A 114,173-nucleotide genomic window follows, 5' to 3' on the forward strand; every position below is an offset into this window, starting at 1 on the left:
ATTTTTTCGCTCTAAGTTCTCTTGTAACAGGACCAAAAACTCTAGTACCGATAGGTTCATCTTGTTTACTCAAAAGCACTAATGCGTTTTTATCAAATTTTATTGTACTACCGTCAGGTCTTACTACTCCAGTCTTTGTACGAACAATCACGCCTTTATAAACATCCCCCTTTTTAACCTTACCACCGGGTATAGCGTCTTTAACAGATACAACTATAACATCACCCAGCTTTGCCACCATATGGTGAGAGCCACCTAAAACTTTAATACACATAACTTTTTTAGCACCGGAATTATCTGCAACTTCCAAGATGCTCTGCATTTGAATCATAAACTACTTCCAATTTTTTATACACGAGAAATAAAATAAACAATCTACCTTATAAAGTCAAAGATTAAAAAACTTTATTCCCCATTTACCACTACCCATGTTTTGGTTTTTGAGATAGGCCGACTTTCAATTATACTAACTTTATCTCCTTCTTGATATTTATTTTCTGAATCATGAGCAGCATATTTTTTAGATACTTTCACAAATTTTTTATAAATAGGATGCTTAAACTTTCTTTCTACTTTTACTGTAACCGTCTTATCAGCTTTTGAACTTATAACCACGCCTTGTAACACTCTTTTCGGCATTTTAATATTCCTCACTATTAGCTCTTTTTGTTAATTCAGTTTTAATACGTGCTATAGACTTTTTGACTAACGAAAACCTACTAGTATTTTTTAAATCACCTAAAGCTTGTTGAAATCTTAAATTAAACAATTCTTTTTTTAAAAGATTAAGGTTTTTATAAAGCTCTTCTATTGTTTCAGTAGATAACTTACTTCTTAATAATTTTAAATCATTCATAACGTCTCACTATCCTTGTTCTAACAGGTAATTTTACACTTGCAAGCTCCAAAGCTCTAAGTGCAACATTTTCTTCTACCCCTTCAATTTCAAACATAATTCTTCCAGGCGAAACTCTAACTGCAAAAAATTCAGGAGAACCTTTACCTTTACCCATTCTTACTTCGGCAGGCTTTTTAGAAACGGGAACATCCGGAAAAATGCGAATCCATAATCTTCCTTGCCTTTTCATACATCTAGTAGCAGCTTTTCTTCCTGCTTCTATTTGTCTTGCAGTAACACGCCAACCATCTATAGATTTTAGACCAAATGATCCAAAAGCAAGTGTCGTACCTGCTTTTGCTTTTGAAGCAACCCTACCCTTATGAGCTTTTCTAAATTTTTGTTTTTTCGGAGCTAACATTTTAATACTTAAAATTAATTATATCTTTTATTTTCTGTATATTCACCTTTATAAATCCACACTTTAACCCCTATAACTCCATAAGTAGTTATAGCCTCAGCTGTTGAATAATCAATATCAGCTCTTAAAGTATGTAACGGCATTCTTCCTTCTATATACCATTCGGTTCTAGCAATTTCAGCACCTCCAAGTCGTCCTGAACAACTAACCCTGATACCTTGTCCACCTTGTTTAAATGAAGCCTGAATTGCTGTTTTCATGGCTTTTCTAAAAGAAACTCTTTTTTCAAGCTGTAGTGCTATAGTTTGAGCTACTATAGCAGCATCTATATTAAATTTTCTAACTTCGTGAATATTTATATAAACTTCTTTTAAAGAAGTCATTTTCTCGATAGCTTTTTTTAGCTTATCAATTTCACTACCGTTTCTACCGATAATGATATTTGGTTTTTTGGTATTAATATTAATTATAATACTTTTATTAGAAGGACGTTCAATTAAAACTCTGCTAATTTGAGCTTGATTAAACCCCTTATTTATTAAATCCCTAATTTTTAAATCTTGTATAAAAAGAGTTTTATAATGTTTTTCTGCATATAATACGGAATCCCAACCTTTAATTAAAGTCGGTCCAACTCTAAAACCATGTGCACAAACTTTCTGCCCCATTTTAATTATCCTCTTTTTCTGTAACAGTTATATAAAGATTACTAAAAAACTTATTTATTCTAGTTGCTCTTCCTTTTGCTCTTGGCATAACTCTTTTCATTACTAAAGCCTTACCTACAGTCGCTTTAGTAATAACCAATCTATCTATATCTAGACCTAAATTATTTTCAGCATTTGCAACAGCAGATTGTAAACAATTTTTTACAACTTTTGCAATTCTTTTAGGAGAAAAAGTTAATTGTACCAATGCTTCAGATACTTTCATATTTCTAATAAAGGCTGCAACTAAATTGAGCTTCCTTGAACTTACTCTAATAGATTTAGCTTGTGCCGTAGCAAAATTTTTATTTTCCTGTACCATATAAATCTTTATTTTCTTTTGACTTTTTTATCTGCTCCATGACCGTGAAATGTTCTAGTAGGAGCAAACTCACCTAATTTTCTTCCAACCATTTCTTCATTTACAGAAACCGGAATAAATTTACTTCCATTATGAACAGAAAAGGTAAACCCTACAAAAATAGGTAAAATCGTTGATCTTCTAGACCAAGTTTTAATCATTTCAGATTTACCTGATTCCATTAATTTTTGAACTTTCTTTATTAAATAACCGTCTACAAAAGGCCCTTTCCATATTGAACGTGCCATACTAATACCTAATTAATTTAAAATCTATTTTCTTTTCTTTACGATAAATTTTGAAGTACGTTTATTTTTACGTGTCTTCTTACCCTTTGTTGGGCATCCCCAAGGAGTAACAGGATGGCGACCTCCTGAAGTTTTACCTTCACCACCACCATGAGGGTGATCTACAGGATTCATTGCTACACCTCTAACATGCGGTCTCCAACCTAGCCATCTATTTCTACCTGCTTTGCCTAAATTAATATTTTTTTGATCCGGGTTAGATATACTACCTATAGTAGCTTTACAATCTAAAGGTACTAACCTAAATTCACCTGATCTTAATTTAATCTGAGCATATCCTGAATCTTTACCCACTAGATCTACTGAAGTACCTGCAGACCTTGCAATTTGACCGCCCTTACCAACTTTCATTTCAACATTATGTAAAGTAGTACCGATAGGAATGCATTTTAAAGGTAAACAATTCCCTATTTTTATATCAGCATCTTGACTTGATATTACTCTATCACCTACAGATAATTTTTGCGGTGCTAGAATATAAGAATATTCCCCATCTTCATATTTTATTAAAGCAATAAAAGCAGTTCTATTAGGGTCATACTCTATTCTTTCAACAATAGCAGAAATATCGATTTTATTTCTTTTAAAATCAATAATACGATATAATTTTTTGTGTCCTCCACCTCTGTGCCAAGAAGTAATTCTACCTTGATTATTTCGCCCACCGGTTTTAGATATACCTTTGGTTAAAGATTTTAAAGGTCTGCCTTTCCATAAACTAGTTTTATCAACTTGAACTAATTCTCTAAGAGAAGGAGTAATTGGATTAAAGTTTTTTAAAGCCATTTTATTTAATTCCTCCGGCAAAATCGATATTATGGTCCTTTTCTAATGTAACAATAGCTTTCTTTCTATTGATTTGAGTCCCTATAATGCCTTTAAATCTTTTCTTCTTACCTTTAACGTTTAAAATATTCACTTTTTTTACTTTTACTTTAAATATTTCTTCTATAGCCTTTTTAAGGGTAAGTTTTTCAGCAAATTTATCTACATAAAAGGCGTATTTATTTTGTTCCGAAAGGGTTGTAGTTTTTTCTGTAATAATAGGTTTTCTAATTAAATCGTAGTATTTATAAGAACTCATCTTAACCTCTCTTCTAAAACGCTCACTGCTTCTTGTGATAATAGGACATATTCATGTCGTATTATATCATAAACATTGGCTCCTATTTGTGGAACAATCACAGTATTATAAATATTTTTTGCAGCTAAAGAAAAATTAACATCTACTTCATTTCCGTCTATTACAAAGAAACTTTTCCCTTGAAATTTGTTTAATATATTTACAAGAGCAGAAGTTTTAGGCTTATCTAACTTTAAAGAATCTATTACTAATAATTTTCCTTCAGCACATTTCTCGGATAAAGCATGAATTAAACCAAGTTTTCGTACTTTTTTAGGTAATTTCGTTGCATGACTACGTACTCTAGGTCCATGAGCTACACCACCACCACGCATCTGTACCGATCTAAGGGAGCCTTGTCTTGCATTACCTGTACCTTTTTGCTTAAAAGGTTTTTTTGTGGTTCCTAATACTTCTGATACTGTTTTAGTTTTGTGGTTACCAGACATTGCCTTAGCTCTCTGCCAATCAATAACCTGCTTTATTATATCATCTCTGATAAATTCAACAGCAAATATATCTTCATTTAAGCTAATCTCACCAACTTCTTCATTAGCAAGACTTAATATTTTAGTTTTCATCTTTATTTAACCTTATACAGTCTTATATAAAACTTTTATATAAATAATATTGCATGGCGTTTTGTTAATTTGATAATCTTTAACCTCAACAAACATGTCTAAATATCTATTATACAGTTATTGAAATCTTTTTTATTGCATCTTTTACTGAAAGATACGAATTTTTGTGACCAGGTATACTACCCTGAATCATAATAAGCTTACGCTCTTTATCAACGGCAAATATTTTCAAATTTTGAATAGTAACTTGGTTACATCCCATATGACCAGCCATTTTTTTGCCTTTGAAAACCTTTCCTGGATCTTGTCTTTGTCCTGTAGAACCATGCGAACGATGGGATATCGAAACACCGTGAGAAGCTTCAAGACCTCTAAAATTATGTCTTTTCATACTACCGGCAAATCCTTTACCTATAGTAGTTGCCGTTATATCCACAAATTGTCCTGCCGTAAAATGGTCTACTTCTAGACTTGCTGCTATATCAATAAAATTCTCTTCAGAAATTCTAAATTCTTTTAATTTAGTTTTAGGAGATATTTTAGCATTAGCAAAAACTTGTCTCATAGGTTTGGTTACTCTAGATATTTTTTTATCTTTTATACCTATAACCAAAGCATTATATCCATGTTTTTCTAGGGTTTTATGTCCTACTACTTGACAATCATCAACTTTTACTAATGTTAAAGAAATTCTTTCGCCTTTATCATTAAAAACACTAGTCATCCCAATTTTTTGAGCAATTATACCGGTTCTCATTTATTCCCCACTCTCTAATTCAATCACTACATCAACACCTGCTGCTAAATCAACTTTACTTAAAGCATCGACAACCGCTGGATTCGGATCACCTATCACTAATAATCTTTTATGCTTTCTAATTTCAAATTGCTCTCTTGACTTCTTATGTACATGAGGAGACCTATTTACGGTAAATCTTCCAATTTTTTTAGGTAAAGGAATAGGACCATTAATGTTAGCAAACGTTCTTTTAACAGCACTAACTATCTCTTTTGTAGCTTGATCAAGACTACGGTGATCAAATGATTTTAAACGAATTTTGATTTTATTTTTCATTCAGTAAACCTAATATTTAAACAGCAAGATGTTTTTTTAGACATCTTGCCAAACTGTACTTCTAGAGGTAATTTGTACGTCGATCCGGCACTCGAATCCTCACGTCCGTTATATACGCTGCGGTTCTGCGTTCCGTACCTCCTTCAAATTCTTCTCTATAAGCCAGTTCGGGAAAATGTCTATTACCTCTTAAAATATAAATACCTATTATTTTTTAATAATAGGTATTTATAAAATCAATTAATTATTTATTTTAGTTACTACGCCGGCACCCACTGTTCTACCACCTTCACGTATAGAGAATTTCAACCCTTCCTGCATCGCAATCGGTTTAATTAATTCCACTGTAAAAGTAGCATTATCTCCAGGCATAACCATCTGCTTATCAGCAGGCAATTTTATTGTACCGGTAACATCTGTTGTTCTAAAATAGAACTGCGGACGATAGTCATTAGTAAATGGGGTATGACGTCCACCTTCTTCTTTACTCAGCACATATACTTCAGCTTCAAACTTATCATGCGGTTTTATGCTACCAGGTTTTGCGAGAACTTGTCCTCTTTCAACTTCTTCTCTTTTTGTACCGCGTAGTAATATACCGACATTATCTCCGGCTTGTCCTTCATCAAGTAATTTTCTGAACATTTCTACACCGGTACAGGTAGTTTTTTGCGTATCTTTTAGACCGACTATTTCAATTTCCTCACCTACCTTAATTATTCCTGACTCTACTCTACCAGTTACAACAGTACCTCGTCCTGAAATAGAGAATACATCTTCTATCGGCATTAAGAAAGGTTTATCCGTAGCTCTTACAGGCTGCGGTATATAGCTATCTACTGCATCCATTAGCTCATTAATAGCTTTTTCACCTTCAGGCTTTCCTTCTAAAGCTTGCAGTGCAGAACCTTTAATAATAGGTATTTCATCACCCGGGAAACCATATTTTGATAATAATTCCCTTACTTCCATCTCTACTAGTTCTAATAGATCAGGATCATCCACCATATCTATTTTATTTAAGAATACTACCATAGCAGGCACACCTACCTGTTTTGCTAGTAATATATGCTCTCTAGTTTGCGGCATAGGACCATCAGCAGCAGAAACTACTAATATTGCACCGTCCATCTGAGCGGCACCGGTTATCATGTTCTTTACATAGTCAGCGTGTCCCGGACAATCTACGTGTGCATAGTGTCTATTTTTAGTCTCATATTCTACGTGTGCAGTGGAAATAGTTATACCTCTTTCTTTTTCTTCAGGAGCAGCATCAATTTGATCATACGCTGTAGCTTGTGCTCCACCTGTCTTAGCAAGTACTATAGTTATTGCTGCCGTTAAGGAAGTTTTACCGTGATCTACGTGACCGATCGTACCTATATTAACGTGCGGTTTAGTTCGTTCAAATTTTGCTTTTGCCATATTATTACTCTCTACAATTTTTTAGGTTTAATACAAGTTATTTTTTTATAAGTGCATTTTTTTTGCTAAATTTATTTGTTACCACTATCTCTGGAGCGGGTGATGGGAATCGAACCCACACAGCCAGCTTGGAAGGCTGGAACTCTACCATTGAGCTACACCCGCATTGTGGCACTATTAATAAAATAATTGCAAAGTTATTTTGTTAACAGTGCTATATCAATTTTATTCAGATTTATAAATATACACAATTATGTTTTATTTTTAAATAAAATGATATGCTTCCCTGAACCATTTAAGTGGTGGAGGGAGAAGGATTCGAACCTTCGAACGCTTACGCGGGCAGATTTACAGTCTGCTGCCATTGACCACTCGGCCACCCCTCCTAAAGAACTTTACTGTATTAAATAGACTAATTCACTGTAAAATACAATATATAATTAGTATTAGGACTTAATAAAACTTCTTGCCGAATCATCAAATAAATAAATAGCAGCTTGCACATTTATTTAGTTGTAACTTTCTATAATAAATTGTAGTTTCTGTCAAGAACAAATTACTGACGGTTTTCAATAAGATGCAAAATAAAAAACTTGATTCTAAACATTGTTATTATATGTATGGGAAACATCCTGTATTTTCTGCTCTAAATAATCCAAAACGTCAAATTGACAATATTTTATGCACTAGGGAAATTTTTGATACAAACAAAAAATTAATAGGTACTAGATCTTATGAAATTGTTAATAACGATATTTTATCCAAATTACTGGAAAACCAAACACATCAAGGAATAGCTGCAAAAATTAGACCAATTTTTTCTTACAATTTAGAGGACATAGATATAACAAATCCAAAATGTAAAATTGCGATTCTTGATCAAATAACAGACACACAAAATATTGGAGCAATTATTCGTAGTGCCGCTGCTTTTGATATAAATGCTATAATATTACCTCAAGATAATTCTCCAAATGAAAGCGGTGGCATTGCTAAAGCGGCTTGCGGTACTTTAGAATTAATACCTATAATTAAAGTTACTAACTTACGCTCATGTATGAATTATCTTAAAAAACACGGCTTTTGGATTATAGGTCTCACAGGTTCTGCAAATGACTACTTTACCGATAAATTAATTTCCGATAAAATAGTATTGGTATTTGGCTCAGAAGATAAAGGCATACGAAGATTAGTTGCAGAAACATGTGATTATTTAGCCAAAATCCCTATTTCTCAGAGAGTAGAAAGTCTTAATGTATCAAATGCCGCTTCTATAATTTTTCATTCATTACATAAATAATATTTTTAATAAATCAAATATTGTTTTTTATTTACTTCGATATAAATATTTAGTCTACTAAAATTAAAGTCATAAACTTTTATTATATCAATTAATTTGAGAGAAAAGTCATGAAAAGGGGACCAAATGAACAAATTATCGAGAGTTTTGAAAAACAATTAGACATATTTATAAATGCACTTACAGAAAAAGAGATAACAACAGCTATATTAAACAATTTTTTTGATAAAGTGATCAATAACCTCAAGAATGAAAGATTAATTAATGATACTATATTTGATATATATCAAGGTAAAGCAGTAATTACTAAACCTATATATTCCGATTATATAGCATCTTCCGAACCTAAATATAACGAACATTGGCAAAAATTTTATAGTTTTAATCGTAATCTTATGATAGAAAGCACATTAATATTTATTGCTAAGAATCTAAAAAAAGCTTCTTTAACAGACAAATTATATTATAGCTTTGCTAAATTAGCCCAGCAATTAGACTTAAATGCAGTAAGTGATCATTTTATGAAAAAAATAGATAATTATATAACATTTAACAATTTATGAAAAATTACAGAACCGAAAGTGATTCTTTTGGAGAAATTCAAATAGAAGAAAAATTTTATTGGGGTGCTCAAACTCAAAGATCTTTAGAAAATTTTAAAATAGGCAAGCAAAAAATGCCTGAAATTTTAATTCGTGCTCTTGCTATTTTAAAAAAATGTGCAGCACAGGTTAATCATGAGTTTGGTGATTTAGAAGCTAAAATCGCTATAAGTATAGATAAAGCCACGGATAGAATCTTAGAAGGCGAATTTGAGGATAATTTTCCTTTAGTAGTTTGGCAAACAGGTTCAGGAACGCAAACAAACATGAATATGAACGAGGTTATTGCCTCTATTGCCAACGAAGAATTAACAGGCAAGAAAGGCGGCAAATCTCCGGTACATCCTAACGATCATGTTAATAAAGGACAATCATCCAACGACTCTTTTCCAACCGCTATGCATATAGCAACCGTACTTGCAACTAAACAGCAACTGATACCAGCTTTGAATAATATACTTACCTCTTTGCAGGATAAGTCAAAAGATTGGGACAAAATCATAAAAATAGGACGTACCCACTTGCAGGATGCAACTCCTTTAACTCTTAAACAGGAATTCTCCGGATATATTACACAAATAGAGTATGCTTTAGAACGCATAGAAAATGCACTACAAAAAGTTTATCTACTGGCCCAAGGAGGCACGGCAGTCGGTACAGGTATTAACTCAAAAATAGGCTTTGATATAAAATTTGCCGAGAAAGTGGCAGAGTTTACTAAACAACCCTTTAAGACGGCTCCTAATAAATTTGAAAGTCTAGCTGCTCACGACGCACTAGTAGAATTTTCAGGAACTCTTAATACTACAGCAGTTAGCTTAATGAAAATAGCAAATGATATAAGACTGCTCGGCTCCGGTCCAAGATGCGGTCTTGGTGAGCTACATTTACCTGAAAATGAACCTGGTTCTTCTATTATGCCCGGTAAAGTAAACCCTACACAAGTCGAAGCTTTAACAATGGTGTGCAGTCAGGTGATGGGAAATCATGTTACGGTTACTATTGCCGGCTCAAACGGACATCTTGAACTTAACGTATTTAAACCCGTAATAATATACAATATCCTACAATCTATAGAGCTGTTATCCGATAGCGTAAATAGCTTTGTTACTCACTGTGTTAAAGGATTAGAACCCAATATAGCACGCATTAATGATTTACGTGATAAATCTCTAATGCTTATTACAGCTCTTAATCCGCATATAGGCTATGATAATGCCGCAAAAATTGCTAAAGAAGCACATAAGCATGGGATCACTTTAAAAGAAGCAGCTAAAAAACTCAATCTTCTATCGGAAGCAGAATTTGATCAGATATTAGTACCTGAAAAAATGGTTGGTCAATCTTAGGTTTTATATAAAGATATTTAAACTATTAATATCACTGTATAACTGTATAAAATCTTATAAATAGGATAATATTAAATTAGTCTATTTATTATATTACCTATGTGAAACAAAATTTATCTAATCAAATTAACCTACTCGAAGCAAAAACTCATTTTTCTGATCTAATACAGCGTGTACAAGACGGAGAGCAAATTACCATTTGTAAGCATAATACGCCGATTGCAAAAATTATAACTCAAAAATCTAAAATGGATAATATAGTAGAGCAAATAAGAGAATTCCGCAAAGGCAAAACATTAGCTCCTTATACTATTAAAGAGCTTAGAGATGAAGGTAGAAAATGGTAAATTCTCAACCGTTTATAGCCGATTGCTCCATAACTGTCTCATGATTCTTTTATGATGAACGTGATAAATATTCAGATTTTACATTAGCTTATTGTTATAAGTTTAGAGTGATAGTACCGCCTCTTTGGAGACTTGAAGTAACTAATGTAATATTAATAGCAGAAAACGTGCTAGAATAAAATCAGTAGAGGTTATTAAAATTATAGATTTTTTAAACTCTCTCCCCCTTAATATATCAAATTTAAATTTTTCCATACATGAAATTAAACTGCAAGAGCCAACAATCTTACTGCATATGATACAACTTATTTATTAACTGACATGCATGAAGGACTTCCTATGTCCACTAACGATAAAGCATTAATCAAAGCATGTCATAATAACGGCATTCCGCTATTATATAGTGAATTAGCTTGAATTATGGACAATTTCTATATCATCTTTTAATTTTTTAAGAACATATCTCATACCGTAAATGGATTAGTATTAACGGTATTCGCTATGCCCTTAAAAAAATAAAATATTTCTTATAAATCATCCCTAATTCAAGCTAATTCACTATAAAAGACAATAATCCATATTTTTCATAAAAAGTTTATGGAAATTTCTAAATCTTTTATTATACTTAAATATTAATTATATAAAATAAAAGAGTATCATGGTTTTAAATATCAAAGCTCCTGAAAATATAGTATTAAAGCCGACCATTACAGTTTTCGGCGTTGGGGGTGCAGGTAGTAATGCAGTAAATAATATGATTAGTGCTAATCTGCAAGGTGCTAATTTTGTAGTAGCTAATACTGATGCACAATCGCTTGAACATTCTTTATGCACTAACAAAATACAACTCGGTGTTTCTACGACTAGAGGTCTTGGGGCAGGAGCTTCTCCTGAGGTTGGAGCACTTGCTGCTCAAGAATCAGAAAGCGAAATTCGTAGTTACCTAGAAAATAGCAATATGGTATTTATTACGGCAGGTATGGGCGGTGGTACAGGTACCGGTTCTGCACCGGTTATTGCACGCATTGCTAAAGAACTAGGCATCCTTACAGTTGGGGTAGTAACTAAACCTTTCTATTTTGAAGGCGGTCATCGTATGAAAACTGCTGATAAAGGACTTATTGAATTACAGCAATTCGTTGATACTCTAATTGTAATACCGAACCAAAATCTATTCCGTATTGCTAATGAACAAACGACGTTTGCCGATGCTTTCAAAATGGCAGATGACGTATTACATGCAGGCGTTAGAGGAGTAACGGATTTAATGATTATGCCGGGACTTATTAATCTTGATTTTGCCGATATTAAAGCAGTAATGAGCGAAATGGGTAAAGCAATGATGGGTACAGGTGAAGCTAGTGGCGAAGATAGAGCTATTAAAGCGGCAGAATCTGCAATTTCAAATCCACTGCTAGATCATAGCTCAATGTGCGGTGCAAGAGGTGTATTAATCAATATTACCGGCGGTTCCGACATGACCTTATTTGAAGTTGACAACGCTGCTAATAGAATTAGAGAAGAAGTAGATAACCTTGATGCTAATATTATTTTCGGTTCAACATTTAATCCGGAATTAAAAGGAATGATAAGAGTATCAGTTGTTGCTACCGGTATTGATGCCGATAAAGTACCGACATATAAACCCACAATAGCTGAAACTACCAATATAGTTCCTGAGGAAACTTATAATAAAGCTATAGCACAACCTACACAAATAGAAGAAATGCCTGATTTTAACAGCTACAGTACCGAAAATATTGAAATTACCGACTCTCCAATAAATCAAAATTTTATCGGAAATGAAAAAGAGCTAGGGTTACATGCCAATACTTTCAACAAATCTGAAGATGACTCACCCAAACCATCATTTTTAGGAAAAATATGGGGTTCTCTGCGTGCTTCAAATAATCAAACTTTAGAACGCAAAAACGTTGTTGTTAGTACTCTAGATCAAGATAATAAAGAGTCTGATATTCATGACATACCAGCTTTTTTAAGAAAGAAACGGGATTAGATTAGAAAATGAATATAATTTCAGAACAGCATAAAAAAAGAATTATTAGAAATAACTAAAAATTTTCCTGCAGATACTGCATCACTAATAAATTATGTAGATAAAACATTTAAATGTCACATTCATGATTTATCTTTATCGGATCAAAAAGATTTAAAGTTTTTTATAGCAAAAAGCTTTGCAAATCAAATTGATGTTTGTAAAACTAAAGAACATGCTCAAAATTTTTTACAAGAGTTACACGAGCTATGGGAAGATTTATTTGAAGAGATATTGGAAGATAAGCCTGTATATAGTTTAGACATTGACGGAGCAACATACTATGCCACATTCGATTTTACCGAATTGAATCAAAATAATATGCTGAATACAAGATTTAGCGAAACCTCCCTTGATTTTCATTTAATAGAAACGCTACCTAACTTTTCTAGTGACAAAAAAAAATATAAGGCTGAACTAACCTTTACAGAATTAAAACAAAATAATTTTGCAAAAATATATTTGGAAAAACAACAATATAACTCTCAAAGTATTCTTATTTCAAATATACAAAATAATCACAATAATTACATATTATTTCCTAAGATTATAAACCTTGAAGAACAAGTTACCATAGATATATTAAATAATTTATTATTATTTAGGTGCTTATAATAAATGTAATTTTTTTGAATCCAATAACGGATCAGCATGAAAGTTTTTAGTTTAAATAATCAGCCTATATTAAAAGAAAATAAATTTGAAAATTCTATATTATTTTTAAGTACAAAAATAAACGAAAATGGTGATGTTGACTATAGTGAAGGCTTTAGTACTGATATCAATGGTAAAATAAATTCTTCTTATATAACTCCTCTAAGCGAGATAATGGATTCTTAAAAAAATAATCATATGCCAAATAAAATTATACTATTTCTTATATCATGTTTTTTAAATACTGCTTTATTAGCTGATACCGATAAGCGGTTAAAAGATATTGCACCCTATCCTACACCACTTGAAAATCAAAAGCGTTATGTAATTCATTTACCTATAGAGTCCAATGAAGAAAAGCTAAAAGTAAAATTGCAAGCAACAAAAAATGCAATGCAAGATTGTAATCGTGTTTGGTTTGGTGGTAAGCTGGAAACAAAAACTTTAGAAGGATGAGGATATAATTATTATATAATCGCTCAAGTTAGCGATCACCCTGCTAATGATGGCATGCCCAAACGTAAAAGCAACCATACAACCGGTTAATGTATTTTTAGGCGATGAAACATTTTTAAGATATAATAGCAAACTACCTATCGTAGTATATGCTCCAAAAGATGTTGAACTACATTACGTTATTTGGCATCAAAATGATACAATCAATTCTGCAAAGGAAGAATAGGACCATACTATTCTTCAAAAAAATTTAATATACTATATGACATTTATCGCGAGCAGCCATAGGCTGCGTGGCAATCCAGAAAAAATAATCAAAAATTCTGTAAATCAGAATTTTTTACTAGATTGCTTCGTCGAAACTTGCAGTTTCTTCTTGCAATGACGAAGACTAACCTATACAACAAGGTCTGTAGTCTCTCACAGTTAGCATACTAAATTACTCCAAATCTTCCTCTACAGCTTCAACTTCTTGCACTTCCGGTACAAAATGTTTAAGCATGGACTCAATGCCGTTTTTTAAGGTGATGGTGGAACTAGGACATCCAAGGCATGCACCACGAAGTGCTAATTTAACTACACCGTTTTCAAAGCCTTTATATATTATGTCGCCGCCGTCTTGTGCAACAGATGGACGCACCCTAGTTTCAATAATCTCTACGATTTGCTTCTCTATTTCCGAAAGCCCATCAAGGTTATGATTTACATTATCTGCTTTGGTGTTTTCTTCAAATACAGGAAAGCCTGAAACAAAATGATCCATAATAACCATTAAAATTTCAGGCTTTATAACTTGCCAATTACCTTCAGCTTGTTTAGTTACTGTTATAAAATCACTACCGAAAAACACCGATTTTACATTATTAATATGAAATAATGATGCTGCAAGTTTGCTTCTTCCTTTTACTTCAGCAAGCTCACTAAAAAATACCGGCTGATCACTACTTATTTCCTGCCCTGGGAAAAATGTTATTGCATCCGGATTTGGAGTATCTTCAGTTTGAATAAACATAATTAAAGCACACTAATAAATTTGTTGATTATTATAAATTGATAATACTACTTTTACAATATATTTGTATTTAGGCATTTTTGCATGGCGCTCAAAAGTATGTCATTCCTGCGTCAGCAGGAATCCAATACTACCTATCCACATCATTGCGAGAAGGCATTTTTATGCCGACGAAGCAATCTCATGCAATTGAAGAGAGATTGCCACGTCGCTACGCTCCTCGCAAGGCATTGTTGCAGGGACCGGTAAAGCACTCGGTGTCAAGCCACGGGATGACACAGAGGTGAAATTGATCCACACAACAACGCCTCCTCGCAATGACAATTATAAATATTGTGCTAGATTCCCGCTTTTAGCTAGGAATAACATAAGGCGGCAAATATCTAATTAATATATAAGCCGGTATAAAACAAAATCCTGCTACAATAAAGAAATAAGTCCAGCCTAAATAAGTAGCTGCATAGCCTGAAATACTACCAAATAATATGGTACTAATATAAGCAATAGAAGTAATTAAAGCAATTTGGGTTATACAATATTTAGCACTACAGCATCTTAATTGGTAAGAAAAAAACGGTGACATAGTTAAGCCCTTGGTAAATTCTTGAAAAAAGACCGCTATATACAAACTTGTAATATCTCGATTATAAAAATAGAGAAATAAAAAAGATAGGCTAGATAAAGCATGATATATTAATGCTCTTTTAAGCAAATAAGAATATTCATATTTTCGGCACAAAAACCCACCTATAAAACCTCCAAGGATTGTAGCACACATACCGAAAGCTTTATATCCAAGAGCTAAATCTTTCTTCGTATACCCAATATCGAGATAAAACATATTCGGCATAATTGACAGAAAATTATCCTGAAGACGATATAGAAGCATAAAACTAACAATTATTAGCCATTTAGGTTTCTTGACAAAATCATAAAAAGCATGCCAAAATCTATCAAAATCATTAATAATTATCTTATCTTTAAATTTAAGCGGATAGATTATAATTAATAGTAATGACGGTATACATAAAATTGCCATAGCACGATAAACATCTTGCCAGGATATGATAGTAGATAAATATAACGCTCCTGAACCTGCGATAAGTATACCTATTCTAAAGCCTGTAGTACAAGCTGCCTCACTTATGCCCCAATTTTTATTTGTAATCAGTAACATCTGTGATGATTGAAGTAACATATCATAAATGGACGAAAAAAATGCCACAGCTACTAAGCATAAAGCAAATGGTATAAAATGAGTGTTAGGGTTAAAATTTGTTAGAACATATACACAAAAAATACAACTAACCAAAGCAATAATTAAACAATATTTATATCCCCGCTTACTTAAAGGAGCAAAACTTACTTTTTCAAGCAAAGGACCCCATAAAAATTTAAATATATGAATAAAATTCACTAAACTCAAAAGCCCGATAGTGATTTTATCAAAACCGGATTCTCGAAGCCAAAAAGAAAGAGTTGAACCGGTAAGTAAATAAATTAAACCTCCAGGAAAAGAAATTATTAATATAAAGAAAATATTAGATATATATTGAAATCGTGAAAAATTTAAACTTATGAATTTATCCTCCTTTAAAATATACGGTTGTTATTCCTGCGAAGGCATTGCCCGCATGGATATCTAATCGTCATTGCGAGCAGCCATAAGGCTGCGTGGCAATCTCATGAGATAATAATAAACTCTTGAGATTGCTTCGTAAATTACTTACGTAATTTCCTCGCAATGATATAAATGACGTAAATCTAAACTACGACACTTTCTTTCTTTTATTACCGTAGCTGTTACCATCAAAGGTTCTTTTACGGCTACTATCAAAAGCATTAAACTTTTTACCGTCACCGCCGGCTCTTTTACCGAATGATCTTTTGCGATTATTTTTATCACTTCTAAACTCACTACGTGGCGTAGATTCTCCTTTATTTACTAGACGATCGATTGCACGCCATCTAATAACATCATCAGGAGAAATAAAAGACAACGCATGTCCGGTAGCCCCTGCTCTACCCGTTCTACCTATCCTATGTAAATAATCTTCAGGACACATAGGTAAATCATAATTAATAACATGCTGTGTATGAGGAATATCAAGCCCACGAGCCGCTACATCAGTTGCTACCATTATTCTATGGTTTGACTTACGAAATGATAAAATTACTCTTTCACGTTGACGCTGACTTAAATCACCGTGTATAGCTTCTGCTGTATGATTTTCATATTTCAACATTTTAGCTAATTGATCGGCAGAGCGTTTAGTCTTCACAAAAATAATGACCGATCCTTCCCTATTACCAAGTTGTTTAGTTAATTCACTAAATTTTTCTTTATCAGAAACATGCATTGATTCCTGTTTTATTTCTGCAGCTGCTTTATTAGTAGCACCTACCGTAATACGTACCGGATTGTTTAGATATTTTTGAGAAACAGCAATAATATGTTTTGGCATAGTAGCGGAAAACATTAAAACTTGTCTTTTTTCCGGTAAAAATTTATTGATTTCTTCTAATTGTTCTTTCATCCCCATATCAAGCATTCTATCCATTTCGTCAAGTACGGTTATGCCTATACGATCAATTTTTAGACTTCCCCTATTTAAGTGATCAATAATACGCCCCGGCGTACCGATAATCACTTTTGGATTCTTTTTTAATTGCATAAATTGTTTAGGCATCGGTTCACCGCCTATCAAAACTGCACTATTAATTTTATAGGATGTAGTTAATTTATTTAAAGTACTGTGTATTTGCGTTGCTAATTCTCTAGTCGGAACAAGAATAAAAGCAGTAGTTTTATTTTTAATAAATGAATCAATTAACGGCAATAAATAAGCAAGAGTTTTGCCTGAACCTGTTTGGCTAGAAGCGAGTATGTCCGATCCCACCATTGCAACCGGAATCGATTGCTTTTGTATTTCAGTCGGCTCAGTTATATTCATTGTCTCGAGAGCAATAATTAATTCTTCAGATAAATTAAAATTTTTCATTATATAATCCAATATAGTTTTAAATCAAAATATGCACATTATTGATTAGACCTCTTAACATAACTCATTTCTTAAAGATATATGAGACATCGACGCTGCTCTCTCATCCTTACATACTTAACTATGTACGCTGCGTAGAGTAGCAGTTCTTATTCCCTTTATAAGATAAGTTATGCAAGAGGTCTATTGTATAAAAAATAAGTTATAGTAAATTAAAATAACGACTTATATAATTATCCTGAATCAAAAAATATGCTTAAGCTAGATTACAAAACACCAACTAAATATATAAAACGATAATGAATAATGCAACTATTTTAGAATCTTATTCAAGCCAGAATAATATTATTATATTTAGGGCATTTTCATGCCCTTTAGTAAAAATAATTTATTATACTTAAAATTATATAGGTTATTATAAGACAAAAACAAAATATTTACTATTTTGATAAAGATGACTAGGCTACCCTAAATTATAAACAATTTTGGATAGCTGCTTTTGGTATTATAAATTTATTTAATTCTGAGGTTAACAGCATAGGCTTTTCCTTGCTTTTCTTCAAGATCAAAAATTACATCTTGTCCTTCTTCAAGGCTATGTAAACCTGCTGCGTCTACAGCTGATTTGTGTACAAACACATCTTTGCCGCCATTTTCTTGTTCAATAAATCCAAAATTCTTTGTAGAATTATACCACTTAACTTTACCTACTATATTTGTAGCCATAAAAACCTTTATTAGATAGAAATTACTTATTTGAACTTAACACACGCTTATAATAACTAAAACTTAAATTGTACTTTAAGCCTTACTTAAATATAAGAGCCGATAAAAATTCATTATGTAAAACTACCTTACCTTGCGGCATTTGTCAATAAACATGTCAATAACATGCAAGAGAAAGTATTACTTCCTGAAGCTAATCTATCATATTATTACTATTTTGTCACTATTTAAGTTAATTATCTAATAAATTAATGAGTAAACTAACGATTTTAAAGGTGTTTAATAACTTTTTCATATCAGACTAATATATTAACGATAAAAGTACTTGCTTTTTCGTATTTTTTTTATTAATCTGTCCACTTAGCAAATGCAACCTTAATATCCACAACTGCCCGCGTGATGGAATGGTAGACATAACGGACTTAAAATCCGTGGAGCGTAAGCTCTTGCCGGTTCAAGTCCGGCCGCGGGTACCATTGCCATTTTTAGACAAATTCACCAATGTATTAAACAGCGAACGCATCATAAAATCAAGCTTTTCAAGTTTCAATATTAAGTTCCCAAATATTAAATTTACTAAACATCTTTTTTCGCTCACGCTGGAACTTTTAAATATCTTATAGACACTTGAGGCTGTTGATATCAAGGAAACCTGTAGCGATAACCGAAATTAATGCGTAGCTGTGACCCTAATGTATTAATTCGCATTGCAACTAGATATTATGAGTGAAACTGATTTAGAGATTGCCACAAAAAACTAACCACCAAGCCAATGCTATTTAATATGTTTGCTTTAGCTGAACATTTGCATAAGACAATTGTCGCAATCAAGCAAATTACAATAGACGAATAGCATCACTGCTTCGCTTATTTTAGACTAAAGAAATCTAGCAAACAGAATAGATTGAAAAGGCAATAAGTAAAAGCTTTGCAGCGTTTTTTACTTAATAATACATACGCTTTAATAAATGTTGTTTATTATATTGTGCTTCAGAATTTGTAGGATCAAGTTCAATTGCTTTATTATAAGACTCAAGAACTAAATTGTATTTACCTATTAAATAGAAAAAGCAGTATTTTTGAGTAAGATAGATTTATTAAATATATAATTATTGACTTATTCCCTCCCCCTATAAATTACTTCTCTCACATGATAATTAAACTCTATCATTAATATATAAGCTAATGTTAAAGAGTTAACATATAAAGAAGAAGAAATTTTAACCTCTGAGTCTTATATTGATGAAGAGGAAGAAAAGAAATTAAAAGCTCAAAATGCAAGGAAAGAGCTTAAGTTAATAATAATAACTCCTGGAATAGTTTTGACTAGTTTTTTAACTTTCTGTTATTTCTTTTTTAACTAATAGATGAAAAAGCAGCAGAATATAAACTACAGCAAGAAGCAGAAGCAAAAAAGTTAGATAAAGCTGAATGATGCAAGCTATAATATTTCAGCAATTCTCAAATAATCTTGAGGGGCAAGATTTTCAGCACGATAATTATCATTGATTTTCAACTGAGTTAATACTTCATGTATATTAGGTACAAGATTTTTCAGTGATGATTTGATCATTTTCCGTCGTCCTGCAAAAGCAAGCTTTGTTATTTGCTCAACTTTATTTATCAGAACAATAGACGGCGGATTTTCTAAAGGTATTAGTTTAACTATCGCAGAATATACTTTAGGAGGTGGATAGAAAGCAGTTGGCGCTACGTCAAAGCACTTTTCTACTTTAGCTATTAGCTGACATATTACCGATAATCTGCCATATGCTTTAGTTGAGGGTATAGCACAAATACGTTCTACTACTTCCTTTTGTAACATTAGCGTCATACTAGTAATTAGCCGTGCTTCTTTCAGCCATCTAATCACTAACTCAGTACCTATATGGTACGGTAAATTAGAGATTATAGTTACTTTATAGTCAATTGATTTAGACTCGCCTATATCGTTCGCTCTCCTATTAGTTATAGGCTTCGCTTCTCGCTTCTTGTATGCAAATCCAACTGAATGGACTGTATCATAGCTTAAATCGGTTAAATTTATTTCAAGAGCATCTTGTTTAATAATATTTAGATTAGGATAATATTCTTTAATCTCATTAAGGAGCGGTAGGCATCTCTCATCTGTTTCTATAACAGTTAAGGATTCAGGATTTTTCTGCAATATTGACCTAGTTAACCCTCCTGTGCCGGGCCCTATTTCTAATACTCGGCTATTTTCTGCCAGGTTACTTGCACGTACGATTTTATCACATAGACTACTGTCAAAAATAAAATTTTGTCCGTGCTTTTTAAGAGGATTAACTTGATGTAAAGCTGCGTGTTTTGCAATTGAAGGGAGCATAGGGTATGTCATTCCCGTGAAAGCGGGAATCCAGTAAAACATATAAAAACTTGTTTTTATATGTTTGTTTTTATCAAATATAATTCTGTATTAATAATCAAGGTTATTTTTCTGGATTCTCGCCTACACGGGAATGACATAGAATAACACACACTAAGACGGCAGCATTATTTTTATAGCTGCTTTCTTACGCATATTTTCAAACATTTTTTGTGCTTTTTGCGAAATCTTTTTATTGGTTAGGAAATTTACTACATAATTATTTTCATCTTCATTAACATTTAAGATTTTTTTGCTGCACACTAATGTTATTTCAAATTTGTTATTTACTTCAAAAACATTACTTGCTTTATCAGGAGTTAAGTCCTTTACAATAGTTTGTTTTACGCCTTCTATCTTGCTAAGCTTATCAGTAATAATTTGCATAGTAGCAAAATTATCATAAAGCGATTTTTTAACATCCGCACATTTTTTTAGTCGATTTTTCAAATTATTCATCTGCGTAAACGCTTTATTGCCACCATCTTTAGATGTAAATACTTGCATTGAAATTTCTACGTCTTTTTGATCGCTAGATAAAATTGCAACATCTATTTCTTTATTACTTACTTGTACTGATCTTGATAGACTTGATAAAATATTCATTTTAATCAACTCGGATTTAATTTGGGAAATAAAACTATCAGGATTAACTGATCTGCTTTTTAGATACTGAAGAAGAGAACCGTGAGGCATTTTATTACGATCTTCAATAGACTGAATAGCGTTATCTATCTCTTCTTGCGGAATTTCTCTATCTCCTGCATATTGAAAAAGCAAAGATTCGTCAATTAAGCTCTTAAGTGCTAAGTCACTTAGCTGCTTATCTTGAGCAGGCGTTAGACTTTCAACATTATTTAGTGCCATAATCATTTTTTTTCTAGCACGGAACTCATTAAGAGTAATAGGTTCATCATTTACGGATGCTACTATACTCGGTAATGATGCTTGTGCTACATTAAAAGTAAAAAAAACGGTAATGATTAATAATAATTTTCTCATGTGATACTCTGAATAAGTGACCAGTAAGTAGACGAAGTTTTATTTGGAAAAGAGCAAGGAGTCTATAAGTCAAGGAGCGGAACGTACATTTAGTACGTGAGCACCGCAGAACTTATAAGACGACATAGCCAATTTTTCAAATAAAACGAGTATACTCACATGTTTAAAACTTTTAAACCGATAGAAATAGTCGGCGAAGAGGTAGTCTTTTTGATTCCTCTACTTCCATCGGCTAGATAATCGGAATAAATCTTTGCAGTAATTCTAACACAATCTTTAGCATATGTCATCCTAATAGTTCGAGTAAGTAAATTTGGAGATTGTCTAGAGAGATCAATGCGTACACCAAAGCCTATAGTCCAATTTTCCGCTAACTGATAATTTATGTCTCCATAAAATTGTCGTACTCTATTATTTGAAACCTTTATACTTTCTACGGAATAATATTTGTTAAGATTGGTAAGCTGAATAAAACTACCTAGAAAGTTAATCTTCTCATAGTTAAAATTTCCTCCCACTTCATCTCTAATAGGTCTGAAATATCTATCTTTCCGAAAGCTATAAAACACTTCTAAATTATTAGAAAGATTACCTAGTATCTGCCCTACATTTTCCCTATCATCAGCCGGCAAATCTATACTATATCTTGTATTACGGGAGTGTCCTAAAAATAATTTTAAATAATTTTCTTCTTTAGCAATACTAGTATTTAAGCCGTAACTTAATCTATTACTGAAATCATGGCAATCAATACCACTATAACGGTTGGATAAAAAGATATTTTTTTCGGATAATTCATATTTAGCAGGATCAATTATAACAAATTTTTTATCTTTCTTAGATAGTTTACGTCCCATAGTAAAAGAAACTACCGGCTCAATAAGTAAATTTATCGTTTTTGTTATATTGCCTACTAACGGATAACGCCATAAAGTTTGCAATTCCGGTATATTCCTTTGAAATGATTTACTTTCTCTCGGCTTATCTACATAAGCCCGTCTAGCAAGATAAAAATCGCCTCTATCTTTAACAGCAAAATCAAAAATTTGTCCTGAAGCAGTCAGCACATTATGCATAAAGGATAGTTGCAAAGAGGTTCTAGCAACTTGTTTTCCTATTCTTTCTTTGTACATTAACGTATTATTTTCAACAACGATATGGCTGTTGTCATTATCATTCAAATTTATCACATTTTTTGTATTGATTTTTGGTAATACTATAGGATCGGTATATTTACGATCATTAATACCTAAGCCTTGAAAACTTAATCCTTCCGCCGAAAAATAATCAGCCTCATGAATTTTATTTAAGAATATTTTAGAAGTTAAATATGAAGCGTAGTTATTATAATAATTTTTTAAATAAGCTTTATCCGATGTACGCTCCACCCTGAAACCGTAATCATAAACTTTATCAGTACTAATAAAATTACCGCTTGCTATATAATGATAAGAAGAAACTTTTTTATTTTTCACTACACTTCCATCTTTTTCTAGAAAATACGGTAATTTACCGTAACTAACTTGAAAATTCATATTATCGGTATCATTCAGGCGATAACGTGCTTCTAGCTCATAAGTTTGATATTTACTAAAAATTCTTGGAGTGAGCGTAAAATCCATATTAGGTTTTGCACGTAGATATAGGGGGATGCCAAACCCTGTATTTTTGACGTCAGGTACCAATAATCCAGAAGTTGCAGGGGCCGTATGAGTCGGATGGAAAAAATACGGTAAGTAACAAATCGGTATACCGTATACTTCAAAAAACACGTTTTTATAAACTACTCTATGCTCTGCGGAATGAATATAAGTATCCTTAGCAGCAATTTGCCAAATAGGGTTTCTATTACAGGTAACATCACAAGGGGTAAACTCGGCATGGTGCAGCTTAAGATTATTTTCATCTATTCTTTCGGCAAGTTTAGCAATTAAAAGATTATTATCACCGGAAAGCAAAATGAATTCCGATATGATACCTTTCTTAAATTCATCTTTTAAAACCGCTTTGTCTCCCTCTATTATCCGATTTTGTTTATCCTTAATTCGGATATTACCTTCCGCCCATAAAATATCGTTTTCTATATCATAAAGTAAATTATCTGCCGTTAATAAATACTCATCCATGATAATTCTTATATTACCTTTAGCATATATCAAATCCTGATTTTCATTATACTCTACGAAGTCAGCTATAATATTGCTTATTTTAATATTTTGACCATTCTTAGAAAGAGCGGCAAAACTTACCAAAGAAAATATTATAATAATAAGCAAACATATTATTCGCAGTAGCATTTATATTAATAAATATATTTTAATAGTAAAAAATAATAGCAAGCTATTAGCAATATATCAAATAATAAAAAATTTTGCTTGCTCTTTTGTAGTACAAGGTTATTCTATGGAGATGATAACCATCATTGCGAGGAGATGCATAGCATCGACGTGGCCATCTCATGCAGTAGGATAAACTCCTGAGATTGCTTCGTCAAAACTTATAGTTTCTCCTCATAATGACGAATAATGTGTTACCCTCAGCGCAAAAAACCAAGTACTAATAAAATGCTAGACAATTTCATTGCGCATCAAGCAACCAAAGAGTTTTCAGTTAGTGAGATTTCTAATAAAATCAAAGAGCTATTAGAAAATAATTTTGGCTATATTAAGGTAAAAGGCGAAATTTCAGGCTTAAAAATAGCAACCTCAGGTCATGCTTATTTTAACTTAAAAGAAAATACCGCCATTTTAGCCTGTACTTGTTGGCGTCCTATTCTTGCTAAAATCAAATTTCCTTTAAATGACGGCATGGAAGTAGTAATTAGCGGTAAACTCTCAAGTTATGCAGGTAATTCACGTTATCAATTATCGGTAGATAATTTGCAACCCACAGGACTTGGAGCTATGCTGCAAATTCTAAATGAGCGTAAAGCAAGGCTCGAGAAAGAAGGCTTATTTAATAAAATACGTATTCCTATACCCTTTTTACCTGATAAAATAGGCGTTATCACTTCAATAACCGGTGCTGTTATTAAAGATATTATTCATCGTATTCGCGAACGTTTTCCGACTCGGATAATAATATGGCCGGTTAGCGTACAAGGCGAAAATTCTGGCAATGAAATTGCTGAAGCAATTAAAGGATTTAACAATTTAGAAGAGGTAAATAAACCACATGTTATAATTGTTGCTAGAGGTGGCGGTTCTATAGAAGATCTTTGGTCATTTAACGATGAGATATTAGTACGTGCTGCTTATAACTCAAAAATTCCTATTATTTCCGCAGTAGGTCATGAAGTGGATTATACTTTAATAGATTTAGCAGCCGATAAAAGAGCTCCAACACCGACTGCTGCCGCAGAATTTGCTGTACCGGTACGATCTATTTTAAATAATACGCTACAATCTTATGAAAAAATATTATTGAATAATACTAGCCGGTTAATGAAATATCACGAACAAAATATAGTAAATTACGATAAAATACACAGATATCTCTCTCACTATATAAATAATAGGCAGCAATTACTGGACGAAACCGGTTTTAATTTACTAGATGCTTTACCGTGCTTTATTGAACTACAAGAAACAAAGATTAAATCTTTTTCTAAAGAAAGAGTTAACCCTGCTAAAATAATCAATTACAAAACATTAGAATTAACACATCAAACAGCTTATCTATCAAAATCGGCAAATAATACTTTGAAAAACTTTGAGTATAAATTAGAATTAAATAGTACGTTACTTGCAAGCCTTGATTATCACAACGTATTAAAACGAGGTTTTGCTATAGTTAAAGGAGAAACTGGTAATTTTTTATCTTCTAAAATTACTGCTGCGAATGAAAAAATTTTTAATATTAAATTTTCTGACGGTGAAATTAAATTAGTTCGTGCTTAAAGGCTTTGGTTTTTATCGTCATTGCGAACAGCCGTAAGCTGCGTGGCAATCTCATGAAATAATGATAAGCTCCTGAGATTGCTTCATCGCATTACTGCATAATTCTTCTCGCAATGACGACTCGGATATCCACGCAACAACAACTGTTCGCAATGACGATAAAATATTGCTACGGAATGACATTTTAATTCTAAAAAAGTACAGACCATGAAAAGTTTAAAGCTTTTTATTTTTATACTTCTCATTTCTAAAAATTTGTATGCTTTAAGCATAGGCACGAACGAACAACAAGCAATTTTAGAATACGAAGGGACAGCTGATAAAAAAAACTTTGATAAATGCATGCTTATCAATAATTAATTGCTGCTTCAAACGGTCATACTACCGTTTCCGGTATGGATATAGAATTAATGAACGCTATTGCTGCAAAAATAGGTATCAATATTGAGTACAATCAAGATAGCTGGCATCAAGATCAATTAGATATTCAAAGCGGCAATGCCGACGGAGCTACTTATACTACTGAGAGGAGTTGCAATGGTTCTTATTCACAAAATTGAGCCTCTAAGTTTTTGGGGACCGTTTTTTGCTTTCATTACAGCTAATTGCGGTGCAATATTACGAGATTTTATTATGAAAGAAAATTCAATTAAGAGGATACCAAGAGGAGTTAGTATTGAAATCACTGTATTTATGGGTTATAGCTTTTAGCGTATTATTAGATATGTACAGTAGTAATCCAAATTATCATACAAATATTCAATGAATATAGTAATTGCCGGAGCATTTATTACTAGTCTCTTAGTTTATCATTTTGGTTTTCTTGAGTGGCGATTCCGTAATGCAAAATTAGAAGATATAGAAAAACAAACATGAAGATAGCTACTTGGAATATTAATTCCATAAAAACAAGACTTAATTTATTGCGTCATTTTTTATCTAAAGAAAATCCGGATATTTTATTATTGCAAGAAATAAAATGTGAAACCGCAAAATTTCCTTTTGATGCATTATCCGATCTACCTTATAATTCTTATGTTCACGGACAAAAATCATATAACGGCGTTGCTATAATTTCAAAGTTTCCTGCCGATGAAATAATTAAGGATTTTTCGAATAATGACTGCAGTGATCAAGCAAGATTCTTAGAAATAAAATTATCATTACCTATAGGGTTTTGTAATATAATCTCGCTCTATGCTCCTAACGGTTCATTTGTCGGTAGCGATAAATTTGTAGCAAAACTAGCATTTTATGATAATTTTATCAATTATCTATCAACTAAAAAATCTTTTGACGAAAAAACTATCATAGGCGGTGATTTCAATATTGCACCGTTCGATATAGACGTATATTCACCTAAGCTACTGGCTGAAACTACTTGTTTTACTGAGGTTGAACAAAAAAAATTACGCACTATTCTAAATTCCGGATTTGAGGATTTATACAGATTAATGCATCCGAGTAAGCAAGAATTTTCATGGTGGGATTATAGAGCCGGATGTTTTGAACAAAATAAAGGTATGAGGATTGATATGATTCTTGGTTGTAATAATACTATTGACTATTTAGAAAATTGCTATATGGATTATAATTTAAGGACTCAAGAAAAACCTTCAGATCATATACCGGTAATTGCAAGTTTTAAGGGATAGTCAATGTGGAATGTTGCTATCTTAGGATGCCGTATGTCATTCCCGCGTAGGCGGGAGTCCAAAAAAATAGCTTTAATATTGATATAGGAGTTACATAATTTGATAAAATAACCATATAAAAACAAGTTTTTATATGATTTTAATGGATTCCCGCCTACGCAGGCATTACATAGACCACTTTTTAAAAATAAATATATGTCTCCAAAATTCATGACATTTTACGAAAAATATATGATGATTGTCGGTACAATCGGCAATTTTATGTTCTATGTACAGGCTCATAAGATTTTCACCTGCCAATCTTCGGCTTCTGTTTCTATGCCTGCCTTTACTATAAGTGCTATTGCTCTTTGTAGTTGGCTTATATACGGCATATTAATGAAAAATACACCTATTATAATAGCAAATATAGTAGGTGTTATCGGGGCATTATTAGTTCTCTTAACCATAATAATATATTAATAATGACTAAGAAAATCATTACTTTAATTGGTCGTCCGAATGTAGGCAAATCAACGCTTTTCAATAGATTAAGCATACGTACAAAAGCTATCGTTCACGATGTGCCAGGCGTCACTAGAGATAGAAAATATACAGACGGCAAAATCGGCTCTTTTGAATTTTTGTTAATTGATACCCCAGGACTTGATGAGAATCCTAATAGTATGGGAGAGAGGTTAATGGAGCAGACTACTAAAGCAATTTTAGAGGCAGATTTAATTTGCTTTATGGTTGACAGTAGAAGCGGAATATTACCTGATGATAAGTTACTTAGTAGTTTTGTTAGAAAATATAATAAGCCGGCTATATTGGTAGTTAATAAATGCGAGAAAGCTTTTGATTTTGATAAAGAGTACTACAAATTAGGGTTTGATAGTATGATAGCTATCTCTGCCGAGCATGGCACAGGCTTAATTGATTTATATGACGAAATTATTGCCAAGTTACCTGAAGAAGAATCAATCGAAACAAATATAGCCGATCCAATTAAAGGAGATTGTTTGCAGATAGTAGTTAGTGGCAGACCTAACGCCGGAAAATCTACTTTTATAAACGCTCTTATTAATGATGAAAGATTATTAACCGGTCCTGAAGCCGGCATTACTCGTGAATCAATTGAAATTGATTGGCAATATAAAAATAATCATATTAAATTGATTGATACGGCAGGACTCCGCAAGAAATCTACTATTACAGAGTCTTTAGAAAAATTATCGGCATCGGATACTATTAACAGTATTAAATTTGCTAATACCGTAATCTTAATGATTGATGCTTTAGCTCCTTTAAAACAGCAAGATTTAAATATTGCAAGCCATGTGGTAAATGAAGGAAGAAGTATAGTTATAGTAGTGAATAAATGGGATTTAGTTAAAGAATCCGAAAAAGAAGCATTTCAGGAAGAATTTTATTATCAGATAAATACTCATCTGCCTCAGGTTAAAGGTATCCCCGTTCTATTCATTTCAGCAATAAATAAACAAAATATTGAACAAGTGCTAGATGCTTGTCTTAAAATTTATAAAATTTGGAATAAGAAAATAACTACTAGCAAATTAAATGAATGGCTTAATTTTACTACGGAAGCACATCTGCTGCCTTTACAAAAAGGCGGCAGAAGAGTGCGTGTAAAATATATGACTCAAACAAAAACCCGCCCTCCTACTTTCAAGCTATTCTCCAATAATCCAGAAAAGATTACCGATAGCTATACTAGGTATTTAGTAAACAATATGCGTGAGGCTTTTGACATGCCGGGCGTTCCTATTAGATTCATTTACGTAAAAACTAAAAACCCGTATGTGTAGTTTAAAATTAATTAATAACAGTTTAGTTATTAGCACCGAAAAATCTGAATTAGATATATTACTAGATAATATTACTGATTCTAATTGTCATCATGCATTTATTAAGTAATGATAAGACTAAAGGTAATGAAATATGGTAACTTATATACTTTAACCAAGCTGTAAATTAGATAAGTTCGCTATTCCAACTACACTTATTTTTTTCTGTTTTTTTATATGTATTATTCCCGGTGGTAACAATACATAATTCTAACTGCAAATCGGCAAGAACAGTATGCATTGATTTAGTAATACTCGGAGCATCAGCATTTTTTACTTCAAAGCCGTATTTCTTACCATTCTTAATAATTAATAAATCTAATTCTGCTCCTGTTTGCGTTCGCCAAAAAAATACTCTGCATCCGTTTTAAATTTACGTATTAACTCCTCTATTACAAACCCTTCAAATGAAAGACCGCGTTTTGGATGAACATACCAATCATGTTCGTGAATCCCTAATAATGCATGTAGTATTCCGCTATCTCGTATATAGACTTTTGGTGCTTTCACTTGATGTTTTGAGATATTTTCATACCAAGGTTTTAATAACCGAATCATAAAAGTTTGCTCTAATATTTCAGTATAACATTTGATAGTCATATCCGTTAAACCGAGCGACCTTCCAAGCTCGTTATAATTTAATAATTGCCCATGATTATGAGCAAGCATCATCCATAACTGCCTCATTACATGTGCATTAAGAGATATTCCTAAACTAGGCAAATCACACTCGATAAAACTAGTGATGTAGCTATTACGCCATCTAAGACTTGGGACATAATTTTTTGCTAAATATGATTTAGGAAAACCACCTCTTAACCATAACTCCCTAAAATCATTTATCTCTATTAAATTGAACGGAGTAAGCTCCGTATATTCAATATGGCCGGCTAATGATTCTGAAGATTGTCGTAATAATTCTCCAGAAGCACTACCTAATATTAAAAATTTTTTGTTTGAATAGTCAGCAAGAACTCTTAAATAAGGAAAAATTTCAGGTTGTCTTTGAATTTCATCAATGACTATTAAACCGTTTAAAGGCTCAAGAGTTGTTTTAAGATTCTTAAATTGATCTAAGTGAGCTGGATCCTCAAGGTCAAAAAAGTAGCTCTTTTCATCTTCTTTAAGCTGTTTAATATAAGCGTGAGCTAAAAAGTAGTTTTACCACATTGCCTTGGACCGAGAATGGAACAAATAGGGAATATCTCAAGGGCACCTGTGATATGTGTTAAATAATAATTTCTTTCTATCATCCTTGTAATTTCATAATGACACTTTGAATTTACAATATAATTTTAATCAAATAATAACAAGATGTTTCTAGGTCCTGTGCACTTTTGATTAATGATTATAATTATTAGATCTTTTTAAGCGAAAATTAATAAGATTTTTGAAGGAATAGTTATGCATATTTCAAAAAAATTTTATAATTTCCAACTAAAAAGAGCCATAATTATGATTATTCTATTAAAAGTGCACAGGACTAAGGCTCCTCTACCGGATTTTCCTATCTCTCTTCGTCTTTCTTCTAATACCTTACTTGTATGCGGTCCTACCGCTTCTTTATCTTTACTAAATTTACTTTTTCCTAAATTAACTATAGTTTCTGCTACTACTCCTAGCACTTTTGGATCTGATAATAATTTTACCGTATTCATGTTTGCTAAATTTATCGGCAATTTGAATTTTTGACCCTTAGGTGTTTTATTTTAAAACTCATCTACAACCGGTCCTAAACTACTTGCATGTTTTGTTAATAGTTCAGGAAGGTCTTTTTCAATTATTTTGCTTATTTCCGGATTATGGTTTTTAATTTGTATCAAAGGACTAATCAATTCCTTTACCTCTTTTACCTTTTCTTCTTTTGATTTCTCTTCCTTTGGAAGTGGCTTAATTAACTGAAATTTTTGTATTATATCAGCAACTTTATCGCTATCGGGAAGAGCGAGGCTTGCAAGTTTAGTAATTGACGGCAGAGCATCTTTTAAAAAAGGCGTAGATGCATCTAATGCCTTATGTATAAACTCCGGATCTTTCCCTTGTGATTCTATTCTTTCCGTTACTTTAGGATGTTTTAAAACATCTAATATATCCTGTTTATTACTATCTAAATATCGCGGTAATTGTTTTCTAAAACAGGAGATAAATTATCAATAATGTTTTTGGCATTTTCAACTAACTCTACTATTTGAGGTTTTTTGCCTTTTAATAACTCTTTTTTAGTTTCAGTATCTAACCCTTCCATATTTAGGTTAATTTTAGTCCAACGCTGATTTTCTTTAAGCTGACTATAAGCTTTTATAGCTGAAGGAGTACTTTCAATTAATTTTTCGCTAGAATTTACAAGTAGTGCTACTGTATTTGCAATTAATTCAGGTTTAGCGATTTTTTGTGCTTTATTATTGATTATATTTTCCGTAATTTGAACTAACCCCTTTTGATTATCAGGATTTTTTAAAATTGTACTAAATCGTGATTAAGAAGGGGTTTTACTTTGTCTGAAGTAATAATGTCATGTATATTTTTAATATAGCACATTGAGATGACGCGTTTTTTTGTTTAATATTCTTATATATTTCTTGTACTTTTGAGTTTAAATCGCTTTCTAGTACTTTAGATATTAAATCTACTACTAGTGTAGATAATTCTCTGATAAATTTAGGACTTATTTTGTCTAATACATTTATTTTTTCTGTTTCGGAAGTTTGAAAGTTTTTTGTTATTTTGCTAAGCCTCTTATTTAAAATAGGCGTGAGAAGATATGGGATAACTTTATACTGTCAAAGAGTTTCTTTTGAACTATTGGATATAGTTTCGGAATGTAAAACAGAAGCACATTTTTTTATAAGCGATGCTGCATCTGCTATCATCTTGCAACCAGCTTCAATAGAACCTACACTATTGGTAGCACTTCTCGCTTTTCTGAGGTTATTAAGCTCCAATGCAAGATCAGGTAAAACTTGAAGTCTCCCAGGTAAACTGCAATGCACTAGGAACATTCCCGACTGCTTGGATAACACTTTGTATTATACCTAAATTATCTTTATTAAGATCTAGATATCGTTTATTTAACTCATCATATTTTTTGTTACCTGTGTCAGCTCCAAGAGCTAAATATCCAACTTGAACCCACGAAAGGTTTTTATATTCTTCATCAAGCTGTTGCCTTATATTATCAATGGATTCCTGCTCTTGCTCTTGGCTTTTAGACATTTAAATACCTTTATATAATTTAAAGGTTTATAAAATTTTACTTTTTAATTTTTGTTAATTTTAAAAGTCATGGTTATCTTGCAATGGTTTTTTACTATAATTTTTCATCTACCGGTAAATCCATACTAACCTCTCCACACAAAAAAACAATATTCTCCATTACCTGAGGATCTATATCCGGGTTGTTATACTCTTTATTTTTCTGAATCCAGTTGTAATAGTAAGGATCAGGCCATAATTCCATAATTTTCGGTAAAGATTTTTGCTGTATAGTACCGACATTATACTCGAGTTTTAAAACTTCAGCCGGCATTCACCCTACATCACCGATAAAATATATTGCTGAGAAATACAAAATCGATTTAATATTATTATCGGGATCTATATGGATTTATAATATTTACGTTGTACATCATTAAGCAATTTCGCTACTATAAGTGGTTTATCAAAATATTTTTCTATACTTACTAAAGCTATATTTTCTAAGTTTTCGGGGCATTGAACAATTTTATCTAAAGCCGTTAATTTTTCAAACTCTTCCTCTCCTATTTTTTCTTTTAGGTCTCTTTTATATTTTTGTTCTTTATCTGAAGGAAATACTAATTTATCATTTTTACAATCAACCAAAAAAGGAGTAGTAATAGGATATTTAATAAATAAATCTTTTAGTTTCATAATAATAAATTTCTTAATATATAAGGCTATAATATTAATCATTTTTATATGTCAAATAATATCCTCTAGACTATCTAGGTCATGCTTTACCAATCGTAACAACTTCGCTTCAGGGCTTAGATTTTTCACGGCCCATTTTTTAATCCAAGGTTCAGCGAGCTGCCACATATTAACAGTACCGTCTAACTGTCTGCCTATCCCTTCCACCATTATTAAAGTCTTTTGCAATAGCAATAACTCCGGTTGTACTTCCATGCCGAAATCTTCCGTGATTTTAAATAAATGTGCAAGCAGCTTACCTATGGAAACATTTTTTATGGGCGTCCCTACTATAGGCTCGGTAACTGCTCTACAACTTTGAGCGAATAAAGCTAAATCGGTATTTGATGGGATGTAGCCGGCTCTTAAATGTACTTTAGCAACTAATTTATAATCACGCCTTAAAAAGCCAAATAAACTTTCGGCAACGGCTAAACGATCTTTTTCTTTAAGTCTGCCCATAATACCGAAATCAAGTAAAATTATCTTACCTTGCTTATTCACTAAAATATTCCCTGCATGTAAATCAGCATGAAAAAATCCGTCTCTATAGGCTTGATTGAAAAACATTACGGCAAAATCCTGAGATATTTTTGCAGGCTCTAACCCCATTTCCTTTAGTAGCAAAGTATCATATATAGAAGCACCGTCTAACCACTCGGTGGTTAGTATATTTTCTGATGTTAAATCCCAATATATTTTAGGGATTATCACATTAATATCATTTCGCATATTATCCGTAAGCTCAGAAGCTGCTGCCGCCTCTAAACGTAAATCAAGCTCAAATTTCATAGTTTCATGAAATTTATCGACTACTTTAATCGGTTTGAGCCTTTTTGCTTTAGAAAATTTTGAGATAATTTTTGCAAGAAAATATAGCAGCTTAATATCTCTGTTATATTTTTTATGAATACCCGGACGCAAAATTTTTACCGCAACATATTCACCGGTTATAAGTTGTGCTTTATGTACCTGCGAAATTGATGCGGCAGCGATGGGGGTATCGTCGAAGTGTAAGAAAGGGAGGGCGTCATTGCAAGCAGCTGTAAGTTGCGTGGCAATCTCAGGAATGTTGCCTGAGATTGCTTCGTCGACATAAATGTCTCCTCGCAATGACGTTATCAACCTTCTAGCCACTCCACCATCAAACGGAGGTAGCTTATCTTGCAGTAACCTTAAATAACCTGCTATCTCTGCTCCTACTAAATCGGCTCTTGTCGAAAGAGTTTGTCCAAATTTTATATAAATAGGTCCAAGATCACTTAAACAATCTATTAAGCGTTTGCCGTAATCTTCCCGTGATTTTTTTATTAACGAGACCGGAGCAAAAAATAAGGCTAATATATAACCGATAAACCTAAAATATTTAGGGCTTCTTGAATCAATTAAGATTTGCTTTTTACTGATGATACGAAAAATACGTATTAAATTAAAAAAATTACTTATCATCTATTATATACTCCGAAGTAAAATAAAGAGTAGTATACGAAGATCAACTTCAAGAAGAGCAAGGAGTTCACAAGTCGAGGAGCGGAGCGTATACTTGAGTACCACAGATCTTGTAGAACGACGTAGCCAATTTTTGAAGTTCATCGAGTATACGCACTGTGGATAGCAACTATTCCGCCACTTAGATTTTTATAACCGACTTCCTCAAAACCGGCGTCTTTAATCATTATTCTAAACTCGTCTTGTGAGGGGAATAAAGCTATACTTTCGACCAAATATTCATATGCCTCTTTATTACCCGCTATCATTTGACCAATACTCGGTATAACATTAAATGAGTAGAATTTATAGAAATCTTTTATGTAACCTTCCTTTACTTTTGAAAACTCAAGACATATAAACTTGCCCATTGGCTTTAAAACCCTACATGCTTCCTTTAAAGCCTTATTTATATCAGGTACGTTTCTAATACCGAATGCTATAGTATAATAATCAAAACTATCATCCGGAAACGGTAGTTCTTCAGCACTGGCTACAGTAAATTGAAGATTTTGAAATAAATTCAGATCTATTGCTTTTTTCTTAGCTTGCTTTAACATTTCTTCATTAATATCACTTAAAGTTAAAGAGATATTATTCACTCTATCTCTTGCTTTTTTAGCAAGTTTTAAAGCAATATCACCGCTACCGCTAGCAACATCTAATATATGAGAGTTAAGATTTGGAATGTGCCTAATAAATTCATCTTTCCATAAGCGATGTAATCCCAAACTCATTAAGTCATTCATTAAATCATACTTATCAGCGACATTAGAAAAAACGTTATTTACTAAACCTTGTTTTTTAGTGTAGTCTACTTTTTTAAAGCCAAAATTTGTTTGGTTCATAGTTTTTTATTATAAATATTAGTATCAAATGCCGGAACTTCCTGAAGTAGAAACTCTTAAAAACTCTCTAAAAGATAAGCTAATCGGGCTTATTATAGAAAATGTAGAGTTAAAAAGAGATAATTTACGTTATAAGCTATCCACGCTTTTAGCTACAGAAATCTTAAATACTAATATACTGGATGTTAGGCGTCGTGCAAAATATTTAATTATAGATTTTAATAATGATTATTCTTTAATAGTTCATCTAGGCATGAGCGGTAGACTTACTCTGCAATCTGCTAATTATAAAACTCAAAAACACGATCATGTGATTTTTGATTTAAGTAACGGCGAAAAGTTAATTTTCAACGATACTAGACGATTCGGTATGATTTATAGTTTTAAGACTGATCTCTTAGAAAAAGAATTTTTTAATGATTTAGGCATAGAGCCTTTTTCTGATTTATTGACGTTAGAATATCTAAAAGATAAGCTACAAACTAAAAAAATACCAATAAAAAACTTGATTATGGATAATAGAGTTGTAGTCGGAGTCGGTAATATCTATGCTTCCGAAAGTCTTCATTTAGCTAGAATTCATCCGGATAAATCAGGTAGCGATTTAAGGGATGATGAAATAGAAAATTTAATTAAATCGATTAGAGATGTGTTAACTAAAGCTATAACTGCCGGCGGTACTACTCTTAAAGATTTTGTAAACGGCGATAACAAACCTGGTTATTTTACTCAGCAACTTACGGTTTACGGTAGAGAGGGACAAAGTTGTTTAAGCTGCTCTAGCACTATTATCAAGACAAAACATTCAGGCAGAAGTACTTTTTATTGTAAAACTTGCCAATATAGTTAATGGACTTGACATATTTTTTAAAACCATTTATAAAGCTCTTTATTATTTATTCAATTAATAACTATAAAATATATGAAAGTAGACTCCTTGCATAACCTATCTTATAAAAAGGAGTTTGAAGGAGGCACGAAACGCAGCACCGCAACATACAAAAAGGTACGTGAGGATGCGAGTATTGGATCGACGTATATCACAGATACTTCAAAAGTTGGGAGTCAAATAAGTGGTGAGCCTGTACAGCGTATAAAAATACGTGAGCACAGGCAAATCCCCAAATTTAACTTACCAAATCTTGAAGTATCAAAGGTATACAAATTACCTTTAGAAGGAGGTTATGCAAGGAGTCTAATAAAGCCGGTGATTATGGTAGGAGGTAACGGTAAAAGACTATGGCCTTTGTCATCTAAGGATAAACCGAAACAGTTTAAAAAAATATTGAGTGATCTAACTTTACTTCAGCAAACATTAAACTGAAATAAATTTTTAGGACAACCTACTATTATTACTTCCAAAAAATATGAATCAATCACTAAAGAACAAACAACAGCAATAGATGTAGAAATAGCATTAATTACTGAGCCTTTACAAAAAAATACTGCCGTTTGTGCCATTATTACGGCATTATCGGCTACAGCACAAGGATTTGATATTGTAGTGTTACTACCTTCAAACCATCATATAGCGGATGATATAAATTATCTTAATACCATAAATAAAGCTTTACATTATGTTAATGAATTCGGCATTTGCACTATGGGTATTCCTATAAATGTTATAAGTGCCAAGTATGGCTATATAAACACAGGATTATCAATTGCAGAAAATGCTTATCTAGTTGATCATTTCATTGAAAAACCTATATTAGAGCAAGCAAACATTTTCAAAGTAATGAATATTTTTGGAATTCAGGAATTTGTGTATACGATGTTAACTTCTTCTTAAACTTAGCAATGAACCTTCAACCTGATTTATTCTGTATTGCAGAAAAAGCATTTAATACTGCCGTAAAAAATGAGAATAGTTTGGCCATAGACAATGAGGCTTATAATGAAATCGCAGCAATTTCTATAGACAATGCCATAATGGAATATATTTCGGGAATGGTCATGATAAAAGCCGATTTTGCTTGGAACAATCTTGGTACTTGGCATTCCTTATTACAGGTAAAACACCGGAATATAAACGACAATTATTGCGAGGGAAACGTAGTAACAAGCAATACTACAAACTCTTTCATTAGTTCTAATAATAAATTAACTATCGTAGTAGGTCTTGACAATGTCATAATTATCGATACTATGAAAACGGTCTTTTGGTTGCCGATAAATCAAAAATGAATGATCTAGAGAAAGCTAAAATCCTATTTACTGCTCTTTTTAATGGAAAATCTGATTCATCACCGAATTATGAAATATATGAAAAAGCTTTTCTAAATAATATTTTATCTTCTGAAGAAATAAAATTAGAAACTATGAAGGGAAATAACGAAGCTTGTTATATTCTTGCTAAAACTTACGAAATAATTAATCGTAACCCCCAAGATGAATATAACTCTATGTTATTAACATTGATTGGAAGTAAATTAGGAAATACAGAATGTACACAGCTTGTTTATTCATATCCTATAAAATATACAAACTTTGAATCTACTGTTAACAATTTTATTCTATAGGACAACTTAATATCACTTTTGATGATGCTATATTATCAGCCGCTTACTCCGATACTTTAAATACTTCAATGTTAGGAGACTCAAATTATAATAATATGTATAACCTTGGTTGAACACCGCTAATATTCAAGGCTATTGACATAGCGTTATTGCTTATATATCCTATTTTTATGAGTTTAAACCTCATCATTCAAATATAGCTAATCTTATAAACTTCAAAAATCTGTAAGTTATAGGAACAACTTAGTAATAAAGCGGTTCATTTTAGTTGAGTTACAACATGGAAAATACTACAGAAGAACAAATAATAATATCTGAAGTCAAAAATGATGAAGACATAGATGAAGAAGAGAAAAGGTTAAAAGCAGAAGATTCACGAAAGCAACTTAAAGCAATACTAATAACATTTGGTATTATTTTGACCGGTTTTTTAACTTTTACTTATTTCTTTTTTAATTACATCGAAGAAAAAGCGGAAGAATACAAACAACAGCAACAACAAGAAATTCAAAACACTAATAAGAGTTGAATATTAGATTACCACACTTCTCCTTTAATTATGATCTTGTTGTATGGCTACGATGTCATTCCAGCAAGGTATTATTGCGTAGATCCCACCCCGTCATTGCAAGTGACTGGAAGAAGCGTGACAATCCAGAAAAAATAACAAAAAAATGCTGTAAATCAGCATTTTTTACTGAATTACTGCGTCAAAACTTACAGTTTTTCCTCGCAATGACGAAAAAAACAATCCACGCAGGCAATGCCCGCTCGTAATGACTATTTTTAAGTTTAGATTGCTTGAAATTAGTTTTATCAAAATCATAGATAAAATCTTTGATAATAGGCACTATAAAATGTTTAAATTTTCTTCCGCTAAATACCCCGTAATGCCCTGCCCCTTTTTGTAAATGGTATCTTTGCATTGATTCAGGTATATTTGAACAAAGTTTTAAAGCAGCTTTTGTTTGCCCTACCGCTGCAATATCATCTAATTCCCCTTCAATACCGAGTAAAGCACATTTAGTAATATGTTTTAAATCGATCGGACGCTTCTCAGAAACTAATTGACCTCTTGCTAACGAAAATTGTTAGAATACTTCATCTATAGTTTGTAAGTAAAACTCTGCCGGCATATCCATACCTGCTAAATACTCATCATAAAATTTAATAGTATGATCGGCTTTTTTATAGTCAGCATTTAATAAACTTTGCCATAATTCTAAATGTGAATCTATATGACGAAATAAGTTTAAACTCATAAAACCAGCAAGTTGGCAGAAGCCGGGATATACTTTTCTACCATGTCCGGGATAGTTTGACGGCACCTGCATTGTAACCATTTGGCAGAACCATTCTAAACTTTTACTTTGAGCGAATTCATTAACTGCCGTGGGATTTTTTCTAGCATCTATAGGGCCCCCATCAAAATCATCGAACTCGGCACATTTGGACTATTACTCTCCGACATTAAGCTAATGGCGGCAAGCAGTGGAACAGTAGGTTGGCAAACTGCCATAGTATGAACATTCGGTCCTATAAAATTGATAAACTCCATTACGTAATCAATATAATCATCCATATCAAAATGCCCTGCTTCAAGCGGCACATCACTGGCTTCCGTCCAATCTGTAATATGAATATCGGTATACAGTAATAATGCTTGTACTGTTGTTCTAAGTAAAGTAGTGTGATGTCCCGCTATGGGTGCTACTATTAATAATTGAGGTAATTCTTTTTTAAAACCTATTTTCTGAAAATGCCTTAGTTCACAAAAAGACTTTTTTAGTATAACTTTTTCATTAATGTTATAGGCTTTTTATCTCATGTTAATATGCTTCTTTTAGAATTTTTATACCTAAACGCATTGGAGCAATTTGTGCTCTAAGCCCCTCTAACATATAATATGTATAATTAGTACTTAAATCACAGTTAATCATAATTTATCCACAAATTTAAAAATAATTAATATAAATTTAGTTTAACACTAAAAATTCTCAGTACATTAATTTTAGGACTCACAGCTTAAATTTTTATAAATGCGTGATAATAATGGTCTATATATAAATATGTTTATTTTTTCTTCTTATTTTGCTTAGGAATTTTATTTACGTGGTCATTTAATATTAAACCAAGTACTATCATTCACTTTCTGTTTTTTATAGAATGTATCAATATTATTTATATAATTTTCAAAATCTTTATTCTCTTCTGCTAACCTATTAGCCATATTCCAATCTATTTCCGGTCTTTCTCTAGCAGGAATTGATATTTTACTATCTTCAGGATTTTCTATATCTACTAAAATAAATCCTATACCATGCCTAGTATCATTTTATCTACTTTTAATTAAATCAGCAGCAACTAAATAACCATAATGTGCCCATGAGGAATTTGATAAAGCCTGAAAAAAAGATTCTCGTAAATTACTACGATTGATAATTTTTTTTGCTTCAAAAGACCAAAGCCTTGCTTGTTTTCATGCATAATATTTAGCACAATCTTTAATTAGTAAACTCCACTTTTCATTAAGAACTGCCATACCTACCCAATCTGGGGTAACCATTTATTATTACCTTTAGTTCCTTGTTTATTTAAAGAAAAATTATGCTTAATAGGCATATTATGAATCTTCAATTTGTTTTGAAGATATAATGCCAGTGCATCACATACTTGCACTGCGGTTATTTTATCTTCTTTATTTGCATTTATTTTAGGTTCTGTGGCTTGTTCATTATTGACATAGTAATCAGGGTTTTGTGAATAATAACACTTTAGCTTAGGTTTTAGCTCTATTCTAATATTAGGTTCTTGTCTTCGTTCAGCAGAAAGCTTACTACTGCTCATTTCACCTGCATCAATTCCTATAATCTCCTTATCTTTTTCTTCTTGAGTCTTGCTTCGTCAATGTGATTTTCTATAAGCCATTCAGCTATGCCATAAGAAGTAAATTTCTGATCTTCATGTACTTTTAAAAAACCAATGATGGTATTTTTGCGATTAAATTCCATATCAAATATACTAATAATTGAAATGCTATAAAATATACATGTTATTTTAAAAATTTCAACTTTAAATTATCAAACTTGATGTTTTTATAAAGTATTATTTATATATTTTTCAAATTTAGAAAATAATGTTTTGAAGTTATGAGTAGTAACATTTGCTACTTCTTTTGATGTTATATTTTTGAGTTCGGCAACTTTTTCAGCGACATACCTAACAAATGCCGGTTCGTTTTGTTTGCCTCGCATAGGCGTAGGAGCTAAATAAGGAGTGTCGGTTTCTATTAATAACCTATCAAGCGGTATATATTTGACTATTTCTTGTAAATCAGTAGCATTCTTGAAAGTTATAATCCCTGACATTGAAATATATAAACCGATATCTAGCATTTTTGCCGCTAGATTTTTTGAAGAGGTAAAGCAATGTATTAAACCTGGAAATGTGCTGTTACGCATTTCTGAGGTTAAAATGTCAATAGTATCTTCGTCTGCTTCTCTTGTATGAACAATAACAGGCAGGCGTGTACTAGACGCCGCATGTATATGTGCTACAAATAAATCTTTTTGTAATTTTTGATCGTAAGGCTGATGATAATAATCAAGCCCCGTTTCACCGATTCCGATAATTTTCGGATGCTGGGTTAGCATAATAATTGCCTCAGCATCTGAGTTCGGGAAGACATAGTCTTGACGTAGCAATCTTGTCCAAGCTTCCTGAGATTGCCACAGCACTTGCAGTGCTTCGCAATGACTAATAAAAGAATTCACTTCACACGGATGCACCCCAACACTCGCAAAAACATTTTCATATTTTTCAGCTATCTCTAAAATAATAGGTAAATTTTCAATTTTAGTGCAGATAGTTTGCATATACTGCACATTATTTTCTAATGCTCTTTGGATGACAGAATCTAAAAGCACTGCGTCATACCATGGTTTGACTACGGTATCTAGAAAACAACTAATATTAGTTGTTTTAATACCCTCACTAGATCCCGCGATGCGATCGCGGGATGACAAGTTACTAAGTAAATTAAGATGACAATGTGAATCTATTAACATATTATACTCTTAGTAGGTGTGTCATACTGCGGTCTCGCCACGGTATGACACACTATTCAAATTTTGGAAATATTATGGTAGGTTCTAAAATATTGCTACCCGCTGTTAAAGTATAATCACGTATTAAATGCTTAAATAGACGTTCTTCTTTATTTACCCCTAACTGATCAAGCATTTTATTTGCTGAACTCGGTATAAACGGCAGAAGCATTATCGCAATATAGCGTAAAACTTCTAGTAAAGCATATAACACTTCTAACGTTTTATCTGGATCGGTTTTTTTCAAATTCCAGGGTGCTTCGCTATCAATATAGATATTTGCTTCTTCGGCCAAATTAATAATATTTTCAAGAATTTTATTAATCTCTGTTTTGTCCATCAATAAAATATTCTGCTCGACAAATTTACTTGCGGTTTTTAAAATCGGTAGCTCATATATTTTATCTATAACACCTTGCGTAAGCAAAGGCACTTTGGCGTCATTATTCTTATAAACAAAAGATGTAGTACGCTGTAATAAATTACCTATTTTGTTTGACAACTCGCTATTAATACGGGTAATTAAATTACTACGAGCAAAATTGCCGTCCGCACCAAAAGTTACTTCACGCATCAGAAAATACCTAACTTGATCAACACCGAATTCATCAATTAACTTAATCGGATCAATGGTATTACCAAGAGATTTAGAGATTTTCTGCCCCTCATTCGTCCACCAGCCATGAGCCATAATTGTTTTCGGCAGTGGAACTTCTGCAGCCATTAAGAAAGCAGGCCAATAGACGGCATGAAAACGCAAGATATCTTTACCGACTACATGTAAATCAGCCGGCCAAAACTTACCGTAATTACTTTGTTCATCAAGATAACCGAGTGCTGAAATATAATTAGTCAGTGCATCAAGCCAAACATAAATTACATGTTTTTCATTATTTGGCACTTTTATTCCCCAATTAAAAGTAGTACGCGATACCGATAAATCTTTTAAACCCGATTTAACAAAGCTAATTACTTCGTTACGCCTTGATATAGGTCTGATAAAATCAGGGTTTGCTTCATAAAACTCAAGCAATTTATCCTGCCATTTTGAAAGATTAAAGAAATAGCTAGGCTCTTTAACCCATTCAACTGGAGCACCCGTCGGTGCTAAACCGTCCCTCGTAAGTTCCGACTCATCAAAAAAAGCCTCATCTCGCACTGCATACCACCCTTCATAAAAACCTTCATAAATAGTGCCGTTATCTAGTAATTTCTGCCAAAAAACAGCTACAACTTCTTTATGCCTGTGTTCCGTTGTTCTGATAAAATCATCATTGGAAATATGCATAGCAGTCATCAGATGACGAAAACTCTCTGATGTTTGATCGGTAAATTTTTGTGGGTCAATATTTTTATTAATAGCTGCTTTTTCTACTTTCTGCCCATGTTCGTCAGTACCTGTTAAAAACATTACATCGAAACCTCGAAGTCGCATGAAACGAGCGATTACGTCACTTGCAACGCTAGTATAAGCATGACCGATATGGGGAATATCGTTAACGTAATATATAGGGGTAGTAATGTAGTAAGTATTGTTCATAAATGCTTTTTTATTAACTCATGTACTTCAAGTGGACTTAAATCTGAAGCTTTAATTGTTTTTATTCTCTCAGGAAATCTATTACTTAATTCTTTAAAGCAATAATAGATTTTTTTATAAAAATCTATACCTCTTATGTCAAATTTATTGTTCATATTTCGTGAATTTACTCTCTTAATAGCAGTATCCGGCTCTACGTCAATAAAAAACGTAATATCCGGCATAAGAGAAGGCATTAAAGTTTTGTACAGATTATAAACTAAATCTATGCCGTTTTCTAGTTCTAATCCTTGATAACATGCAGTTGAGTCAATAAACCTATCACATATTACAATATGTCCCTCTTGTAGAGCTGGTATAATTTTCCGTGCCATATGATCATAACGTGCTGCCATAGCTTGTAATAGCTCGGACATGGGTAGTAATTCTTCATGTACTAGAATTTCACGCATTTTTTCGGCTACAATAGTACCACCGACTTCACGAGTTAAAATAACGGGAGTATTTTGAGATTGTAAATATTCATAGAGCATTTGAGATTGAGTAGATTTGCCTATCCCTTCCCCTCCCTCAAATGTAATAAACTTTCCTTGTTTCAAATTATTCATTCATTACAATTACTTTAAGCTATAACTTTATAATCATATCTCTTAAAAAAATATTTACAAGGAAGATTACATACTTATATACTCCTACAAAACGAAGAGCTGTTATACGAAGATCAACTTGGGAAAGAGTAATAGGTCTGTAAGCCGAGGAGCGGAGCGTATATTAAACGTTCAGCATCCGAGGACTTACAAAGACATTGTCACCAATGTTCCAAATTCATCGAGTATAATCCATTATAAATTTTAAATTATTAATATATGAATAATTCATTAAGTAAAAGGGATTTTTCGATCCTAATCGGTAATGCGATGGATCATTTCGATACTGCACTTTATGGGTTTCTTGCTCCACTACTTGCTGGTATTTTTTTTCCGAATCATGATAAAGGCATTGCTTTAATACTTACCTATAGTGTTCTTGCTGCGTCTTTATTTACACGTCCCATAGGCTCTTATTTTTTTGGTGTCATTGCTAAAAAATACGGCGGTGTTTTTGCTTTATCTTACTCTTTAATCGGCGTTGCTTTAACAACTAGCCTAATCGGTTTAATACCTTCACATGCTCAAATAGGCTGGCTTGCACCACTATTATTAGTGTTGCTTAGAACATTGCAAGGAGTATATTCCGAGGGTGAATGTGCCATTGCTAAATTATTTATTTTAGAGAATAAAGAAGAAAAAAAAGCGTTTAAAGCTTCTTACCTTTATCAAACATCTACTATGGTCGGTATTATTCTTGCTTCATTTATCAGTACTATAGTTTTAAATGTAGAGTATAATACATATTGGCGTTTATGTTTCATATTTGGCGGGCTTACAACACTGATAGGTTATTTTTTAAGAAAGCGCGAGGATATTGTAGTCAAGCCCTCATTGTCATCCCGCAGCTTGACCACGGGATCCAATAAAAAAGATAAAATTACTTTACGTAATTTTTGGATACTGTGGTCAAGCCACGGTATGACACCTGGGTCCTCTCCTCGCAATGACATAGTATCATCACTATTACAAGACTTAACTACAATTTGGAACTGTAAACTAAGTATCTTACGCATTAGTTTTGCCATAGGTTTCTCATATATGACTTATATAGTGCCTTTCGTCTTTATGAATAGTTTTATTCCGCTTATCACTGATATATCACTCGAAATAATGATGAAATTTAATACTGAATTTCTGATTTTTGATATGATTATGATTCCGATAATAGGGCATCTAACAAAAAAGCTACATTACCTTAAAATACTAAACGGTACTCTTATTTTAATGAGTTTAAGCATAATTCCTTTATGGCTCTGCTTGAATAATGCATCTATATGGTATGTTAATTTTGTACGTATTTGGATTATAATACTCGGTGTCGGGTTCTTGGCACCTTTGAACTGCTGGCTAAATGATTTATTTAAAACTGCCGATAAATATATGCTAGTCGGTATCGGCAGTAGTATAGGTGCTTCATTAATCGGACGTCTTACTCCGTCAATCTGCCTAATGCTATGGTATTTAACCGGCAACTCTTTATCAATTGCGGTTTATATAACCGCAATATCGATGGTCACTTTATGGGCTGTTAGAGGAGTTGTTGCACGAATCAATGTCATTCCTGCGAAAGCAGGAATCCAGTAAAACATATAAAAATTAAATTCTTATATGTTTTTTACTAGAAATGTAATACTTACAGCAATATTAATGTTATTTTATGGATTCCTGCTTTCGCAGGAATGACATCAAGAACATTATCTAATCCCTAATAGGAAAAGAATTTAATAAAACACCATACTCAAAACTAATCCGATATAATTATTAGCTTTGAATCTTGTCATACAATTGGCAGGATTTTCAATATCAAGAGTTGCTACTTGCAATATCAGTAAAATTAAAGCAGCTAAAATAGGTAAATAGTCGATATTATGATTAGCCATTTTTGTTGCTAGAATAAATAACAATATAAAACCTATATAACATATATAAAGCCAAAGCTTAGAATGCTTGTTCTCTAAATATATACTTAACGATTTCACTCCTATTTTCTTATCATCTTTTATATCCATATATCCGTAAATCGTATCATAACCGATGGCCCAAAAACAGCATGCTAAATACATAATAATCGCTGCTATATCAAGTGTATCCTGAACTGCCGCATAAGCTATTAAGGCCCCTAGCGTCAAGGTAAATCCCAAAAAGATTTGCGGGAAATACGTAATACGTTTCATTAACGGGTATAGGCTAATCATTATTACCGCAAAAAAACCTATATATATGGCTGTTTTGTTTAAAAGTAGCAAAATACAAAGTGAGATAACGCTAAGCATAAAGAGTATCAAAATGGCATAAGAAACAGATAAAGCCTTGCTAGCTAAAGGTCGCTCTTTAGTCCTTGCAACATGCTTATCAAATTTTCTATCAAATATATCGTTAATAATACACCCGCCACTTCTAGCTGTTATACTACCTAAAATAAATAATGGTAATAAATGTATTAACTCCGTTCTTGAGGGGTTTGCAAGCAGTAACCCAAATAAAGGAGGAAAAAAAACCAGAAAATAAGCTACCGGCTTATCTGCACGCATTAATTTTAAAGTAAGCAAAAGTTTGTTCATGATTAGCATATTAAACCTTAAATTTAAATAAATATGGATATTATAGATAATTTAAAATAAAATACACCACGAAATAAAGCTACTAGATTTTTATGGCTAAAAAATTAAAACATGATTCATTAGTAAAAATAATAATGAACGACCCGGTAGCAGCACAAGAATTTTTGGAATATTATTTACCCAATGATTTTAAGAGTTTAGTAGATTTATCAAAAATAACGGTAGAACAAGAAAGCTATATTGAGGAATCTTTAAATAAGAAATATAGTAATATAACATATAAAATTAGCACCAATAATAAAGAAGAAGCATTTGTTTATGTATTAGTAGAAGCCCAATCAACAATTGATTATTGGACGGCTTTGCGGTTATGGAAATATACACTATTATTATGTGAAAGACATAAGCAAGGAAAGGATAAATTACCGCTAGTTTATAATTTAGTTATTTACAACAGTAAAGAAATTTATAATGCTCCAAGAAATCTGTGGAGTTTATTTACTGATAGTGTGATGGCAGAGAAATTAATGGCGGGAGATTATCAATTAGTAGATTTGCAAGCTATGACAGATGATGAAATCGTCAAGAAAAAACATTTAGGTATGCTAGAATATATGATGCAGGATATGATAAAACTATGGGAGAAGTTTTTAACAGAGTTTAAGCATATTATAATATTGGATAAAGAAAAAGGTTATATTTACCTAAGATTGTTCTTATGGTATACTAACGCAAAATTATCAAAACAAAAACAACCGGAATTAGTAGAAGTATTGGATACACATCTATTACCGCAAGATAAGGATACTATTATGAAAACTATCGCTGATACATATAGAGATGCAGGAAAGGTGCAGGGTATTGAGATAGGCAAAGATGAGGGCGAACATAATAAGGCAGTAATTATAGCGAAGGAAATGTTCAGTCAGGGCTTTAAAATTCCTGTTATTGCCAAAATTACAGGTCTTCAAGAAACTTTTGTTCGCTCAATTGTAAATAAGTCATTAATCATGCAAGCACCACTTGCACAAATCCTAAATATCCATATCCTCCCAAAGAAAAGCATCTATTGTCATAATCACATATAACCTTTATAATAATATTCTTGAATCAACTACAAAATCTATGAAAGAATTTCCAAAAAATTATAATTTTACCGAAAATGAAAAAAAGTGGCAGCAAATTTGGCAAGAGAAACAAATTTATGCTTATAATCCAAACGTTGCAAAAGAAGAAACCTATGTAATCGATACTCCACCTCCGACAGTTTCAGGGCAGTTACATATCGGTCATGTTTATAGCTATACGCAAACCGACTTTATTGTACGTTTTCAGCGTATGATGGGTAAAAATATCTTTTATCCTATGGGTTTTGACGATAACGGGCTACCGACCGAGAGACTTGTTGAAAAGCAGAAACAGATCAAAGCTTATAATATGGATCGATCTGAATTTATAAAAATTTGCGAAGAGGTAGTAGAAAATGAAGAAGAAAAGTTTAGAAGTCTATTTAACCAAATAGCTTTATCGGTTGATTGGAGTTTAGAGTACCAAACTATTAGTCCGTTATCACGAAAAATATCACAAATGTCTTTTCTTGATTTAGTACAAAAAGAGGAAATTTATCGTGCTAATCAACCGATTTTATGGGATCCGGTAGATGGTACAGCTCTTGCCCAAGCCGATATTGAGGATAAGGAAAAAACCTCTTTCATGAATTATATTACGTTTAAAACCGAGCAAGGAGACCCGCTTACTATAGCTACTACCAGACCTGAGTTATTACCGGCTTGCGTAGCCGTATTTTATCACCCTGACGATGGACGTTATAAGCATCTAGCAGGTAAATCAGCTATAACCCCACTTTTTAATGAGCAAGTTCCACTGCTTGCTGACCCTTTAGTACAACAAGATAAAGGTACGGGACTGGTAATGTGCTGTACGTTTGGTGATCAAACGGATATTACTTGGTGGAAGACGCATAATCTACCTTTAAAAACTATTATCACTAAAAAAGGTACAATAGACTTCCAACATGAAACTTCTATAGATGGGTTGAAAATTAAAGAAGCTCGAACAAAAATAATAGATATTTTAAAAGAACAAGAGTTGCTTATTAAACAAGAAGCCATCACTCATACCGTTAAATGTGCCGAAAGGTCAGGTGCTCCTCTTGAGATACTAACTGTACCGCAATGGTTCGTTAAAACTATATCACATAAAGAAGAATTGCTTAAAAGAGCGAATGAGTTAAATTGGCATCCTAAAAATATGAAGATTCGTTTAGAGAATTGGATTAATGCCATTAGTTGGGATTGGTGTATAAGTAGGCAGCGTTATTTTGGTGTGCCTTTCCCTGTTTGGTACTCTAAAAGAGTAGGTGAGGAAGGAAAAATCTTATATGCCGATGTTACGCAGCTGCCTATCGATCCGTTAAAAGATTTACCTATGGGTTATAGTAAAGAGGAAGTAGAACCTGATTATGACGTAATGGATACTTGGGCAACAAGTTCCGTTTCGCCTCAACTTTCTACTCATGGGATTTCTGACGATTTCGCTGTTAATAAAGATAGGCACAATAAATTATTTCCGATGGATTTAAGACCTCAAGCACATGAAATTATCAGAACTTGGGCGTTCTATACTATTTTAAAAGCTCATTTACACCAAAATACTTTGCCGTGGGAAAACATCATGATAAGCGGTTGGTGTTTAGCTGAAGATCGAAGTAAAATGTCAAAATCTAAGGGCAATGTTTTAGTTCCTGAAAAACTGCTAGAACAATATGGTTCCGACGTGATACGTTATTGGTCGGCAAATTCAAAGCTAGGTGCTGATACCGCCTATTCTGAAGACGTTATGAAAAATGGCAAAAGGCTTGTTAACAAGCTATGGAATGCCGCTAAATTTGTTTTTATACATTTTGATAAACTGAAAGGTGAAGATAAAAAAGCGAGTTTACTCGATATTAAAGAAAAAATCACTAACGAGTTTGATAAATGGATGGTTAATAAACTAGTGGAATTAGTTAAGCTAGCTACAAATGAGTTACAAAACTACGAATATGCAAATGCTATGCATCTGACGGAAAAATTCTTTTGGGTGGTATTTTGTGATAATTATTTAGAAATAAGCAAAACAAGAAGCTATGATGAGGAACACAAAAATCCACAAGGACAATATAGTAGCATATTAACTTTATATCATGTTATGCAAACGTTACTGAAACTATTTGCACCTTTCATGCCGCATATTACCGAAGAATTATACCAAATATTATATAGTGAAAATTCTATTCATGTTAAAGGTAGCTGGGTTAATTACAGTGACTTAAATTATGAAATCAATGCAAAAGGAGCAGAAGGGCTGCTTGAAATACTAGATATCGTCAGAAAATTCAAAGCTGAGAAGCATCTATCTATAAAAGCTCCAATAAAATTGCTTGAAGTTAGCGGTATAGTATTATCTGCAGAATTAGCAGAAGATTTAAAAAACGTCACATCGGCAGAAGAAATACAATTTGAGATGAAAGATGATAAAATTAAAGTCAATATTATCCTTTAAAAATATTATAGGTTTAATATTAATTATATTTGCCGGTATATTTTTTTATGCTTATATATTAGAACATGACTGGCGGTATGTAACCTTAAGTGATGAACAAGTGAAAAAATACAGGATTAGTGAGAAAAAAGCTATTGCCCTTTATCAGTTAATGAAAGACACTCATGAGCTACTTGGTAAGAATAATATTAATTATTGGATAGAAGGCGGCACTCTGCTTGGAGCCGTTAGACATCAAGGCATAATTCCTTTTGACGATGATTTAGATATCGGCATTATGCATGAAGACGAAATACGTTTGCAACAAATATTACCGCAATTTGAACAATTAGGATATCGTGTTAAACATAATAAAATTTATGTAATTTGCGGGGAAAGATGCTTAGATATTTTCGTATTTCATAAAGAAAATGATAAATTTGTTCTTTTTAATCAAAGTATGCGTAATAAATATCCAAATGATTTTTTTTATGATTATGAGCTATATCCTTTAAAAAAATATAAATTTGGTAGTATAGAAGTATATGGGCCATCTGAATATAAAGAGAATTTGAATAGACAATATCTAGAATGGGATAAATATGCAATAATATACAGCCCTCATAGCTTACATTTACCTTTGTTATCGAATATCGAGAAAAAAACTAAATTTATATTAACGCTGGAATTGTTAAAACCTGCTCAGCCACTCGGACCACTAGAAGATAAAGTGAATATAGTCAATTCAGCTACATTTAGTGGTATGTGCAGAGGATACAGCTTATAATTAAATGTCGAATTGATAATGACTATTTCGATATAAGCAACGAAATAGTCATATGATTTACATTTGCCTAGATTACCTTTTTTGCAAAAATTCATATCAAACAAGTTGAGATAAGAAAGTAATAGCCGGTACTATCCATAAATCCGGTTTATCAAAGCAAGAGCCCGAAATAGCTTGTTTATTTTGAATTACTTGAAAACTAAACTCAGGGTTAAGTAATTCATGAAAATATTTTAAGCTTGAAGAAACGGTTGAGTCACTTACTTTTGCTTCCACTAAAATCCACGGTTGGTTATCTTTTGTTATTACTAAATCGACTTCACGTTTTTGTTTATCACGCAGATAGTATAAACCAAAATCACCAAGCCCTGTTTCGTTCCAAAAATATACGGCTTTTAAAAGGTGAGAAGCTACAAGATTTTCAAATCTCGTTCCTATATCTTTTATTTGCGACCAATCCCAAAGGTAAATTTGTGGCTCTTTTATCAAACTTTTTACAACATTTTTAGACCAAGGTTTGATAGCAAAACAATAATAATGCTTTTCTAGCAAAGAGAGCCATCTTCTTATTGTTTGGTCTGAAACTCTAACTTTATTAGCAAGGTTTGTATAGCTTATTAATGAGCCTGCTTGCTCATTTATAATGCTAGTAAGTAATGATAACGCATAAATATTGTTGATATCTTCAGTATTTCTTACATCTTCTCTAAATAATTGCTTGAATCTTTGATTACTCCATATTCTATGAAATTTAGCAGTTGCTTTTAAATAACTTTCTGCAAATCCTCCAAAATTTATTAAAGCTTCAAATTCATCTATAGTGATATTTTGGGGGCTTTTTATATAATCAATGTCATTATCAAAATTTTTAGCTATTTCAGATACCGGTAACGGATGCACGGTTAAACTTATATAACGTCCCATTAGGCTATCACCGCCTTTTTTATATATATTTAATTTGGCACTACCTGTTATAATAAATTCAATATTTTCTCCGAATTTATTATAAAATCCTTTTACAAGATTTTTCCAATCTTTATATTTATGAATTTCATCTAATATTAAGCACGATTTCTTATCGGATATAGTAGAAAGTAGATTTTTAAAAAGTTTGGTGTGTTTGTTTAAGATTTTATTTCTATCTTCTAGATAATCCCAATTTAGGTAAATTGAATTAGGATTAGGTTTAATTACTTGTTTTGATATTGTAGTTTTCCCTACTTGCCTTGCTCCGCTTATAAATACAAGCTTACCGTAATTTGTTAGATATTCTTCAACTTGCTTTTTATATAACCTATCCATTATAATATTTCTATAAGTTTATAAAAATATTATAGGCTAATATCGAAATAGTCTTACTTGTAGTATTGAAATTGAGCATTGCCTAGAAAAAGTTGTTTTATAGTTTAGCCTTCCGATGTCATTCCCACGAAAGCGAGAATGCTTTGTTGCGTGGACCAGTTTCCTAATTGTCATCCCGCGACTTGATCGCGGGATCCAGTTTAAAACATTAAAATTTTAGTATTTTAAGTTGTGTTTTTGGATATCGTGGTCAAGCCACGGCATAACACCGAACGGGTTTTTCAGTCCACACAACAAGACCTGCACAGACATGACATAAAACGAGCCATGCAACAACACCTGCAGTAACTCGCAATGACTATATCAACCTTTTCTAGGCAATGCCAAAATAATTAGTGCAAATTATGCGGTACTTTAGTATTATTTAACATTAAACTTTGCTTCATTCTATGCCTTATTTATTACCAACTATTATAACTACGCTACTTATTTTATTAGCGCTAATAATTTGGTTTTATTTAAAAACTCAAACCTTAAGGACACAGCTACAATTTTTATCAGAGCAGAATCTAGAAATTAGCAATAATAACCAATTATTAAATCAAGAAAAGATAGGATATTTACAGAAAATTGAGCAATTGAAGTGTAAAATAGAATATCAAGCACAGACTATTAAGGATTCAGAAAAAATAAGAGAAGAGTCATTTTCATCGGCTAAAGCTGCGTTATTTGATTTAGGTCAAGATTTGTCTAAGCAATTAATAGCGATACATAAAATGGAAAACACGGCAGCAAGAGAGCTAGCCGAGAAAAATATCGCTACTGCTTCAGGAAAATTTAATAGTGAGTTTGAACGGTTAATTACGATGGTGGGAGCATTAAATAAAGATATAGAGCAATCAAAAGGTACTGTTGATTTGATAAAACAGTCTCTGCTTTCTCCGATCGGGGCGGGGCTACTTGCTGAGATTACCCTTGAGAATATCTTAAAATCTTCGGGCTTACGTCCTAATTTAGATTTCATTATGCAATACGGTCTAACTACCTCAGATAGCGGAAAGCTAAGACCTGATGCGCTCATTTTTCTTCCTTCCGGTAATTTAATGGTTATTGATTCTAAAGCTTCAAAGTTTCTTGTAGACGAGCAAGATAATAACATGAATCTTAATAAAACTATGAATTACCATTTAAAATCTTTGGCAAATAAAGACTATGCCGCAAATATTTTAACTAATCTAAACAAAAAGGATCAGAGCTTTAACAATGTTATTACTTTAATGTTTTTGCCGACTGAACAAGCGGTTGAGAAAGTTATTGCAGCCGACCCTGAATTTTTACAAAAAGCTTGGGGCTGTAATATCTTTCCGGTAGGACCTAGCGGACTTATGAATATGCTATCATTTGCAAAATTTCAAATTACCGATCATCGCCGCTCAGAAAATTATAAGGTAATCATTGAAGAAGTGAGAAAGCTATTAAGCTCCATAGGTACTATAGCAGATTATTCTCAAAAGATCGGTAATAACCTGCATAATATGGTTACTAATTACGATAAATTTGCTGCCTCGTTTAATCGTAATTTTATGTCAAGAGTAAAGAATATTCAAAAACTCGGTATTGATTCAGGGAATAAAGCCATGCCGGCTACCTTAGAGCGTTATCAAATCGTTTCCTCTAAATCTGAGATTATTGAAGTGGAAGCAGAAAATCCACCACAAATAGCAGAAAAATTATAAATAAATTTTTCTCGTAATAGGTAATTTAAATGTTAAAAAAAACTTTCCATAATTTGTATAGCCATATTATTACTATGTGTAAGCATATAAGATTAAAGCTCCTAAAACAGAAAACAAACATGCTATAAGAGTGAGCTTTATTAATATGTGGCTGGGCTTTACAATAGACGAGCTACCGATGATAAAAGAAATCATTGAAGCAAACGGACGAACAATTGTTATAGATTATAACAATTATGACCTTATTATTGATAGTGTTTTTGGTCAAAGAACTATTAGTAATAAAGATAGTATAAAGATATTTTTTACCGGTGAATCCGTTAGACCAAAGCTAGAAAATTATGATATATCTATAGGTTTTGATTATATAGATCATCCAAATTATATAATGAATACCTTTATATATGTATTGTACTAATGACGTCAGTACTGAATATAAACGCTCAAAATATAATCCGAATAAAACGTATTTTGCTTGTTTCTTAGTCTCTAACGGTATAGAAGATCCTGAGAACGACGGCTGCATAGCAAGAAATCGATTTTTTCATAAATTGTCGCTGTATAAAAAAGTAGTAAGCGACAGTAAATATTTAAATACTGAATCTACAATTATACCAAAAGAAAAAACTCGTGAATGATTATCTAAATGTAAATTTGTTATTGCTTTTGAAAATAAAACATATGAGAGGTATGTTACTGAAAAACCTTTTCAAGCTTATTTAGCAGGAGCAGTACCTATTTTATATATTATGCAGATAAAAGTTATATAAAAGATGTAAACCCTAATGCAGTAATATTTGCTAAAGATTATTCAGAAGAAGATTTATATAATTATATTATTTCTGTTGATAAAGATGATGAAAACTATTATAAGATATATAATAATAAGATTGTACCGACTTCAGAAAATAATTACATCGCAGTAAAAGAAAAATTAAGAAAAAAAATTACCCTTATTAAATACAAATTAAAAACTATTTTTATAATATCAATTATAATTATTTGTTTATCATTGCTTTTTATATTTTTAAAAACTTATCAAATAGGTTCTACTCCACTTGAAGTAAAAGATATTAAAATTTTTATAGTAAACCTACGCAGCACTGATAGATATAACAATATTAGTAAACAATTCGACAATAATAATTTATTCTATGAAAGGTTTAGTGCAGTAGACGGTTATAATTTTAACCCTGCTCTTTTATCACTTGATAACGGTTATACTGTACTTTGTCCTTCGGAAAATATAAATTATTATTCCGATAGCAAAATATTAAATCATACTTTAACGGCAAGTGAACTCGGTTGTTATTGTAGCCATAGAGAAATTTGGCTTAAAATGGTTAAAGACAATATACCTGATGCCCTAATAATAGAAGATGATGCTATACTAAATGATGATTTCCGTAATAAATTTTTAACAATGCTTAAGCATTTACCTACCGACTGAGATTTAATTTATTTGTCCTTGTCACATTCTAAAAACAAAATATTTTATAATATTTACAATAATCCGTATTTAAAGAAGATAGGTCATGGTAGTTACTTTAATACAACTACAGGTTATTTGATACACTTAAAAGCTGCTCAAAAACTTCTTGAATATAGCAAAAACTTTACTTTAGAGATTGATAATGTACCACGCTTTTATGCATAGCGAAGTGCAGTCCTATGTCACATCGCCTTTTTTAATACATGCAACACTTAATTCTGAAGATTCAATTATATTTGAAATGGGAAGAGCACATTAAATAACGTAAATTTTACAACCTTAATCGAGGTTTTGTGGACATTTCTAAAAAGATTTAATTTTGGCTCTTTTTTGCTGCAAAATAGCAAATCAATTAGCAGTGTCCACAAAGCCTCTAAGCATGGTACTTCTTCTGTAGGCTCAATATCAATCACTGTATCATCGTTTGTGCCTGAGGTAACCTTTAAGCCAAATAAGGGTAGTAGCGGTTGTCTCGGCAATATTCTTGCCTGCACTACTAATTGCCTTGCCGACATTGCAATCCGATATAGCAGTTGTTAAAATATCTATTAAAGTTGCAAGACTTAAGAATTTTAAATCTTTAATAGACTCAAACATTATTAAAGGTACTATCGCTACGGTCAATCTTGCCGCATCATTATAGTAACACTTTTGAAACAACACATCATTAGTTAATTTTTTGCTGGTGATATTTTCTATAACTTTATTGCCGTAATATGTTGATACTAATAAAGAAGCAAGACGCAACAGATATAATCCAAAATCAGTGTGGCTATTGCCGCACATATAGTAGTACTCTTCCATCCATGATAGATACTAATGTCTGATTCAATATTGTTAAAATCTATATCTTGATTGGTAAGTTTATTATATATTGCCTGAAGTTTTATTTGCGTATTCTTATCTGTTTTGGAATGTTTATATAGTAACTGAAAATATGGTTTAATTTCTTCAGCTGTAAATTTCTTATGCTCAATTAAAGCCGGTACAATTTTATCATGCAAAAATTTAATTAATTTATTTTGCATAAAATTTGTAACTTTACTTTGTTCTTCTAATACTCCTGCAACTGTATACCATCGTAAAGCCTGTAATACAATTATACGATTAATAGTATCATTATTTAATAAATCAATAGGCTACAACCCTACATTAGCAGCATATCTAAAACAAATCGCAGTTGTATTTACGGCATCATTAGCAAAACTTGGAGTGTGATCAAATAAAAATTTAACATCTTCAGCATTGTCATTGTTATTTTCTAATGCTTGAAACATATTATTATTCATCTCTTTAGTTTGTCTATTTGATAAGACCGTACACCGGGAAAGATAATAAAATTTGTAGCATCGCAAGTCTAGTGGTCGGTAAAGCACATAATTCATACCAAGGATCCTTTTCGTCAATTACATATGAACGTAAAGCAATTACACCCACTATACGAGAAACATAAGTAATTGCTATTTTACCTGAATGATTACTAACTAAAGCTGATTTTTCGGTTAACCAAGAAGCAATTTTGTGATCTTCATTATACTTATCACTAGCTTTTTCTATTCTAATAAGACTTTGCTCTAATGAATTAAGATAATTTGCAAAATTTAAATGAGCTTTTTTTACTATATTAAACTCGTTTTTATAAGAGGAAGGTGCATTTAAAGTATTTGTAAGTAATATTGCTTTAGTTATATAGCGATATAAAAAATATTCTCTCGTCAAAAGATATGCCATAGCATCGATTTCTTTGGCTGCTTTAATCAAGTGTTCAGATTGATCTAAATTATTTTTTAAAAACACTTGGACTTTAGTAACTAGGGTACTAAACTCTAATGAATTTATATCCCCTATATCATCTAGCATAGCATCAATGATATTCTTGTTTTCTACTCCTATTAACTTCTATAGCTTTATATATTTCTGTAGCTTTATACATAAAAAATGATCTCGATTATTTAGCTCTTCAAAACAATGGCTCCATTGAGAATGATCAATATTATTATCTTGATACTTTCCGGTAGCAGCTATTTTACTTAACATTGTTTCTAAATATTGAGTATAAATCAAACTTTGATCTAGTGTCGGTAGATCTTTAAAATTTTTATCACAGAACCATATTTTCCATACCTCACCTAAATTAAAACTAGCAAATGCTGTAGTAGTTTTCCATAATCTTACGCCTAAATTTGATATATCATTATAATATTGTATTATTACTTCTAGTTTATTACTCATAATTTCAATTAAATAAATATTAAAAATATGAACATCTCTTAATATTTATTCAAATCTTTTATATATAATCATTTATAATCTTTAATTATTTTATTATGAGATAACATTAAAGTCACACACGAGCAACCCCAGTTTATGATAAGAGAGAAGAGGATTGGGTTATAAAAGTTTTTAACCAAAAAAACAATAGTTGTGGACATAAAATATCCTTTTTTATCTTCTATTGGCAACAGGATCTGATTAATGATATAAAAGTCAGTACCTGAATCGTTTATATTTGAGAATACTAGTAACAGGAGCTAACGGCTTTATTGGATCATATATTACAGCTGAATTATTAAAGAATAATTATAAAGTAATATGCTGTGTTCGAGATGTTGAATCGACCAGGAAAAATTCCCTACTGCAGAAGTGATATACTGTGATTTTAATATAGACCTAACACCACAAAGCTGGATAAATAGATTAAATAACATAGATATAGTTATTAATGTGTCAGGTGTATTAACGTCTAGTCATGCAATAATATTGACAATGTTCATGTCAATGGTCCAAAGGCTCTATTTAAGGCTTGCACCCTTACTAACGTACAAAGAATTATTCATAATAGACTGGGTAATTTTACAACCGTCTCTTGTTTACGCAAGCGGTTGTTATGGTGGTACCTCGCTATTTAGGGCTCTTGCAACATTACCGTATTTTATTCCTTTAATAGGTGATTGTTTACAATAATTTCAACCTATTCATATTGATGATTTAACGAAAGTAATGATTCACTGTATAGAAAGGGAAGGAAAAATCCACACATTATTAAAAATAGTTGGACCAGACATAGTGACCATGAAGGATATCTTGCTTGGATTCAGAAGATGGCTTGGAGTCAATCCTGGAAGACTAATAAAAATTCCTTTAATATTCATTAAAATAGCAACTAAATTAGGGGATTGTCTAAAAATAGTACCATTAATTCTACTTAGTACCATTAATTCTACTGCGTATAATATGTTACTTCAACCTAATATTGCTGATAAAAAAGATTTTATCGATTTTACTTCTATAATCCCTAGAAACTTGCAACAAGGTTTTGCAACCAAACCTTTAACCGTACAATCCATATGGCACACTAGGCTTTATTTTTAAAACCTATAATAAAAATTGTCTTAGGACTATTTTGGATAATGACAGGAATTATTTCAAGCATTTTTGTTTATGATGCTAGTATGCAAATTATAATATCACTAGGATTTGATAAACAAATAGCACCTTACATATTATATGGAAGCTGCTTTACAGATATTATTTTTGGCATTCTACTAATTATCAAAAATACAACAAATAGGATATGTAGTTTACAAATTTTATTAATACTAGCTTATACTCTACTATTAACATATCTTAAGCCAATATTGTGGCTAGATCCGCTTGGTCCGATATTTAAAAATATTCCAGTAATATTACTTACTTTAGTATTCATGGCAATAGAACGAGATAAATAATGGATTATCTTTTTATAAAAACTATGCATATTATTAGCTCTACCATTTTATTTGGTACTGGAATTGGTACTGCTTTTTTATGTGGTGGGCAAATAAAACCGGTGATTTGAATGCAACAGCATATGCAGCTCGCACTACAGTTATAGCTGATCTTCTTTTTACTACTCCAACTGTGATAATTCAACCGGTTAGCGGCATAATATTAGTAAATATGCTTGGCTATAATTATTCTGATTTATGGCTTACCTTAACTTATATCAGATACATAATCGCCGGTAGTTGTTGACCTATGGTGGTATGGATTCAAATTCCACTACGAAATATGGCACTTGAAGCATTAAAACCGCAAATTCCCCTACCGGAAAAATATTATAAATTATTTAAATTATGATTCTACCTAGGCTGGCCGGCATTTATCAGTTTGAGTATTATTTTTTTCTTAATGGTATTTAAACCGCTATAATACTAGCTTAGGATAAATTTTATACTAAATTAGTATTGTCCCGTGGTCAAGCCGGCGTTGTTGTGTGGATACCCACCCATCATTGCGAACAGTCGTAGGTCTTGTTGCAGGCTTGTCTATGTCATTCCCGCGTAGGCGGGAATGACATAGAGAAGAAATAATATTTACGCCGGTATATCTGCAATAATCGGTTGTTTTTTGTTTGATTTTGTAGAAATGAGAGAGGTCATTATCGGTTCGACTAAGCCGTTAACTACCTCTTTTGTAATAGTAACACGCTGTTTTTTTAGCTCGGCAACTTTATACATACTATCAAGCAAAAGATGCTCAAGTATTGAACGAAGTCCTCTTGCTCCCGTCTTTTTAGCTAGAGCTTTTTCGGCAATAGCTTCTAAGGCTGAATCATCAATTACAAGCTCAGCATCATCAAGCTCAAATTGTTTCTGATATTGCTTTACTATGGCATTCTTAGGTTTAGTTAAAATTGTAATTAAAGCTTCTGTGTCTAACTCATCTAAAGTAGTAACGATGGGTAATCTACCGATAAATTCAGGAATTAAACCGAATTTAGTTAAATCCTCAATCTCTAGGGATTTAAGAATCTCACTATTATTTTTCTCTTTATCTATATTTACGTTAGCTGCAAAGCCTATAGAACTATTATTAGTTCTTGAGGTTATAATGCTATCAATCCCCATAAAAGCACCACCACAAATAAATAAGATATTTGAAGTATCTAACTGTACGAAATCTTGTTGTGGGTGTTTCCTACCGCCTTGAGGAGGCACGGAAGCAACTGTTCCTTCCATAATTTTAAGTAATGCCTGCTGTACTCCTTCACCCGATACATCCCGTGTAATAGAAGGATTCTCCGATTTACGGGCAATTTTATCAACCTCGTCAATATAAATTATACCTTTTTGTGCTTTTGCTATATTAAACTCAGCTGCTATCAATAAACGTAGTAATATATTCTCAACATCTTCACCGACATACCCGGCTTCCGTTAAAGAAGTAGCATCTGCCATAGTAAAAGGTACGTCTAAAATTTTAGCAAGCGTTTGAGCAAGTAAAGTTTTTCCTGAACCAGTAGGACCGATCAGTAAGATATTCGACTTATTAAGCTCAACGTCATTATTGCCGGATTGTACATATTCAAGCCTCTTATAATGGTTATAAACCGCTACTGCTAAAATCTTTTTCGCTTGATCTTGCCCAACTACATAATCATTTAGAATTCCACATATTTTTTGCGGCGTTGGAATTGAAGAAGTAATTTGCTTTAAAGCAACTTTATTTTCTTCTTTCATAATATCTGTACATAAATCTATACATTCATCACAAATAAATACTGCAGGACCTGCTATCAGTTTTTTTACTTCATGTTGTTTTTTACTACAAAACGAACAAATCAATGCTTTTTTATCAGCTTCTACTACCATTAACTTTCTTTTTTATGTTTATTTTAACAATTCTTACTATAGTACTCTTGCGTACATATAATAATCTTTATGCTCATTTGCAACTATTTCATATTTTTTAAGAATTCCCTCCCTAGCAAAACCGCATCTCTCAAGAAGATTAATTGAACGAAAATTATCAGTAATTACTGTTGCTTGTACTCTTATAATACCAATATAATCAGCAAATTTTAAAATATTCTTTATAGATTTTAACATCATACCTTGACCCCAAAAATTAGGATCTAGATCATAACTTATTTCTGCTCTATGATGCTCTAGATTGATTATATTAAAACCGGCAGTACCTATTAATTTATTATCGTCTTTAATGGCAATTCCCCAATAAAAACTTCTATGATTTTTATATAAACTAGACCAATAACGTATTTCCTCTCCGGCTTCTTCTACGTCTTTAGGCCTATTGCTATCAGTTATATAAATAGCCATTTCCGGCTTACTCATATAATTAAAATAATCTTGTGCATCCTCCACGGCTAACTCTCGTAAAACTATATCGTTTAAATCAAGCACAGGAAAAGGGGCATATAAATGTCCTCTATTTATCATATATACTAACTATTTTTCTGTATAATATAAATATTGCATATTCATATTATACAGAAGATTTTTAAATAATGAGTATACAAGGTGAAAACGGTTTCCACCTTGTATACAAATTTACTTCATATTATTTTATTATTAATTTTATTTATGAGTATATATCTATAATTATACATACTTAATCGGGTCTTGTACATTGTTCTTTTTAAAAGCATCAAGTCGTGCAATGCATGATAGACATTGACCACAAGATAAACCGTCTTCTGTTGGATCATAACATGATATTGTTTTACTATAATCTACTCCAAGCTCAAGCCCTTTTTGAATTATTTGCTCTTTGGTCATATTTATTAAAGGAGCATGGATAGTAATTTTTTCTCCATTTACTCCTACCCTAGTTGCTAAATTTGCCATTGCTTCAAAAGATTTTATATATTCAGGACGACAATCAGGATAGTTAGTATAATCATTAGTGTGTACCCCAATAAAAATATCTCTAGCTCCTATAACCTCAGCAACGCCTAGTGCGTAGCTTAAAAATATTGTATTACGTGCCGGTACATAAGTAACCGGTATGTCACTTGGTAATTGATCTGTGTTTTTAAATTTTGGTACATCTATATTATCATCAGTCAATGCAGAACCGATAAATGACTGCAAATCAATATTAATAACCCTATGTTGTTTTACATTATAATCTTTAATTAATCCTTGGATTTTTTGGACTTCCGGACTATTGCGTCTATGATAATTAAAACTTAGAGCATAAATTTCATAATCCATTTTGCTAACTATCTCAAGAACCGTAGTAGAATCAGGTCCACCGCTTAATAAAATAACTGATTTTTTTTTCATTGTTTTACCGATAAAGTTAATTTTTGAGATACTAAAGCATTTAAACTAATTTTTGCTCTAAGTGCTTCAAGTACTAAAGCTCGATGCACACGTTTATCTACTCTAACATTAAACTGTCCGCTATACTCTTTCCTAGACGGAGCTAAGGGGATAGATTGATTATGACTTATATAACTTTCTTTCATTAAAGTCCAAGCTTGTTGTAATTCTTGCAGTGCTTTTTCAGGCGAATGACCAAAAGCTGATACATTCGGTAGCTCTTCAAACCTTGCTAGCCAATCTCCATCCGTATCTTTAAAAAGTTCTATAGTAAACCCATCAAATGTATCATTTGTTTTCATCTTCATTTCCTTTTGCAAAGTTTAAAAATGGTCGAACTTGATATTCTTTTGCCATATTCCCAAAAGTGTGAATAGATAACCTATTTCCTTTGGGCAAGTACCAAATCTGATGGCTACCTTTTTGCATATCTTTAACCCAACCGCACTTAGTCATTAAAGTATGAATCAGAGAAACTTAATCCTTTAGGATTTTGTTTAGCTTTATTTATAAGTTTTATATACTGATTCATGTTGTAACTATATATAGTTATAATATATAAGTCTAATAATATATGTTAATACAATAAATATTCTTGACTAACTCCTTCTGATAATCTAAATTTACGTTGTTAATTTATGGCGGGTGTAGCTCAGTTGGTTAGAGCATCAGGTTGTGGTTCTGAGGGTCGCGGGTTCGAATCCCGTCACTCGCCCCATATTTTGGAATTGTTGTGTGGTTACCAAATCATCATTGCGAAGAAAATTACAAAGTAATTGACGAAGCAATCCAGTAAAAAAATGCTAAAATTAGTACTTTTTTATTATTTTGCTGGATTGCCACGTCGCTTCGCTCCTTGCAATGACGATTTGACATCCATGAAACAACGCCTACAGTCGCTCGCAATGACATTTTTTTCTTATGGATATCAAACTTCTATATAGACTAGCTAAATATCTAAGGTTCTATAAAAAAGATTTGATCATCGTTATGATCTCTTTACTTAGCGTATCAGCTTCATTATTACTAATCGGTAGTGTTTTTAGAAATTTAGTTGATAAAGGCTTGAGCAAAGACCATATTTTATCGGTTGATAAATCTATATTATATATTTGTTTATTAATTATCATCTTAAGTATTGCCAGTTTTTTTCGTTCATATTTTATCAATAATGTTGCTGAAAAGGCAGTTACTCAAATAAGAAAAGAAGCTTATAGTAATTTAATTAATTATGAAATTGAAGAGTTTGAAGAACTAAAAATCGGCGATATAATTTCACGCCTAACAAATGATATAGATCAAATATCTACTCTCATTGTTAATTTCTTATCTTTTTTTATTCGCAATTCGGTGATGCTAATTGGCGGCATTACATTAATGTTTTTTGAAAGCTTTAAACTCGCTTCTATAGTAATTATTACCATTCCTATCTTATTAATTCCTTTAATTAAATTCGGCAAGCATGTTAAGGTTTTATCTAAAAAAGCTCTAGAATCTAAGTCACTTTTAGCATCGGATATTGATGAAACTTTTAATAATATTAGAGCTATTTATGCTTTTAACCATCAAATAAACAAAATTGCCGATTTTGACAATAAATTACAAAACTATTTAATATACTGCAAAACCCGTTTAAAAATTCGTGCTTTATTCTTTGCGATTTCAATAGCCGTTATATTTCTTGCGATTACTTTAGTCGTTTGGATCGGAGCTTCAGATATAGTGAAAGGCCATTTATCTGCGGGACAAATTATCTCGTTTATTTATTATGCGATTATCGCCGGAGTTAGCTGTGGCGGTATTTTTGAGCTACTAAGCGAAATGCATTTACCTGTTACAGCCCTTGAGAGAATAATTACAATTATAGATAAGACACCTATAGCACATAATAATTATTTAGAATTAAATAATTCCGATCCAATCTCGATAGAATTCAAAAATGTTGATTTTACCTATCATTCAAGACCTAATTTAAGGATTATTAATAATATGTCTTTGAAGATAAATGCCAATAAGTTTCTTGGTATTGTAGGTAGATCAGGTGCAGGAAAAAGTACTGTACTACAGTTACTGCTGCGTTTTTACCGGCAAGAAAACGGCACTATCCTTATTAACAATCAAGATATAACTCTTTTAAATCCTGCTGAAATTCGTAAATTAATTGCCTATGTTCCTCAAGAGGCTAGCATTTTTTCCGGCACTATAAAATCAAATATTATATTCGGTAATAATGAAGCAAGCGACGACGAAATAAATGAGATAATAAAAATTACAGGAATAGAAGAATTTGCTGCTAAACTTCATGACGGTATAAATACTAAAATCGGTGAAAGAGGGGTTAGATTATCAGGAGGACAGAAACAAAGAATAGCTATTGCTAGAGCATTACTACGCATGCCGCAAATTTTGCTTCTTGATGAGGCAATGAGTGCTTTAGATACGATGAGCGAACAGAAATTACTAGAGTCTATAAAAAAAATAATGAAAGGGAACATTATTATATCAATTGCCCATCGAACTAGTAGCATAGAATCAGCTGATTATATTGTAGTAATAGATAAAGGAGGAGTAGTCGCTGAAGGATCACATAATGATTTATCTAAAAACTCAGAAATTTATCGAAATATTTGTAGAGAGCAGTTAACAATATAAAGGGGTATGTCATTCCTGCGAAAGCAGGAATCCAGTCAACCTTAATGTCATACCACGACTTGAGCGTGGTATCTTAGGGCATAATCTGTGACACAAGATCCCGTGGTCAAGCCACGGTATGATACTGAACGCTTTTTACTGGATTCCCGCTTTCGCGGGAATGACAATAAAGTATATAATTGATATATTTGTTACAATAAAAGTTTCTTAATATAAAAAATTTAAATGTTTAATATAATTTAGCTTGAAAGCTGCCGTGGCTTTGTTATAATCGCAATTACAAAACAAAAAAGGTTTACAAAATGAAAAATTTATTAAAAATTTTATTAATTCTAGCTTTCGCGAACTCAGTATTTGCTTCATCAATGCAAATGCCTGCCCCAGCTTCAGTGACAACAACCCAAATACAAGCTATGAGTACTGACGATCAACAAGCTTGGGTTGCTAGTTTAACAGCAGATCAGTATAATATGTTAAGTCCTGATGTCCAAAAGTGGGTAATGGAGAATACTACCGATACTCAAAAACAAGCTTTAGGAATTAATCAGTAATATTTTAATTAATTTTTAAAATTGATATGGGACTGTTAACAAAATAATTTTAATTGATAATTAAAAAGAATTTTTAGCGAAAATTAATAAGAGTTTTGAAGGAATAGTTAATCCTATTTCAAAAAAGCCTTATAATTTGCAGTAAAAATAAATTTAATTAGCTTTAAAATTTATTTTGTTAATAGTCCCACATGTTGGGAATTATTATTCTTAACATATATTACTAAAAGTTTCTGCTTGCACTTCCTTTCAGTCTTCCTGTTATCGTGTCATGTATATACTCCTGATAAATAAAAATTTCTAGACGAGCATAAATATTCATTTATTCTTTCTTTAGTAAAACAATACACTCATTATTGTAAGCTATAAGAATATAGAAAGCTAATTTGTTGTGTGGCTTTGCTGCCATTCCTGCGTCCTTATTTATGTCATTCCCGCAAAAATGTTGTTGCGTGGAATGAAGCAATCTTGGGAAGAATTCCTGAGATTACCATGCTCACTAACGTTCGCTCGCATCGGTTTTTCCATCATTGCGAGAAAATTTACAATTAGTAAATTAATGACGACCTGGTATCTATGCAACAATGCCTCGCAGGGATAACATTGCGTAGGCTTTCGGCTTCAATAATACTTTGCTAAAATAACCTCAAACTAACAATTACTTATGAAATTAATTATTACCGTAATCATCATGGAAATACTCGCTGGAGCGGAAATAGATTTATTCGTTCCAAGTTTTCCTGAAATACAAAATACATTCAACCTTTCAACTTTTATGACAGAGTTACTACTTGGTGTTAATCTAACTGCTTATTGTATTACTTCGCTTATAGTCGGTAATTTAGGAGATAGGTACGGACGCAGACCAATTATTATACTCGGTTTACTAATTTTTAATCTTGGTAGTTTATTTTGTGTATTTGCAAATAATTATGCAGCTATATTATTTGGAAGATTTTTGCAAGGATGCGGGATATCATCGGTTGCAGTGCTAGTATATGTTGTTCTTGCCGATATTTATTCGGTACAAGAACAGCAAAGATTCATGGGCATTTTAAACGGCACTATTGCCCTTGCTATGGCAATAGCACCGGTTATAGGTAGCTACGTCAATTTATTTTGGGGCTGGCGTGGCAATTTTGTTTTGTTGCTTATAGTAGGTTTGATCAGTCTAATTCTTGGTATATTATTTATTCCAAAAAGAGAAGTTAATAAAAAAATACGTATTTCTTTAAAAGAATATATACCTATCTTCAAATCGCCAAAAGCTATATATTATATACTTACAATGATATTTCTTGCACAAGGATATTGGATATTTATTGGGATTGCTCCTATTTTATATATGCAAGATTTAGGTGTAACTTTAGAATATTTTGGACTTTATCAAGGAGCAATGGCAGCTCTATTCTCAATTATGAGCTTTTCAAGCGGTTATTGCTTTAAAAAATTCGGTATTAAAAATTGCTTCTATTTTGGAGTTATATTTATAATACTATTTCTACTAGGAAATAGCATATTAGTTGTATATAATATTAATAATCCTTTAACCATAACAATAGTTACTTTATTATTATCTCTTGGCGTGATATATCCGATTAACATATTATGGCCATTGCTTTTAGAAGCTATTCCGGACGGTAAAGCTCGTATGACGGCTATTTTCACTGTGGCTAGATTGATTTTAACGGCATTTGGGCTGCAATTAGTAGGATTTTTATATAACGGTACTTTTACTCCTCTTGGCATTACTATATCCAGTGTTACGCTATTTGGGTTAGTAACATTACCTAAATTATTTAAGTACGATAAAGTCTTTGAGATTTCTAGTAACGTGTAGATGTCTTTGTGTCATCAATTGTGTCATCATTGCGAGGAAAAACTGTAAGTTTTGACGAAGCAATCTCAGAAATTTGTTATTATTTCATAAGATTGCCACGCAGCCTACGGCTGCTCACAATGACAAAAAGCTGATTCACACAGGAATAACCTAGAAACTGATGTAAGAAAAAATAAACAAATGATCAATAACAATTTTATCTTCAAGATAGCTTTCAGATATTTTAGAGCTAAGAAAAATGAAAAGTTTGTTTCTATTATTTCTGCCTTTTCTTTAGTGGGCATAATGATCGGCGTTGCAGCATTGATAGTAGTCATGTCCGTTATGAACGGTTTTCATATAGAGCTTACTAAAAATATTATCGGCTTAAATGGGGATATAGTGATAAATCGGCAAGGTGGTAGTATTGATAACTATGAAGAGATTAAAGCCAAACTCCTAAAACAAGATTATGTAAAGCATGTAACATTCATTGCTCACGGTCAAGCTTTGGCTCTTGGTAAAAGTAATAATAGCGGTGTGCTTGTTAAAGGTATGAAATTAAAGGATCTAAGTGTAAGAAACGAAATTTTTAAAAATGTAAATTTTGGTAGTTTTGATAATTTTCATGGCAAAAACGTAATAGCACTCGGAGAACAATTAGCAAGCAATTTAGGCGTAACCGTTGGGGATAAGATTAGATTAATTTCACCGAATTCAGTTTCTACAACCTTTGGCAGTATGCCAAGATCAAAAGAATTTAAAGTTATAGCAATTTTCAATAGCGGTATGTATGATTATGATTTGACAACGATATTAATGCCGCTTACCGCAGCACAAAATTTCTTATCTCTCGGCAACGATATTAATTTAATCGAAATTAATAGTCTAGATCCCGATAAAGCTCTCACATATTCATATAAAATACAATCACTATTAGGTCCAACCCTATATGTATTTAATTGGCAAACCTTAAATTCACAATTTTTAAGTGCTCTTGCTGTTGAGCGTACGGCTATGTTTACTATTCTATCTTTAATTATTACGGTTGCCGCATTTAATATTATTTCAAGCTTATTTATGCTTGTTAAAGATAAAACTTCAGATATTGCAATTCTTAGAACTATGGGAGCAAGCACTAAGCAAATAATGCTTATTTTTATCTATAACGGAATGTTTATAGGATTACTTGGCACAACACTAGGTGTAATCCTTGGTGTTACCTTTTCTTACAATATTCAAACTATCAAGAATTATTTGGAGCGTATAACCGGTACTAAAATTTTCGAGGCAGCTATTTATTTTCTTTATAGTTTACCTTCAAAAGTAAGAGCTGAGGATATTATTTTAATTACCTCTTTATCTATAATATTGTGTTTTCTTGCAACAATTTATCCTTCTTATAGAGCCTCAAAATTAAATCCCGTGGATGCCCTAAGATATGAATAATACAGTCCTCATTTTAAAAAATATCTCAAAACATTACAGCCAAGGCAAAACTATTGTTAGAGTACTAGATGATCTTAATCTAACGGTTAATGAAGGTGAATTAATCGCTATAATAGGTTCTTCAGGTAGCGGCAAATCAACTTTACTACATATTGCCGGCTTGCTTGATAAACCTACAAACGGTCAAGTCATCATACCAAATAGCAAGTATCAAAAATATCATCTCATTCGTCTGCATTATTTAGGTTTTATCTATCAACAACATCACTTACTTAAAGATTTTACCGCTCTTGAAAATGTTATTATGCCAAGGCTTATTAGTGGTCTTGATCAAAAAGAAGCAATAGAAGATGCAACAAAGATATTAGATGATTTAGGGCTTGGGAAAAAACTCTATAATATGCCCGGAGAATTATCGGGAGGAGAACAACAACGGGTCGCTATAGCTCGGAGCTTAATTAATAAGCCGAAAATTATTTTAGCAGATGAACCGACAGGTAATTTAGATCCCAAAACTACAAATGAAGTATTTAATTTATTTTTAAAAGTAGCAAGAGAACAAAATACCGCAATTATTATGGTAACACATAACCATGAATTAGCACATAAAATGGATAAATTATATAAGCTAAATCACGGATTATTAAATATAGCTTGATTTAAAGCTCAAAAATTCTAATAATTATATGTAGGTTCTGTGAAGATTTCTAAAAAGATTTAATTTTGGCTCTTTTTTGCTGCAAATTACAAGATTTTTTTGAAATATGAATAACTATTCCTTCAAAAACCTTATTAATTTTTGCTAAAAAATATCTTAAAATAGCAAATCAATTAGAAATTTTCACAGAACCTAATATTCTTTTAATAAAGGTTAGTAATGGCTGAGCCTATTATATTTACTCTTTTACTTGGAGATGAAGATCGGATATTAGAGAAAATAAACAAGCAGGAAACTCAAAATACACTGCCTATTATCCGACTAGAAGTTAATAAAGCATCACATATATCCGATAAAGAACGTATTTTTTCAGAGATCTTACAAGAATCCCACAAAAAGGGCAAAATACCGATTTTTAATATTCAACTTAATAACAATAACATACAACCTATTTTTAAGGTACAAGATTTAATTAATTTACAAAATTTAAATATAAAAACTACTATTACTTTTGATCAATATAATTCATTACCCCAAAATTCTGAACTAGCAGCTTATTGGAAGCAAATGATAAAAAAAGTTGATCATGTTTTTTTTACAAATGAAGCAGATCAAAATTTATCTATAGCCGATGGTATAGTACCAAAAGATAAAGCCACTACAATTACGGATATAAGTTTAGTAACATCTGTTTTTAACAATCTTGTATATGATCGTAAAATTGATCAATTACTTTCCGGTACAATACCTGATAAAGAAAAGCTAGATAAAATAATAAAAAACGCTAAAAATCAAGGCGGTAGAGTGATTATAGAAACTTGGCCTCTTTCTGCAGACGAAGCAACAAATCTTATCACTGCTAAATTCGGTATTACCTCTGAAGATCAAATGTACGGATTGAAACTCGAAATTAATGAAATCTTAAAAGATTCAAATAATGCTGCTGGAAACTTAAAAAAATATGTATCACAAATATCTAGGCAATTTCAAAAAGATTTAGGTAAAACTGAGGTAAATCCTATTGACTTTAATTTTAATACAAAGAAAGTGATGAATGATAGACCTAAGGATATACAAGTAGAACAAACAACATCATATGAACCTCCAAAAGCAAACCAACCACAACCGCAAGGTTTTTTTAAAAGAATTTTTAACTATTTTAAAGATATAATAACTAGTTTTAAAGAAGCAATATTCGGCAAAAAAGAAGAACCTAAAACTCACGAATCAACAACTCCAACTACGGAAGCAAAGCCGACAATAACAGAAGAACCACTAACCACTGTTGCATCTTCTATAAATCCACCACAACAGCAAGCTCCCGCTAATAATCAAAAACCATGGGAAAAATTAGGAATTCCACAGGAAATGTATAAGGAATCTCTAAAAGCAGAACAACAATTAGCCAAACCAGTAATAGAGCCAAAACAGCAGATACCTGAAAAAAAATCATCACTGGTTATAAATACTGAAGATCAAGTTGGTGTTTATAATACAGGAAATATAAAACAACCTACTTATTTATACACTGAAGATGATATAAAAAATATATTGGAAGCAAATATAGATAAGAATATGTGCTCTATATTTCATCATGCCTCTTTAGAAGAGCCGGAAATACTAAAAGATACTCTTCGTGTTACAGTAGAGGATTTAATACTAGATAATAAGCCTGCAATTATACCACTAAATACAGGACATAACCATTGGTTACTCTTAATGGCTAGTAAAGATGATAAAGGTAATATAAACTTTATGTATAATGATCCCTATGGTGAGCCATTGGAATCTCGACCAAAAGTAACAGAATATATTACCGCAATTTATCCCGATGCAAAAATAACAGACCTAAATACCAAACAACAAGAAAATGTATATGATTGCGGAGTTTTCGTATGCGATAGTGCGATAAAACTCTCTAAAGGGCAAAAAATTCTAACTACTGAAGAATCTAAAGACCAAGGTATAAATTTAAGGAAAACTCAAGCTAATACATTATTAATACAGCAACAAGCAATAGCGATTGGACACAAATCACGCAATACATCATCTACAAATAACAAATTTCACAATCTTATTAACAGCCGAAAAACAAAAGATACTGAAAGGAGTCGTTGATAACAAAAAAACATTAGGCAAAATCTATAATTACTAATATAATTATTTATAGTTAATTTATATTTTAACAAGGAATGACTACCATACTTGTGATCGTTATTATAATAATGATCGCCTTATCTGCTTTATTTGCCGCTACCGAAACTGCTATTACCGCTTCTTCCCCAGGGAAGATTCATAAGCTTAAAATCACCGGTAATAAGCGTGCTAAAACAGTTTTAGAGGTTCTTAAGAAAAAAGAAAAGGTCATAGGAACTTTATTAATAGGTAATAGTTTAATCAATACTGTTTGTACCACTATTGCTACTACTCTCTTTATTAGCTTTCTTGGAGATAATGGACCCATTGTTGCTTCCGGCGTTATGGCTTTTATAATTATTGTTTTTGCCGAAGTAGTACCGAAAGCAATAGCCGTTGCTAAACCTGAACAATTAGCATTAAAAATGGCTTCAACTATCGTAATATTTTTAAAGCTTTTCAAACCTATTAATATTGCTCTTGATTACATTACAAAAATATTTTGCTTCATATTTCGTATTAATTTACATCCTCAAATATCAGGAACGGAAGAAGTAAGAGGCGTGATTGAGCATTACCATCAAGAAGGCGGAGTTTATAAATCTGATCGTAATATGCTCGGCGGGATATTAGATATACGTAATATGACGGTATCGGAAATTATGACTCACAGAAGTAGTATTATAGCCCTTAATATCGACCTACCTCATGAAGTGATAATTAAAACTTTATTATCGGGTGCTCATACACGTATACCTTTATGGCAAGATAATAGAGATAATATAATAGGAATTCTCAATCTAAAAGATTTGCTTAAAGCATTATACGAAAATAATAATGATGCAAAAAAAGTGGATATTAATAAACTTCTAACCCCACCTTGGTTTATCCCTGAGAATGCACTTGTAGTAGACCAGCTACATGCATTTAGAGAACGTAATAATCATTTTGCTTGTGTTGTAGATGAGTATGGTACTCTACTAGGTATTATTACTCTTGAAGATGTTATAGAAGAAATAGTAGGACCAATTACTGATGAACATGATAGACTTAATAATGAAATTATCAAGAAGTCTAATACCGAGTTCATTATAAAAGGAACTACGACTATTAGAGATATTAACCGAGAACTTGATTGGAATTTATCGGATGAAGATGCAAACACTATAGCAGGATTAATAATCCATAAAATTGCTAGAATTCCAAATCAAGGGGAAATAATTGAAATATTTAATTTAAAGGTAATTATTTTAAAGAAAATTGCCAATAAGATTGATAGCGTAAAAATTACCGTATTACCTACTACCGAGGAAACAATAAGCAGTGAGTGAAATCGGTAATTTTTTACTGCTAACAACGATGTGCTTGTCGGTTATCGGTTTGTCTTTTGTCTTTTATGTCATTCCTGCGAAAGCGGGAATCCATAAAAAATCTCTGTTTTATAGACTTGATTCCCGCTTTCGCGGGAATGACAACTACCTCATTACTTGTCCATTCTACATAGCTGCCTCATGTACTATACTTGCCTTTTTTACCCTAGTCTATGCTTTTATTATCTCTGACTTTTCACTACAAAATGTTTTCTTAAATTCCAGTACTTTAAAACCTTTAATATATAAAATAGCCGGTAGTTGGTCGAGCCACGAAGGCTCAATGTTATTATGGTTTTGTTTATTACAAATCGTTAGTTGCTGTTATATATTTTTACTTGAAGATAACCGTCTTAAATTTTTATCTATTATTATTCTATCAGCCATACAATTATTTTTTAGCAGCTTTATTTACTTTACCTCCAATCCTTTTAATGTGTTTTCTTTCGTTCCTAAAGAAGGGTTAGGCTTAAACCCGATGCTACAAGATATTGCTTTGAGCATCCATCCTCCTCTACTTTATTTAGGCTATGTTAGCTATGTAGTACCGTTTACTATTGTTTGTGCCTCTATGTCATTCTCATACCCACTTACGTCATTCCCGCAGAAGCGGGAATCCATTAATGACAGAAGACTTCTCAAAACATTTTCCAATATCGGTATCTTATTTACTACCATAGGAATTAGCCTTGGTTCTTGGTGGGCATATAGAGAACTCGGCTGGGGCGGATTTTGGTTTTTTGATCCGGTAGAAAATATTTCACTATTTCCTTGGTTATCCGGAATTATGCTCCATCATTCTATAATTGTAACAACAAAAACCGGACGTATGCAAAACTGGACAGTAATTTTATCCATCATTACTTTTTTATTAGTAATATTTAGTGCTTTTTTAGTACGTTCCGGTTTTATTACCTCAATTCACTCTTTTGCATTCTCACCTGAGAGAGGAATATACTTGCTTGGAATATTTTTGATTATGGGGATTGGTAGTATTGGGTTGTATACTATCACATCATTGCGAGGAAATGCATTAGCATTGACGAAGCAATCTCAGGAAACTAACCGAGATTGCCACAGCCACTTTCGTGGCTTCGCAATGACGAATTGTGGAAACTCCATACTCCTCGGTAATATATTCCTCCTTCTTAGCCTTATTGTGCTAATAGCTGCCACACTTTATCCGCCAATTTACTCTTTATTCGACGATAAATCTATTATTATTAGTGAAACATTTTTTGTTAATAATTTTATTATATTCGTTATCCCTATTCTTGGTACCATAGGATTATTTACTACCAGAAGCTCTATTAAAAAACATATTATAATTCTAATATTATCTCTAATAATTACTTATTTAATATCATTAAAAGTAACATTTAGTGTTATATCGATTTTAACTATAATCGCATCTATATTTCTCATGCTTCATAATATTCATTATCTTTTGGTTAAAACTAATTATTGTAGAAATAGACTTAAAGCAAGTAACGCTAGTATGATCCTTGGGCATTTTGGTTTTGCACTAATTAGTTTTAGTATTACTATGAATACATTATTACAAAGTGAAATGGATTTTACCGGCAGAGTAGGAATAAGTAAAACATTTAACGAATTTAAAGTAACATTGCAAAATATTAAGTTTGCTCAAGGTAAAAATTATTATAGACAAATTGCTGAATTTTGGCTTGAGGATAATAGCCGTAATATAACTATATTAAAGCCGGAAAATAGGCTTTATATAGTTGAAAAGAGTTTATCGCAAGAAAGTGATATATACTCTTACTTATCATATGATCTTTACGCAGTTTTAAGTAATATAGACGGCGATATAATCCATGCTAAAATATATTACAAGCCAACGATGAGCTTTATTTGGCTTGGAATTATTCTTACCGCTTCCGGTTTTTTTATTGCACTAATCAGAAAAAATTCTAGCTAATTTGAACCATCACATTTAAGGTTTAAAATTTTTATACTATTCGGATGATCAGCTCCGAATTGTTCTATCTGATTATTACGGAATTTTTCATACCAAAATTTCTTAGGTAAAGTACAACTAGCTTTAGCGGCTGCAAAAGACATATTACTTATTTCATACACATTTTTCATATTTTCTTTATAGTTATTCCAATATATATTTTCAGCAGTAGCATAAGTATCTACCGCCTCCTCATTTTGATTAAGTAACACTAGTGCATCCCCTTCAGCAACAAACGTTTTTGCCAACTCTATATCCGGTGATATAATAATCTCTTTGTTAGGTCTAGTTGGATCATTAAGAAAAATTGCTTTAGCTTTTTTATTCTAGAGCTTCGGTAACATCACCTAAACCTAGTTTTGCTCTTGATTTTTGGGTAAAAATTCGTCCAAATACTTAATTTTCCTCTTTTTTACTTGACTTATTCATATCATATACTTCTTCTAATAAAGAAAGAGCTTCCTGATGTTTCTTAAGATTATTTAATACATCTAATTTAATGAGATATGAACCGGTAAGAAATAAATCTTGAAGTTTCCCGTTTTCGGTACAAGCATTTATAGTATCGTCAATTCTTCTTAATGCTTCATAATTTTTACCTTAGATATTAAATAATTTAGCTTTTGCATAATATATAGTTGCTATGTCAGTTTGATCTACTAGATTTTGATTGAACATATCTTCCATCATTTGGATATTTTTTTCTGCTTCTTCTAGATTTCCTAGCTGAATATTGGATATAGCCGAACCGAAAACTACATTACATTTTATGGAATCATATCCTTTCACTTCATCAAATACCTGCTTAGCTTTCGTATCATATTCAATTGCTTTTTTAGGATCTGACCAAGTTCTATAATACCACCCTATACGTCCTAAATATGCAGCATAAGCAAATTTTTCTTCATTATTCATTGTCCATAATTTAAATTTACCTTTTTGATCGTTTTTATCACACCAATTTACTAATTTTTTTGAGTTATATAAATCGGAAGAATTAGCATATTGTATTAATAAATTTATAACTCTAAAATTTTATATATCGATATATCGTATTTTTCTGCATTTTTTGTAATTAATCCGGTATAGTTTTAGCATTTCTAAAAATACGCCCCTTTACTAAACTTTTAGGTATAGAATTTAAAAGATTAGTAACACTCGTTTAAGATATTCTTTATTTCCTTTATCTCCATTTATTTGTAATATTTTTTTAGCTATAACATCATGCATTTTAAATATCAGATTAACTTCATTAGGTTCAATATTAGAGATCAAAGCAAATTTAGAAAACTGATAAATATCATCATCTAGACTATGCTTATCTTCAGTAATAGAATTTAATAATTCTTGTGAAAAACTTTGATTATTAAACAATGCTATCCCATCTAGTAATCTCTTGGCACTAGGCTTTAATTCATTGCTAACAAGTTTTATATTTAGCTCAATTTTATCCTTAGAGGCTCGGATAAGCTCCAAATGCTTGAGTCAAAAAATTTATTAATTCCGGATTTTTATTTTCCAATATATTTTTTTGCAAGTAATACAGCTTCCGGCTTAGTGAAAGCGTTTGCTTTGATTATGTTAGATAATAATTCATTGTATTGGGAACAAAATATAATATTACCGTTATACTCCCAATTAATAAAATCCTCTATTTTCTTATTCTCGCCTATTTTTAAATTATCAAACACCAATAACCATTTATCTTTACTTGCTAGATAAACCATTAAATCTTTCTTCATCACTGCCATATCTTCTGAAATCACCGGTGATTTTACCTTTATCTTGCTTTTTTCTGGATCCCTGCCTACGCGGGGATGACATATAGTAGGTTTTGAGCCATGCAACAAGGCATGTAGGCGGGAAGAAAGAACAAACAAAGCCCCCTTTTTTCAAAGAGGGCTTTTTTCTTGAGGAACTTATAAACGTGCTAATCGGGAGCGATTAGAAGTTTACACGGACTTTTAGAGTACCTTGATGTGCAGTATATTTACTTGCAATCTGAGCATCGTAACCGATTCCGTACTCCATCTTAGCATCAGATCTTATGCTTGCACTTAAACCTAAATTATAAGATGTTTTAGCGGTTCTGTCAGGCTGGCTGATACACGGAGTAACTTGTCCGTCTAATACAGACTGAGTTTTAGATAATCTACCGGTTACTTTGTGAACCACAAAAGCATGAACTTCCGGATATACCGCAAAATCAGTTATGTTCATAGTACCGCCGGCTACTTTAGCACCTACTATTAAATCGGTTCTATCACTAAACTTGCTGTTAACTTGCTTGTTTGCAACTGTTGTACCGGTTTCTTTGTAGTTTTCGTCAGAAGACTTTAAGTAGCTAAGTCCTGCCATTGGAGTTACTAACACACCTTGCATCGCATTGTAATCATAACCGACTGTTAAGTTACCACCGAATGTCATGTTATCGTAATTACCGGCAGCAATTTGCTTGCTCATATTACCGTTAGCATCGAAGAAGTAACGCTGACTTTTGTTCTTCACTTGGTTTAAGCTAAATATTGCACTACCTTGAGCAAAGAAGTTCTCAACAAACTGCTGGGCACCATATAGAGAGAATGAGAAACCGTTAACGTCGGTTTTATCACCTTTCTTATAATCTTGGTGTTTTATATCAGTTTTAGTGATACCAATAGCAGCACCGATCATTAAGTTATTGTTAGCTAGCGTATCTAAACCGATTACAATACCGGTGGTTTTAGCTTTATAACCAGCTAAACCACCTTTCTTACTTTGATGTGCATCAGTATAGAAAGGTTTTGCCCATATACCGTAAGCTACATTATCAACAGCCTCGTCACCTGCAGCAACCGCAGCCGGTATTGCTCCCGCTTCAGATCCAACCATTTCAGGAGTACCTAAATATCTAAGAGCACCTAATCTGTTACCAAGTTGAGCTTGGATATCTTTAGCTACATCTAATTGTGCATTAGTTATGGCCGCACTTGTATCGGTAACGATAGTTCCGACAAAATTAGCAGAATCAGCACTATTTTTAGCTAAAAGAAGATTATTATATGCTGCAGTATTAGTTGCATTTACAAATGTTGTAACGTTCTGACCTACACCCGGTGCACCTCCAAACGGACTATTTGTGATATCATTAGTAACTATGTTTTCTGCATTGTTAGTACGCGTTATTACATAATCTTGGTTAGCAGCACGTATTAAACCGTAATTTACGAAACGATTACTTCCGGTTACAGTAAAGTTAGGACCTCCTAAAGTACCGTTAAATCTAGCACCACCTTGGATTAAAGTATAAGTTTGTGTACCACTGAAATTTGCATTGGCATTATCTTGTACGTTAATGGTTGTAGTTCCTGTAGTTGTTGCATTAACTTGCGCACCTTCCGCGATAACGATGTGACCTATATTACCGTTTGCTAATGTTAAAGTAGTTTCAATAGAAGTATTATTTCCCCATGTTGAAGTACCACCTGCAAATGTTAAAGTATTTGTAAGAAGATCGATTTTACCGTTAATAGCAGTAGTACTGCCGCCTAAAATTACATTAGAATTTACAATACCTAAGTTATAAGTACCAAAGTCTATGACTTGTGAATAAATATTTCCTTTTAATCCTGCACCATTATTACTACCTGTAAATCTAACAGAAGCTACAGGAGTATCTGAATCACCTATATTACCGACGAATGCATTACCTAAATAAGTTACAGTACCGTTATTAGCTTTAGTAGTAACAATCATACTTGTAGAATTAGAAAATATACCGTCAGCAAATCTTACATTAGCGTTACCGTTAACACTTCCAAGAGTAATTTTACCGTCAAAATCTGTTCCGGCTATACCGCCTGCGGCTATACCGCCTGTAGTAACAGTTACACCGTCATTAATTGTTGTGTTAGTTGCAATAATATTACCTAAGTTGTTATAGTCTGTAGTAAACGTTACTTGCTTGAACTTTGAAGCGCCAATACCTGTGCCTAAGCCATAAACTGTACCAGGGGTATTAGGAACACCACCGCTAAGTGTGACAGTACCTTGATTATTGTTTATAGTACCGATACCTGCATATAATGTAGTAGCATTAACAATTATGCCGTTATCGCTTCCAAGACCTAGACCTACGATATTATTTTGATCACCGATTACTTGACCGTCAGCGATGACACTATCAACACCTGAAACAATCACGCTAGGAACACTAAAACCTTCAGCTGTTTCATTACCTACGGTACTTTTAATTGTTAAAGGAATTGTGTTGCCTGCATCATTGAATGGAATACCGCTAGGTAAGAATAAAACTGCACCTAAACTTGAATTTTCAAAAGCAATCGTATCAGTCATGGCACCATGATAATTACCTGCATTACCTATCTCATTAACCACTACGTTACCGGGACCAGAAACCGTTATTTGTTTTAAAGCATTAACAGGTACAGCTTGTTTGTTTAATGTTACGTTAATAGGACCGGTATTAACGAATTCTACTATACCAGTACCATCAGCAGATGCAATAAAGTCTGCAGTATAGTTACCACTAATTTGTAAGGTAGAATTAGCTGCAATTGTAGTGTTACCGTTAAATGTTGCATTACCTAAGAACTTAACAGTAGTACCGTTATCTAATGCTACAGTATTAAACTTATTACCTTGCTGTCCACCGACTGTACCGCTTACTATATTTTTTCCACCGGCATTAAAGACAAAAGAACCTACGTTAGCATCGGTAGTAGTAATATTAGTAGCATATAAATTTACCCCTTCACCAACATTTAATACAGTATCAGCACGAGCCCCTTTAGATCCAAAATTAATTTCTGCAAGTGGATTTGCAGCACTACCTAAATTTGTACCGGCTGCAAGAGTTGTATTATTATTTACAACAGGATTAAATATTATTTTACCTTGACCGGCAGCATTTGTAGTTCTTGTTATTAAATAAGTATTATGAGCGAATTGTACTGAACCGTTATTTCCAATAACTAACTCGTTAATAGCAACATTACCGCCATTTAAAGTTGTTTTACTTGAGCCAATATTAAATTGTCCAAGAGTTGTATTATTAGCTCCAATAATACCGATTGTACCGCTAATAGTTAAAGTTTGAGCATTTGTTAGGCTACTCGCATCAACAACGCCTGTTTGATCAGTAGCTATAGCTAAATCACAATCAACTACAATATTATTTTGCGTGCTTGTTAATTTAATAGTACCACCGTTAGCTTGGAAATTAATCGTTCCACCGTTAGCACTGATAATATTTGCTCCACCAAGTGTTAATGTTTTTGTAGCATCGTTAGCTAAAGTAATGCTTTGTAACGCAGCACCGCCGCCACCGTTCCCTATATCGCCGGTAATTGTAGCACTACCGTCTAAGGTAATAGCACCGGCTGCAAGCACACCGCCGACAAGAACAGTTTGGTTAACTTTACCGTTTATAACTGTACCATCAGCAAGTTTAAAGACAGAACCGGCATTTCCTAAACGTAACTCGGCAGTATGTGTTCCTGATAATTGGACAACTCCGACACCTGATGCTTCAATTGCTGTAATATTATTTGTCACCGCAACATTTGCATCTGCACTAGCACTTGCTAAAGTACCGTTAGCAGCAAAAGTTATCACACCTGCAGTGTTACCGGGATTGTTAGCATCACCTGTAAAATTACCGGTAAGGGTCATAGTATCAGGAACTGTAACCTGTGCTGCAAGATTACCGAAATCAGTAGTACCAAAGTTTGAGTTTTGGGTTATTGCAACTATAGAAGCTGCTGTTTTAAAGGCAGTAGTACCATCTATACCAACGTCAACTATGTGTCTAAAATTTACTTGTCCATTTGCATTAGCACTTTGTATAACCATGTCTTTAGCATAAACTTGTCCATCGATTGTTGCTGCCTTACCATTATCTACGCTAACAACAAATCCTGCAGCTCTACCTGCGCCATTATTAGTACCTATTACTGCATTAGCAGGGCCGGCATTAGCTATAAGTTGACCGTTTATTGCAACAGTGTTCAATTCGATAATACCTTTTAGATTACCGCCTAAACTTCCTGTAACGTTAAAGTCGGTAGCAGCACCATTCTTACTTAATAATACTAATCTACCCGTACCGTCTGTTCCATTAAAATTAATAGTAGTACCACCTGCTTGTAAGTTTAAAGCATTAGCATTAGTAGCATTAGTATTGAACATGAAACCTTGACCGTCACCGATATTAATTGCCTTAACAGTAGCAAAACTTTTATCTGAAACTTGAATAAATCCATTAGTAACATTTAATGTACCATTAGCACCATTAACTATTAAAGCATTATCTGCAAGTATAAGAGGAGCTTTTTGAGTTGTAGGATTTGCTAAATCAAATACTAATGTAGAAGCCGCAGCACCGAAATCTATTGTTCCTAAACCGCTAAGGTCATTATTGGCAATAGCAGCACCACCATTAAATTTTGCAACAATATTTTGAGCATTGTGTGTAGCAGCAGATTGTACATTAGTAATACCTTGACCTGTTATAGTAAGAGTTTTACCGGCATCAAGCGTAAGGTTAAAGCGGTTAGCGTTATTAGCAGCATTATTGATGAACCCTAAGGTAGTATCTTCACTCACTGTCACTGCTAAATTGTTTGCATTACTTAAAAACAAACCGTTAAAACTACCAGCTGGAGTATTTAAATTAATACCATTATTAGCATTAGCAGTAATAACTGCATTTGGAGCAACTGCAACATTTGCAAGAGCGACAGTTTGGTCAAATCCCACACCATCAACAGTTGTAGCAACTCCGTTTGTTGTTCTATTCTGCTGTATAGCAGCACCCATAGCTGAACCTGCAAAACTGGCTACTATGGTAGCTGTAGAAGCAGTTACCAACCCTGCGGAAATTAATTTTTTTAGAAAATTTGGTTTTTGAGCCATAATTTTTGTCCTATATTTAAGTTAAAATTTAGTACCTAGTATTAAAACAAACTTATCAAATGTGAGCCAAGATATCCCACATTTGATAAGGAAATAACCTAATATTTTGTTTCAATAGTTTCTAAACTACAAGCTGTAGCATACTATATATTGTATATAATTACAAGCATCGCTATAGTTTTTTTATAAAGTTTTAATAAATGTTATATTTTTACCACATTGGCGTTATCCCTTATCAGGGTCATCCCGTAGCTTGACCGCGGGATCCAAAAAAAATAACTTAATAAGTATACATTTTTGATTTTTTTATATGGATACCGCTACAAACTTGCAGTATGACACCAAGAATTGGATCCCGTAGTCAAGTCACGGGATGACATATTTTCGTCTCACGGGATGACGAACTAATGATCCCCCTAATCTTTGTTAAATATTAGCACTTCAGCAGTATTTGCCCATTTTAGCATTTCATCGTATTTAGTATGCCAAATACGCATAATTTCTTTTTCATATTCTACAATTTGCTCTTCTAATCCTTCAAATTGTTTCACCATTTGACGTGCTTTAGAAAATATCGTGTCATTAGTAACGTCAAAAACTTTTTTCAAATGACGGTCTTGTTCTTCTTTATAATTTAAACGAGCTGCTCTACCAAGCTCGGCATCTTTATGCATATTTTCACTTCTTATCTGTATTTCAAAATGACGTTTAGAGTGTAAAAGCTGCATTATATTATGAAGAGACTGATAGCCGTTGCTTTTTGGTCTATTGATATAATCTTTGGTGTATAACCAATCTAAATGCGGAGAACTCTTAACTACGTCCAAAGCATTATAGCATAGAGCTTTAGATTTAACTATAATCCTACATGCAATTAAGTCTTTCAATGCATCAATCGGCACTTCTTTCCTTGTCATCTTTTTTAAAACAGAATAAGGTTCTTTAAGACGCATATATATCTCATTTTCTATATCTGCTTTATTTAAATCTTCTTTAAGCAGATTAATAATATCACAAATCAAATCCCCTCCTGCTACCTAAAATTCTCTATATCTCTATTCTTAGTAAATATTACCTATAGCTTTTAGAACTTAAATCCACAAGACTGTTCATAACACTATTCAAGTAATTTATAAAATTAATTCTTTAACTAAAAATTAAAAAACAGATTAATAGTAAAAATAAATTTTTTCAATATAATTGTTTAATTAATTTTAACTTAGATTAATTGGATAAGTTCCTTAATAGCCATTTTACGGCTAAATACCTGCCGTTGTGCAGTTCCGTTGTCATACCGTGGCTTTATGACCACAGGATCTTACATTACAGACTGTGTCCTAAGATACCGCGGTCGAACCGCGTTATGACATTAAATGAATAATAACATTAAGCAATAAACAAGTCAGAAAATTTATCTATAGAACTTTCCGAAACACTACATAGAACTTCAGACATTTTGTTAAATTCTCCAGTACATTCAAGCACTATATCTACACCTGCATCTAAAACTTCTTTGGTCATATCTGCCATACTACCGCTTAAAGCTTTCATATCTATTGCATCGGAAATAATAAGCCCTTTAAAGCCGATATTATTTTTAATATAGTCTATCACTTTTTTCGATAGGGTGGCAGGATTCTCAGGATCAAGAGCTTTATAAATTATATGTGCCGTCATAGCAAGTTTAATATTATCGTGCTTCGCGAGCTCCTTAAATACTTTAAAGTCTGTTTTTGCTAACTCTTCTATATCAGCATCGACAATAGGTAATTTTTTATGGCTATCCACCGTAGCTCTACCATGGCCCGGAATATGTTTTATACAAGCCCCAACTTTCTCTTCTTGTAATCCGTCTATAGCAGCTAAACATAAAGGCACGACTACTTCCGGCTCCCCGCCGAAACTTCTATCGCCGACTATCTTGTCTGCTCCTTCGTGGATCAAATCCGCTACCGGTGCAAAATCTAGATTAATTCCTACTTCTCTCAGCTCTTTCGCAATATCACTATAATTTTGTTTACATGCTTGGGGATCAGTAAAAGTTTGAGCAGCCGGAGCGTCATAAAAAGTCGGTGCTATGAGCCTTTGTACCCTACCGCCTTCTTGATCTATAGAGATGATAGTATTTTCCCCTAATACTTCTTTTATATCTGCAATAAGCTTAATAAGGGCTTCTTTAGCCTGCGCACCGTTATCATTCTTTCTAATATTACGACGGAATAAAATTACACCTAAAGGATTATGCTCTTCAAATAATTCTCTTTCGGCATCGGTTAATTCAGGACCAGATATACCTATAATTACTGGCTTCACCATTTGTCTTATTGTCATAATATGTTTCTTTCTTTTCTTTAAAACGTGATATGACAAGTACTATACGCACGTCATCGAGGAATCGGCAAGAATTTTTTTTATTTGAAGAGACAAATTATGGAAATTGGTAAGTAATATATCGATTCTAGAGGTAGAAAGAGATGTAATATCTTTATTTAAAGATTTTTGGAGTAGATCAATATCATTAGCAGTATAATATTTTCTATTATTTATTTTATAATTAGATAAATCAGGGCTTTTTGTCTCTAGATATCTTAATTGATGTAAAGCAATATTTAAATGCTTAATCACTTCACTAGCAGAATAATATTTTTTTGTTAGCTTATTGTTTGTCATATACTCCAAATACAGATTTTGTTGCATGGCTCGTTTTATGTCATTCCCGCGTAGACGGGAGTCCCAAAAAATAACCTTAATTGATACACATTATTGACAAAATAAACCTAAAAAAACAAGTTTTTTATAGGTTTTACTGGATTCCCGCTTTCGCGGGAATGACATAAAAAGCATTTTCCGATACATGCAACAAGCCAACAAATTATAACGAAGTTCATCGAGTAGATTCATTAATTAAAGCTTTTAATTTAGAAGAAGGGACAAAACGTAAATTCTTTTTTGATTCTATAATTACCGGTGCTTTGGTATGAAAATTTATTCCGGGACGTGGATTTTTTTGTTTAACCTCAAAGCTACCAAAATTCTTTAAAGTTAATTTTTGCTCTTTTGCTATTTCTAAAATATTAGAAAAAACCGTATGAACTATTTCCTCGCATAAATTATTTGAAAAACCCAATTTAGAGCTTAACATAGCTGCAATTTTTTTTTTGGTAATAGTCATAAATAATACCGGTTTTTAATGGTATATTGTCCGCAGTCATTGCGAGGAGAAACTATAAGTTTCGACGAAGCAATCTCAGGAGTTGATCCTACTTTATGAGATTGCCGCGTCGATGCTACGCATCTCCCTCGCAATGACGTTAAAAAATTACGACTTTGCTTTTTCTTTATCGTTATTATATTCGTTAATATTTTTATTTAGCTCTTCTAATTTATCCACTAGGTGCTGACGTATTTTTTCTTGCTTCTTGCTGCCTGCTTTTTTATAATCTTCCATTTTTGCTTTTACAGCATCTATAGATTTTTGCAGTTCTTCACCTTTTTTATCTTTCTGATCTTTCACATTCTTTTTTATCTCTGCAACGCTTTGGGCGATCTGATAATAAGTATTGCTTAAGGTCTGATTAAATTTATCGGCTTCCATTTGTGCTAGGTTTGTTAGATTGTCTTTTAATTCCTGTAAGTTTTCGGTAATTGTTTTTGTACTGCTTGTAGCTACTTCTTCAATTTGCACTTCATTTGCTTTTGTGTCATCCTTGGTAGGCAAATCTGCAAAAATACTAGGTGTTAACAATAAAGTAGCGGTAGCACCTAATGTTATTAAAATTTTTTTCATTATATTCTCCAATTATTTATGTTTATTATTATTGTTCAACTTTCTTACTTAAATCATCAAGTTTTTTTACAAGAGTTTGTCTATATTCTTCCACTTTATCATCTTTAATTTTCTGATAATCCTGTAACTCTTTCGTTCAATTTTTATATTGCGCTTTTATAGTTTCTAAAGAATGGTCTTTACTATCCTTAGCATATTCCTCTAAATCATTAATTTTGACAGATAATTTATCCTCTACTTCATGACATTTTTTATTAAAATCGACAGTAATAATTTTAGCAGAGTCCTTAAGATTTTTATTTAATTCTTCAAGTGCTGCACTTATAGTTCTTATAAAACCTCTTTATTGAAATAGTTAATAAAAATTAAACTTAAGTATTATATACCGGTATCATAAATAATATAATTATAAAAAGCAATTTTAAAAAGTACATATTGAATATATAGTTATTGTATCAAATAAATTTGAGGGTGTTATGACATTAGAACTAGGAAAAAAAGTTCCTGATTTATCTTTACACATAGGTCAAGATAACGTAATTAAACTATCGGATTTAAAAGGAAAATTCGTAATATTATATTTTTATCCGAAAGACGATACACCTGGATGTACTATTGAAGCACAAGATTTTAACAAGCTAAAACCGGAATTCGATAAACTTAATACGGTAATTATCGGAGTATCCAAAGATAAGCTTGACTCTCATGATAAATTTAAAGAAAAATATAGTTTAGGATTTGATTTAGCCTCTGATGCAAATTCAAATTTATGCGAACAATTAGGGGTATGGATAGAAAAATCAATGTTCGGTAAAAAATATATGGGTATTGATAGAGCTACGTTTTTACTTGATAAAGAAGGCATAGTTAAACATATTTGGCGGTCGGTAAATGCTAAAAATCATGCTCAAGAAGTACTTGAGAAATTACGGACTATGCTTTCTTAAAATGTCATACTGTGGCTCATTTTTTTGTCATTGCGAGGAAATTGCATAACAATTGACTAAGCAATCTCAGGATATTTGACGAGATTGCCACGCAGCCTACGGCTGCTCGCAATGACGTTTCATTTCTTCCATCTATTGTGAAACCAAAACCATTGAGAAGGATTTTGCTTAACCCATTCTCCTAGCATTTGATTAATATTAAGCATAATATTATAGCAATCGGCTTTATTATCGCCGGTTTGCTCAAACTTTAATTGCGGGTGAACTATTACTTTAAAATAACTGCCTTTAGTTCTAATGATTTGGCAAGGTATAATTGGATATTTATACTGCAAAGCAATTTTAGCGATGGCGCTTGCAGTCATAGCAGGATGCCCTAAAAAAGGCACTTCAATTCCATCGTTCATTTTTTGATCAACAAGCATAACAATAGATTCACTCTCCTTGATAGCCCTGACTAAAGCTCTGCTACCTTCAGGACCTTTCGGTATAAGTCTTAATTTATCACCGGCACGACTTTCATTAACCAACTTGTTAACATACGGGTTATTTGCTTTACGATAAATTACGGCAACTTTCGGATAAAATTTATGAAGAATCTTAATACTAATATCCCAATTGGCAAAGTGACCGCTAAATAATAAAAAAGGTTGTCCTTCAAGTTTTTTAATATTTTCTATGCCGATTATTGCGATTCTACGCTCTAACTCGGCTTCATCCATCTTGCTAACATATGTAAATTCACCGATAAACCTACCGAAATTATCCCAAGTTTGATCTATGATTTTTTCAACATCACACATATCGCCGAATACTACTTTAATATTTCGTCTAGCAATTTTATTAACAGCAAATAATATACCGACTTTTCTTGCTATAAAACTACAAATATCCGCTGCTTTATCTACACTGAATATTCCTATTACTTTCAGGAATATAACAACGATAAAATACTCAATTAAATATCTAAGCTTTTTTAAAAATTTTTTCATTTAATAAATCAGGATGGTTTATAGATAATTCTACATCTAGACAGACAATATTATTATTTAAATCATTAAACTTAACATGATCTTTTCTTGTAGTAACTAAGGTAGCATTATGCTCTTTAGCTAATGAATATAAATTTTCTAAATCTGCTTGTAAATAATTATAATGATCAGGAAAAATTTTGTAACCAGTTATATTTAATCCGTAATTTTTTAAAGTCGCAAAGAAACGCTCAGGATTACCGATACCGCTAAAAGCAAAATAATTTTTAGTTTTATCTATATTATTTGAAGGAACTATTTGAGCATTTATTAACTTATTGACATAAGGAGTTAAAATATTCGGTATTTTATCTTGGTGGCTACTGACTAAAAAAATTAAATCAGCTGCATCAAGGGCTTTATTTGGATATTGTCTTAAAGGACCGGCAGGAATTAGAAAACCGTTGCCGAAAAGCCTTTGGCTATCTACTGAGACTATAGTAAAGTCTTTATGAAAATAAGGATTTTGTAGGAAATCATCAACTATTATTATATCAGGTTTAAGCTCGTTAATTAACGGCACAATCTCTTTAATATTTTTAGTAGCAATAACTGCTCCGTACTGTGCAAGTATTACCCCCTCATCTCCTACCTCTAATGCTGTATGTCCTTGATGTATGGTAGTTGCACTTTTAAGGTTACTACCATAAGCCTTAGTTACTATTACAAAACTTACATTTCTAGCTTTTAGTAATTTGGCTAGATACATTACTATCTGCGTCTTACCCGTACCTCCTACGCTACAATTACCGACACAAATAACTTTAGCAGGCAACATAATAGGACGTGCTAAACTAGCTCGTAAATAGCCTAAAAATTGATATATCAAGCTTATAGGCAAAAGCAAATAAGCTATAATATTTCGCTTCTGCCAAAATTCAGGATATAAAAGTTTGATCATAGTTTAACATTTACGGTAGTTAAAAATAAAGTCAAACGGATTGATTGCTTTATTATCTAACAGAATTTCAAAATGCAAATGTTCACCCGTTGCATTACCAGTGCTTCCTTGTATACCGATAAATTGACCACGCTTAATTTTATTTCCTTCCTTGACTGACATTTCTTTTAAATGAGCATATTTCGTAACAAATTTGCGTTCATGTTTAATCTCAACAAAATTCCCGTAATCAGGTGCTCTAGCGGCTTTTATAACAATTCCGCTTGCTGCTGCATATATCGGTGCTGCTTTTTTAGCTTGTAAATCAATACCGCTATGGAAACATTTCTTTTTTCTTTTCTTTTTATGAGGACTGGTCCTAGTTCCGTAATGGCTAGTAATTTTCGGCTCATATTCCGGCATCATAAGCGGTATTGTACTAATTATTTTATCAAGCTTGGTTAATTCTGAGATATTATTCCTATGAGTTTGTTTTTTTGCAAAATAGCTAACTTCAGGTTTAGAGAGAAACTTATATTTTGAATTTAGTTTTGTTACAACTGCCTTTATATCAGCTATTTTTATTTCGGCTGCTTTATTAAATTCTGCCGGGTTTTTATTATGTAATGTGTGTAAAAAAATCTTATTTTGTTTAGGGTTATTAATTATTAGACCTAAGTTTTTTGCATATATACATTTGCTATTTTTGTTTGTTAAATCATACTGTACTACTAAATCCGCATGGCTGATTTTATATTTTTGCTTTAATTGAGATGAAGTAGTAGCAAGTAACGTAGTATCACTAGATTTTTTAATACTGCTACAACCTTGAACAAGAAAAACTATAAACAGTAAAAAGATATGTTTTTTAAAAGACATTAAAGATAAATGTATGTAAATTTCAAATTAAGAGTACCACTTAAATATTCTGTTAATTTCTCTATTCTCCTCTAATATTTGGAGGGTTAATTAACATTAACCCACACTTTACCATATTTTTATCACTATTTAAAAGCTCATATTCAATAATCATAATTTCTTTAAATCCGATATTTTTGTAATTATGGTAAAAATCACGGACTAAAGATAAATCTTTTATAGGATACCAAATTAAGACAGTATTATTAAGAACTCGTAGCTTAATTTTTTTAAGTGCTTCAAGTAATTTTTGAAACTCATTGTTTACTTCAAAAGGCGGATCAAGAAAAATTAATCCTCTATTCTCTTTAAATGGTAGCAAAGCTTTGATAGCATTATAAGCATCTATATTATGCGTATCATTTGGTAATAGTTTTTTTAAACTTAAATAATCGCTTGGATGAAGTTCGCAGGCAATTAAGCGATCATTTGGTCTTAATAATTGTTTAATTATAAAAGGTGAACCTGGGTAGTGACTTTTGCCTGCTATATTTATTATATTTAAAAAAGTTTGTAAGAGCTGAGGAATAGGATCGGTAGTTTGCAGTAATTTATTAATTCCCGTATCGCTTTCTAGAGTTTTAGAAGCCGCCTCCAAGTTTAAATCGTAAAGACCTAGACCAGCAAAAGCATCTAAAACCGCAAAAGGTTTTTCTTTTTTCTTGAGCTGTTCTAAAATATTAATTAGGACTAAATATTTGACTATATCGGCAAAATTGCATGCATGATAAATATGACGATAGTTCATTTTAAATTAATCATAAATTTCACTTCTATGACTAACTCGCGCGCATGGCTCTATGTCATTCCCGCGAAAGCGGGAATGACATAGAGCATATACTTTATAAATCATATTTCTTTTTTAAGAATTCCGTTGCTTCTGCTGAAGTAAGTAATTTATTATTATTGCTTCTTGCTAAAGCAGTTTCTGCATCTTCTCTATCTTCTTTCAGTTCACGTAAATAATTTTAATGGCTTCTCGTATTAGTTTAGATTTAGGCATCTCGTCTAATTTAACTACAGTAATTATATATTATATCATAGTATAATTTACTGTGCAATCTTTCGTAAAAGCAGTGTAGATTAATACTATAGCCTTTAATTAGATATTCTTTAAATAAGTTAGTAACCCATTTTCTGAAAGCGATACCTCTCTTAGAATTTACCCTATATCCTACTGATATTATCATATCTAAATTATAGTATTCTACTTGGTATGTTTTACCATCAGCGGCAGTATGTGCAAATTTTGCACATACTATATTGTCTAGTTTTCTTTCTTTTAGAATTTTACTAATATGTTTTTTAATAACTGTTCTATCTTTGTCAAAAAGTTTAGCATTTCCTAGAAAAAGTTGTTTTATAGTGTAGTTTAGCTTTCCTATGTCATTCCTACTTTCGCGGCAATGACATCGAGTTTTTTATTTACTATCATTTAGTTAGCAATGCCTTGCTTTAAACATTTTTTATAAGCGTAAGCCATTCTTCTTCATCAATAATTTTAATATTAAGCTCTTTAGCTTTTTTAAGTTTACTGCCTGCATCAACGCCGGCTACAACTAAATCCGTGTTCGATGATACGCCAACTGCAACTTTAGCCCCAAGCTTCTCAGCCGTTGCTTTAGCTTCCGCTCTAGATATCGTCGGTAAACTACCGGTAAATACGACTATCTTGTCCGTTAAACTACTCTGTTCTCTAGTCTCTTTATAATCTTCAATATTTAATATTTCACCAAGTTTTTTGATAAGCTCAATATTTTCTTTAACATCAAAAAAATCAATAATATCTACTAAAATCTTATCACCGATTCCTTCTAAATTGTTTAGTTTTTGATAAATATCAGGCTCATTTGTTCTAAGCAATTCCATTTGAGCTATAAAATTATTATAGCTGCCAAATTCTCTAGCAAGTAATTTAGCATTTTGTTCACCGATATGCCTTATACCTAATGCATATATAAATCTTGGCAAACTAACGTTTTTTGATTTTTCTATATTTTTAAAAAGATTTTCTACTGATTTTTTACCCCATCCATCCATATTTTCAAGTTTTGCTAAGCTAGAGTCATTTTTTTCTTTTAAAAAGAAAATATCTAAAGGATTACTAATCAATCCCTTATCTATTAAAAACTCAACTTGCTTACGCCCAAGCCCCTCAATATCCATAGCATTTTTCGATACAAAATGACGGATACGCTCATAATTCTGAGCAGGGCAGTTAAGGCCATTATCACAGCGTATAATAATATCTTCAGGCGCATAATGCAACCTAGAATTGCATGATAGACAAAATAAAGGAGTATCAAACGTTGCTGTATCATTAGGACGTTTATCAAAATCAACTCCCATGATTTTAGGAATAACGTCACCAGCACGTTGCAGGAATACATAATCCTTAATCCGCAAATCTTTTCGTGCAATTTCCTGGAAATTATGTAATGTTGCTCTGCTAACAGTTACCCCACCTATTTCTATGGGTTCAAGTTCGGCTACCGGCGTTAACGTACCAGTTCTACCGACCTGTACAGTAATAGAAAGTAACTTTGTTTGTCCTATTATTGCAGGAAATTTATGAGCGGTAGCAAAGCGTGGACTTCGTGCAATAAAGCCCATTCTATTTTGCAGTGCAAAATCATTTAGCTTATATACTACTCCATCAATTTCATAAGGTAAATTTTCTCTGTTTGTTTTGAGATATTCGTAAAAGGCGAAAATTTCTTCTTCAGAACTCGCAAGTTTAGATATTTTATTAATGTTAAAGCCGCATTCTTTTAATTTTGTAAGTAATTGATCTTGTGAAGAAGCGATATTCTGTTCAGTTACCCCTCCTGAATATACAAAATATTTGAGTGGTCTTTTAGCCGTAATAGAAGCATCAAGCTGACGAAGTGATCCGGCAGCAGCATTACGAGGATTGGCAAATTTATCCTTGCCCTGCTCTTCTTGTTCTTTATTTAGATTTAAAAAATCGTGTTTTTCAATATAAATTTCCCCTCGTACTTCTAAAAACTCCGGAACATTATCTATTTTATGAGGAAAATTTTTGATTGTTTTAATATTTGCTGTTATATCTTCACCGACATATCCGTCACCTCTTGTAGCTCCCGTTGTAAACACCCCGTTTTTATAAACAGCAGAAAAAGACAAACCATCTATTTTAGGTTCACAAAAGATAGGAGCAAACTCATTAAGGCGTAAGAAATTTTTTATACGGTCTACAAAATCTCTCACATCTTGCTCATCAAAAACATTACTGAGAGATAGCATAGGCACTTGATGCGTAACTTTAGCAAATTTATTTGCTATTTTAGCCCCTACTTTTTTGCTAGGACTATTTTCTAAAATTAAATGAGGAAATTTTTGTTCTAACTTGAGATTGGTATTAAATAGCTGATCATACTCGCTATCAGAAACTAAAGGATTATCTTCTATATAATAAGCATGGTTATACACTGCTATTTTATCAGCGAGTTCTTCTAGTAATTTTTGTGCTTCCTCTTCAGATATTAAATCAATATTTTGCATTAGTAGTTCATACTTTTATTTTAATTTACAATCAAATCCAATTCCTAAAATTTTTATTTTCTTCAAAATCGCTAATTGCTCGTTTTAGTCTTTCAGCATTTTTAGGACTTTTTAACAAGTATAGTTTCCTCCATAGCATTATGATCTTCAAGCGACATAATAACCACCGGTTTTTGTTTTTGTCTAGTTACAATCACTGAAATGTGATCTGCACAAACTTTTTTCATAACATAACCTACTTAAGTACGTTTACATGTAATAAGGCATGTTTTATAACTAGTCACTTTAAGAATCAAAATCAAAATCTTTACCTAGTTTAATATATGCTCTAATACGGCTCATGAGATTTTGGAAATATGTTAAATTATGCCATGTCATTAGCATAGAGCCAAGTATTTCACCGATTCTCACTAAATGATGTAGATAAGCTTTACTATAGTTTCTACAAGCAGGACATAGGCAATCATGTTCTAGCGGCTTGTTATCATCGACATATTTGCTATTGCGGATATTTACCGTACCGTATTTCGTAAAAGCCTGACCGTTGCGACCTGAGCGTGTCGGGATTACGCAGTCAAACATATCTATACCCCTGCTAACCGCACCTATAATATCAGCAGGCTTACCGACTCCCATTAAATAACGCGGTTTATTTTGCGGCAGAAAATCAGGAACATAATCAAGTACTTTAAACATAAGCTCCTGCCCCTCACCTACTGCAAGTCCACCTATAGCATAACCCTCAAAATCAAGTTCTACTAGATCCTTAGCCGATTGCTCACGTAATTCTTCGTAAACGCTACCTTGAATAATACCGAATTGTGCATAGCCTTCCCGCTTCACAAAAGCATTACGTGATCTATTCGCCCATCTAGTCGTAAGCTGCATAGCAGTTTTAGCTTCTTCAAAGGTTGCAGGGTAAGGCGTACATTCATCAAAAGCCATAGTGATTGTGCTACCGAGCAGATATTGTATTTCGGTAGAACGCTCAGGAGTTAACATATATTTATCGCCGTTAATATGAGAGCTGAAACTTACTCCCTCTTCGGTTATCTTGCGTAACTTCGATAGCGACATTACCTGAAAACCGCCAGAATCGGTTAATATCGGCTTATCCCAATTCATGAATTTATGTAAGCCACCAAGCTGTACTATACGTTCGGCAGTCGGCTGAAGCATTAAGTGGTAAGTATTGCCAAGCAATATATCCGCCCCCGTTTCTGCTACCGATTCAGGTAGCATTGCCTTAACCGTTCCTCTAGTTCCAACTGGCATAAAAGCGGGAGTACGCATCTCACCGTGTGCGGTTACGATAATACCGCTTCTAGCTTTTTTATGCTGATGATGAATATTAAAAGAAAATTTTGACACTGATAATCACTTATTTTTAAAAGCAATATCTTAGCATACTATAGTTTATCCTGGAATATAAAAATTAAGATTAAAAGCAGGTATCACCTAAAACAGGTATCACCTAAAAGCAGTTGTTTTATGCTGTAATTTAGCCTTCCGATGTCATTCCCGCGTAATGATAATCTTTTCAACTCTAAATAATTATAGTCATTGACTTATTTTAATTACTTCTATAGATTACTTTTCTTAAATGATAATTAAACTATGTCCTTCATAATATAATCTAATTTATAAGAGTTAAAATATGGAAAATAAAGAAGAAGAAACTTTAACCTCTGAGTTAGATGAAGAGGAGGAAAAGCGTTGAAAAGCTCAAAATGCAAGGAAAGAGCTTAAGTTAATATTAATAACATTTGCTATTATTCTCACTAGTTTTTTAACTTTTTGTTATTTCTTTTTTAACTATATAGAAGAAAAAGCAGCAGGGTATAAATTACAGCAAGAACAAGAAGCAAAAATAAATAATAACACAAAATGAAATTGTTTAAATACAATGTAACCAAAAGCTATTAAGCTATTTAAAGTTAAAAAATTATTTGTTATTACAATTTTTAAACTTTTGTTTTAATTGTAATCAACTATTATTAATATAAATAAAATAACTTTTATGGAAGCTATAAACTCTTGGAAAGAAAAGTTTGAAATTTGTGTTTATGCTAAAAAGCTACTTGATCAACTCGAATATTTAAACACTAAAGTAAAAAATCCTGTTGATATAGAGGAAGTTAAAACAGGTATCTACTACGCTTGTAAATATCATGGTTCACAAATGCGTCAGTCAGGCGATCCGTATTATTCGCACCCGATCGAAGTAGCGATTATGCTTGCAGAGTTTGTAGCAGACGAAGCGCCTAAGCTTTTTACTTCTAATATGATAAATGCTGCTCTACTTCACTATACTATTGAGGATACAGAACTTACTAAAAAGATGATCATCAAAATTTTTGGTAAAGAAATAGCAAAACATGTAGAAGGTTTAACTAGAATTAAACCGCACGGACAAATTCAGTGTCGAGGAAAGCTTAAACCTATTAATTAAGCAAAAAAGATATGATACCGCACTTATAAAATTATTTGATCGTATTCATAATGTACAAACATTAGCAGCTAAATCACCTGAAAAAGCGAAGCAGATCATTGTGGAAACATTTAAGAAGTTTCTAGTTGTTGCTATACATTTAGAGTGTTATGAAATTGAAGAAAAGTTTAATGACATTTGCTATAGGTTTTTATACAAAGATAAATTTTTCTCAACAAAAATAAATATCATTATTCACTATGAATAACCTACTTCTTTTTCCAACTTTTGAAAATGATTTAGACCAAACATACAAATTATAAGTAATGGAACCATCACAACAAACAAACCATATTGACCCAAATATTTGGTTAAATATATAAATTCCAAACTAAGTGATTATACACATTAAGGCTCTAGAAACAGCATATATTATACTACTGTAAAGCGTTTAAAAACCGGAAAATGCTTAAAAAAGATTGAAACAGCAGGAACAGTATCAAATGAACATATTATCAAACCTATTTGAATTAAAAGAAGCGGGAAAGGTGTAGTTGTACTTTTTAAAAGGTATGGTGCAAATAGAATAAATATAAAGAGTAAAGCTAATTTTACTCTAAGAATTTTTAAAGGATCTATTTTATAACTTAGAAAACATATTAAAGACATACTAGCTAGGTGGAACATTGAAATAATAAAATTATGATGAATAACCTGAGCTACACTGTATCCAAATGCATTCTTTAAAACTTCATCACAAGTAATATAAGTATAGTAGAAAATATGGGCCAAGCACAACTCATTATGAAAAAATATATAGTTGTCTTCTTATTAGGTTTTTAGTAAAAAATCTCATCGTTTTTTAATTCTTTTTTGTCAATATTTGCTTTTTCATATTTTCGTAAAAGTCTAGCACTTGCATCTACAAAATCAGGCTTTTCTCTAAGATGAGCTCTAGCGTAGCCTCTCACAACTGCAATAATTGCACCTATCCAAATGGCAAGACGCCAATTAAATCCTTGAGTAGTAACTAAAGATACTATAGCTAAAGCTACAGTTGTCCCAATTACTGATGCTACGGCGATAAAAGAAACTACGGGATATTGTATAGGTGGTTTTGTAGTTAAATAAAGTTCTGCTACTACTATTTCACCTACAGACGCTATACCTTGAATTGCACGGCAAATTGTGATTAATACAGCAGCAAAATAACCTACTTGTTCATAAGTAGGAGAATTTGCCATAATTATACAGGATAAAGCCATTAAGGTAGATAATAACAGTAGATTTTCGCCCTAATTTGTATCACCTATTCGACCAAAAACATATGCTCCTAGTGGTCTAAATATAAAGGTAGAACAAAAGGTAAAGGCAGAGAGAAGAGAAGCTGCACTCAAATCATATTTAGGAAAGAACAATTCATTTAACAATACTGCTAAATGGACGTACAACATTAAATCAAAATACTCAAGAAAAGTAGCTGTAGATAAAATTCCCGTGGCTTCTTTTTGGTCGCTTGTTAAACTTCTCTGTTCTTTTTCATAGCCTAGCATAAATTCTTTACAAAAAATTAAATTGTAAAGAAATTTATACTGTTTTATATAAAAGTCAATAGAAAATTTCGCTTTACACGATAAATAAGAAAAGGAAGTACAACTTAATATATTTCGTGAATTGATAGAGAAAAGCTATAATATATTGCGATGTTTTTTATAGTTGTAATTATATAGATTTAACTGTATTCCCCAGTAAATAGTAACGTTAAAAACAAGAAACAAACTAATAATGAGTACTTTAAATTTACTTTATTTTATTAGCATGATAGATATGTGATATAATTGAAAGAAAAAATAAATAATATACAGCAATGGTTCATTTTTAGATTGAAAAACAAAATGCTGTACTATCATTGGTAGTTATAATTAAATATATTCAAAATATGCTTTTTCAATCACTAAATTTATACTCTATCTTAGTTGCAGGTCTTACAGCTACTGTTATCGTGTTTATGCGTCAATTATATTATTACAAACAGCAAATTATTAATAAGGATTTAAAAATAATACCTGCATATTTTGATAAAAAAATGTTATATAAAATTCTTAATAATAACTGCGATAGATATTCTGCTCTTGAAATGATTAAATCATATTTTAAGTTGAAAACCGCAAGATCGTTATCATATGAAGAACTTGAAAATGATAAGCAATTAAGCGAATTATTTAGAGATTATTTAAACTATTTTATTGATGATTTTATATCAAAATCCGATAAATCAGTTGCAGTAAATAAAGTGTTTAGTATACAAGATGAACATAACAATACTCATAAATCATATGCGTTTTTAGAGAAAAATAAAATATCTGACAAAACACATCAAATGCTTATATATGTCAAAGTGCCTTATATAATGACCCAAGACGACGAAGAAAGCTTAAACACTTTCATACACTTGGCTAAGATAATGTAGATTGCCAAAAAACAAAATCAGACACTCAAATGACAAATTTAAGAGTGAGCTTAACGAAGTCGTATAAGCGAATCTTACAAAATTCGACATCAAGAGCTTAATATAGAAATTATTCCGCTTTGCATAAGAAAATAAAATTCCAGACTATCCGAACAATCACAATAATTAGCAATAATTATTAAAACTAAACCTAGAATATTAAAAAAATAGACAAATGGTTTGCCATAAGATTTCTCTTCTTGTTTAATGCTACTTTTTAATAATTCATATATTAGAGATTTTAACATTGAATTACCTATTTCATAAGAATAGCGAGCAATACACCTACACCAAAAGCGTAAGCGAGATTCCGCAAAGGGTGGTCACGTGTCGACTCACATAAATCCGCTACATTAGCTTTACCTTTATCCATTACTTTATCTTTATAATGTTCCATAACGGGATGATAAATTACCTAACTGCTCATCTAGAATATCTCCGGATTTACCTTTTAAATTACGTAATCTTGACACTAAGCTTTCAATATCTTTTTTGATACCTTCGACATCTGCTGTAGCAGAGTTTGAATTTGATTCTTTTATAATTTACTCCTTTATTAGTTTACATTTTGTTAAGCAAATTATTTTGCCTACAAAACTTATACGATGCTCCTCTTATAAGAACTTTACAATAGCTTAAATAATAAAAAAACCGAATCTAAACTAGATTCGACTAAATTTAATGATTTTTTATTTCGTATTACTTCTACTTACTACCGAATGAAGAAACAATTTTATTAATTAATGATTCAATATTAATTGCTGATTGAGTATATTTTATCTCTTCATTAGCCGCTAAATTTTCATCGTCATTACCCGGTACAATTGAAATATATTTACCTCCAAGTAACCCGCTGGTGACTACTTGGGCTTTAGAATCTTTAGGTATTTTAACATCATCATTAATATTTAGATATACACTTGCATCAAAGCTATTTGGATCTAAAGTAATTTGCTTTACACTACCGATTTTTATACCTGAAATCATTACGTCGCTTCCAACTGCTATCCCTTCCGCACTTTGGAAATGAGCAGTTACCTGATAGCCTTTTGAGCTAGTTATAGAACTACCTGTTTTGTAGGCAAAAATCAAAAATAGCAAAGCAATAATTAATACTACAAAGCCTATAATTGTTTCAATAATGTTCTGTTGCATTGTTTTTTATATTTTATTAATTAATTACGGTTGCCATCTATTATATTTAAGATTTGATGTTTTAGGCAGCTTTTTAACTATTTTATTATTCTTTTGCCATGGAAAAAGCTGAATATTTTTTGGTATCTCATTTACTAAATGATGTAACCAAGCGTGCCAACTTGGCGGAATTTTTGTAGGTTCATTTACATTTTCATAAATAACAAACCTCCTTGGACGCCCTAAACAATCAATATTACGGCTTTCATAATATTGATTCAAAAACTCATCTTCTCCTACTTTTTTGTGAAAAAAAGTAATAAAAAACTTATCTATCCACGACATTTTAAAATTTCTATAGCAGTTTCTCTTCCTTGCACTGCAAGTTTATCGGCAGCAATATTACCGCTATTATTTGCATGACCTTTTACCCATTTCCAAATAATAGTATGTTTACTCAATTCTGCGTATAATTTTTGCCATAAATCGGCATTTTTAACGGGTTCATTGTTGCTTTTACACCAATTATTTTTTATCCAATTATGAATCCAAGCGGTAATTCCTTGTTGCAAATATTTACTATCGGTATAAATCTCAATATTACAAGATTTTTTTAAAATCCTCAAGGCTTCAAGTGCTGCCGTAATTTCCATACGATTATTAGTCGTATCTAACTCATACCCAAATACTTCTTTGCTAGTATCATTAAATTGAAGCAAAGCTCCCCACCCTCCGGGACCTGGATTACCCGCACATGCACCATCAGTATATATCACTACTTTTGAATCCATAATATGCATTAACTAGGTTTAGGTTTAGAAGAATTACGAAACTTATCTAACATTATAACATTTGGACTTGAAGATGATGAAGTCTGACAACTTTTATTATTACTTATTTCCTCTTCATGTTGAGGATTTTCATGTATATTTAACGACTGATTAAAAGTGAGACTGTAATTATTATTGGAATCAACAAAGCTAATAAGTGCATCAAAAGGTACGTAAATTATTTCTTTAACACCGTCAAAACTTACTGTTAAAGAAAAGCCCGTATCATTTACTATTAAATTTTCAAACTGATATTGCAGTACTATCGTTATCTGTTTCGGATATGCCTGTTTAACTTTTGAAGGTAAAATTACCGCAGGGTTATCGGTTCTGTACGATATGTATATTAACTGATCCCAATATAAATTTTCATGCTGAATTTTTGTTAGAATTTTTTTCACAAATTCTAGCATATATTCATGCACAAATTTTTTATATTCAATATTCATACGAGAAAAATAAATAAAAATAGGTCGACGAAGTTTAATTTGAACAGTTTACGTCATTACGAGGAAAAACTGTAAGTTTTGACGAAACAATCTCAGGAGTCCTACTTTATGAGATTGCCACATTCTCTACGTTCGCTTGCAATGACAAGATCAACCGTTTTTAGGCAATGCCAATTTTTCAAATTAAACAAGTATAAGTGAGGGTTTTTCTGTTGCCCGGCACACCCTCCAGCCGCGTAGGATTAAGCTGCTAAAGCTAAACGACCTACAGAACGATTATTATCGTTTGCGTTTCTTTGTTTTGACCCATATGGCATAAGCCATCGGCGGAATCATCCCGAGTAAAAGCAATCTTTTTATTAGGCACGTCGATCCTATTTCGCCCCCCAAAAATACTCGATGAACTTCGTATTGTCTACTCTTTAAGAGTTATTACATATTTAAACTTTTCTAAATGACGTAGCTAATAAAGAGAAATTTGAAGGCGACACGGAACGCAGAACCGCAGGGTACACACAAGTAACGTGAGGATTCGAATACCGGATCGACGTACAAATTACCTTTAGGAGCAAGTTATTTAGAAAGTTTTGGTGGAGGCGTCGGGTACTGCCCCCGAGTCCGCAACCTCTATTCTAAATTACGTTTATTACTATAGCTATATTAGCACCAAATATTATGCCTTAATTTGATTAAAATGTAAAGGTCAAATAAGAATTCTAGATTTATATTAAAAATGGACTTATAATAAATGTTTAGAATTCTAAATTAAAAACTTAATTATGCTACCAAATCTTGGAATTATCGCCGGTAGAGGTTCATTACCTTACTTAATAGCAGGTAATTATACAAAGCAAGGCGGTAATTGCTATATCGCGGCAATTAAAGACGAAGCTGATATAGATCAAATTAAAGATTTTGAATATAAGATTTTAAAAATCGGTATGGTCGGGGAAGCTATAAAATATTTTAAGGAGCATAAGGTAAAAAATATTATTTTTATCGGTGGAGTTAATAGACCGAATTTTAAAAATTTAGCCGTAGATAAAATAGGCGGTTTATTGCTTTTCAAAATAGTTGGGCAAAAAATTCGAGGAGATGATAGTTTGCTAAAAACAGTAGCGGATTTTTTTGAAAGTTACGGTTTCAAGGTAATTTCAAGTAATGAAATATATAAAAATCAACAAGGTAACTCCAATATTATAACCGATACTAACCCTATAAGTTCAGATAAAAATGATATTGAGCTTGGAATAAAATTATTGAATCATCTAAGTGCATTCGACATTGCACAATCGGTTATAGTTGAAAGTGGCTACATACTTGGTATAGAGGCTGCCGAAGGAACGGATAATTTAATAACGAGATGTGCAGATTTACGTAAAAATCCTCATGGAGGAGTATTAGTAAAAATAGCGAAATTAGGTCAAGATAATAGACTAGATATGCCGACGATCGGTCCTAATACTATAAAGAATCTTGCTAAATATAATTACAAAGGGATAGCGATTCAAAAAAATAACGTAATTATAGTCGAAGACGAATTAACTATAAAACTCGCTAATGAACATAAAATTTTTATAACAAAATGTTAGCAGTAGGTATTACCGGTAGCTATGCATCGGGTAAAACTTTTATGTTGGATTATTTAGCAGAAAAAGGATATAAAACTTTTTGTGCCGATAGATGCATAAAAGAATTATATCAAGATGTAGTTTTGCAAACTCAGATTTTAAAATTACTACCTGAACTTGAGTCTTTCAATATTGGAAAAATCAGTAATTTAATTTACAATAACGACCTAGCTAGAGAAAAACTACAAAATTTTATTTACCCCTTACTAATAGATAAACTCATTTTCTTTAAAAAAGAAAATGCTAATTCCAAATTTGGCTTTGCCGAAATACCGCTGCTTTATGAAGCTAAATTTGATAAATATTTTGATTTTGTCGTAACAATATACTGCTCTGAAGAAATAAGAATGCAAAGAGCAATAACGAGATCTTCTTTTGATATAGAAATTTATAATAAAATCAAAGAAATTCAACTACCACAAGAGAGCAAAATAGCAAAAGCAGATTTTGCTATAAATAGCGGCGTTGATATGTTAGACTTGGAAAAACAAATAGCGAAGCTAATAAAGGATTTGGAATGTCGAGTTTAAGAGAAATAATTTTAGATACCGAGACTACGGGACTTGACCCACGACAAGGTCATCGAATCGTTGAGATCGGTGCTATTGAGATGGTAAATAAGGTATTAACAGGCAAGAATTTTCATTTTTATATTAATCCTGAGCGAGATATGCCGTTTGAGGCTTATAGAATTCATGGCATATCCGGCGAATTTTTAAAAGACAAGCCTCTATTTCATACAATAGCCGATGATTTTTTAGAGTTTATTTCAGATAGCAAACTGATTATTCATAATGCTCCTTTCGATATTAAATTTCTAAATCACGAATTATCATTATTAAAAAGAACCGAAATTAAACTCTTGGAACTAGCAAATACTATTGATACTTTAGTAATGGCTAAAAGCATGTTTCCAGGCTCAAAATATAATCTTGATGCATTATGTAAAAGATTTAAAGTTGATAATTCAGGTAGGCAGCTTCACGGAGCTTTGAAAGATGCAGCATTACTTGCAGAAGTATATGTAGAGTTAATGGGCGGTAGACAATCCGCTTTTAAAATGGTTGATAAATCTGCCGGAATAAATAATTTAGCAACTAATCAAGTAAATAACAAAACAGAGCAAGCTACTATTGTTATTAAACCTACAAAAGAAGAGCTGCAAAAACATAAAGAGTTTCTCAGTAGGATTTTAAAAACTGCTTAGTAAAACGTCATTGCGAGGAGAGGCAAAGCCTCGACGTGGCAATCTCAGGGATTTTATATTTCATGAGATTGCCACGCTCCTTTTAGTCGCTCGCAATGACAATTATCAACAATCCCCTTAAAACTTATCTATGAAAACAAATTTTCTTGTATTTATAACCTTTACAATACTTATCTCTTTAGGCTTTTGGCAGCTTAGTCGTTTAAAAGAAAAGAAATTATTTTTAGCTTCAATGCAAGCTAACCTAACCTCACCTGCAATTAATTTAGCAGAAATTCAAGACGGTTTACCTTATCACAAAGTAAAAATTACCGGTCAATTTTTGCCTAATAAAGACATATATTTGTACGGTAGAAGATCAATGTCGAGTGCAAAAGACGGATATTATTTAGTTACTCCTTTTAAAACCATAGAAGATAAAGTTATTTTAGTAGCACGAGGTTGGTTCAGTAATCGCAATAAAAATATTATCACGCAAGCTACAAACAACCGGCAGCACGAGATTATCGGTGTTACCATGCCATCAGAAAAAACTCGTATCTACTTACCTGCTAACGATATAAAAAATAATGTGTGGCTAACGCTAAATTTAAAAGAAACATCCAAAGTGTTAGGCTTAGATCTTGAGAATTTTTATATTATTGCGGAAGGAAAAGATATTAGCAATCTAGATATTTTATTACCTCTTGCAATAAATTATTTAGCAGTAATCAGAAATGACCATTTAGAATACGCCCTAACTTGGTTTGGACTTGCTATTTCTTTAATCGTAATATATGTAATTTATCGGCGTCATTATATGGCTGTGGATGTCATCCCGCGAGCTTGTAGCGGGATCCAGAAAAATAATTAAAAAGACTGGACCCCGTGGTCAAGCCACGGGGTAACAGTAGAAAATCGACACATAAATGAGTGATTTACAAAGAGAAGCATCCGATCCTAATTACTCCGTTTGGGTATCGGCATCTGCCGGTACCGGTAAAACCAAAATCCTAACCGATCGATTTTTACGTCTGTTAATAACGGGCGTAGAGCCTTCCAATATTTTATGCCTTACTTTTACTAATGCTGCAGCTATAGAGATGCAAGTAAGGATTAATAGCAGACTTAAATATCTTTCTCTTTGCAAGGCCGAGAAACTAGAAGAAGCACTTTTCTTAATGAGCGGCAATAAGCCATCGCCGCAAGAAACAGAAAACGCAAAAACTTTATATGATAAAATACTAAATAGCAATAAGCTTTTAAATATCTATACAATTCATGCTTTTTGTCAAAAAATCCTTAACACTTTTCCCTTAGAAGCCGGCATAACACCAGAATTTAAAATCCTTGAAGAAACTAAATTACAAGATATCTTCCTAAATATCAGAAACGAAATTTACTTAAGCGATGAACATAATGACTTAATGAAAAATTTACTTAACCGATTTCATGAAATAACTCTGCAAGATATTTTTACCGAGATAATCGAGCAGAAAATTAAATTCAGAAAGTTATTTGTAAATAAGGAAATTCCCAAAGAAATATCTAATAAAAGATTAGCGTTAGGGGAATTAAATAATATTTACGATAAGGTAAAAAACTTATTTGCCGAGTATGATGTGGAGATAGCACCGAAAGAAATTTTTTTTACCAAAGATGGGAAAAAACGACAAAGCCTTTTATCGAAAGAATTAATAAGGAAATATCCTAAATTATTACTAGAGCTAGAAAAAATTACCTCTGAAATTTACCGATTAGATGAGCTGCGTCGCATAGAAGAGCTAGAATATCACACGAACTTACTTACTAAACTTGCGCATATTATTTTAAAAAAATACGATTCATATAAGGAAGAAAATAATTTACTCGATTACGACGATTTAATTTACTACACCGAGAAATTACTAAATAATAAAACTACTCATAAGTGGTTACTGCATAAGCTTGAAAACGAGATAAATCATATTCTTGTCGATGAAGCACAAGACACAAGCCCCCCGCAGTGGAATATTATTACTACTTTAATAACAGAGTTTAATGCTGTAGAGAGGCCAAATAATAGTGTTTTCATAGTCGGCGATGATAAACAATCGATCTTCAGTTTTCAAGGGGCTGATCTTCATAATTTCAACTTATTAAATGAGCGACTAAAAGCAAATCTTACAAATGCTAATAAGAAATTCAAAAATATCACCCTTGAATATTCTTATAGATCATGTACAGAGATTTTACAATTTACTTATAATGTTTTAAAAAATATAAAATCCAATTACCCGAGTTTATTCCTTTCGAATAATCCTTTAATATCCTCATTTCGTACACATCAAGGCTCTGTAACGGTTTGGCCATTAGTGACGAGTGAAAAACAAGAAGAGCTTTTTTGGGCACTACCTGCAGATTATGAAAATTCTAAATCTGCTGCCGATTTACTCATAGAAAAAATCGTAAATTTTATAAAAGAACAAATAGAAAGCGAAGAAATTTTACCGTCTACTGCAAACAAAATATCTGAAAAAGATTTCATGATATTAGTCAGAAAGAGAGATGAATTTAGTAATAATCTGATCAAAGAACTTAGCAAAGCTAAGCTTAAAGTTGAGGTAAGCGATAGAATGAACCTTAAGGAAAATCTAACTATAATGGATTTAATTTCATTAGCTAAATTTGTGTTACTACCTGATGATGATTTAAATCTTGCCTGTTTACTAAAATCACCGATTATTGGAATAAGCGAGCAGCAATTATACAAACTTCTTGTAAATAAAAGTGAGAATAGCTTATGGGATATACTCTCTTCACATGAGGAGATATATAATAAGTTAGATTCTCTAATTGAAATTTATAAAATATCGATTGTTGAGAACTTCTTTGATTTAGTGGTGCATAATCTAAATTTACGAGAGATTTACGATGATGATAGTGATGATATGATAAATGAGCTATTAACATTAAGCAAAAACTATGCAAATGATATAGATAATTCACTGCAAGGATTCGTTGCTTGGTTTGAGAATAACGATATCTATATTAAACGTGATATGGAGCATTCAGACAAAATAAGAGTAATGACCGTCCACGGCTCTAAAGGGCTTGAAACTCCTATTGTTATATTATGCGATTCTACTACTTTACCGATAAGCAGCAATAAATTTATTTGGGATGATAAAGGAGAAATGTTTTTCTCTGCTAATGCTGCCGATACTCCTGAGTTTTTGCAAGAGCTGAAAGAAGCTGAAAAATTAAAAGATTTGCAAGAATATATAAGACTACTCTACGTTGCAATGACAAGAGCTAAAGACAGGCTGATTATATGCGGTTTTAGTAATAAATCTACCACTCCTGAAAATTGCTGGTATGAAATAGCCAAACAAACTTGCGATAAATTTCTCAATTATTAGCTGCTATATTAAATATAATATACTATTAAGACGCACATATATTTAAATAGCGTCTTATGTTAAAAATTTTAGAAAGTTTCTTTGAAAATAAAGCAAGAATTAAAATAGAAAGGTTAAACAATTACCATCCCTGCATTATGCTTATGAAAAAGGTAATAAGGAATAATACTTAAATTTTTTTCTTTTAAGGCTTGTTTATACTTTGTTATTTTAGAAATAACAACTACAACAAGAAAAATAAAAATACTTATTAACATAGGATATAAGATATTTAACTGATCAAACATCATTAATTTCACAGAATTTAGTTAGATACTACATAATAGTAGTAACATTTATTTAAATTTCAACTTAAATATTTTTTATTTAAATTTAACTCCTATATCTTAAATTTAAATCATTTATAGATATTGTCATAAGAAAATTAATAAGATTTTTATTGAAACCGCTACTTATAAAATAGATAGCATAATAATTATGCATTATGATAATTATCATGCCCTAATAAATCAGATTTAAGAATACCACAATTATATTCATATAAATCTAAATAAGCTTGTAATTCATGAACATTTTGTTCTATTTTTTCATAATTATATTTATATGAGTTTTGGAATTTTTCAACTAATTTACCTTTATTAACAACTTTTTTATAAGCATCTTCTTTAAAAAACCCATCTTTTTGTTCTTCACTACGAAAGTAATCCTTAAATTCACTATGTTTTTTTCGGTAAATTATAGATAAATTTTGCAAATTTTTCTAATTGAATATTGGTAATTAGAGTCAATACCAAACCTATATTTTCTTTATATTGGTTAACTCTTGAAATTTCATGCTCTATTGTATCTTTTTGTTCAATTTCAATAACATTATTAGATAAAATAACTAAATCTTTTTTATTAACCTCTTGCTTTTCAGATTCCTTTAGTTTTATATTCAGTCTTTCCTCTTCTAATGCCTCTTTACTCAATAATTTTTTTAATGCAGCAAGCCACGGACCAAAAGCTGTACTTTCTAACTTTTTAAAATATTCTTTTAACTTCATAACTAATTTCCTTGTTTATATTTTCTTAGTTTAATTTATAGTACTAGTTGGAAGTAATCAAGTTATAGAGCTAAGAAAAATTAATACTTTTGTAAAAATTATATATAGCGTAACAATTGAAAAACAGTTTTAAAATACTTAAAATAATTTGACTATTTTAGAAAATTTTAATAAAATCTATTAATAAACTCAATCGATAATACAAAATATGAAAACAGCTTTTATCTTCCCCGGTCAAGGGTTGCAATTGATCGGCATGGGAAAAGATTTTTATGATAATTTTAAACCCGCCAAAGAAACTTTTCAAATCGTTGATGAAGTACTAAACCGAAAACTCACCGATATAATTTTTAATGGACCTTCTGAAGAACTTACCTTAACCACTAACACACAACCGGCATTAATGGCAGTATCTATGGCAATAATAAATATTATCAAAGCTGAAACCGGTAAAAGTTTGGATAGTCTTTGCGATTATGCTGCTGGTCATTCGCTAGGTGAATATAGTGCTTTATGTAGCACCGAAAGTATTAACCTTGAGACAACAACAAAACTACTTCATATACGTAGTACATCTATGCAGGAAGCATGTCCTGAAGGTGAGGGAAGCATGGCGGCTTGTATCAATATTCCGCTTCAAAAACTTGAAGAAATATTAGAAGAGATCAACAAAATAAATTTATGCCAAATTGCCAACGATAACATTGAAGGACAAATAGTTATTAGCGGCAAGACCACAGCTATAGATCATGCTATTAGTATAATTAAAGATTTAGGTTATAAAGCGATAAAGCTGAAAGTCAGTGCTCCATTTCATTGTAGCTTAATGAAACCGGCAGAAGAAAAAATGCGAGTAGCTCTTGATAAAGCTGTAATTAATAAACCTCTGATACCGATAATCCAAAATTATACCGCAAAACCTACTCTAGATCCTACAGAAATCAAACAAAATTTAATGCTTCAGATATGCGGGCGAGTTAGATGGCGTGAAACTCTAGAACTATTTCACAAATTAGAAATCGCTCATATAGTAGAAATAGGGGCAGGAAGCGTACTAACAAATATGCTCCGGAAAATTAATTATCCATATAAGTTAAGTAATATAAGTAATTTAGAAGAACTACAGCATTGTTTAGATAACGTTAGTCAATAACTGTCTCTAATAACTTCTGATTCATAAAGTTTTTAAATTAACTTAATATTATTATATGCAAATTAGTTTTAGTTTTTTTAAGCAATTGCTAGAATTATTCACTAGTGATTGGCAGAGCTATTTAGACAAGGTAATAGAGGATTTTAAAATTTAGCCTTAACAGATACTAATGATACATTTTTAAAAGAAGAATGTTATAAAAAAATTGCTCTTATCCAAAAAGACATTAAAGAAGGTGAATATCCATGGTATGTTGCTCCTTTTAATAAAATAGATCATGCAAGTTTATTACTTACCAATATTTCATATATTAGAGCTTGATTATCTAAATCAAAATACGGTAAAAGCAGTAAAAAATATGCTGCGAAATAACTTCAAAGATATATATAATCCGGAAATTTATATTATTGTTAATTATGAAGAACCTATAATTAAAAACTATATAATAATAGATAAAATAGCCAAAGGTAAAGTTATTACCTTTGAAGATTTAAATATTAAATATGTAGATCACACGGATGAAGAGTTACAATATATTGGTGATATAGTAAATGATATTAGAAAACTAGACAGCGAGTTAGTAGCAGATATTCAAATATCATCAAATTTATTTATCAATTTTATTTTGTAGATTTTCTTATTACTCAGTGTACAATCATTTTTATGGCTGCATATTTTGAAGAATTACACAATTTTCATCAAAATTTAGATAACCTCAATTTTTTAGTACCGTTACAAAAATATATGCCCGAATGCCAACCAAAAGACTATAAGAGTTTTGTCAATCTTAAAGCAATAACTTGGAATAGATTTTTAGTTAAATATCAGAAATTATTTGAGCACATTCAGAACATATTATTTAGCATCTGTAGTGATAGTGAGAATTTTGTAAAATTGTTAATTTCAGACTCTTATCATCTTAGCTTAAACAAGCGAATCGAAATTATAGAGTACTTAATAGATAAATATAAAAATGATACTAAATCTATTTATTACATAACCCAACAACTTTTTGATATTTGTGATGATAACACGGATATTAAAACTATCGAAGCCAAGGCTAAACAGTTTTACAAATATATTGAATATTTTCCGTAGTTGGGATGATTTACCTAGTTATTGGTATATGGACTTTAAAGGGCTACCCGGGTGTGATAAGGAAGCTTTGATTATGAGCAATTCCGTAAAGCCGGAAAATGATTATATTGAGTTAGAAAAATTATAAAATAATTCTAGAAATTTTGCTTATTAGATGATATAAAGTAAGGCCATAACCGGAGAGATGGCCGAGTGGCCGAAGGCGGCGGTTTGCTAAACCGTTATACGGGTCATACCGTATCGAGGGTTCGAATCCCTCTCTCTCCGCCAGTCTGTACAGTTAGCCAATTCTTGTAGTGCTATCTAAGTATAATCTTTATCACCAAGCATATTATAGATTTCTGGCATATATTTATGTTTCAGCCAAATCTCAAGGCTACCGATAATATAAAGGTTATTTTTAGCTCTACTAATACCGACGTTTAAGACGTTTGGCTTTTGCGTCATTATATTTCTTGCACCTTTATCAAGAGGATGCTGAGCTCCTAGTAGTATTATTACCGTATCGTTTTCTGTGCCTTGAAATGCATGAATAGTGCCGATATTTTTATATCCAAATGCTTGAATTGTTTTCTCATATCTTGAATCGTCATATTATTTCATTCAATTTTCTACGAATAGATTCGCTGTAATCTTTATACATTGTAATAATGTAAATTTGTTTGAGCAAATCATCCCCTTTTTTCTCTTTTAATACTTGGTTTTAATAACTCTAGTAATTTTTGAAATTCGGCTTCCGATTCATATTTATAACGTTGAACCTTATTATCTTTCATATCTATCCATTTTGAAGTACCTAAAATCGTTCTAATATCAGAGTTACAGTCAGAGGTAGCAAAAATCATTTTGTCACCGTAAGCTATTTTTTACATATTTTAAACATCAGATTTTGGCATCTTCTATGCACTAATAAAGGGAAACCAACCGTAATATCATCTATTTTTGTTTGATATAAAGAATTACGGTCAGCTAGGTTTTGCAATGAAACTTCCGAAGGTGACCACTCAGGATATGAAACCTTAAAATGTTATAATTTGTTCATTAAATCTTGCTTTAATATAGAAATAGGATCTATTTGCAGCGGATCACCGACTACTACGACTTTTTTTGATTTTTAAATAGCACTAGCTGCGTATTGTGGCGGTATCTGCTCTGCTTCATCAATAAATAACCAAGGAATTTCATTATGTTCGGATGTTGCCAACATTTTATCGAATGAGTGAAAAGTTGTAGACACAACAGGTATGACCATAAAGAAATTTTGCCAAGCAATTTTGTTTATCTTAGGGTCACCCGATGAATGCACTGCCATATCACAGAAATATTGCAGGCTATGCCCCAAATTATCAGCATTAGCATTTATAAATATCTCATGTAATCTTACAGCACTTATGAATAATTTTGATCTTAATTTTTCAAACTCTTTATCAAAGTAAGGAGTGACTTTATTTAAATCTTCAAAATTTTCTTGCCAATTTTTCCAAAATAAATCTTTTTCAAAATCCTTAATATTGAAATATTTATCTTTTAAACTTACGATAGCCAAGCTTATATAGTCGTTAAGCTGTTTTATTTCTTCTACAGAAGCTTCAATTTTCTTAATTGCAGCTTTAATATTCTTAATATCAGTTTTTATCTGGTCAATTTCTTTTGAAGATTTATTTTTTAGCTTAATTAAATCCCGTTTTTGCTCATAGCAAGAATTGTATTTTGCGGTTTTAAAAAATGCATGAATTTTTTCAAAAAAACCAAATTTAATAATTTTATTTCACAATCAATTTCAAGTATTTTAGAGCTTTTATAATCAAGCTCTAATTCTAACTCATTTTGCTCTTCTTTTTTTCTGCATATATCACTCCTAAATCCTCTTCCTTAATTAACTCTCTTTTCTTTTTATTAAATTCAATAATTGATACAATATTTTCATAAACTTCATGAATTTCACTGTATAAATTGTTAAAATCAGCACACGCTTCTTTCCATTCATTATTAATTTCATCTATAGAATTACAATATTCAGGTTTAAAATGTGCAGGTGCTTTATCTTTACATTTATTATTAACTAGCAGATTAAGATATTGCAGTATTGTATGTTTTTCATCATTCTTATCATCGTTTTCTTCTTCATCTTTATATTTCCAAAACTTATTTGAAAATCTCTTTTTATTTCCATGATTACCGAGCACCGCAGCAAATATACCCCTATCTTTCTCTTTTTCCTCTTTCAATAAAAGTTATTTAAAATAACTTAAATCTTTATGATATAGCTTATCTATTTTACTATATAACGATATTTCTTTAGATATATTTTCAACGGCATTGTTATTAGATGATGCAACAACCATACCGTAAGTTTGTAATTCCGTTTTTAAAGAATTAACATGATAATCAAAATTTGGTGTATGTAAGGAAGATTTTTTATTTTGAAACCCGTCCTTAGGATCTTCTAAAGTTGCTAAATATGAAGCACGATCTACATAGATATTTGCTATAAGATCAAAAAGTATAGTGGTTTTACCTGTACCAGGCGGACCATTAACAGCAAAAAGCTTTCCTGAAAAAGAGGGTAATACCAAATTAATCGCAGCAGCTTGCAGTGCCGTAAGAGAGTGACTCGGCGATGAACACCAATGCGTCGGTTGCATCATAAATGGAGATAACAGTTCTTGTAGACTTTCTTGATGCTTTAAAACATCTATGGAACCCGGCTTATCTTCTTTACCGAGATATTTGGCAATTGCTGATTCCGAGTCAAATTTTTCGATATTACTTCGTACAAAATCTAATGGTCTTAGAAAAAAACTATTAAACATTTCTAAGGAAGGAGTGGCAAAATTATAAATTACCGGTTTATCTTTTTTCTTTTTATGCGAGGTAACTCTTCTTACACATAGTTCAGAGCGGCTAAATAAATATTTTTTGTCAATTTCTAACTTCTGTACTACAAGATCAATCATAAGATTAATCATTTTTAAATCTAGAGTTTTAACTCAAGAATCTTGCTTTTTATCCTTAAAATATATTCTCTCACTTTCTGAAAATACTTCCTCTATTAGGCTGTTATTATTATCTACAAAATTTGGTAAATCTTTTAATTCTTTTTCTTGGAACTCTTCTCTCATGATTCTACCGAGAACATAAGCAACAGTAGAGACAACCATAAATCCTTCAATATATTTACCGTTTTCATCTATAGTTAAACCAGCAATAGGTGTTTGTCGGTTGCTCTTGCTTATCTTGATGGTTATTATAATCATTTAAGAACTCTTGATCTAATTTAGTTATATTTTGGATTTTCTTTAAAAGATCAAGTGCAGCTTCCGACCGTTTTAAATAACCGAGATAAATATGCCAATGAACTGCTACTTCATTTTTCTCAAGATCAATACCGAGTTTTGTTTTATCCAGTTTTTCAAACTAAGCATCTTTTAAGAAAAAAGTGTTTCTTTCTTATCCAGTTTGCAACTAAAACTGCCTTTTTTATCGGTATGTTCTCTAATAATTGCAAAATATCTATTTAAATTTTCGTTTTTATTAGGAGTTAGTACTTCAATAATCTTCCATACACTGAGGATAGATTTGTTTTGTTCATCAGATTGATTATACATCAAAAGAAGTTTACACTTAAAATAGAAATATCCTAAGTATGAAACTAGAAGAAGTAAACAACTTTTTAATGTTACTATTTATAGCATATAAAGATGTGTATAATTAACACAATTATCACCAAATTATTAGTGATTTTAATAAAATTTAGTATTTTTATAAATTCATTTAATATATTTCCTTAACCCAAATAGGATATAATAAATGCAAAATAGTAAGGAAATTATTAAATATATAGTGTCTAGCATTTGGTCTTCTTGGAATCCTATAAACTGGTCACCAAGCATGCAATTAGCTACCTTAAGTTATATATTCTCTTGTTTAATTAATGGGAATG

At 31.9% G+C, this 114,173-nt stretch carries 129 protein-coding genes, 5 tRNA genes, 1 other RNA gene and 16 pseudogenes (1 of these 151 cut by a window edge); 63 read left to right on the forward strand and 88 right to left on the reverse strand.

Annotated features, from left to right (window positions below; all coding sequences use genetic code 11):
* From rplN to RJP_RS05250, 16 genes and pseudogenes are all read right to left on the reverse strand, one after another.
* Positions 1–331, reverse strand: partial view of a 50S ribosomal protein L14 gene (gene rplN / locus RJP_RS05180; protein ID WP_014120992.1) — the 5' portion only. It extends 38 nt beyond the left edge of the window; 331 of the gene's 369 nt are visible here — the first part of the coding sequence; its start codon is at positions 329–331; the stop codon falls past the left edge of the window.
* A 74-nt stretch (positions 332–405) separates the two neighbouring features.
* A complete protein-coding gene (gene rpsQ / locus RJP_RS05185; protein WP_004997812.1) occupies positions 406–639 on the reverse strand; it encodes a 30S ribosomal protein S17 in 234 nt (77 codons plus the stop codon).
* Between the two features lies 1 nt (position 640).
* Positions 641–856 (reverse strand): 50S ribosomal protein L29, encoded by a 216-nt coding sequence (gene rpmC, locus RJP_RS05190; protein WP_004997809.1) that lies wholly within the window; start codon positions 854–856, stop codon positions 641–643.
* Positions 849–1,259: a 50S ribosomal protein L16 gene (rplP, locus tag RJP_RS05195; RefSeq protein WP_014014631.1), complete on the reverse strand. Its 411-nt coding sequence runs from the start codon at positions 1,257–1,259 to the stop codon at positions 849–851. Before rplP ends, rpmC begins: the two co-directional genes overlap by 8 nt.
* A gap of 14 nt (positions 1,260–1,273) precedes the next feature.
* Positions 1,274–1,927, reverse strand: coding sequence for a 30S ribosomal protein S3 (gene rpsC, locus RJP_RS05200; protein WP_014120993.1), 654 nt, complete (start codon positions 1,925–1,927; stop codon positions 1,274–1,276).
* A gap of 1 nt (position 1,928) precedes the next feature.
* Entirely contained in the window at positions 1,929–2,288 is a 360-nt protein-coding gene (rplV, locus tag RJP_RS05205; protein ID WP_014120994.1) for a 50S ribosomal protein L22, read from the reverse strand.
* An 8-nt stretch (positions 2,289–2,296) separates the two neighbouring features.
* Entirely contained in the window at positions 2,297–2,575 is a 279-nt protein-coding gene (gene rpsS / locus RJP_RS05210) for a 30S ribosomal protein S19 (protein WP_014120995.1), read from the reverse strand.
* A 24-nt stretch (positions 2,576–2,599) separates the two neighbouring features.
* Positions 2,600–3,421, reverse strand: coding sequence for a 50S ribosomal protein L2 (gene rplB / locus RJP_RS05215; protein WP_014120996.1), 822 nt, complete (start codon positions 3,419–3,421; stop codon positions 2,600–2,602).
* A gap of 1 nt (position 3,422) precedes the next feature.
* On the reverse strand, positions 3,423–3,719 hold the full coding sequence (rplW, locus tag RJP_RS05220; protein ID WP_014120997.1) for a 50S ribosomal protein L23: 297 nt from the start codon (positions 3,717–3,719) through the stop codon (positions 3,423–3,425).
* Positions 3,716–4,339 carry a 50S ribosomal protein L4 gene (gene rplD, locus RJP_RS05225; protein WP_014014636.1) on the reverse strand — a complete coding sequence of 208 codons (624 nt, stop codon included), beginning with the start codon at positions 4,337–4,339 and terminating at the stop codon, positions 3,716–3,718. Before rplD ends, rplW begins: the two co-directional genes overlap by 4 nt.
* 109 nt (positions 4,340–4,448) lie before the next feature.
* Positions 4,449–5,096 (reverse strand): 50S ribosomal protein L3, encoded by a 648-nt coding sequence (gene rplC / locus RJP_RS05230; RefSeq protein ID WP_014014637.1) that lies wholly within the window; start codon positions 5,094–5,096, stop codon positions 4,449–4,451.
* The gene (rpsJ, locus tag RJP_RS05235; RefSeq protein WP_010977588.1) at positions 5,097–5,414 is read right to left on the reverse strand and encodes a 30S ribosomal protein S10; all 318 of its coding nucleotides are present in this window, start codon (positions 5,412–5,414) and stop codon (positions 5,097–5,099) included.
* A 17-nt stretch (positions 5,415–5,431) separates the two neighbouring features.
* A pseudogene (locus RJP_RS08175) lies at positions 5,432–5,610 on the reverse strand (palindromic element RPE1 domain-containing protein); the annotation flags it as partial.
* Between the two features lie 44 nt (positions 5,611–5,654).
* Complete coding sequence (tuf, locus tag RJP_RS05240) at positions 5,655–6,839, reverse strand: elongation factor Tu (RefSeq protein ID WP_004997779.1); 1,185 nt, start codon at positions 6,837–6,839, stop codon at positions 5,655–5,657.
* A gap of 91 nt (positions 6,840–6,930) precedes the next feature.
* Positions 6,931–7,004 (reverse strand) — tRNA-Gly (locus RJP_RS05245).
* Positions 7,005–7,139: 135 nt separating this feature from the next.
* A tRNA-Tyr gene (locus RJP_RS05250) sits at positions 7,140–7,225 on the reverse strand.
* Positions 7,226–7,416: 191 nt separating this feature from the next.
* On the opposite strand from RJP_RS05250, the gene rlmB reads away from it, so the two are divergent.
* The 11 genes and pseudogenes from rlmB to RJP_RS11100 all read left to right on the forward strand — a co-directional run bounded on the left by rlmB (position 7,417) and on the right by RJP_RS11100 (position 13,829).
* Positions 7,417–8,139 carry a 23S rRNA (guanosine(2251)-2'-O)-methyltransferase RlmB gene (gene rlmB, locus RJP_RS05255; RefSeq protein WP_014120998.1) on the forward strand — a complete coding sequence of 241 codons (723 nt, stop codon included), beginning with the start codon at positions 7,417–7,419 and terminating at the stop codon, positions 8,137–8,139.
* A gap of 110 nt (positions 8,140–8,249) precedes the next feature.
* Positions 8,250–8,702 (forward strand): hypothetical protein, encoded by a 453-nt coding sequence (locus tag RJP_RS05260; RefSeq protein WP_014014640.1) that lies wholly within the window; start codon positions 8,250–8,252, stop codon positions 8,700–8,702.
* Positions 8,699–10,090, forward strand: a complete 1,392-nt coding sequence (gene fumC, locus RJP_RS05265) for a class II fumarate hydratase (protein WP_014120999.1) — start codon at positions 8,699–8,701, stop codon at positions 10,088–10,090. Before RJP_RS05260 ends, fumC begins: the two co-directional genes overlap by 4 nt.
* Positions 10,091–10,191: 101 nt before the next feature.
* Entirely contained in the window at positions 10,192–10,437 is a 246-nt protein-coding gene (locus RJP_RS05270; protein ID WP_014121000.1) for a type II toxin-antitoxin system Phd/YefM family antitoxin, read from the forward strand.
* Positions 10,431–10,753 (forward strand): annotated as a pseudogene (locus tag RJP_RS10695) (type II toxin-antitoxin system VapC family toxin). Before RJP_RS05270 ends, RJP_RS10695 begins: the two are co-directional and overlap by 7 nt.
* A 5-nt stretch (positions 10,754–10,758) precedes the next feature.
* Positions 10,759–10,854: a hypothetical protein gene (locus RJP_RS08185; protein WP_014014644.1), complete on the forward strand. Its 96-nt coding sequence runs from the start codon at positions 10,759–10,761 to the stop codon at positions 10,852–10,854.
* 241 nt (positions 10,855–11,095) lie between these two features.
* Positions 11,096–12,454: a cell division protein FtsZ gene (ftsZ, locus tag RJP_RS05275; RefSeq protein WP_014121001.1), complete on the forward strand. Its 1,359-nt coding sequence runs from the start codon at positions 11,096–11,098 to the stop codon at positions 12,452–12,454.
* Between the two features lie 273 nt (positions 12,455–12,727).
* Positions 12,728–13,108: a hypothetical protein gene (locus RJP_RS10700; protein WP_225981244.1), complete on the forward strand. Its 381-nt coding sequence runs from the start codon at positions 12,728–12,730 to the stop codon at positions 13,106–13,108.
* A gap of 36 nt (positions 13,109–13,144) precedes the next feature.
* The gene (locus RJP_RS10705) at positions 13,145–13,333 is read left to right on the forward strand and encodes a hypothetical protein (protein WP_225981245.1); all 189 of its coding nucleotides are present in this window, start codon (positions 13,145–13,147) and stop codon (positions 13,331–13,333) included.
* A 12-nt stretch (positions 13,334–13,345) separates the two neighbouring features.
* Positions 13,346–13,603, forward strand: a complete 258-nt coding sequence (locus RJP_RS11095; RefSeq protein ID WP_081497929.1) for an ecotin family protein — start codon at positions 13,346–13,348, stop codon at positions 13,601–13,603.
* Positions 13,604–13,649: 46 nt separating this feature from the next.
* Positions 13,650–13,829, forward strand: coding sequence for an ecotin family protein (locus tag RJP_RS11100; RefSeq protein WP_081497930.1), 180 nt, complete (start codon positions 13,650–13,652; stop codon positions 13,827–13,829).
* Between the two features lie 213 nt (positions 13,830–14,042).
* On the opposite strand, the gene RJP_RS05295 is transcribed toward RJP_RS11100, so the two are convergent.
* Complete coding sequence (locus tag RJP_RS05295) at positions 14,043–14,615, reverse strand: NifU family protein (RefSeq protein ID WP_014121002.1); 573 nt, start codon at positions 14,613–14,615, stop codon at positions 14,043–14,045.
* A 164-nt stretch (positions 14,616–14,779) separates the two neighbouring features.
* On the opposite strand from RJP_RS05295, the gene RJP_RS11105 reads away from it, so the two are divergent.
* Positions 14,780–14,902 (forward strand): hypothetical protein, encoded by a 123-nt coding sequence (locus tag RJP_RS11105; protein WP_269446263.1) that lies wholly within the window; start codon positions 14,780–14,782, stop codon positions 14,900–14,902.
* A 65-nt stretch (positions 14,903–14,967) separates the two neighbouring features.
* Here RJP_RS11105 and RJP_RS05300 read toward each other — a convergent pair whose 3' ends face one another.
* The 3 genes from RJP_RS05300 to RJP_RS05310 form a co-directional block, all read right to left on the reverse strand.
* Positions 14,968–16,194 carry an MFS transporter gene (locus RJP_RS05300; protein ID WP_081497931.1) on the reverse strand — a complete coding sequence of 409 codons (1,227 nt, stop codon included), beginning with the start codon at positions 16,192–16,194 and terminating at the stop codon, positions 14,968–14,970.
* 190 nt (positions 16,195–16,384) lie between these two features.
* Positions 16,385–17,617 (reverse strand): DEAD/DEAH box helicase, encoded by a 1,233-nt coding sequence (locus RJP_RS05305; protein WP_024704323.1) that lies wholly within the window; start codon positions 17,615–17,617, stop codon positions 16,385–16,387.
* A 513-nt stretch (positions 17,618–18,130) separates the two neighbouring features.
* Complete coding sequence (locus RJP_RS05310) at positions 18,131–18,343, reverse strand: cold-shock protein (RefSeq protein WP_008579233.1); 213 nt, start codon at positions 18,341–18,343, stop codon at positions 18,131–18,133.
* 390 nt (positions 18,344–18,733) lie between these two features.
* Here RJP_RS05310 and RJP_RS05315 point away from each other — a divergent pair.
* A tRNA-Leu gene (locus tag RJP_RS05315) sits at positions 18,734–18,819 on the forward strand.
* 468 nt (positions 18,820–19,287) lie between these two features.
* Here RJP_RS05315 and RJP_RS09180 read toward each other — a convergent pair.
* Positions 19,288–19,437, reverse strand: coding sequence for a tetratricopeptide repeat protein (locus tag RJP_RS09180; protein WP_109559334.1), 150 nt, complete (start codon positions 19,435–19,437; stop codon positions 19,288–19,290).
* A 123-nt stretch (positions 19,438–19,560) separates the two neighbouring features.
* On the opposite strand from RJP_RS09180, the pseudogene RJP_RS10710 reads away from it, so the two are divergent.
* Positions 19,561–19,778: pseudogene (locus tag RJP_RS10710) on the forward strand (RC1041 family protein).
* 6 nt (positions 19,779–19,784) lie between these two features.
* Here the strand turns inward: RJP_RS10710 and rsmA are convergent.
* From rsmA to RJP_RS05330, 3 genes are all read right to left on the reverse strand, one after another.
* Positions 19,785–20,690, reverse strand: coding sequence for a 16S rRNA (adenine(1518)-N(6)/adenine(1519)-N(6))-dimethyltransferase RsmA (rsmA, locus tag RJP_RS05320; protein ID WP_024704324.1), 906 nt, complete (start codon positions 20,688–20,690; stop codon positions 19,785–19,787).
* A 153-nt stretch (positions 20,691–20,843) separates the two neighbouring features.
* The gene (locus RJP_RS05325) at positions 20,844–21,731 is read right to left on the reverse strand and encodes a SurA N-terminal domain-containing protein (RefSeq protein WP_014121006.1); all 888 of its coding nucleotides are present in this window, start codon (positions 21,729–21,731) and stop codon (positions 20,844–20,846) included.
* A 155-nt stretch (positions 21,732–21,886) separates the two neighbouring features.
* Positions 21,887–24,028: an LPS-assembly protein LptD gene (locus tag RJP_RS05330; protein WP_014121007.1), complete on the reverse strand. Its 2,142-nt coding sequence runs from the start codon at positions 24,026–24,028 to the stop codon at positions 21,887–21,889.
* Between RJP_RS05330 and RJP_RS11445 the strand changes: the two genes are divergently transcribed.
* The 7 genes from RJP_RS11445 to der all read left to right on the forward strand — a co-directional run bounded on the left by RJP_RS11445 (position 23,994) and on the right by der (position 29,093).
* The gene (locus RJP_RS11445; RefSeq protein WP_081497984.1) at positions 23,994–24,203 is read left to right on the forward strand and encodes a hypothetical protein; all 210 of its coding nucleotides are present in this window, start codon (positions 23,994–23,996) and stop codon (positions 24,201–24,203) included. The two genes, RJP_RS05330 and RJP_RS11445, sit on opposite strands and share 35 nt — an antisense overlap.
* Before the next feature lie 92 nt (positions 24,204–24,295).
* Complete coding sequence (gene xseA / locus RJP_RS05335; protein ID WP_024704326.1) at positions 24,296–25,630, forward strand: exodeoxyribonuclease VII large subunit; 1,335 nt, start codon at positions 24,296–24,298, stop codon at positions 25,628–25,630.
* Positions 25,631–26,025: 395 nt separating this feature from the next.
* Positions 26,026–26,190 (forward strand): type 2 periplasmic-binding domain-containing protein, encoded by a 165-nt coding sequence (locus RJP_RS10715; protein ID WP_231839093.1) that lies wholly within the window; start codon positions 26,026–26,028, stop codon positions 26,188–26,190.
* Positions 26,168–26,341, forward strand: coding sequence for a hypothetical protein (locus RJP_RS10720; RefSeq protein WP_225981246.1), 174 nt, complete (start codon positions 26,168–26,170; stop codon positions 26,339–26,341). Before RJP_RS10715 ends, RJP_RS10720 begins: the two co-directional genes overlap by 23 nt.
* A gap of 161 nt (positions 26,342–26,502) precedes the next feature.
* Positions 26,503–27,285 carry an exodeoxyribonuclease III gene (gene xth, locus RJP_RS05345; protein WP_014121009.1) on the forward strand — a complete coding sequence of 261 codons (783 nt, stop codon included), beginning with the start codon at positions 26,503–26,505 and terminating at the stop codon, positions 27,283–27,285.
* Between the two features lie 195 nt (positions 27,286–27,480).
* Positions 27,481–27,747 (forward strand): SemiSWEET family sugar transporter, encoded by a 267-nt coding sequence (locus tag RJP_RS05350; RefSeq protein WP_041405562.1) that lies wholly within the window; start codon positions 27,481–27,483, stop codon positions 27,745–27,747.
* 2 nt (positions 27,748–27,749) lie between these two features.
* Complete coding sequence (gene der, locus RJP_RS05355) at positions 27,750–29,093, forward strand: ribosome biogenesis GTPase Der (RefSeq protein WP_014121010.1); 1,344 nt, start codon at positions 27,750–27,752, stop codon at positions 29,091–29,093.
* A 150-nt stretch (positions 29,094–29,243) separates the two neighbouring features.
* On the opposite strand, the pseudogene RJP_RS11450 reads toward der, so the two are convergent.
* The 9 genes and pseudogenes from RJP_RS11450 to ubiE all read right to left on the reverse strand — a co-directional run bounded on the left by RJP_RS11450 (position 29,244) and on the right by ubiE (position 35,395).
* Positions 29,244–30,385, reverse strand: a pseudogene (locus RJP_RS11450) (ATP-binding protein).
* 171 nt (positions 30,386–30,556) lie between these two features.
* Complete coding sequence (locus tag RJP_RS05365; protein WP_024704329.1) at positions 30,557–30,790, reverse strand: hypothetical protein; 234 nt, start codon at positions 30,788–30,790, stop codon at positions 30,557–30,559.
* Between the two features lie 51 nt (positions 30,791–30,841).
* Positions 30,842–30,967: a hypothetical protein gene (locus RJP_RS11110; protein ID WP_269446264.1), complete on the reverse strand. Its 126-nt coding sequence runs from the start codon at positions 30,965–30,967 to the stop codon at positions 30,842–30,844.
* Positions 30,968–31,239: 272 nt separating this feature from the next.
* Entirely contained in the window at positions 31,240–31,377 is a 138-nt protein-coding gene (locus RJP_RS10735) for a hypothetical protein (protein WP_225981248.1), read from the reverse strand.
* A gap of 704 nt (positions 31,378–32,081) precedes the next feature.
* On the reverse strand, positions 32,082–32,345 hold the full coding sequence (locus tag RJP_RS10740; RefSeq protein ID WP_225981249.1) for a hypothetical protein: 264 nt from the start codon (positions 32,343–32,345) through the stop codon (positions 32,082–32,084).
* A gap of 94 nt (positions 32,346–32,439) precedes the next feature.
* On the reverse strand, positions 32,440–32,658 hold the full coding sequence (locus tag RJP_RS05380; protein WP_024704330.1) for a hypothetical protein: 219 nt from the start codon (positions 32,656–32,658) through the stop codon (positions 32,440–32,442).
* 68 nt (positions 32,659–32,726) lie between these two features.
* Complete coding sequence (locus RJP_RS05385; protein WP_050982262.1) at positions 32,727–33,020, reverse strand: hypothetical protein; 294 nt, start codon at positions 33,018–33,020, stop codon at positions 32,727–32,729.
* Positions 33,021–33,071: 51 nt separating this feature from the next.
* Positions 33,072–34,508: a 2-polyprenylphenol 6-hydroxylase gene (gene ubiB, locus RJP_RS05390; protein ID WP_014121012.1), complete on the reverse strand. Its 1,437-nt coding sequence runs from the start codon at positions 34,506–34,508 to the stop codon at positions 33,072–33,074.
* 140 nt (positions 34,509–34,648) lie between these two features.
* A complete protein-coding gene (gene ubiE / locus RJP_RS05395; protein WP_014121013.1) occupies positions 34,649–35,395 on the reverse strand; it encodes a bifunctional demethylmenaquinone methyltransferase/2-methoxy-6-polyprenyl-1,4-benzoquinol methylase UbiE in 747 nt (248 codons plus the stop codon).
* Between the two features lie 28 nt (positions 35,396–35,423).
* On the opposite strand from ubiE, the gene mutM reads away from it, so the two are divergent.
* The 5 genes and pseudogenes from mutM to RJP_RS05425 all read left to right on the forward strand — a co-directional run bounded on the left by mutM (position 35,424) and on the right by RJP_RS05425 (position 38,446).
* Positions 35,424–36,245, forward strand: a complete 822-nt coding sequence (gene mutM / locus RJP_RS05400; protein ID WP_014121014.1) for a bifunctional DNA-formamidopyrimidine glycosylase/DNA-(apurinic or apyrimidinic site) lyase — start codon at positions 35,424–35,426, stop codon at positions 36,243–36,245.
* Positions 36,246–36,317: 72 nt separating this feature from the next.
* Positions 36,318–37,187, forward strand: a pseudogene (locus tag RJP_RS09870) (sugar phosphate nucleotidyltransferase).
* A gap of 8 nt (positions 37,188–37,195) precedes the next feature.
* Positions 37,196–37,582, forward strand: a complete 387-nt coding sequence (locus tag RJP_RS10745; RefSeq protein ID WP_225981250.1) for a hypothetical protein — start codon at positions 37,196–37,198, stop codon at positions 37,580–37,582.
* Positions 37,579–37,917, forward strand: a complete 339-nt coding sequence (locus tag RJP_RS05420) for a hypothetical protein (protein WP_024704333.1) — start codon at positions 37,579–37,581, stop codon at positions 37,915–37,917. Before RJP_RS10745 ends, RJP_RS05420 begins: the two co-directional genes overlap by 4 nt.
* 280 nt (positions 37,918–38,197) lie before the next feature.
* Entirely contained in the window at positions 38,198–38,446 is a 249-nt protein-coding gene (locus RJP_RS05425) for an RP671a family tick cell line-upregulated protein (RefSeq protein ID WP_024704334.1), read from the forward strand.
* A gap of 256 nt (positions 38,447–38,702) precedes the next feature.
* Here the strand turns inward: RJP_RS05425 and phaZ are convergent.
* From phaZ to tmk, 6 genes and pseudogenes are all read right to left on the reverse strand, one after another.
* Positions 38,703–39,857, reverse strand: a pseudogene (gene phaZ, locus RJP_RS08720) (polyhydroxyalkanoate depolymerase); the annotation flags it as partial.
* 604 nt (positions 39,858–40,461) lie between these two features.
* Positions 40,462–40,764, reverse strand: coding sequence for a hypothetical protein (locus tag RJP_RS09880; RefSeq protein ID WP_014014672.1), 303 nt, complete (start codon positions 40,762–40,764; stop codon positions 40,462–40,464).
* Between the two features lie 17 nt (positions 40,765–40,781).
* Entirely contained in the window at positions 40,782–40,928 is a 147-nt protein-coding gene (locus tag RJP_RS09640) for a hypothetical protein (RefSeq protein WP_014014673.1), read from the reverse strand.
* An 84-nt stretch (positions 40,929–41,012) separates the two neighbouring features.
* Entirely contained in the window at positions 41,013–41,984 is a 972-nt protein-coding gene (locus RJP_RS05440) for a TatD family hydrolase (RefSeq protein WP_014121016.1), read from the reverse strand.
* 52 nt (positions 41,985–42,036) lie between these two features.
* The gene (gene metG, locus RJP_RS05445) at positions 42,037–43,563 is read right to left on the reverse strand and encodes a methionine--tRNA ligase (RefSeq protein WP_014121017.1); all 1,527 of its coding nucleotides are present in this window, start codon (positions 43,561–43,563) and stop codon (positions 42,037–42,039) included.
* Positions 43,560–44,171, reverse strand: coding sequence for a dTMP kinase (tmk, locus tag RJP_RS05450; protein ID WP_014121018.1), 612 nt, complete (start codon positions 44,169–44,171; stop codon positions 43,560–43,562). Before tmk ends, metG begins: the two co-directional genes overlap by 4 nt.
* Positions 44,172–44,429: 258 nt before the next feature.
* Here tmk and RJP_RS05455 point away from each other — a divergent pair, with 258 nt between their 5' ends.
* Positions 44,430–45,797 (forward strand): MFS transporter, encoded by a 1,368-nt coding sequence (locus tag RJP_RS05455; RefSeq protein ID WP_014121019.1) that lies wholly within the window; start codon positions 44,430–44,432, stop codon positions 45,795–45,797.
* 137 nt (positions 45,798–45,934) lie between these two features.
* Here the strand turns inward: RJP_RS05455 and ubiA are convergent, their stop codons facing one another.
* Entirely contained in the window at positions 45,935–46,783 is an 849-nt protein-coding gene (gene ubiA / locus RJP_RS05460; protein WP_014121020.1) for a 4-hydroxybenzoate octaprenyltransferase, read from the reverse strand.
* 83 nt (positions 46,784–46,866) lie between these two features.
* Here ubiA and RJP_RS05465 point away from each other — a divergent pair, with 83 nt between their 5' ends.
* The 3 genes from RJP_RS05465 to RJP_RS05475 are packed head-to-tail and all read left to right on the forward strand — an operon-like array spanning position 46,867 to position 51,104.
* Positions 46,867–47,862, forward strand: a complete 996-nt coding sequence (locus RJP_RS05465) for an Rpn family recombination-promoting nuclease/putative transposase (RefSeq protein WP_014121021.1) — start codon at positions 46,867–46,869, stop codon at positions 47,860–47,862.
* 37 nt (positions 47,863–47,899) lie between these two features.
* Positions 47,900–50,338 (forward strand): valine--tRNA ligase, encoded by a 2,439-nt coding sequence (locus RJP_RS05470; protein WP_014121022.1) that lies wholly within the window; start codon positions 47,900–47,902, stop codon positions 50,336–50,338.
* Complete coding sequence (locus RJP_RS05475) at positions 50,307–51,104, forward strand: LicD family protein (RefSeq protein WP_014121023.1); 798 nt, start codon at positions 50,307–50,309, stop codon at positions 51,102–51,104. Before RJP_RS05470 ends, RJP_RS05475 begins: the two co-directional genes overlap by 32 nt.
* A 96-nt stretch (positions 51,105–51,200) precedes the next feature.
* Here the strand turns inward: RJP_RS05475 and RJP_RS05480 are convergent, their stop codons facing one another.
* Entirely contained in the window at positions 51,201–52,406 is a 1,206-nt protein-coding gene (locus RJP_RS05480) for an ATP-binding protein (RefSeq protein ID WP_024704338.1), read from the reverse strand.
* Between the two features lie 449 nt (positions 52,407–52,855).
* Here RJP_RS05480 and RJP_RS05485 point away from each other — a divergent pair, with 449 nt between their 5' ends.
* The 5 genes and pseudogenes from RJP_RS05485 to RJP_RS09195 all read left to right on the forward strand — a co-directional run bounded on the left by RJP_RS05485 (position 52,856) and on the right by RJP_RS09195 (position 55,799).
* Positions 52,856–54,142 (forward strand): DNA recombination protein RmuC, encoded by a 1,287-nt coding sequence (locus tag RJP_RS05485; RefSeq protein WP_014014682.1) that lies wholly within the window; start codon positions 52,856–52,858, stop codon positions 54,140–54,142.
* Positions 54,143–54,272: 130 nt separating this feature from the next.
* Positions 54,273–54,560: an alpha-1,3-fucosyltransferase gene (locus RJP_RS10750; protein ID WP_225981251.1), complete on the forward strand. Its 288-nt coding sequence runs from the start codon at positions 54,273–54,275 to the stop codon at positions 54,558–54,560.
* Positions 54,547–54,780, forward strand: coding sequence for a hypothetical protein (locus tag RJP_RS10755; protein WP_225981252.1), 234 nt, complete (start codon positions 54,547–54,549; stop codon positions 54,778–54,780). The genes RJP_RS10750 and RJP_RS10755 overlap by 14 nt, the downstream gene beginning before the upstream one ends.
* Positions 54,781–54,801: 21 nt before the next feature.
* Positions 54,802–54,912, forward strand: a complete 111-nt coding sequence (locus tag RJP_RS09355) for a glycosyltransferase family 10 domain-containing protein (RefSeq protein WP_158309291.1) — start codon at positions 54,802–54,804, stop codon at positions 54,910–54,912.
* A gap of 242 nt (positions 54,913–55,154) precedes the next feature.
* Positions 55,155–55,799, forward strand: a pseudogene (locus RJP_RS09195) (glycosyltransferase family 25 protein).
* Positions 55,800–55,960: 161 nt separating this feature from the next.
* On the opposite strand, the pseudogene RJP_RS11460 reads toward RJP_RS09195, so the two are convergent.
* The 5 genes and pseudogenes from RJP_RS11460 to RJP_RS05515 form a co-directional block, all read right to left on the reverse strand.
* Positions 55,961–56,231, reverse strand: a pseudogene (locus RJP_RS11460) (hypothetical protein); the annotation flags it as partial.
* Between the two features lie 128 nt (positions 56,232–56,359).
* The gene (locus tag RJP_RS05505) at positions 56,360–56,662 is read right to left on the reverse strand and encodes a hypothetical protein (RefSeq protein WP_024704339.1); all 303 of its coding nucleotides are present in this window, start codon (positions 56,660–56,662) and stop codon (positions 56,360–56,362) included.
* 111 nt (positions 56,663–56,773) lie between these two features.
* A complete protein-coding gene (locus tag RJP_RS09475; RefSeq protein ID WP_162098700.1) occupies positions 56,774–56,923 on the reverse strand; it encodes a hypothetical protein in 150 nt (49 codons plus the stop codon).
* Between the two features lie 13 nt (positions 56,924–56,936).
* A complete protein-coding gene (locus RJP_RS05510) occupies positions 56,937–57,494 on the reverse strand; it encodes a hypothetical protein (protein ID WP_225981256.1) in 558 nt (185 codons plus the stop codon).
* A 39-nt stretch (positions 57,495–57,533) separates the two neighbouring features.
* A complete protein-coding gene (locus RJP_RS05515) occupies positions 57,534–57,866 on the reverse strand; it encodes a hypothetical protein (protein ID WP_037215170.1) in 333 nt (110 codons plus the stop codon).
* A 277-nt stretch (positions 57,867–58,143) separates the two neighbouring features.
* Between RJP_RS05515 and RJP_RS10765 the strand changes: the two genes are divergently transcribed.
* Genes RJP_RS10765 through RJP_RS05535 form a run of 5 tightly spaced genes read left to right on the forward strand, consistent with a single transcriptional unit; the run spans position 58,144 to position 59,648 of the window.
* Positions 58,144–58,281: an NAD-dependent epimerase/dehydratase family protein gene (locus RJP_RS10765; RefSeq protein ID WP_014273722.1), complete on the forward strand. Its 138-nt coding sequence runs from the start codon at positions 58,144–58,146 to the stop codon at positions 58,279–58,281.
* Positions 58,278–58,598: a hypothetical protein gene (locus RJP_RS08735; RefSeq protein WP_225981257.1), complete on the forward strand. Its 321-nt coding sequence runs from the start codon at positions 58,278–58,280 to the stop codon at positions 58,596–58,598. The genes RJP_RS10765 and RJP_RS08735 overlap by 4 nt, the downstream gene beginning before the upstream one ends.
* A 36-nt stretch (positions 58,599–58,634) precedes the next feature.
* Positions 58,635–59,006, forward strand: coding sequence for a hypothetical protein (locus tag RJP_RS05525; RefSeq protein WP_231839094.1), 372 nt, complete (start codon positions 58,635–58,637; stop codon positions 59,004–59,006).
* Between the two features lie 38 nt (positions 59,007–59,044).
* A complete protein-coding gene (locus tag RJP_RS05530) occupies positions 59,045–59,362 on the forward strand; it encodes a DoxX-like family protein (protein ID WP_041405564.1) in 318 nt (105 codons plus the stop codon).
* 49 nt (positions 59,363–59,411) lie between these two features.
* The gene (locus tag RJP_RS05535) at positions 59,412–59,648 is read left to right on the forward strand and encodes a DUF2269 family protein (RefSeq protein WP_390889713.1); all 237 of its coding nucleotides are present in this window, start codon (positions 59,412–59,414) and stop codon (positions 59,646–59,648) included.
* Positions 59,649–59,989: 341 nt separating this feature from the next.
* On the opposite strand, the gene clpX is transcribed toward RJP_RS05535, so the two are convergent.
* The 5 genes from clpX to RJP_RS07175 all read right to left on the reverse strand — a co-directional run bounded on the left by clpX (position 59,990) and on the right by RJP_RS07175 (position 63,199).
* On the reverse strand, positions 59,990–61,267 hold the full coding sequence (clpX, locus tag RJP_RS05540; RefSeq protein ID WP_014121025.1) for an ATP-dependent Clp protease ATP-binding subunit ClpX: 1,278 nt from the start codon (positions 61,265–61,267) through the stop codon (positions 59,990–59,992).
* 36 nt (positions 61,268–61,303) lie between these two features.
* Positions 61,304–61,855, reverse strand: a complete 552-nt coding sequence (locus RJP_RS05545; RefSeq protein ID WP_014121026.1) for a GNAT family N-acetyltransferase — start codon at positions 61,853–61,855, stop codon at positions 61,304–61,306.
* Between the two features lie 162 nt (positions 61,856–62,017).
* Positions 62,018–62,704 carry a 7-cyano-7-deazaguanine synthase QueC gene (gene queC, locus RJP_RS05550; protein WP_014014690.1) on the reverse strand — a complete coding sequence of 229 codons (687 nt, stop codon included), beginning with the start codon at positions 62,702–62,704 and terminating at the stop codon, positions 62,018–62,020.
* Positions 62,701–63,045 carry a type II toxin-antitoxin system HicB family antitoxin gene (locus RJP_RS05555; RefSeq protein WP_024704340.1) on the reverse strand — a complete coding sequence of 115 codons (345 nt, stop codon included), beginning with the start codon at positions 63,043–63,045 and terminating at the stop codon, positions 62,701–62,703. The genes queC and RJP_RS05555 overlap by 4 nt, the downstream gene beginning before the upstream one ends.
* The gene (locus tag RJP_RS07175) at positions 63,032–63,199 is read right to left on the reverse strand and encodes a type II toxin-antitoxin system HicA family toxin (RefSeq protein ID WP_070105539.1); all 168 of its coding nucleotides are present in this window, start codon (positions 63,197–63,199) and stop codon (positions 63,032–63,034) included. The genes RJP_RS05555 and RJP_RS07175 overlap by 14 nt, the downstream gene beginning before the upstream one ends.
* Positions 63,200–63,384: 185 nt before the next feature.
* Between RJP_RS07175 and RJP_RS05560 the strand changes: the two genes are divergently transcribed.
* From RJP_RS05560 to RJP_RS05600, 9 genes are all read left to right on the forward strand, one after another.
* Positions 63,385–63,461, forward strand: a tRNA-His gene (locus RJP_RS05560).
* Positions 63,462–63,664: 203 nt separating this feature from the next.
* Complete coding sequence (locus RJP_RS05565) at positions 63,665–65,395, forward strand: ABC transporter ATP-binding protein (protein ID WP_014121028.1); 1,731 nt, start codon at positions 63,665–63,667, stop codon at positions 65,393–65,395.
* Positions 65,396–65,697: 302 nt separating this feature from the next.
* A complete protein-coding gene (locus RJP_RS05570) occupies positions 65,698–65,946 on the forward strand; it encodes a DUF2673 domain-containing protein (protein WP_014014694.1) in 249 nt (82 codons plus the stop codon).
* Positions 65,947–66,610: 664 nt separating this feature from the next.
* Positions 66,611–67,786 (forward strand): multidrug effflux MFS transporter, encoded by a 1,176-nt coding sequence (locus RJP_RS05575; protein ID WP_014121029.1) that lies wholly within the window; start codon positions 66,611–66,613, stop codon positions 67,784–67,786.
* 180 nt (positions 67,787–67,966) lie between these two features.
* A complete protein-coding gene (locus RJP_RS05580; protein WP_014121030.1) occupies positions 67,967–69,214 on the forward strand; it encodes a lipoprotein-releasing ABC transporter permease subunit in 1,248 nt (415 codons plus the stop codon).
* Positions 69,207–69,872: an ABC transporter ATP-binding protein gene (locus RJP_RS05585; RefSeq protein ID WP_014014697.1), complete on the forward strand. Its 666-nt coding sequence runs from the start codon at positions 69,207–69,209 to the stop codon at positions 69,870–69,872. The genes RJP_RS05580 and RJP_RS05585 overlap by 8 nt, the downstream gene beginning before the upstream one ends.
* 219 nt (positions 69,873–70,091) lie before the next feature.
* Complete coding sequence (locus RJP_RS05590) at positions 70,092–71,990, forward strand: Ulp1 family isopeptidase (protein WP_014121031.1); 1,899 nt, start codon at positions 70,092–70,094, stop codon at positions 71,988–71,990.
* 74 nt (positions 71,991–72,064) lie between these two features.
* Positions 72,065–73,339: an HlyC/CorC family transporter gene (locus RJP_RS05595; RefSeq protein WP_014121032.1), complete on the forward strand. Its 1,275-nt coding sequence runs from the start codon at positions 72,065–72,067 to the stop codon at positions 73,337–73,339.
* The gene (locus RJP_RS05600) at positions 73,332–75,320 is read left to right on the forward strand and encodes a heme lyase CcmF/NrfE family subunit (protein WP_014121033.1); all 1,989 of its coding nucleotides are present in this window, start codon (positions 73,332–73,334) and stop codon (positions 75,318–75,320) included. The genes RJP_RS05595 and RJP_RS05600 overlap by 8 nt, the downstream gene beginning before the upstream one ends.
* On the opposite strand, the gene RJP_RS05605 is transcribed toward RJP_RS05600, so the two are convergent.
* From RJP_RS05605 to RJP_RS05650, 10 genes are all read right to left on the reverse strand, one after another.
* Positions 75,317–75,607, reverse strand: a complete 291-nt coding sequence (locus RJP_RS05605; protein ID WP_024704342.1) for a hypothetical protein — start codon at positions 75,605–75,607, stop codon at positions 75,317–75,319. The two genes, RJP_RS05600 and RJP_RS05605, sit on opposite strands and share 4 nt — an antisense overlap.
* Positions 75,608–75,959: 352 nt before the next feature.
* Entirely contained in the window at positions 75,960–76,274 is a 315-nt protein-coding gene (locus RJP_RS05610) for a hypothetical protein (RefSeq protein ID WP_225981260.1), read from the reverse strand.
* Positions 76,275–76,499: 225 nt separating this feature from the next.
* Positions 76,500–76,835: a hypothetical protein gene (locus RJP_RS08740; protein ID WP_050982255.1), complete on the reverse strand. Its 336-nt coding sequence runs from the start codon at positions 76,833–76,835 to the stop codon at positions 76,500–76,502.
* Positions 76,836–76,870: 35 nt separating this feature from the next.
* Positions 76,871–77,239 (reverse strand): hypothetical protein, encoded by a 369-nt coding sequence (locus RJP_RS05620; protein ID WP_231839095.1) that lies wholly within the window; start codon positions 77,237–77,239, stop codon positions 76,871–76,873.
* A gap of 64 nt (positions 77,240–77,303) precedes the next feature.
* On the reverse strand, positions 77,304–82,274 hold the full coding sequence (gene ompB / locus RJP_RS05625; protein ID WP_014121034.1) for an outer membrane protein OmpB: 4,971 nt from the start codon (positions 82,272–82,274) through the stop codon (positions 77,304–77,306).
* Between the two features lie 416 nt (positions 82,275–82,690).
* Positions 82,691–83,296 (reverse strand): guanosine polyphosphate pyrophosphohydrolase, encoded by a 606-nt coding sequence (locus RJP_RS05630; RefSeq protein WP_014121035.1) that lies wholly within the window; start codon positions 83,294–83,296, stop codon positions 82,691–82,693.
* A 364-nt stretch (positions 83,297–83,660) separates the two neighbouring features.
* A complete protein-coding gene (nagZ, locus tag RJP_RS05635) occupies positions 83,661–84,605 on the reverse strand; it encodes a beta-N-acetylhexosaminidase (RefSeq protein ID WP_024704343.1) in 945 nt (314 codons plus the stop codon).
* A gap of 42 nt (positions 84,606–84,647) precedes the next feature.
* Positions 84,648–84,944 carry a MerR family transcriptional regulator gene (locus tag RJP_RS05640; RefSeq protein ID WP_024704344.1) on the reverse strand — a complete coding sequence of 99 codons (297 nt, stop codon included), beginning with the start codon at positions 84,942–84,944 and terminating at the stop codon, positions 84,648–84,650.
* Positions 84,945–85,158: 214 nt separating this feature from the next.
* Complete coding sequence (locus RJP_RS05645) at positions 85,159–85,446, reverse strand: HU family DNA-binding protein (RefSeq protein ID WP_014121038.1); 288 nt, start codon at positions 85,444–85,446, stop codon at positions 85,159–85,161.
* A 147-nt stretch (positions 85,447–85,593) separates the two neighbouring features.
* Entirely contained in the window at positions 85,594–86,061 is a 468-nt protein-coding gene (locus RJP_RS05650) for a hypothetical protein (RefSeq protein WP_024704345.1), read from the reverse strand.
* Between the two features lie 476 nt (positions 86,062–86,537).
* On the opposite strand from RJP_RS05650, the gene bcp reads away from it, so the two are divergent.
* Positions 86,538–87,008, forward strand: coding sequence for a thioredoxin-dependent thiol peroxidase (bcp, locus tag RJP_RS05655; RefSeq protein WP_014014707.1), 471 nt, complete (start codon positions 86,538–86,540; stop codon positions 87,006–87,008).
* A gap of 119 nt (positions 87,009–87,127) precedes the next feature.
* Here bcp and RJP_RS05660 read toward each other — a convergent pair whose 3' ends face one another.
* The 4 genes and pseudogenes from RJP_RS05660 to rlmJ all read right to left on the reverse strand — a co-directional run bounded on the left by RJP_RS05660 (position 87,128) and on the right by rlmJ (position 90,585).
* Positions 87,128–88,000, reverse strand: coding sequence for a lipid A biosynthesis lauroyl acyltransferase (locus tag RJP_RS05660; protein ID WP_014121040.1), 873 nt, complete (start codon positions 87,998–88,000; stop codon positions 87,128–87,130).
* Complete coding sequence (gene lpxK, locus RJP_RS05665; protein ID WP_014121041.1) at positions 87,975–88,940, reverse strand: tetraacyldisaccharide 4'-kinase; 966 nt, start codon at positions 88,938–88,940, stop codon at positions 87,975–87,977. Before lpxK ends, RJP_RS05660 begins: the two co-directional genes overlap by 26 nt.
* Positions 88,941–88,943: 3 nt before the next feature.
* A complete protein-coding gene (locus RJP_RS05670; RefSeq protein WP_014121042.1) occupies positions 88,944–89,798 on the reverse strand; it encodes a M23 family metallopeptidase in 855 nt (284 codons plus the stop codon).
* A pseudogene (gene rlmJ / locus RJP_RS05675) lies at positions 89,798–90,585 on the reverse strand (23S rRNA (adenine(2030)-N(6))-methyltransferase RlmJ). Before rlmJ ends, RJP_RS05670 begins: the two are co-directional and overlap by 1 nt.
* 44 nt (positions 90,586–90,629) lie before the next feature.
* Here rlmJ and RJP_RS09885 point away from each other — a divergent pair.
* Positions 90,630–90,803, forward strand: a complete 174-nt coding sequence (locus RJP_RS09885) for a hypothetical protein (RefSeq protein ID WP_172413266.1) — start codon at positions 90,630–90,632, stop codon at positions 90,801–90,803.
* A gap of 47 nt (positions 90,804–90,850) precedes the next feature.
* On the opposite strand, the gene rhuM is transcribed toward RJP_RS09885, so the two are convergent.
* The 4 genes from rhuM to tgt form a co-directional block, all read right to left on the reverse strand.
* Positions 90,851–91,222, reverse strand: coding sequence for a RhuM family protein (gene rhuM, locus RJP_RS08290; RefSeq protein ID WP_332844267.1), 372 nt, complete (start codon positions 91,220–91,222; stop codon positions 90,851–90,853).
* A 70-nt stretch (positions 91,223–91,292) separates the two neighbouring features.
* Entirely contained in the window at positions 91,293–93,362 is a 2,070-nt protein-coding gene (gene ligA / locus RJP_RS05680; protein ID WP_014121043.1) for an NAD-dependent DNA ligase LigA, read from the reverse strand.
* Positions 93,363–93,463: 101 nt separating this feature from the next.
* A complete protein-coding gene (locus tag RJP_RS10770; protein WP_014014713.1) occupies positions 93,464–93,589 on the reverse strand; it encodes a type II toxin-antitoxin system Phd/YefM family antitoxin in 126 nt (41 codons plus the stop codon).
* Between the two features lie 58 nt (positions 93,590–93,647).
* The gene (gene tgt, locus RJP_RS05685) at positions 93,648–94,733 is read right to left on the reverse strand and encodes a tRNA guanosine(34) transglycosylase Tgt (protein WP_014121044.1); all 1,086 of its coding nucleotides are present in this window, start codon (positions 94,731–94,733) and stop codon (positions 93,648–93,650) included.
* Between the two features lie 286 nt (positions 94,734–95,019).
* Between tgt and RJP_RS10775 the strand changes: the two are divergent.
* Positions 95,020–95,253: pseudogene (locus tag RJP_RS10775) on the forward strand (RP671a family tick cell line-upregulated protein).
* A gap of 129 nt (positions 95,254–95,382) precedes the next feature.
* Positions 95,383–96,061, forward strand: a pseudogene (locus RJP_RS05690) (HD domain-containing protein).
* Here RJP_RS05690 and RJP_RS11610 read toward each other — a convergent pair.
* Positions 96,052–97,346, reverse strand: a pseudogene (locus RJP_RS11610) (MFS transporter). The pseudogenes RJP_RS05690 and RJP_RS11610 sit on opposite strands and share 10 nt — an antisense overlap.
* Before the next feature lie 356 nt (positions 97,347–97,702).
* On the opposite strand from RJP_RS11610, the gene RJP_RS05700 reads away from it, so the two are divergent.
* On the forward strand, positions 97,703–98,263 hold the full coding sequence (locus RJP_RS05700) for a hypothetical protein (RefSeq protein WP_014121045.1): 561 nt from the start codon (positions 97,703–97,705) through the stop codon (positions 98,261–98,263).
* 92 nt (positions 98,264–98,355) lie between these two features.
* Here RJP_RS05700 and RJP_RS05705 read toward each other — a convergent pair.
* The 7 genes and pseudogenes from RJP_RS05705 to ssrA all read right to left on the reverse strand — a co-directional run.
* Positions 98,356–98,550 (reverse strand): annotated as a pseudogene (locus RJP_RS05705) (hypothetical protein); the annotation flags it as partial.
* An 8-nt stretch (positions 98,551–98,558) separates the two neighbouring features.
* Positions 98,559–98,844 (reverse strand): annotated as a pseudogene (locus tag RJP_RS11465) (hypothetical protein).
* Between the two features lie 163 nt (positions 98,845–99,007).
* Positions 99,008–99,457, reverse strand: a complete 450-nt coding sequence (mlaD, locus tag RJP_RS05715) for an outer membrane lipid asymmetry maintenance protein MlaD (protein ID WP_004997581.1) — start codon at positions 99,455–99,457, stop codon at positions 99,008–99,010.
* A 24-nt stretch (positions 99,458–99,481) separates the two neighbouring features.
* On the reverse strand, positions 99,482–99,781 hold the full coding sequence (locus RJP_RS05720) for an NADH-ubiquinone oxidoreductase subunit NDUFA12 family protein (RefSeq protein ID WP_014121046.1): 300 nt from the start codon (positions 99,779–99,781) through the stop codon (positions 99,482–99,484).
* Positions 99,769–100,236, reverse strand: a complete 468-nt coding sequence (gene rnhA / locus RJP_RS05725) for a ribonuclease HI (RefSeq protein ID WP_004997577.1) — start codon at positions 100,234–100,236, stop codon at positions 99,769–99,771. The genes RJP_RS05720 and rnhA overlap by 13 nt, the downstream gene beginning before the upstream one ends.
* On the reverse strand, positions 100,236–100,715 hold the full coding sequence (locus RJP_RS05730; RefSeq protein WP_014121047.1) for an SspB family protein: 480 nt from the start codon (positions 100,713–100,715) through the stop codon (positions 100,236–100,238). The genes rnhA and RJP_RS05730 overlap by 1 nt, the downstream gene beginning before the upstream one ends.
* A gap of 196 nt (positions 100,716–100,911) precedes the next feature.
* Positions 100,912–101,420: a transfer-messenger RNA gene (gene ssrA, locus RJP_RS07180) on the reverse strand.
* A gap of 74 nt (positions 101,421–101,494) precedes the next feature.
* Between ssrA and RJP_RS05735 the strand changes: the two genes are divergently transcribed.
* From RJP_RS05735 to RJP_RS05755, 5 genes are all read left to right on the forward strand, one after another.
* Positions 101,495–102,307, forward strand: a complete 813-nt coding sequence (locus RJP_RS05735; RefSeq protein WP_014121048.1) for an LpxI family protein — start codon at positions 101,495–101,497, stop codon at positions 102,305–102,307.
* Positions 102,301–102,876 carry a dephospho-CoA kinase gene (gene coaE, locus RJP_RS05740; protein ID WP_014121049.1) on the forward strand — a complete coding sequence of 192 codons (576 nt, stop codon included), beginning with the start codon at positions 102,301–102,303 and terminating at the stop codon, positions 102,874–102,876. Before RJP_RS05735 ends, coaE begins: the two co-directional genes overlap by 7 nt.
* A complete protein-coding gene (gene dnaQ, locus RJP_RS05745; RefSeq protein ID WP_014121050.1) occupies positions 102,864–103,553 on the forward strand; it encodes a DNA polymerase III subunit epsilon in 690 nt (229 codons plus the stop codon). Before coaE ends, dnaQ begins: the two co-directional genes overlap by 13 nt.
* A gap of 130 nt (positions 103,554–103,683) precedes the next feature.
* Positions 103,684–104,406 carry an SURF1 family protein gene (locus RJP_RS05750; protein WP_014121051.1) on the forward strand — a complete coding sequence of 241 codons (723 nt, stop codon included), beginning with the start codon at positions 103,684–103,686 and terminating at the stop codon, positions 104,404–104,406.
* Between the two features lie 55 nt (positions 104,407–104,461).
* Complete coding sequence (locus RJP_RS05755) at positions 104,462–106,933, forward strand: UvrD-helicase domain-containing protein (RefSeq protein ID WP_014121052.1); 2,472 nt, start codon at positions 104,462–104,464, stop codon at positions 106,931–106,933.
* Positions 106,934–107,046: 113 nt separating this feature from the next.
* On the opposite strand, the gene RJP_RS09365 is transcribed toward RJP_RS05755, so the two are convergent.
* From RJP_RS09365 to RJP_RS05765, 3 genes are all read right to left on the reverse strand, one after another.
* Positions 107,047–107,190 carry a hypothetical protein gene (locus RJP_RS09365; RefSeq protein ID WP_162098701.1) on the reverse strand — a complete coding sequence of 48 codons (144 nt, stop codon included), beginning with the start codon at positions 107,188–107,190 and terminating at the stop codon, positions 107,047–107,049.
* Positions 107,191–107,408: 218 nt separating this feature from the next.
* Positions 107,409–107,687, reverse strand: coding sequence for a hypothetical protein (locus RJP_RS05760; protein WP_037215172.1), 279 nt, complete (start codon positions 107,685–107,687; stop codon positions 107,409–107,411).
* Positions 107,650–107,979, reverse strand: coding sequence for a hypothetical protein (locus RJP_RS05765; RefSeq protein WP_014121054.1), 330 nt, complete (start codon positions 107,977–107,979; stop codon positions 107,650–107,652). The genes RJP_RS05760 and RJP_RS05765 overlap by 38 nt, the downstream gene beginning before the upstream one ends.
* A gap of 208 nt (positions 107,980–108,187) precedes the next feature.
* Here RJP_RS05765 and fabD point away from each other — a divergent pair, with 208 nt between their 5' ends.
* The 4 genes and pseudogenes from fabD to RJP_RS05790 all read left to right on the forward strand — a co-directional run bounded on the left by fabD (position 108,188) and on the right by RJP_RS05790 (position 110,500).
* Complete coding sequence (fabD, locus tag RJP_RS05770) at positions 108,188–109,132, forward strand: ACP S-malonyltransferase (RefSeq protein ID WP_014014728.1); 945 nt, start codon at positions 108,188–108,190, stop codon at positions 109,130–109,132.
* 277 nt (positions 109,133–109,409) lie between these two features.
* On the forward strand, positions 109,410–109,763 hold the full coding sequence (locus RJP_RS05775) for a hypothetical protein (RefSeq protein WP_225981263.1): 354 nt from the start codon (positions 109,410–109,412) through the stop codon (positions 109,761–109,763).
* Between the two features lie 263 nt (positions 109,764–110,026).
* Positions 110,027–110,357 (forward strand): annotated as a pseudogene (locus RJP_RS05785) (hypothetical protein).
* Between the two features lie 51 nt (positions 110,358–110,408).
* Positions 110,409–110,500, forward strand: a tRNA-Ser gene (locus tag RJP_RS05790).
* 33 nt (positions 110,501–110,533) lie between these two features.
* Here the strand turns inward: RJP_RS05790 and RJP_RS10780 are convergent.
* The 8 genes and pseudogenes from RJP_RS10780 to RJP_RS08350 form a co-directional block, all read right to left on the reverse strand.
* Entirely contained in the window at positions 110,534–110,797 is a 264-nt protein-coding gene (locus RJP_RS10780) for an AAA domain-containing protein (protein WP_225981300.1), read from the reverse strand.
* 104 nt (positions 110,798–110,901) lie between these two features.
* Positions 110,902–111,075, reverse strand: a complete 174-nt coding sequence (locus RJP_RS09650; RefSeq protein ID WP_167310028.1) for a hypothetical protein — start codon at positions 111,073–111,075, stop codon at positions 110,902–110,904.
* A 614-nt stretch (positions 111,076–111,689) separates the two neighbouring features.
* Positions 111,690–111,982: pseudogene (locus tag RJP_RS11470) on the reverse strand (hypothetical protein); the annotation flags it as partial.
* 65 nt (positions 111,983–112,047) lie between these two features.
* A complete protein-coding gene (locus RJP_RS05805; RefSeq protein WP_024704350.1) occupies positions 112,048–112,458 on the reverse strand; it encodes a hypothetical protein in 411 nt (136 codons plus the stop codon).
* Between the two features lie 6 nt (positions 112,459–112,464).
* Entirely contained in the window at positions 112,465–113,199 is a 735-nt protein-coding gene (locus RJP_RS10790; RefSeq protein WP_222610398.1) for a P-loop NTPase family protein, read from the reverse strand.
* A gap of 21 nt (positions 113,200–113,220) precedes the next feature.
* Positions 113,221–113,487, reverse strand: a complete 267-nt coding sequence (locus tag RJP_RS08340; protein ID WP_081497939.1) for a hypothetical protein — start codon at positions 113,485–113,487, stop codon at positions 113,221–113,223.
* Positions 113,417–113,638: a hypothetical protein gene (locus RJP_RS11475; protein WP_081497987.1), complete on the reverse strand. Its 222-nt coding sequence runs from the start codon at positions 113,636–113,638 to the stop codon at positions 113,417–113,419. The genes RJP_RS08340 and RJP_RS11475 overlap by 71 nt, the downstream gene beginning before the upstream one ends.
* 20 nt (positions 113,639–113,658) lie before the next feature.
* Entirely contained in the window at positions 113,659–113,838 is a 180-nt protein-coding gene (locus tag RJP_RS08350) for a hypothetical protein (RefSeq protein WP_024704351.1), read from the reverse strand.
* Positions 113,839–114,173 lie beyond the last annotated feature (335 nt).

It is taken from the genome of Rickettsia japonica YH, assembly GCF_000283595.1.
Taxonomy (GTDB): Bacteria; Pseudomonadota; Alphaproteobacteria; order Rickettsiales; family Rickettsiaceae; genus Rickettsia; species Rickettsia rickettsii.

What these genes read in the sequence shown, in the direction of transcription:
- der (WP_014121010.1), top strand. Translation starts at nt 27,750, where the DNA reads ATGACTAAGAAAATCATTACTTTAATTGGTCGTCCGAATGTAGGCAAA.
- RJP_RS05775 (WP_225981263.1), top strand. Translation starts at nt 109,410, where the DNA reads ATGCAAGTTTATTACTTACCAATATTTCATATATTAGAGCTTGATTAT.
- RJP_RS08350 (WP_024704351.1), bottom strand. Translation starts at nt 113,838, where the DNA reads ATGTATAATCAATCTGATGAACAAAACAAATCTATCCTCAGTGTATGG.
- RJP_RS05735 (WP_014121048.1), top strand. Translation starts at nt 101,495, where the DNA reads ATGCTACCAAATCTTGGAATTATCGCCGGTAGAGGTTCATTACCTTAC.
- RJP_RS05470 (WP_014121022.1), top strand. Translation starts at nt 47,900, where the DNA reads ATGAAAGAATTTCCAAAAAATTATAATTTTACCGAAAATGAAAAAAAG.
- clpX (WP_014121025.1), bottom strand. Translation starts at nt 61,267, where the DNA reads ATGGTAGTAGAAGCTGATAAAAAAGCATTGATTTGTTCGTTTTGTAGT.
- coaE (WP_014121049.1), top strand. Translation starts at nt 102,301, where the DNA reads ATGTTAGCAGTAGGTATTACCGGTAGCTATGCATCGGGTAAAACTTTT.
- RJP_RS05755 (WP_014121052.1), top strand. Translation starts at nt 104,462, where the DNA reads ATGAGTGATTTACAAAGAGAAGCATCCGATCCTAATTACTCCGTTTGG.
- RJP_RS05480 (WP_024704338.1), bottom strand. Translation starts at nt 52,406, where the DNA reads ATGGATAGGTTATATAAAAAGCAAGTTGAAGAATATCTAACAAATTAC.
- ompB (WP_014121034.1), bottom strand. Translation starts at nt 82,274, where the DNA reads ATGGCTCAAAAACCAAATTTTCTAAAAAAATTAATTTCCGCAGGGTTG.
- mutM (WP_014121014.1), top strand. Translation starts at nt 35,424, where the DNA reads ATGCCGGAACTTCCTGAAGTAGAAACTCTTAAAAACTCTCTAAAAGAT.
- RJP_RS05295 (WP_014121002.1), bottom strand. Translation starts at nt 14,615, where the DNA reads ATGTTTATTCAAACTGAAGATACTCCAAATCCGGATGCAATAACATTT.
- RJP_RS10755 (WP_225981252.1), top strand. Translation starts at nt 54,547, where the DNA reads ATGTATTGTACTAATGACGTCAGTACTGAATATAAACGCTCAAAATAT.
- xseA (WP_024704326.1), top strand. Translation starts at nt 24,296, where the DNA reads ATGCTAGACAATTTCATTGCGCATCAAGCAACCAAAGAGTTTTCAGTT.
- RJP_RS05645 (WP_014121038.1), bottom strand. Translation starts at nt 85,446, where the DNA reads ATGACTATTACCAAAAAAAAAATTGCAGCTATGTTAAGCTCTAAATTG.
- RJP_RS05765 (WP_014121054.1), bottom strand. Translation starts at nt 107,979, where the DNA reads ATGAAGTTAAAAGAATATTTTAAAAAGTTAGAAAGTACAGCTTTTGGT.
- RJP_RS05510 (WP_225981256.1), bottom strand. Translation starts at nt 57,494, where the DNA reads ATGCTAGATGATATAGGGGATATAAATTCATTAGAGTTTAGTACCCTA.
- ligA (WP_014121043.1), bottom strand. Translation starts at nt 93,362, where the DNA reads ATGCAAAATATTGATTTAATATCTGAAGAGGAAGCACAAAAATTACTA.
- rpsJ (WP_010977588.1), bottom strand. Translation starts at nt 5,414, where the DNA reads ATGAAAAATAAAATCAAAATTCGTTTAAAATCATTTGATCACCGTAGT.
- RJP_RS11100 (WP_081497930.1), top strand. Translation starts at nt 13,650, where the DNA reads ATGATGGCATGCCCAAACGTAAAAGCAACCATACAACCGGTTAATGTA.
- RJP_RS10715 (WP_231839093.1), top strand. Translation starts at nt 26,026, where the DNA reads ATGGATATAGAATTAATGAACGCTATTGCTGCAAAAATAGGTATCAAT.
- RJP_RS10770 (WP_014014713.1), bottom strand. Translation starts at nt 93,589, where the DNA reads ATGAAAAAAGTTTGTGCAGATCACATTTCAGTGATTGTAACTAGACAA.
- RJP_RS05475 (WP_014121023.1), top strand. Translation starts at nt 50,307, where the DNA reads ATGATAAAATTAAAGTCAATATTATCCTTTAAAAATATTATAGGTTTA.
- RJP_RS09650 (WP_167310028.1), bottom strand. Translation starts at nt 111,075, where the DNA reads ATGATTTTTGCTACCTCTGACTGTAACTCTGATATTAGAACGATTTTA.
- RJP_RS05325 (WP_014121006.1), bottom strand. Translation starts at nt 21,731, where the DNA reads ATGAGAAAATTATTATTAATCATTACCGTTTTTTTTACTTTTAATGTA.
- xth (WP_014121009.1), top strand. Translation starts at nt 26,503, where the DNA reads ATGAAGATAGCTACTTGGAATATTAATTCCATAAAAACAAGACTTAAT.
- RJP_RS10740 (WP_225981249.1), bottom strand. Translation starts at nt 32,345, where the DNA reads ATGTCTAAAAGCCAAGAGCAAGAGCAGGAATCCATTGATAATATAAGG.
- rplV (WP_014120994.1), bottom strand. Translation starts at nt 2,288, where the DNA reads ATGGTACAGGAAAATAAAAATTTTGCTACGGCACAAGCTAAATCTATT.
- RJP_RS05330 (WP_014121007.1), bottom strand. Translation starts at nt 24,028, where the DNA reads ATGCTACTGCGAATAATATGTTTGCTTATTATTATAATATTTTCTTTG.
- RJP_RS05660 (WP_014121040.1), bottom strand. Translation starts at nt 88,000, where the DNA reads ATGAAAAAATTTTTAAAAAAGCTTAGATATTTAATTGAGTATTTTATC.
- RJP_RS05440 (WP_014121016.1), bottom strand. Translation starts at nt 41,984, where the DNA reads ATGTTAATAGATTCACATTGTCATCTTAATTTACTTAGTAACTTGTCA.
- rpmC (WP_004997809.1), bottom strand. Translation starts at nt 856, where the DNA reads ATGAATGATTTAAAATTATTAAGAAGTAAGTTATCTACTGAAACAATA.
- RJP_RS05545 (WP_014121026.1), bottom strand. Translation starts at nt 61,855, where the DNA reads ATGATAAATAGAGGACATTTATATGCCCCTTTTCCTGTGCTTGATTTA.
- RJP_RS05565 (WP_014121028.1), top strand. Translation starts at nt 63,665, where the DNA reads ATGGATATCAAACTTCTATATAGACTAGCTAAATATCTAAGGTTCTAT.
- RJP_RS05515 (WP_037215170.1), bottom strand. Translation starts at nt 57,866, where the DNA reads ATGAGTAATAAACTAGAAGTAATAATACAATATTATAATGATATATCA.
- RJP_RS05570 (WP_014014694.1), top strand. Translation starts at nt 65,698, where the DNA reads ATGAAAAATTTATTAAAAATTTTATTAATTCTAGCTTTCGCGAACTCA.
- tmk (WP_014121018.1), bottom strand. Translation starts at nt 44,171, where the DNA reads ATGAATAATTTGAAACAAGGAAAGTTTATTACATTTGAGGGAGGGGAA.
- RJP_RS05720 (WP_014121046.1), bottom strand. Translation starts at nt 99,781, where the DNA reads ATGTCGTGGATAGATAAGTTTTTTATTACTTTTTTTCACAAAAAAGTA.
- rpsS (WP_014120995.1), bottom strand. Translation starts at nt 2,575, where the DNA reads ATGGCACGTTCAATATGGAAAGGGCCTTTTGTAGACGGTTATTTAATA.
- RJP_RS05575 (WP_014121029.1), top strand. Translation starts at nt 66,611, where the DNA reads ATGAAATTAATTATTACCGTAATCATCATGGAAATACTCGCTGGAGCG.
- RJP_RS05670 (WP_014121042.1), bottom strand. Translation starts at nt 89,798, where the DNA reads ATGTCTTTTAAAAAACATATCTTTTTACTGTTTATAGTTTTTCTTGTT.
- RJP_RS09365 (WP_162098701.1), bottom strand. Translation starts at nt 107,190, where the DNA reads ATGTTAATAAGTATTTTTATTTTTCTTGTTGTAGTTGTTATTTCTAAA.
- RJP_RS05640 (WP_024704344.1), bottom strand. Translation starts at nt 84,944, where the DNA reads ATGACAAACAATAAGCTAACAAAAAAATATTATTCTGCTAGTGAAGTG.
- RJP_RS05730 (WP_014121047.1), bottom strand. Translation starts at nt 100,715, where the DNA reads ATGAATATTGAATATAAAAAATTTGTGCATGAATATATGCTAGAATTT.
- RJP_RS05595 (WP_014121032.1), top strand. Translation starts at nt 72,065, where the DNA reads ATGACTACCATACTTGTGATCGTTATTATAATAATGATCGCCTTATCT.
- RJP_RS05310 (WP_008579233.1), bottom strand. Translation starts at nt 18,343, where the DNA reads ATGGCTACAAATATAGTAGGTAAAGTTAAGTGGTATAATTCTACAAAG.
- RJP_RS09475 (WP_162098700.1), bottom strand. Translation starts at nt 56,923, where the DNA reads ATGAATAATAATATGTTTCAAGCATTAGAAAATAACAATGACAATGCT.
- rlmB (WP_014120998.1), top strand. Translation starts at nt 7,417, where the DNA reads ATGCAAAATAAAAAACTTGATTCTAAACATTGTTATTATATGTATGGG.
- RJP_RS05555 (WP_024704340.1), bottom strand. Translation starts at nt 63,045, where the DNA reads ATGAAAACAAATGATACATTTGATGGGTTTACTATAGAACTTTTTAAA.
- metG (WP_014121017.1), bottom strand. Translation starts at nt 43,563, where the DNA reads ATGAACAATACTTACTACATTACTACCCCTATATATTACGTTAACGAT.
- rplC (WP_014014637.1), bottom strand. Translation starts at nt 5,096, where the DNA reads ATGAGAACCGGTATAATTGCTCAAAAAATTGGGATGACTAGTGTTTTT.
- ftsZ (WP_014121001.1), top strand. Translation starts at nt 11,096, where the DNA reads ATGGTTTTAAATATCAAAGCTCCTGAAAATATAGTATTAAAGCCGACC.
- mlaD (WP_004997581.1), bottom strand. Translation starts at nt 99,457, where the DNA reads ATGCAACAGAACATTATTGAAACAATTATAGGCTTTGTAGTATTAATT.
- RJP_RS05530 (WP_041405564.1), top strand. Translation starts at nt 59,045, where the DNA reads ATGACAGGAATTATTTCAAGCATTTTTGTTTATGATGCTAGTATGCAA.
- rplD (WP_014014636.1), bottom strand. Translation starts at nt 4,339, where the DNA reads ATGAAAACTAAAATATTAAGTCTTGCTAATGAAGAAGTTGGTGAGATT.
- lpxK (WP_014121041.1), bottom strand. Translation starts at nt 88,940, where the DNA reads ATGATCAAACTTTTATATCCTGAATTTTGGCAGAAGCGAAATATTATA.
- rplW (WP_014120997.1), bottom strand. Translation starts at nt 3,719, where the DNA reads ATGAGTTCTTATAAATACTACGATTTAATTAGAAAACCTATTATTACA.
- RJP_RS09880 (WP_014014672.1), bottom strand. Translation starts at nt 40,764, where the DNA reads ATGAGCAGTAGTAAGCTTTCTGCTGAACGAAGACAAGAACCTAATATT.
- RJP_RS05750 (WP_014121051.1), top strand. Translation starts at nt 103,684, where the DNA reads ATGAAAACAAATTTTCTTGTATTTATAACCTTTACAATACTTATCTCT.
- RJP_RS05380 (WP_024704330.1), bottom strand. Translation starts at nt 32,658, where the DNA reads ATGCCGGCTGAAGTTTTAAAACTCGAGTATAATGTCGGTACTATACAG.
- ubiA (WP_014121020.1), bottom strand. Translation starts at nt 46,783, where the DNA reads ATGCTAATCATGAACAAACTTTTGCTTACTTTAAAATTAATGCGTGCA.
- RJP_RS05590 (WP_014121031.1), top strand. Translation starts at nt 70,092, where the DNA reads ATGGCTGAGCCTATTATATTTACTCTTTTACTTGGAGATGAAGATCGG.
- rnhA (WP_004997577.1), bottom strand. Translation starts at nt 100,236, where the DNA reads ATGCATATTATGGATTCAAAAGTAGTGATATATACTGATGGTGCATGT.
- RJP_RS05420 (WP_024704333.1), top strand. Translation starts at nt 37,579, where the DNA reads ATGAATGATCTAGAGAAAGCTAAAATCCTATTTACTGCTCTTTTTAAT.
- RJP_RS10790 (WP_222610398.1), bottom strand. Translation starts at nt 113,199, where the DNA reads ATGATTAATCTTATGATTGATCTTGTAGTACAGAAGTTAGAAATTGAC.
- RJP_RS09885 (WP_172413266.1), top strand. Translation starts at nt 90,630, where the DNA reads ATGGCTCTATGTCATTCCCGCGAAAGCGGGAATGACATAGAGCATATA.
- RJP_RS05650 (WP_024704345.1), bottom strand. Translation starts at nt 86,061, where the DNA reads ATGAAAAAAATTTTAATAACATTAGGTGCTACCGCTACTTTATTGTTA.
- RJP_RS05305 (WP_024704323.1), bottom strand. Translation starts at nt 17,617, where the DNA reads ATGAAAAATTTTAATTTATCTGAAGAATTAATTATTGCTCTCGAGACA.
- RJP_RS09640 (WP_014014673.1), bottom strand. Translation starts at nt 40,928, where the DNA reads ATGGAATTTAATCGCAAAAATACCATCATTGGTTTTTTAAAAGTACAT.
- dnaQ (WP_014121050.1), top strand. Translation starts at nt 102,864, where the DNA reads ATGTCGAGTTTAAGAGAAATAATTTTAGATACCGAGACTACGGGACTT.
- RJP_RS11095 (WP_081497929.1), top strand. Translation starts at nt 13,346, where the DNA reads ATGCCAAATAAAATTATACTATTTCTTATATCATGTTTTTTAAATACT.
- RJP_RS05585 (WP_014014697.1), top strand. Translation starts at nt 69,207, where the DNA reads ATGAATAATACAGTCCTCATTTTAAAAAATATCTCAAAACATTACAGC.
- queC (WP_014014690.1), bottom strand. Translation starts at nt 62,704, where the DNA reads ATGAAAAAAAAATCAGTTATTTTATTAAGCGGTGGACCTGATTCTACT.
- RJP_RS10720 (WP_225981246.1), top strand. Translation starts at nt 26,168, where the DNA reads ATGGTTCTTATTCACAAAATTGAGCCTCTAAGTTTTTGGGGACCGTTT.
- RJP_RS05385 (WP_050982262.1), bottom strand. Translation starts at nt 33,020, where the DNA reads ATGAAACTAAAAGATTTATTTATTAAATATCCTATTACTACTCCTTTT.
- nagZ (WP_024704343.1), bottom strand. Translation starts at nt 84,605, where the DNA reads ATGACAATAAGACAAATGGTGAAGCCAGTAATTATAGGTATATCTGGT.
- RJP_RS10705 (WP_225981245.1), top strand. Translation starts at nt 13,145, where the DNA reads ATGAAAGTTTTTAGTTTAAATAATCAGCCTATATTAAAAGAAAATAAA.
- RJP_RS08185 (WP_014014644.1), top strand. Translation starts at nt 10,759, where the DNA reads ATGCATGAAGGACTTCCTATGTCCACTAACGATAAAGCATTAATCAAA.
- rsmA (WP_024704324.1), bottom strand. Translation starts at nt 20,690, where the DNA reads ATGCTCCCTTCAATTGCAAAACACGCAGCTTTACATCAAGTTAATCCT.
- rplP (WP_014014631.1), bottom strand. Translation starts at nt 1,259, where the DNA reads ATGTTAGCTCCGAAAAAACAAAAATTTAGAAAAGCTCATAAGGGTAGG.
- RJP_RS05350 (WP_041405562.1), top strand. Translation starts at nt 27,481, where the DNA reads ATGTCTCCAAAATTCATGACATTTTACGAAAAATATATGATGATTGTC.
- RJP_RS10735 (WP_225981248.1), bottom strand. Translation starts at nt 31,377, where the DNA reads ATGGAAGGGTTAGATACTGAAACTAAAAAAGAGTTATTAAAAGGCAAA.
- RJP_RS10745 (WP_225981250.1), top strand. Translation starts at nt 37,196, where the DNA reads ATGAACCTTCAACCTGATTTATTCTGTATTGCAGAAAAAGCATTTAAT.
- ubiB (WP_014121012.1), bottom strand. Translation starts at nt 34,508, where the DNA reads ATGATAAGTAATTTTTTTAATTTAATACGTATTTTTCGTATCATCAGT.
- rpsC (WP_014120993.1), bottom strand. Translation starts at nt 1,927, where the DNA reads ATGGGGCAGAAAGTTTGTGCACATGGTTTTAGAGTTGGACCGACTTTA.
- RJP_RS05525 (WP_231839094.1), top strand. Translation starts at nt 58,635, where the DNA reads ATGATTCACTGTATAGAAAGGGAAGGAAAAATCCACACATTATTAAAA.
- RJP_RS05365 (WP_024704329.1), bottom strand. Translation starts at nt 30,790, where the DNA reads ATGAATACGGTAAAATTATTATCAGATCCAAAAGTGCTAGGAGTAGTA.
- RJP_RS05455 (WP_014121019.1), top strand. Translation starts at nt 44,430, where the DNA reads ATGAATAATTCATTAAGTAAAAGGGATTTTTCGATCCTAATCGGTAAT.
- rplB (WP_014120996.1), bottom strand. Translation starts at nt 3,421, where the DNA reads ATGGCTTTAAAAAACTTTAATCCAATTACTCCTTCTCTTAGAGAATTA.
- tuf (WP_004997779.1), bottom strand. Translation starts at nt 6,839, where the DNA reads ATGGCAAAAGCAAAATTTGAACGAACTAAACCGCACGTTAATATAGGT.
- fabD (WP_014014728.1), top strand. Translation starts at nt 108,188, where the DNA reads ATGAAAACAGCTTTTATCTTCCCCGGTCAAGGGTTGCAATTGATCGGC.
- RJP_RS05610 (WP_225981260.1), bottom strand. Translation starts at nt 76,274, where the DNA reads ATGAATAATGAAGAAAAATTTGCTTATGCTGCATATTTAGGACGTATA.
- rpsQ (WP_004997812.1), bottom strand. Translation starts at nt 639, where the DNA reads ATGCCGAAAAGAGTGTTACAAGGCGTGGTTATAAGTTCAAAAGCTGAT.
- RJP_RS08340 (WP_081497939.1), bottom strand. Translation starts at nt 113,487, where the DNA reads ATGATTATAATAACCATCAAGATAAGCAAGAGCAACCGACAAACACCT.
- ubiE (WP_014121013.1), bottom strand. Translation starts at nt 35,395, where the DNA reads ATGAACCAAACAAATTTTGGCTTTAAAAAAGTAGACTACACTAAAAAA.
- fumC (WP_014120999.1), top strand. Translation starts at nt 8,699, where the DNA reads ATGAAAAATTACAGAACCGAAAGTGATTCTTTTGGAGAAATTCAAATA.
- RJP_RS05505 (WP_024704339.1), bottom strand. Translation starts at nt 56,662, where the DNA reads ATGCAAAATAAATTAATTAAATTTTTGCATGATAAAATTGTACCGGCT.
- RJP_RS05260 (WP_014014640.1), top strand. Translation starts at nt 8,250, where the DNA reads ATGAAAAGGGGACCAAATGAACAAATTATCGAGAGTTTTGAAAAACAA.
- RJP_RS11105 (WP_269446263.1), top strand. Translation starts at nt 14,780, where the DNA reads ATGCCGACGAAGCAATCTCATGCAATTGAAGAGAGATTGCCACGTCGC.
- RJP_RS07175 (WP_070105539.1), bottom strand. Translation starts at nt 63,199, where the DNA reads ATGACTAAGTGCGGTTGGGTTAAAGATATGCAAAAAGGTAGCCATCAG.
- RJP_RS05425 (WP_024704334.1), top strand. Translation starts at nt 38,198, where the DNA reads ATGGAAAATACTACAGAAGAACAAATAATAATATCTGAAGTCAAAAAT.
- RJP_RS05465 (WP_014121021.1), top strand. Translation starts at nt 46,867, where the DNA reads ATGGCTAAAAAATTAAAACATGATTCATTAGTAAAAATAATAATGAAC.
- bcp (WP_014014707.1), top strand. Translation starts at nt 86,538, where the DNA reads ATGACATTAGAACTAGGAAAAAAAGTTCCTGATTTATCTTTACACATA.
- RJP_RS05485 (WP_014014682.1), top strand. Translation starts at nt 52,856, where the DNA reads ATGCCTTATTTATTACCAACTATTATAACTACGCTACTTATTTTATTA.
- RJP_RS05580 (WP_014121030.1), top strand. Translation starts at nt 67,967, where the DNA reads ATGATCAATAACAATTTTATCTTCAAGATAGCTTTCAGATATTTTAGA.